The sequence below is a fragment of the Enterobacter cloacae complex sp. 2024EL-00214 genome (assembly GCF_043945575.1).
GTDB classification, from domain to species: Bacteria; Pseudomonadota; Gammaproteobacteria; order Enterobacterales; family Enterobacteriaceae; genus Enterobacter; species Enterobacter cloacae_P.
This window is the reverse complement of the sequence record NZ_JBIMRC010000011.1, coordinates 1-115343: the sequence shown is the minus strand read 5'-3', so window position 1 is coordinate 115343 and position 115343 is coordinate 1. Positions and strand designations below refer to the sequence as shown.

Sequence of the window (115343 nt, the reverse complement as noted above, 5' to 3'; positions counted from 1 at the left end):
TGCCTTCACCTGCATACTGCATTTACTGTGGCGGAGCGCTCCGCGCGTGCAGAAAACGTTAATCGGGCTCTGTTCGCTGGTCGCCGCCTTCTATTTCCCGTTTGGCCAGGCCTATGGCGCGCCAAACTTTAATACCTTGCTGGCACTACACTCGACCAATATGGAAGAGTCGACAGAGATCCTGACGATCTTCCCGTGGTACAGCTATGTGGTTGCCCTGTTCATCTTCGCGCTTGGCGTTATTGCCGTTCGCCGCAAAGCGGAAGAGAAAAAAACATGGAGCAAAATTGAACACCTGTGTCTGGTATTCAGTATCGCCACTATTTTTGTCGCCCCCGTGCAAAATCTTGCCTGGGGAGGTGTATTTAAGCTGAAAGATACCGGCTATCCGGTATTCCGTTTTGTAAAAGACGTCGTCGTCAACAATCAAGAGGTTCTCGACGAACAGGCACGCATGGCCGAGCTTTCCACGATGAAAGACACCTGGAACGTGCTGGCCGTAAAACCGAAGTACCACACCTATGTCGTGGTGATCGGCGAAAGCGCACGCCGCGATGCGATGGGCGCGTTTGGCGGACACTGGGACAACACGCCGTTTGCGAGTACGGTCAATGGCACCCTGTTTACCGATTATGTGGCGGCCAGCGGCTCGACGCAGAAATCACTTGGCCTGACGCTGAACCGCGTGGTCGATGGTAAACCGCAGTACCAGGATAACTTTGTCACTCTGGCTAACCGTGCAGGTTTCCAGACATGGTGGTTCTCCAACCAGGGTCAAATTGGCGAATACGATACGGCCATCGCCAGTATTGCAAAGCGTGCCGATGAAGTGCAGTTCCTGAAAAACGGTGATTTCCAGGCCGATAAAAACACCAAAGATGAAGCGTTGCTGAAAATGACGTCTCAGGTCTTTGCCACTCAGCATACCCAGCCTCAGTTGATTGTTCTGCATCTGATGGGCTCACACCCGCAGGCATGCGATCGCACGCAGGGAAAATACGCTGAGTTCGTGCAATCCAGAGAGACCTCATGCTACCTCTATACCATGACGCAAACCGATGATTTGCTCAGCAAGCTGTACGACCAGCTCCGCAATACTGGCAACAGTTTCTCGCTGGTCTATTTCTCGGATCACGGGCTGGCGTTTAAGGAACGTGGCAAAGAGGTACAGTACCTGGCCCATGATGACCAGTTCCAGCAGAACTTCCAGGTGCCGTTTATGGTGCTGTCGAGTGATGACAAAACGCACCGCATCATCAAAGCGCGTCGTTCCGCGAATGATTTCCTGGAATTCTTCTCGCAGTGGACGGGGATTACTGCGGAACAGATTAAAAATAGTTACCCGTTTGTCTCAGGTAAGAAGGCTCCCCCAGTTTACATTACCAACTTCAAGTTACAGAAAGTTGACTATACCCATCTGGGAACGGATGTATTCGATATAAAGAGTAAGTGACATCTTCCACAAGCCCAAAAGGCTGCACGGATGCCCCCCCTCTCCTCTTTGGGGAGAGGACTGGGATGAGGGGGAACAGCAAAAAAAAATCCGCCACATTGGGCGGATTTTTTATTGGCTCACCGGAGTGATTAGAAGCGGTAACCTACGCCCGCGATCCAGGTGCCAACGTCAACGCTGCGGATACGGCTCTGCTCATAGGAGAAGTCCAGAGCAACGTTTTCGATTGGGTTGAACTGCAGACCCGCACCGTAAGAGAAACCGTAGTCGCTGGTGCTTGCAGTGCGGTTAGCACCTTCGTTTTCGGTCTGCTGGAATTTACCGTAGCCAACACCAACAACACCGTAGATGCTTGCCCAGTCGTTCAGACGGTAAGCAGGACCTGCGGTAATACCGTAGTACTGGCTCTTGTTATAAGCGCTGTCGTCGAAACGGTCTTTTTCAGTGTAAGTAAATGAACCGATCACACCCAGCGGGCTGTTGTCCTGCTCGTAGCGGTATTTCAGGTTGAAACCGTTAGCTTTGTTCATCACGCCCTGCATATCGCTCTGAGCGTAACCACCGGTAACGGTAGAAGTAGCAGCTACAGCGGTACCTGCGGAAACAGCCAGAACTGCGGCCAGTGCTGAAAGACATGCAATTTTTTTCATAACCACCTCAAATGTGCTTCAAGTAAATCCGTAAGTTTTCAATATATCAAAAATTCTTGTGAAACTCTTTGTGATTCGTGATGTCTAACAAAACCTTTCCTGTAACAGAACATTTCAAGCTTTAGCTATCTCATTCAAATAACATAGAATTTCCACTTCAAAACACCAATAGTGCGCGCCTGTGCTGTTACATTCATCCAGATTATTCCTAATCAGACAGACGATAAATCCACCCGCGCTTAACCATTTTACGGATCTCACACCGTTTTTTTTCAACGGGGCCTCAACCGTTACGGCATATTTCCATTACACTGCAGCTTTTACCCCACTTGACATAAACTGACGGGAGAAAGGATGCCAGGGTCACCCCGCAAGGCTTCAGTATGGTTGCCGGTTGCTGTAATACTCATCGCGATGTTGTCCATTCAAAGCGGCGCATCGCTGGCAAAATCGCTGTTTCCACTGGTCGGTGCACCGGGCGTCACAGCGCTGCGTATCGTATTAGGGACCCTGATTCTGGTGGTCATCTTCAAACCCTGGCGATTGCGCTTCAGAAAAGAGCAGCGTTTACCTCTGCTGTTTTACGGGCTGTCGCTGGGGGCAATGAACTATATGTTCTATCTCTCCATCCAGACCATTCCTCTGGGGATCGCCGTCGCGCTTGAATTTACCGGCCCGCTGGCCGTAGCGCTCTTTTCTTCTCGTCGTCCGGTCGATTTTATCTGGGTTGTGTTAGCCGTTCTGGGGCTATGGTTCCTGTTACCGTTGGGTCAGAATGTCTCACACATTGATCTGAAAGGTGCGGCGCTGGCACTGGGTGCAGGAGCCGGCTGGGCGGTTTATATCCTTTCTGGCCAGCGCGCCGGGGAAGAGCATGGCCCGGCGACCGTCGCACTGGGCTCATTAATTGCTGCCATCGTCTTTGTTCCAATCGGCATGGCGCAGGCTACGGCATCCATCTGGCAATGGTCGGTCATGCCCATCGGGCTTGCTGTCGCCATTCTGTCAACAGCACTTCCCTATTCTCTGGAGATGATTGCCCTCACGCGTCTCCCGACACGCATATTTGGCACACTGATGAGCATGGAGCCTGCACTGGCCGCCATCTCCGGTATGGTTTTCCTCGGAGAAACCCTGACATTCACCCAGACGCTGGCACTCTGCTCCATTATTGCCGCATCTATGGGATCCACGCTCACCCTGAATCGGGAGAGCAAAGTCGAAAAAGTCGATATTAACTGACGCACTCTATTCTGCATGGCTAAATAGCCATGCAGAATAGAAGCCAGAACCGCTCACTGAATTATTTCCTCACATTTTTGACATCACCACGAAATAAAATTGCAGATAACAACACTTACCAATGCAATTATAAAAACCATCTCATAAAATAAAAAAAATCACCACAAAAACAATGCACTAATAAAAAACAATGTGCTTTACTATTAAAGCGATAGGCAACACCAAAACTGTACTGCATAAATCCGGTGCTATACTCAATCTCGTTAATTCATGGGGCACTAACATCAAGAGGATATGAGATTATGAGTACCGCTAAGCTGGTGAAAACAAAAGCGTCTAATCTGCTTTATACCCGCAACGATGTATCAGATAGCGATAAAAAAGCGACGGTTGAGTTGCTTAATCGTCAGGTGATCCAGTTCATTGACCTGTCGCTGATCACCAAACAGGCCCACTGGAACATGCGTGGTGCAAACTTTATTGCCGTACATGAAATGCTGGATGGCTTCCGTACAGCACTGACCGATCATCTTGACACAATGGCAGAGCGTGCCGTGCAGCTGGGGGGCGTAGCCCTGGGCACTACGCAGGTTATCAACAGTAAAACGCCGCTGAAAAGCTACCCGCTGGAGATCCATACGGTTCAGGATCACCTGAAAGAGCTGGCCGATCGTTATGCGGTTGTCGCCAACGACGTCCGCAAAGCCATTTCTGAAACGAAAGACGAAGACACCGCTGACATTTTCACTGCCGCCTCTCGCGACCTGGACAAATTCCTGTGGTTTATTGAATCTAACATCGCGTAATTCCTGTGCATTTTCTCCCAAACCCTCGCCACCGGTGAGGGTTTTGCACATTTATGGTGCGCATTTTTTTCCTGAGACAGTGCAAAAGTGAAGAAAATGTAATAATCACCTCACACAACCGTTAATGGAAGATTGTTTTTTCGTCAGAATTTGCGCTAAATAGCACCCCGTCAGTTGCGTCAAACGAAGCGCACCAAAATGGTGCTCCATCCTGGTGCAACAGAACATCATTGCCACATTTATTGTGCAATGCATGACACCATCCCCTTTGAAAAACAATGGCTTGTAAAGTTGGCACGATTTTTTCATTGTGCCTGTTGTTCTCGCAGGGGATCGCCCCGTGGATATAAAAGGAAATGCTATGAAGTCTGTATTAAAAGTTTCACTGGCTGCACTTACCCTGGCTTTTGCGGTGTCTTCTCAGGCTGCCGACAAACTGGTTGTAGCGACCGACACGGCGTTCGTTCCGTTTGAATTCAAACAGGGTGATAAATACGTTGGTTTTGATGTGGATCTGTGGGCTGCGGTAGCAAAAGAGCTCAAACTGGATTACACCCTGAAGCCTATGGATTTCAGCGGTATCATCCCGGCACTGCAAACCAAAAACGTTGATGTAGCACTGGCAGGCATCACCATTACTGAAGAACGCAAAAAAGCGATCGACTTCTCCGACGGCTACTACAAAAGCGGCCTGCTGGTGATGGTGAAAGCCGATAATAATGACGTAAAAAGCGTGAAAGACCTCGACGGTAAAGTGGTGGCAGTGAAGAGCGGCACGGGTTCCGTTGATTACGCGAAAGCTAACATCAAAACCAAAGACCTGCGTCAGTTCCCGAACATCGATAACGCCTACATGGAACTGGGCACCAACCGTGCTGACGCTGTTCTGCACGACACCCCTAACATCCTGTACTTCATCAAAACAGCAGGTAACGGCAAGTTCAAAGCGGTAGGTGAATCTCTGGAAGCACAGCAGTACGGTATTGCGTTCCCGAAAGGCAGCGACGATCTGCGTACCAAAGTTAACGGCGCGCTGAAAACCCTGAAAGAGAACGGCACGTACAACGAAATCTACAAAAAATGGTTCGGTACCGAGCCTAAATAATTATTCTTAAAAAAATAATGTTCACTCGGGGGCGACCTTTCGCCCCTGATATTTTTGAAACACGGTAACAGTAACAGGAAACTATCATGCAGTTTGACTGGAGCGCCATCTGGCCTGCCATTCCTATCTTGCTTGAAGGCGCTAAAATGACCCTGTGGATTTCGGTCCTCGGTCTGGTTGGTGGGTTGATTATCGGTCTTGTCGCCGGTTTCGCCCGCACCTACGGCGGCTGGATTGCAAACCACATCGCACTGGTTTTCATCGAAGTGATCCGCGGCACCCCTATTGTCGTCCAGGTCATGTTCATCTATTTCGCCCTGCCAATGGCCTTTACTGACCTGCGCATTGACCCGTTCAGTGCCGCCGTCGTGACTATTATGATCAACTCCGGTGCCTACATCGCGGAAATTACCCGTGGTGCCGTTCTGTCGATTCATAAAGGTTTCAGCGAAGCTGGTCTGGCATTAGGCCTGTCCCGTCGCGAAACGATCCGCCACGTTATTCTGCCACTGGCGCTGCGCCGCATGCTGCCACCGCTGGGTAACCAATGGATCATCAGTATTAAAGATACGTCGCTGTTCATTGTTATCGGCGTTGCTGAACTGACCCGTCAGGGCCAGGAGATTATTGCGGGCAACTTCCGTGCACTGGAAATCTGGAGTGCGGTAGCCGTTGTCTACCTGGTCATCACTCTGGTTCTGAGCTTCGTTCTGCGTCGTCTTGAAAGAAGGATGAAAATCCTGTGATTGAATTTAAAAACGTTTCCAAGCACTTTGGCCCAACCCAGGTGCTGCACAATATCGATTTGAACATCAAACAGGGTGAAGTGGTGGTCATTATCGGGCCATCCGGCTCCGGTAAGTCCACTCTGCTACGCTGCATCAACAAGCTGGAAGAGATAACCAGCGGCGATCTGATCGTCGATGGTCTGAAGGTGAATGACCCGAAAGTGGATGACCGTCTGATTCGTCAGGAAGCGGGCATGGTGTTCCAGCAGTTCTACCTGTTCCCGCACCTCACGGCGCTGGAAAACGTGATGTTTGGCCCACTGCGCGTGCGCGGTGCCAACAAAGCGGCTGCAGAAGCGCTGGCAAAAGATCTGCTGGCCAAAGTTGGCCTGGCAGAACGTGCGCACCACTACCCTTCAGAGCTGTCCGGTGGTCAACAGCAGCGTGTGGCGATTGCCCGTGCGCTGGCAGTTAAACCGAAAATGATGCTGTTTGATGAGCCAACCTCGGCGCTCGACCCTGAATTGCGCCACGAAGTGCTGAAAGTCATGCAGGATCTGGCAGAGGAAGGAATGACGATGGTTATCGTCACCCACGAAATCGGCTTTGCTGAGAAGGTGGCTTCCCGTCTGATCTTTATTGATAAAGGTCGTATCGCGGAAGACGGTAATCCGCAAGAACTGATTGCAAACCCGCCAAGCCAGCGTTTGCAGGAGTTCCTGCAGCACGTGTCGTAATACGCCAACGTTCGAAAAAGCCGGGTATGCGAATGCAGAGCCCGGCTTTTTTTTCAGAGTGTTCTCTGGCGTATCGTTCACCACACAGCCGCCGTAAACCGGGGGAACAAGCCGGAGAGTGGCGACGCCTTCCCCGGTCTGCGGATTATTTACGACGTTTGTTATCGTCCATAAACGACCAGGCGATAAAGCGGCTCTGTTTCTGGCCTTGCGCCATCTCTTTCTTCACCACTTTCACCGCGCCAGCTTCGCTCAATGCACGGTAGAGTGGCGGCAGGTTATCGCCACGGGACACCAGGGTTGTAAACCATTTAACCTGACGGCCGAACGGTTTACTTTCTGCAATCATGCGCAGAATAAACGCTACTTCACCGCCCTCGCACCACAGCTCCTGCTGCTGGCCACCGAAGTTCAGCGCGGCATCTTCATCCTGACCCAGATTGCGACGCTTACGCTCGCTGCCCGCGCGGGCGGCAGCCGCTGAATCATGGAACGGCGGGTTGCACATTGTGGCATCGTACTGTTCATTCTTGTGAATAATGCCGTTGAAAATGGCATTCGCCTCTTTCTGCCTGCGCAGACGAATGGCCCGGCTTAGCCCCGCATTCGCGTTAACGATCGCCTGCGCGCTGGAAAATGCCTCTGCACCGATTTCACTGCCGGTAAAGCGCCAGTGATATTCATGGACACCGATCAACGGGTAAATCAGGTTCGCCCCGGTACCGATATCCAGCACGGTGGCCTGTTGCGGGATCACGCCGTCATGATCTTCTGCCAGGAGATCGGCAAGATGGTGGATATAATCGGCACGCCCCGGCACGGGCGGGCAGAGAAAGCCTTCCGGAATATCCCAGTGCGTGACACCGTAAAAATGCGCCAGCAGCGCTTTATTCAGCATTTTGACCGCCAGCGGGTCAGCAAAATTGACCGAAGGTTCACCGGCAGGCGTCTGCACAATGAAGTCCTGCAGCGGAGGACAGCTTTGGCACAGCGCCTTCATGTCGTAGCGGCTGCGGTGGCGATTTCGTGGGTGCAATCCCGGCTTTTGGGAAGTCATGGCATTCTCCTTTAAACAGCGGCGTAAGATACCCTTTGCAGACCCAGCGGTAAATATCTCTGTTCAATACGCAAAAACACGCCATAAATCAGCAACCTCTATGTCTATGATCTGTCAATAAATTGACAACTATTATTGTTCAAAAAATAAGCAGATCATCATCAAATTTTTGCGCTAAATCACACTCTCCAGGCTTCTAAACTTAAGGTGAGTCACCCGTTGTTTCCCCTGAGGATGTGATTATGAAAAAGTATCTGACCCTTGTTGTTATCGCTGGTGCACTTGCAACAGTATCATTCTCCGCCTGGTCAGTTCAGTCTCTGACAAACAGCACGGATACCAGTCAATTGCGACCTGCAGGCTCGGTTTCTGTCAGCAATGCGAGCAACCTTGACGACCTACAGGATAAGCTGGCTGAAAAAGCACGTGAGCAGGGTGCGAAAGGATTTGTGGTGAACTCCGCCGGAGGGGATAACCATATGTATGGTACCGCCACTATCTATAAATAAGCGCCTTCCTGCCATCAGACTGCATCTGCCTGCCAGATGCAGTTTCTCTTTTCTCGCTCCCCGGTTGTATAATTTTTAATCCCATCTGACTTACACAGGAGGATGCAATGGCTTCCGGTTGGGCAAATGACGACGCCGTTAACGAACAAATCAACAGTACAATTGAAGATGCAGTTGCTCGCGCTCGTGGTGAAATACCACACGGCGAAAGTTTATATGAATGTGAGGAATGCGGAGATCCTATCCCGGAGGCTCGCCGTAAAGCCATTCCTGGCGTGCGGTTATGCATTGCCTGCCAACAGGATAAAGATTCAAAAAACTTATCATATGCGGGATATAATCGCAGAGGTTCAAAGGACAGCCAGTTACGTTGACTTTCCTTTACCTAAGTAAACCCTCTGAGTTGTTTCCTTTACGCTCACGATTTTTAGCTGAACACGTAGCAAAATGTGCCCTTCTCCATCGCTCTGTAAAGTGCAGCAACAAGAAGTGTAAATTACACTCCCGAATTTATTAATATTCAATAAGTTATTTGTCATTCAGTTTTTTTGACCGACCACGTCAATTCTCTTCGATTTTCTCTGGTGAAAAAAAGCGTGATACTCATCACATCGACGGAACACCGTCCCCTAACAGAAACCTGCGAGAGATTAACAATGAAAACCATCAAATATGCTGTTGCTGCTGTTGCCCTGTCTGCTCTTTCTTTTGGCGTATTCGCTGCAGAGCCTGTCTCTTCTGCCCAGGCGCAGAGCATGAATAAAATCGGTGTGGTGAGTGCAGAAGGCGCAACCACGCTGGACGGTCTGGAAGCCAAACTGGCTGAGAAAGCCGCGGCTGCGGGTGCAAGTGGTTATACCATCACTTCCGCAAACAACGGCAACAAGCTGAGCGGTACCGCGGTTATCTATAAATAACCGAACGCATTATGCTCCACCCTCACCGAACCCTCTGGTGAGATGCTCCAACCCTCATTGACCCTGTTTGTTACCCTTGCTTGCCCGTCCGCCACTGGACGGGCTTTTTTTTTGCCTAAAACGCGCGTTCTACACGCTGCATACCAGCCTCGACCGTTTCCACTTCCCCGGTGGCCAACAGGCAGCAAGCCATCTGCAGTTTAATCGAGTGCGGAACGGGAACATGGCCGGCAAGACATTGCTCAATCCATTGTGCAGTTGAGTGGGGATCTTTTACCTGCGGCAGAATGACGTCAGTATTCTCTTCCCCACGCTCAAGCACAGCGCGAGTGCCCGCAGCATCGATAAGCATCAGTTGCGGACAACGCAGCGGATTGGCGTACACCTCCCCTTCCGTGCCATGCATCAGTAAGGCTCTGCCACCGATATCCTCAAAAAATTTCCCGACGCGGGTCACATACTCAGGGTGTGACACGCTGGAAAGACGCAGCGCGGCATCTTCAGCAAACGGCGTCACCAGTTTCGCCAGCGTGTGCGCACTGTTACGCACGCCCATACGCCAGCGCATATCCAGCTGCTTTTCCAGCGGCGGGCAAAGCGCTTTGATAGGGATATAGACCGGTTGATGCCCATCCAGCTTCGCCTGCGCCTGTCCGGCATGCAGGGTGGGCTCGATACCCAACATGTCAAATATGGTCTCCGTCAGCACGCGGGTTGGATCTTCACTGACGCCATGCACCACCACCGGGAACCCGAGCTTGTGCAACAAAATTGCCAACAGCGGCGTCAGGTTCGCCAGCTTGCGCGCACCGTTATAGGTCGGAATAACGATCGGCATCGGTTTGGCCACAGGCGGCGTTAAGCGCAGGGTTTGTGCCTGCATCGCCTCATAAAAGCCTCGCATTTCAGCCTCACCTTCCCCCTTGATACGCAGCGCAATCAGAATGCCGCCCAGCTCCAGCTCGGGTACATCACCGTTCAGCATGTGGGTATACAGTGTACGTGCAGTTTCATGGTCCAGGTCGCGGGCATGATTTTTTCCGCGCCCTACCTCTTTGATAATTTTGCGGTAATCCACGACATCTCTCCTTACGGCATCATCTTGTTAACAATATAGCCCTGATGAAGACCTGGCCGATAGTATTTTATCAACACACTGAAATGATAAGAAAAAGCCAAACACAAGCAGAATTTAAATTATTTGTGATTTCTACAGAAGATTCTTAGACATGCATTTTTTGATTAAATAACCAGCGGAAAGTCATTGAGCGTCAACGGTGACAACGTCCAGGCAACGTTGTCACCCGACATACACCAGGATTTAATATGAACAAGGTCGCTTTAGGGTTATTTATCGCTGCAACGGTGGGATGTTCTGCATCTGCATTTGCGGCAACAAATGGTGAAGGTCAAATTAACTTTACTGGCGAAATCATTGATTCCGCATGTCAGGTCGTTAATGGGTTAAGTAATCCGCTGAATGTCCAGCTTGGCAAAGTATCTAAAACGGTATTTACCGGCGCAGGCTCCACCAGCACATTAACGAAGTTTGATATCCAGTTAACAAATTGTCCGGAAACGGTGACATCTGCTGCCATTAATTTTGGTGGTACACCAGATGCTAACAATAATTCTACTCTGGCATTATCGCCAGATGTGGATGCGGCAACAGGTGTTGCTATTCAGTTGGTTGATTCAGCAGAGCAGCCAGTGAGTTTATATACACCTTCCCAGCAATATCCGTTAGCGTCAGGTACGACCGTCAATAATCTGGAGTTCGGTGCGCGTTATATTCAGACTCAGGCTGCAGTGACTGCTGGCCCGGCTAACTCTGTTTCAACCTTCACCGTCATTTATAACTGATATTATCAATTCAGAGATATTAGCACTGTTCAGGGGCTGATATCTCTTATTTTTTTTGAGAAATATTTATGCGTCACGGTTATTTACTGAGTACTCTTTTACTGGTCGCAGCCACTGCACATGCAGGTGTCATTATCAATGGCACACGGCTGGTTTACCAGGGAGATAAAAAGGAATCATCTCTTGGTCTTTCAAACCCAGATACAACGGATTATCTGGTGCAGTCCTGGGTTGATTCTGGTGGTAAAAACCGGGCCAAAGCCCCCTTTCTGATTACTCCGCCTCTGTTTCGTCTGGATGCAAAAGAAGATAATGTTTTGCGCGTTGTGCGTACAGGTGGGAATTTACCGGAAGATCGCGAGTCGCTGTACTGGTTAAATATCAAAGCCATTCCCTCTTCAAAACATGTTGAAGGGATGAATACCCTGCAAATCGCCATCAACACCCGCATTAAATTGTTGTATCGCCCCTCCTCGATTCAGGGTAAGCCGGAAGATGTGGCAGATAAACTGGAATGGCATCGCGAAGGCAATGATCTGGTGGTCAATAACCCAACGCCTTTTTATATGAACTTCCAGAGCGTCACGCTGAATGGACAAAAAGTGAAAAAAGCAACCTGGGCCGTCCCGAAGACAGAAACACATTTTCCCCTTCCAGCGAATATGGGTGGGAATACCGTCGCATGGTCAATTATTACCGATTACGGCAGCATCAGCCACACCTGGTCTACATCACTCCATTAATCACTCTGTAAGCCGGTAATGTTAAATAATCATGTATAGCAATAACAAGCCTTGCACTTGCCAGATATTCTCATTGCTGCTCCTGTTGTGGGTGCTGGCAATGGCTATCTTTGCATCGCAAGTCCAGGCTGATGATTATTTTAACCCGGCATTACTGGATATTGACAATCCTCAACAGACCAGGACCGATCTGTCTGTTTATGAGAAAGGCCCGGGACAAGCACCAGGGAAATATCAGGTTTCGGTCTTTATCAATAATAATAAAATTGACACGCGCAATGTCACATTTAGATTACGAAAGGACAGTAGCGGAAATAATTCACTCCAGCCTTGCTTTACTTCGGATGAGTTAAAAAGCCTCGGAATTAAAATCAAAAAGTACCCCCGGTTAATGGCCAAAGGCCAGTGCGCAGACTTAAACGCGATCCCAGGGGCGTCCGCCACCTTTCATGTTCGTAACCAGCAGTTACTGCTCAGCATTCCACAAATCGCACTGGGTAAAGTTCCACGTGGCTATATTGACCCAAAAGAGTTCGATGAAGGGATCACTGCCGGCCTGCTCAATTACAGTGCGACAGCAAGCCAAAGCCATGCGCGTCAGCAGGGTGAGGAAGATACCAGCAGCCAGTATGTGAATCTCCGGCCTGGCCTTAACATTGGCGCATGGCGGCTGAGAAATTACTCGACATGGAACCGCAGCACCACGGGTAAAGAAGAAGAGCAAAAGTTCTCGTCCGTTTATACCTACGCCCAGCGCGATATTGTGGCGATGAAAAGCAGTTTGACGGTCGGGCAAAGCTCTTCTCCGGCTGACGTTTTTGACAGCGTACCCTACACCGGCGTACAGCTTAATTCCGACAGTGACATGCTCCCGGACAGCGAGAAAGGCTACGCGCCGATTATTCGCGGTACCGCACACAGTAATGCGCTGGTGATGGTGCGTCAGAACGGTTACATCATTTATCAAAATACCGTGGCTCCCGGGGCATTTGAAATTAACGATCTCTACCCAACCGGCAGCAGCGGCGACCTTCAGGTGACGGTGAAAGAAACCGACGGTAGCGAAAGCCATTTCGTGGTGCCCTACGCCTCCGTACCGGTGCTGCAACGTGAACATAACCTGCGCTATAGCGTCACTGCCGGTCGTTATCGCTCGTACGACAGCGACGTAGAGAAAACTCCGTTCGCCCAGGGCAGCGCTATCTATGGTTTACCCTACGGTTTTACGGCCTATGGCGGCGTGCAGCAGAGCAGCCATTACCAGTCGCAGGCCATCGGTGCCGGTAAAAACATGGGCGATCTTGGCGCTTTTTCAATCGACGTTACGCGTGCAAAAGCCTTGCTGAAAAAGCAGCAGGCCAGTAAAGGTCAGTCCTGGCGCGTACGTTACAGCAAAGATTTCGCAGGGTCTGGCACCAACTTCTCTCTGGCGGGCTATCGCTATAACAGTAAAGGTTTCTATACCCTGGAAGACACGATGGAGTCGTACACCCGCTCAGACGACTGGTCTGCCCCCCAGCAGCGTCGCGCGCGCACAGAGGCCACCATCGACCAGACGCTTGGTGAAGGCTGGGGATCGGTGACGCTAAGCCTGGTCAAAGAGACCTACTGGAGCCAGAGCCAGGACATGACCTCCATGAGCGTCAGTTACAACAACAGCTGGCACGGCGTGAGCTACAGCCTGAGCTACAGCATGAACAAGAATACTAACGACAGCGATGAAGATGGGGAGTCCGTCACCAACGACAACCAGCTTTCCCTGAGTGTCTCCGTACCGCTGGATCACTGGATGCACAACACCTGGGCGACGTACAACCTGAACAACACCAAAGAGGGTACCACGCAGAACATTGGCCTGAATGGCACGGCCCTGCAGGAAGACAATCTTAACTGGAATATTCAGGAAGGGCTGAGCACAACCGGCAGCGGTAGCTCCACCAGCATGAATGCCGACTATAAGGCCACCTATGGCGAAGTGAGTGGTGGCATCAGTCAGGATAAATATCAGCGTACCGTCAACATGGGTCTGCAGGGTGGCGTTGTGGCACATGCCAACGGTATCACGCTAAGCCAGCCGCTTGGGGAAACCATCGCCCTGGTGAAAGCACCCGGTACACATGGTACCCATATCACCAACCAGACGGGCGTCGAGACCGATTTCCGTGGCTATACCGTCGTGCCATTTGTCACAGCCTATCGTCATAACACCATTGCGCTGGATACCGAAACGCTACCAGACGATGCCGACGTGACCCACGCCGCGCAGATTGTTACCCCAACACGCGGTGCCGTGGTGCGGGCCAGCTTCAACACTCGCGTGGGGCGTCGGGTACTGATGACGTTGACGCAAAACGGTAAACCGCTGCCCTTTGGCGCAACGGTCACCACCGACGATAAGGACAGCGAGTTTATTGTTGGCAACGACGGCCAGACTTACCTCTCCGGTTTACCTCAGCACGGAAAACTCTCCGTTAACTGGGGACAAGGTGCCAGCGAGCATTGCGTCGCTGAATACGCGCTAACGGATGAGAAAGATAAAACCAGCATCATTAATGCTGCCGCGCAGTGTCAGTGATCCACCGTTCAGGCTAAATATTATGCAATTGATTAAGCAATGCTTTTTTTTACTGATTCTGGGAACTGCAGCGTTATTTATGCCGCATGCGAAAGCGACCTGTACCACTCCGGATATGCCGAAAATGATTAACGTCGCCTCGATTTCGGTCTCCACAACGCTGGCTGTAGGGGCCATCATTCCCGGTTCGGAACAGACAGTGCATGTGGCGGGAAACTGCGATCAAAACATCGATAGTGGTCTGGAAATTGTCTCCTGCTATTACGGCACGGGTGCGGAAATCCCGGGCATGACTGGCGTTTATGACTCGGGCGTACCTGGCATTGGCATCGCGTTGATGAACGACAAGGGCCAGCGCATCAGTGGTGCGGGTGGCGTACAGTGTGATTCTCGCGGCACCCCCATTGGCTACGTCTCCAGCGACGGGCAGCAATCCTTCAGTTTTGACGTCACACTTGAGCTGGTGAAAACCAGCAATGAGATCGCATCAGGAATGTTGGCTCAGGCACAAACCCAGTTTGGTATTGGCGTATTTGGCCATGAGGGGATTGGCGAACCCAACGTTATCTCCTACGCAGGGAATGTCACATTTAACGAAGTGACCTGCTCGGTATCGCCAAAAAGCCTGACGATCACGTTAGGTGATTTCCCGGTCAGCGATTTTACAGGCACCGGCACGCTGACACCCGGTAAAACGTTTTATGTTGACGTCAATTGCACCGACACCGTTCAGCCTGAAGCGATGGTGACGAGTGCGAATGGCTACGAGACAGATTTTCCTGGCGTTATCAAACTGACCCCAGAAACTGGTGTCGCAACCGGGGTGGGAGTTCGTATGTTATATGATGGCGAAGTCCCTGTTTTCGGTACCTACAGGGACACCGCCGCAGTGGCACAGGCCAACCAGACGCTGGAGATCCCCTTCGAAGTGGCTTATGAGCAGATAGCCGCCGACGTAACCCCTGGCACTGCCAACAGCATTGCCACCATTACACTGGGCTATAAATGAAAAAGTATCTTCTGATTTTGCTTTTTGGCCTGGCGTATAACGCTATTGCGGACGATATTCAGGTAGAGATGCGGGGGAACATCTTCGCGAACACCTGCTCCGTAGACAGTGCCAGCCAAAATTTAACGGTCGATCTCGGCCAGGCGACGTCCGGGGATTTTAAAGACATCGGTGACACGGGAGTCTGGAAAAACGTTGATCTGACGCTCTCGAAATGCCCGGTCACCACAACGCTTGCCACCGCCACGTTTCACGGACAGGCAGACGGAGCACACCCGACAAAATTTGCGAATACCGGCACAGCTGGCGGTCTGGCTCTCGAACTGGCCGATCGCCCGGATAAAATGCTTATCGCCCCGGAGGCCAGTTTTAGCGTGCTGATTAATCAAAGCGATCATACGGCAGACTTCCCCTTAGCTGCGCGTTATTACGCCACCTCGATGCCCGTCACTGCCGGCACATTCAACAGCATCGTACAGGTGACCTTTACTTACCAGTAGGGCTGCGCCCCCTGGTACGGATGCTTTTTTTACGCCCCGCAGCCCGTTGTGCCGGGCGTTTTTTCACCTCAGGCACCTCCGGTTGCTCGATGGGGAAAACGGGCAACGCATTCAATAACCGCTGACCGTAGTTTTTGGTAAGCAACCGTTTATCATAAATCACCACCTCTCCCCAGCAGCCGTGGCTACGGATCAGACGCCCCACCTGTTGAATCAGGTTAAACGACGCAGCGGGCAGACTTTGCACCTCAAACGGATAGCGATTCAGGCTTTTCAGCCACTCTCCTTCGGTGATCACCACCGGGCTGTCGATGGGCGGGAAGGCTATCTTGTGGATATGTACCTGAGTGAGGTAATCCCCCTTCAGATCCAGACCTTCGGCGAAAGACTGCAACCCCACCAGCACACTGCGCTCACCGTTATCAATGCGTTTGCGGTGTAACTCCACCAGCCGGTAGCGCGGCTGGTCGCCCTGAACAAGCAGGAGTAAACGCAGGTCGGTGACGTGTTCCAGAAAACGCTGCATCGCACGTCCGCTGGCAAACAACACCAGCATGCCAGGGTATTTTTTGCTCTCTACCTGTTCGCGAAAATAGGCCGCCATCTCAGCAATGTGCTGCTCTTCGTTGTCGATAAGCGGCTCGTACTTCATACGCGGGATCACCAGCTTACCCTGCTCGCAGTGATTAAACGGTGAGTCCAGCGCCACAAAGCGGTCGCCAGCTTTTTCTCTCAGACCACTCATCTCCTGCAAACGGGAGAAGCTGTTCAGGGAGCGCAGCGTCGCAGAGGTCACCACCACATGTGGTACGCTGCGCCAGATGAGCTTTTCCAACTGGTCGGCCACGCGAATGCCCACGCAGTGGAAGAAAAGATGTACCTGCCCGTCTTTCGCTTCACGGGTAGCCCATTTGGTGACCGGTGCGCCGGAGGCCTGTGCCATGGAGGCCAGTCGCCAGAGCTTGCTTTGCGCTTCGAACATGCCGAGTGCGCGGTTCATCTGCAACAACACGCGATGCAGACGCACCACGTCATGGGTGCCCGTTTTCTCACTGAGATCGTTTAAGAACATCTCCGCCAGCCCGCGCAGCTTTTCAAGATGCTTTGCCAGCTGCTGGCAAATCTCCATCACCTCTTCCGGCAGTTCGCCCATGGCAAAGCGGTGCTCCGCTTCCTGCGTCGCCGGAAGGTAAAGGTTCAGGATATTGTTCAGTGACGAAATGAGCGTGTACACCTCTTCACAGTGCTCGCTCAGCCGCTCAGGCACCGCCAGCGGCGGCGTGGTTTTCGGGCGGAACTGCTCCATGCAGGTTGCCACCAGCTTGCAGAACAGGTCGAGCTGTAGATGGAACCACGGGGCGGTAATTTCAGCGCTCATCTCCAGCGCATCCCGCGCCACATCAGGCAGATGATGGCCTTCATCGAGCACCAGCAACAAGTTTTTGGGTTCCGGCAGGACCGCTTCACTCTCCAGCGCGGCCATGACCAGAGCATGGTTTGCCACCACCACTTCTGCTTCCTGAATTTCACGCCGTGCAACAAAAAACGGGCACTCACGATAGTAGTGACAGTTGCGGTTCAGACAACTGGCTTTATCAGTGCTGAGCCTGCGCCACAAGTCGTCGTCAATCGCCTGATCGGTATGATCGCGCAGTCCATCCCATTTGTAGCTGTCGAGATCGGCTTTCAGCTTCGCACACCGATCCTGTTCAGCCTTATTGTTTGGCGTCAGTTCATCATCGAGAAACGCCAGCAGATCCTGCTGGGTGGGTTCGCTACTGGCGAGCGCCGCCAGGTTGCGTGGGCAGACATAACGCCCGCGACCAAAAGCGGCGGTAAAACGCAGTTCGGGAATAATTTTGCGCAGCAGAGGCAAGTCTTTGCTGTAGATCTGATCCTGCAGCGCCACATTGGCGGTGCTGACCACCAGCGTCTTTTGTTCTTCCCGCGCAATGGCAATGCCCGGGATCAGATAGGAAAGGGTTTTCCCGACGCCCGTCGGTGCTTCAATCGCCAGATGTCGTCCGTCGTCTCCGGCAAGCGTTTTTGCCACGTCAGCAATCATCTGCCGCTGTGGCGCTCGGGGGATAAAATCGGGGATCTGTTGTTGTAGCGCCTTATACCAGGCACCAATTTGCGCTTTGAGCGCCGCGGTTAAAGCCATCGGAAAACCTGAAATACTGTATAAACAGCCACTATTGTGGCACTTTCTTTCCGTTGCCGCAAAAAGAAAAGCCCGGCTTTACTGCCGGGCTTCCAGATTACTGCGCGTTAGCAGGTTTACGCGGGCGGCGTCGGCGCTGCCCTTCCCCTGCCGGTTTCCCTTCACCACTGCGCCACGGGTTTTCACCCGCCGGTTTAGCATCGTTGTTACGACGCGGAGGTTTAGCGGATGATTTTGGCGCACCACCTTCAGAGCGACGCGGTTGCTGACCACGACCGCCGCCACCCTGACCGCGACCACCGCCCTGACGACCGTTCTGGATCGGCTCCGCTTTGATGGATGGATCCACTTCATAGCCCGGGGTTTCGATACGCGGGATCTCTTTTTTCAGCAGACGCTCAATGTCGCGCAACAGTTTGTGTTCATCGACACACACCAGAGAGAGCGCTTCACCGGTGGCCGCCGCGCGGCCGGTACGACCAATACGGTGTACGTAATCTTCCGGCACGTTTGGCAGCTCATAGTTCACCACGTGTGGCAGCTCTTCAATGTCCAGGCCACGCGCGGCAATGTCGGTGGCCACCAGCACGCGGATATCACCGGATTTGAAATCAGCCAGCGCGCGGGTACGTGCCCCCTGGCTCTTGTTGCCGTGGATCGCCGCACTGCGAATGCCGTCTTTGTTCAGCTGCTCTGCCAGGTGGTTTGCACCGTGCTTGGTACGGGTAAAGACCAGCACCTGCTGCCAGTTACCCTGGCCAATCATCTGGGAAAGCAGTTCCCGCTTACGCTTTTTATCAACAAAGTGTACGTGCTGCGTGACCTGCTCAGAGGCGGTGTTACGACGCGCTACTTCGATTTCCAGCGGGTTGTGCAGCAGCTTTTCAGCAAGTGCCTTGATGTCGTCGGAGAAGGTCGCAGAGAACAACAGGTTCTGACGACGCGGTGGCAGCTTAGCCAGCACGCGGCGGATATCGTGGATAAAGCCCATGTCCAGCATGCGGTCGGCTTCGTCCAGCACCAGAATTTCAATTTGATCCAGCTTCACCGCGTTTTGGTGTTCCAGATCCAGCAGACGGCCCGGCGTTGCCACCAGCACGTCCACACCACCACGCAATTTCATCATCTGCGGGTTGATGCTCACCCCACCGAAAACCACCAGCGAGCGAATGTTGAGATAGCGGCTGTACTCACGCACGTTCTCACCAATTTGCGCGGCCAGTTCACGGGTTGGCGTGAGGATCAGCGCCCGAACCGGACGGCGGCCTTTCGCGTGCGGCTGGTTTTTTACCAGCAGCTCTAACAGCGGCAGAGTAAAGCCTGCGGTTTTACCGGTACCGGTCTGAGCACTGGCCATCAGGTCGCGGCCTTCCAGCACGGCAGGGATCGCCTGCTTCTGGATCGGGGTTGGCTCGAGGTAACCCTGCTCTGCAATTGCACGCAGGATTTCCGGGTTCAGGCCAAGGGAATCAAAAGACATAAAAACTCCGAACCGCCCCGACCGTCACAGGTGTAGTTTTCAGGGAGATATAACGATAAAGGAGAGGACAAAAACCACAATGTCGCGAAGCAGCGGAGTGTAGCAGCTTTTGTGACGTGGCGCATAAAATATCCCTCAGCACGCCCTCGACGATACTGCGAATAAGGCATAATCTTAATCAATCGATTGATTAATTTTTAATGCCGTCATGAATATAACCCCGACCACCTCTAAAGGTGAACAGGCCAAAAGCCAGCTTATCGCCGCCGCACTGGCGCAGTTTGGTGAGTATGGGTTACATGCCACCACGCGTGATATCGCCGCGCAGGCCGGGCAGAACATTGCGACCATTACTTACTATTTTGGCTCAAAAGAGGATTTGTACCTCGCCTGCGCGCAGTCGATCGCCGATTTTATCGGCACGAATTTTCGCCCGCACATTGACGAGGCCTCCAGGCTGTTCAGTCAGCCGTCACCCGATCGTGCCGCTATTCGTCAGCTTATCCTCAATGCCTGTCACAATATGATCCGCCTGTTGACGCATGACGATACGCTGAACCTGAGTAAATTTATCTCCCGTGAGCAGCTCTCCCCCACTGCGGCCTATCAGCTGGTTCACGATCAGGTCATTGCCCCGATGCACACCCACCTGGCCCGGCTTATTGCGGCCTATACCGGGCGTGATGCCAACGATACAGAAACCATCTTGCATACCCACGCCCTGCTGGGCGAAGTGCTCGCCTTTCGTCTGGGGCGGGAAACTATCCTGCTACGTACTGGCTGGACACAATTTGATGAGGATAAAGCCGCGCAGATTAGCCAGGTCATCACCTGTCATCTCGATCTGATCCTGCAAGGCTTAACGCAAAGGAGCCTGAAGTCATGAAAAAACCTGTCGCCATCATTCTGGTGGTTGTTGTTCTGCTTGCCGCAGGTGTTGGTGGCTGGCTGTGGTATCAAAGCCATCAGGACAAAGGCCTGACGCTGTATGGCAATGTCGATATTCGTACCGTGAACATGAGCTTCCGCGTCGGTGGTCGTCTGGCGTCGCTCACCGTGGACGAAGGCGATACCATTAAAAGCGGGCAGATGCTGGGAATGCTGGACAAAGCGCCATACGAGAATGCGCTGATGCAGGCAAAGGCAGGGGTGTCTGTCGCTCAGGCGCAGTATGACCTGATGCTGGCAGGCTATCGCGATGAAGAGATTGCCCAGGCCGCCGCAGCCGTTAAACAGGCACAGGCGGCCTATGACTATGCGCAGAACTTCTATGCGCGTCAGCAAGGGTTGTGGAAAAGTCGCACGATTTCAGCCAATGACCTGGAAAATGCGCGTTCCTCCCGCGACCAGGCGCAGGCAACACTGAAATCCGCACAGGATAAATTAAGCCAGTACCATACCGGTAACCGCCCGCAGAATATTGCTCAGGCAAAAGCCAGCCTTGAACAGGCACAGGCTCAGCTGGCCCAGGCGGAACTGGATCTGCACGATACCACACTGGTTGCCCCCTCTGACGGCACGCTGATGACCCGCGCCGTGGAACCAGGCAGCATGTTAAGCGCGGGCAGTACCGTCTTAACACTGTCACTGACCCGTCCGGTGTGGGTACGCGCCTACATTGATGAACCCAGCCTCGGCCAGGTGCAGCCGGGCCGGGAGCTGCTGCTCTATACCGACGGTCGCCCGGACAAGCCGTATCACGGCATCGTCGGGTTTGTCTCCCCGACTGCCGAGTTCACGCCAAAAACCGTTGAAACACCGGATCTGCGTACCGCTCTGGTGTACCGCCTGCGCATCATCGTGACCGATGCCGACGACGCCCTGCGCCAGGGTATGCCGGTAACCGTAAAATTCAACGACGGGAAACGACATGAATGACACGGTTATCCAGCTCAACAATCTGGTAAAACGCTTCGCGGGCCTGGATAAACCGGCCGTTGCCCCGCTGAACTGTACCATCCAGAAAGGCTATGTGACCGGGCTGGTCGGCCCGGATGGTGCAGGCAAAACCACGCTGATGCGAATGCTGGCGGGGCTACTGAAGCCCGATGACGGCAGCGCCAGCGTGCTCGGCCTCGACCCCATCCACGACGACAGTGCGCTCCACGCCATACTGGGTTATATGCCACAAAAATTTGGTCTGTATGAAGACCTGACGGTGATGGAAAACCTGAATCTGTACGCCGACCTGCGCAGCGTTACCGGTGAAACCCGGCAAAAAACCTTCGCTCGTCTGCTGGAATTTACCTCACTTGGCCCATTCACTGGCCGGCTGGCAGGCAAGCTCTCTGGCGGGATGAAGCAGAAGCTGGGGCTGGCCTGTACGCTGGTGGGTGAGCCGAAGGTGCTGCTGCTGGATGAACCCGGCGTGGGTGTCGACCCGATTTCACGCCGCGAGCTGTGGCAGATGGTGCATGAACTGGCAGGTGACGGGATGCTGATCCTCTGGAGCACCTCTTATCTCGATGAAGCCGAGCAATGCCGCGACGTGCTGCTGATGAACGAAGGCGAACTGCTCTACCAGGGTGAACCCACAACGCTGACGCAAAGCATGGCCGGACGCAGCTTCCTGCTGCACAGCCCGCAGGAGTCCAACCGCAAGCTGCTGCAGCGGGTGCTCAGGCTACCGCTGGTCAGCGACGGGATGATTCAGGGCCGCTCCGTGCGCGTGATCCTCAAAAAAGGGGCCACGGCAGCGGATATTCGCCACGCACCGGGCATACCGGAAATAGACATTGAAGAGACAGCGCCACGCTTTGAAGATGCGTTTATCGATCTGCTGGGCGGCGCGGGCACATCGGAATCACCACTGGGCGCTATCCTGCATACGGTCGACGGTACGCCCGGTGAAACGGTGATCGAAGCGAAATCCCTCACGAAGAAGTTCGGCGATTTTGCTGCCACCGATAACGTCAATTTCGCCGTGAAGCGCGGTGAGATTTTTGGCCTGCTCGGCCCAAACGGGGCAGGAAAATCCACCACCTTTAAGATGATGTGTGGGCTGCTGGTGCCCACCTCTGGCAAAGCGCTGGTGCTGGATATGGATCTGAAGGTCAGCTCCGGTAAAGCGCGTCAGCATCTGGGTTATATGGCGCAGAAATTCTCGCTGTACGGCAACCTGACGGTCGAGCAAAACCTGCGCTTTTTCTCCGGCGTTTACGGCCTGCGCGGACGGGCGCAAAACGAGAAAATCAGCCGCATGTGTGAGGCCTTTGGCCTGTCGAACATAGCGTCCCACGCCACCGACGAACTGCCGCTTGGATTCAAACAGCGGCTGGCGCTGGCCTGCTCGCTGATGCATGAACCGGATATTCTGTTTCTCGATGAGCCGACCTCGGGCGTGGATCCCCTCACCCGTCGCGAGTTCTGGTTGCACATCAACAGCATGGTGGAAAAAGGGGTGACGGTGATGGTCACTACCCACTTCATGGATGAAGCGGAATACTGCGACCGCATCGGGCTGGTCTATCGCGGCAAACTGATTGCCCACGGTACACCGGACTCGCTCAAAACGCAGGCCGCAGACGACAGCCAGCCCGACCCAACGATGGAGCAGGCATTTATCACCCTCATCCACGACTGGGATAAGGAGCATACCGATGCGCAGTAACGCTATTTCGTGGCGCAGGGTGCGCGCATTGTGCGTCAAAGAGACACGCCAGATTGTGCGTGACCCCAGTAGCTGGCTGATTGCCGTGGTGATCCCCCTGATGCTGCTGTTTATCTTTGGCTACGGGATCAACCTTGATTCGAGCAAGCTGCGGGTGGGCATTTTACTGGAACAGCAGAGCAAAGAAGCGCTGGACTTCACCCATGCCATGACCGGATCCCCCTATATTGACGCCACCATCAGCGACAATCGCCAGGCGTTGATCCAGAAGATGCAGGCCGGGAAAATTCGTGGGCTGGTGGTGATCCCGGTAGATTTCGACGCCAATATGGCGCGGGCGAATACCGACGCCCCCATTCAGGTGATCACCGACGGTAGCGAGCCAAACACGGCTAATTTCGTGCAGGGTTATGTGGAAGGCATCTGGCAGCTCTGGCAAATGCAGCGAGCCGAGGACAGAGGCGAAACGTTTGAACCGCTGATCGACGTGCAGACACGTTACTGGTTTAACCCCGCCGCCATCAGCCAGCATTTTATTATTCCGGGCGCGGTCACCATCATCATGACGGTAATTGGCGCGATCCTCACCTCGCTGGTGATTGCCCGCGAGTGGGAGCGCGGCACAATGGAAGCGCTGCTCTCGACTGAAGTGACGCGGGCAGAGCTGCTGCTCTGCAAACTCATCCCCTACTACTTCCTCGGCATGCTGGCGATGCTGCTTTGCATGCTGGTGTCGGTATTTATCCTCGGTGTGCCGTATCGCGGCTCGCTGGTGCTGCTCTTTTTCATCACCAGCCTGTTTCTGCTGAGCACGCTGGGGATGGGGCTGCTCATCTCGACCGTGACCCGTAACCAGTTTAACGCCGCCCAGGTGGCGCTCAATGCCGCCTTTTTACCGTCGATTATGCTGTCCGGGTTTATCTTTCAGATAGACAGTATGCCCGCCGTGATCCGCGCGGTGACGTACATTATTCCGGCGCGTTACTTTGTGAGTACGTTGCAAAGCCTGTTCCTGGCGGGGAATATTCCGCTGGTGCTGATTATCAACACCCTGTTTCTGATGGCCTCGGCGACGATGTTCATTGGGTTGACGTGGGTGAAGACCAAACGGCGACTGGATTAAGGAGCGAATATGTTTCACCGTTTATGGACATTGATCCGCAAAGAGCTACAGTCGCTGCTGCGCGAGCCGCAGACCCGTGTCATTCTGGTTTTGCCGGTGTTGATACAGGTTTTTCTGTTCCCGTTCGCCGCGACGCTTGAGGTGACGAACGCTACCATTGCCATCTACAACGAAGACAGTGGCAAACATTCTGTCGAACTGACCCAGCGTTTTGCCCGGGCGAAGGCTTTTACCCACATCCTGTTGCTGAAAAGCCCGCAGGCGATCCAGCCCACCATTGACACGCAAAAAGCGTTGCTGCTGGTCCGGTTCCCGGCAGATTTCTCCCGCAACCTGGACACCTTCCAGAGCGCACCGATGCAACTCATCCTCGACGGGCGTAACTCTAACAGTGCCCAGATAGCGGCTAATTACCTGCAACAGATAGTGAAAAATTACCAGCAGGAGCTGATGGAAGGTAAAACCAAACCCAATAACAGCGAGCTGGTAGTGCGCAACTGGTACAACCCAAATCTGGATTACAAGTGGTTTGTGGTGCCGTCGCTGATCGCCATGATCACCACCATTGGGGTGATGATTGTCACGTCACTTTCCGTCGCCCGCGAGCGCGAGCAAGGTACGCTTGACCAGCTTCTGGTTTCCCCTCTGGCAACCTGGCAGATTTTCGTCGGCAAAGCGGTTCCGGCGCTGATTGTCGCCACCTTCCAGGCCACTATCGTGCTGGGAGTTGGGATCTGGGCATACCAAATTCCGTTTGCCGGATCGCTGGCGCTGTTCTACTGCACGATGGTGATTTACGGGCTGTCGCTGGTTGGTTTTGGTTTGCTGATCTCGGCGCTTTGCTCGACACAGCAGCAGGCATTTATTGGCGTGTTCGTCTTTATGATGCCGGCGATTTTGCTCTCAGGTTATGTCTCTCCGGTTGAGAACATGCCGGTGTGGTTACAGGATCTGACGTGGATAAACCCGATTCGTCACTTTACGGACATCACCAAGCAAATCTATCTGAAGGATGCGAGTCTGGACATTATCTGGGGAAGCTTGTGGCCGCTACTGGTCATAGCGGCCACGACGGGGTCAGTGGCGTACGCGATGTTTAGACGAAACATTGCGTAGCTTTTTCTCTTTGGTGAGTAAAGAGACAACCGCAGGCCCTGCAAGAATGGCCAGACCGGCCAGGGCCAGCAACAGGTTGTTTTGCAGCACGCGTGACAGTAGCCACAGAACGATCATCGCCGCACCAAAATACCAGGTGGTGGTGAGCTCTTCGAGCACATCACCCACTTCGCGCCAGCGTGCTTCATGGTGACGCTGTAAGAACAGCATCGACAGCACGGTTACGCCGTAAAGCACACATAATCCCAGGCCAACACGCACCAGCGTGCCGCTCATCCAGCCCATCACCAGTACGGCCACGACCAGTAAATGCAACATTATCTGCCAGCAACTCAGGCCAGTTGCGACACGAACGCGTTGTTGCCACTTCATGGCTTCTCTCCTGAAGAATATTTCTCTGCTTATTCAGACTACCGCACTTTACGGAAAATTCCGTAACACCGCATCTTTTTGTGACGCCGACTACACTTTATTTTCATCAGGATAGTCATCCTGGAAGGCGTTTATGGCCCATAAAATACCGCTTTCTCGCGTAACGTGCTGACAATAAACATTCATGATAGCTTCATCGTATTTAACTGCTGCTTCATTTTATCAGCGTGGAGATCCACCTATGAGATGCGTCTGGCGGGAAGGTAACCGCATTACGCTGCTGGAAAATGGTGATAACTACTATCCGGCGGTTTTTGATGCCATCAGCCGCGCGCGGGAGAAGGTGATCCTCGAGACCTTTATCTGGTTCGAAGACGACGTGGGGAGACGGTTGCATGCCGTGCTGTTGCGCGCTGCACTGCGTGGTATCAAAATCGACGTATTACTTGATGACTATGGTTCACCGGATCTTAGCGATGATTTCGTCAACGCGCTCACCTCGGCGGGCGTGGTGTTCCGCTACTACGATCCTGGATCTCGCCTGTTTGGTATGCGCACTAACCTCTTTCGCCGGATGCACCGCAAAATTGTGGTTGTGGATGAAGCGATGGCGTTCGTCGGCGGCATTAACTATTCCGCTGAACATATGTCCGACTATGGAGCAGAGGCCAAACAGGATTACGCCATTCAAATTGAAGGCCCCGTGGTTCAGGACATCTTACTGTTCGAACTGGAAAACCTGTCGGGTAAAGAGGTCTCCCACCACTGGTGGGTACGCCGTCATCGCCCCGAAGAGAACCGGCATCCCGGAGAAGCGCAGGCGCTGTTTGTCTGGCGGGATAACGCTGAGCACCGGAACGATATCGAACATCACTACCTGAAAATGCTGGCGAAGGCGAAGCATGAAGTCATCATTGCCAATGCCTATTTCTTCCCCGGCTATCGCCTGCTTCACGCCATGCGTAACGCCGCCCGACGCGGCGTACGCGTAAAACTGATTGTGCAGGGTGAGCCGGATATACCGATTGTGAAGGTCGGTGCGCGCCTGCTCTACAACTATCTGGTGAAAGGCGGCGTACAAATCTATGAATATCGCCGCCGACCGCTGCACGGCAAGGTCGCGCTGATGGACGATCACTGGGCAACCGTCGGCTCCAGTAATCTTGATCCGCTGAGTTTATCCCTTAATCTGGAAGCCAACCTGATCATTCACGATCGCCAGTTTAATCAGACCCTGCGCGATAACCTGCAGGGTCTGCTCGACAATGACTGCGTGCGTGTGGATGACTCGATGGTACCGAAACGCACCTGGTGGAATCTCGGAAAAAGCGTGCTGGCGTTCCACTTCCTGCGTCATTTCCCGGCGATGGTGGGCTGGCTGCCCGCTCATACACCAACGCTGGCACGTGTGGCTCCCCCTGTGCAGCCCAAAATGGAAACTCAGGATCGCGTAGAGGTGGAAGACGGAGAGAAAACCTGATGTTGACGGTTATTTGATACTGAAGAGCCGGAAGAAGAATGAGAAGGCGTTACAACGGGATTTAAGTCGGGTGGCGAAGCCGCCACCCGGCAAAACAACCTTAGCGACGGTTGCCCAGAATACGCAGCAGCATCAGGAACAGGTTGATGAAGTCCAGATACAGCGTCAGCGCACCCAGAATGGAGTATTTGCGCAGGTTTGAGCTGTCGCGCACGTCAATCTGCTCGCCAATGTTCTTCAGCTTCTGCGTGTCGTATGCCGTCAGCCCGACGAAGACCAGCACCCCAATGTAGGTCACGGCCCACATCAGCGCTTCGCTCTTCAGCCACAGGTTAACCAGCGACGCCAGCACAATCCCAATCAGCCCCATCAGCAGCATACTGCCAAAACCGCTCAGGTCACGTTTGGTGGTGTAACCCCACAGGCTCATCGCGCCAAACATCCCACCGGTCACCACAAACGTACTGGCGATGGACGAGTAGGTATAGACGATAAAAATGCTGGAGAGCGTTAGCCCCGTCAGTGCCGAATAGAGCATAAACAGCGTGGTTGCCATTCCGGCGCTGAGCTTCTGCACCATTCCCGACAGGACAAACACCAGCGCCAGCTGTGCAATAATCAGCCCAAAGAAGGTGATTTTGCTGGAGAAGATAAACATCATCAGTTCAGGCGTATTGGCCGCATACCACGCGATAAACGCCGTCAGCAGTAAGCCGACCGTCATCCAGCCATACACCTGAGCCATATACGTCTGCAGTCCGCTACGGGTCTGCTGTACTATCGAATCGGAACGCGGAAATCGGTCCATGATTCACTCCTGATTAAGTAGACACACACGTTAAGACTAACACATTTGCGTAAACCAACTACCAACGGCCGGCCGCTTGTTTGTCGCTGTCACGCGACTCAACCCAGCGGTCCCCCTCTGGTGTTGCTTCACGCTTCCAGAATGGTGCTTTGGTCTTGAGGTAATCCATAATGAATTCCCCTGCTGCGAACGCGCTGCTGCGATGGGCGCTGGTGACCCCAACAAAAACAATCTCTTCACCCGGCCACATCTCACCAATACGGTGGATAACCGTCACCCGTCCGAGCGGCCAGCGGCTGCGCGCCTGCCCGACAATCTCCGCAAGCGATTTTTCCGTCATGCCCGGATAGTGCTCAAGCGTCAGTGCCTTCACGCTGTCGCCGAGGTTGTGGTTACGCACTTTGCCGGTGAAGGTGACAACCGCACCATCTTCATCACGTTCGGCCAGCCAGCTGTATTCTGTTCCGACATTAAAACGCGCGTGGCCGACCAGAATTCGGGTTTCCGCCATTTCAGCCTCCTGTGACCGGCGGGAAGAAAGCGACTTCATCCCCTGCCGTGAGCGGATGGGTAAACTCGACCAGCGTCTGATTCACCGCGGCCAGCAACTTACCTTCATCCAGCGCCAGCGCCCAGCGGTCGCTTTGCGCGGCCAGATGCGTGCGAAGTGCGGCAACATCTTCAAAGGGAGCATCGAGCGTCAGGCTGTCGGTATTGACCAGCTCGCGTACCTGCGCAAAAAAGAGAACCTTAATCATGGCTGTCCACCTTAAAATCACCGGATTTGCCGCCACTTTTCGCCAGCAGGCGAAGCGGGCCAATCACCATGTCTTTCTGCACGGCCTTGCACATATCGTAGATGGTCAGCGCAGCAACCGACGCCGCAGTCAGGGCTTCCATCTCAACACCGGTTTTACCGGTTAAACGACACAGCGACTCAATGCGCACCCGGTTATGCTCTGGCTGCGCCTGAAGATTCACCTCCACCTTGCTCAGCATCAGCGGATGACATAACGGGATTAAGTCCCAGGTCCGTTTCGCCGCCTGGATCCCGGCAATGCGGGCGGTGGCAAAGACATCGCCCTTGTGGTGGCTGCCGTCGATAATCATCGCCAGCGTCTCTGGCAGCATGGTGACAAACGCTTCGGCGCGTGCCTCACGTACCGTTTCCGCTTTGGCGGAGACATCCACCATATGGGCTTCACCCGCGGCATTAATGTGGGTCAGTTGCGACATAACTTATTTCTTTAAATGAGGGTGGAAATTACACGGGCGGGTGCGGGCATCCAGCTGCGGCGCGATAATGTTATCCCACGCGGTGCGACAGGCTTTGGTGGAGCCAGGCATAGCGAAAATCAACGTGTTGTTTGCCACACCGGCCACCGCACGGGACTGCAACGTGGAGGTGCCAATCTCTTCAAACGAGAGCATACGGAACACTTCACCAAAGCCTTCCACTTCACGGTCGAACAGCGGGATCAGCGCCTCAGGAGCCTGATCGCCCGCGGTAAACCCGGTACCGCCGGTAATCAACACCACCTGCACCTCATCACCCGCAATCCACTGAGAAACCTGGGCGCGAATAGCATAACGGTTCTCTTTCACAATCGCTTTATCGACGATTTTATGCCCTGCTTCCTGTGCCGCCTCGCGTAGCCAGTGACCGGAGGTATCATCCTCTTCGCCACGGCGGTCGGAAACGGTCAGAATGGCAATACGTGTCGGGATAAATTCTGCGCTTACCTGACTCATCTTATGATTCCTTCTTAAGCCTGATTACCCGCCAATGTATGACAGGTTCTGAGTAATTCCGGTGTTGCCCTGATGCAGGAAGTGAGTTTGCTTTTTATGCGTCAGCGCTTCGGAAATGCGCGCTTCAAGCGCGTCCTGTTGAGCATCATCTTCCAGCAGATCGCGCAGATCGACGCCGCCATCGCCAAACAAGCAAAGATGCAGCTTGCCGACAGAGGAGACGCGCAGGCGGTTACAGCTGGCGCAGAAGTCTTTTTCATACGGCATGATAAGCCCGATTTCCCCTTCGTAATCAGGGTGACAAAAGACCTGCGCCGGGCCGTCGCTACGCTGGCGGATCTGGTGGATCCAGCCGCGCTTCAGCAACTCGTCGCGCAGCACCATGCCGGAAATGTGATGACGACGGAACAGCTCACTGCCCTCGCCGGTTTCCATCAGCTCAATAAAACGCAATTGAATGCGACGTGGTTTGATCCACGCCAGAAAGGTGTCCAGTTGATGATGATTAACATCGCGCATCAGCACCGTATTGACTTTGACCTTGTCAAAACCGGCAGCAAACGCTGCGTCAATACCGTCCATCACCTGCCGGAACTTGTCCTGGCCGGTAATGGCGTGGAACTGGCGGGCATCGAGGCTGTCCACGCTAACGTTAATCGCCGTCAGGCCAGCATCGCGCCAGTTCGCCACATCACGGGCCATGCGATAGCCATTGGTGGTCACCGCAATTTGACGGATACGCTCGTTTTCACGCACCGCCGCGATAATGTCAGGGAAGTCACGACGCAGAGAGGGTTCACCACCGGTCAGGCGGATCTTTTCCGTGCCGAGTTCAGAGAACGCCCGCGTGACGCGGCGCACTTCATCCACGGAGAGAAAGCCGTTATTGGTGACGCTGCCCGGTTTGTAGCCATCAGGCAGACAGTAGGTGCAACGGAAGTTGCACACATCGGTAATCGACAGACGTAAGTAGAAAAACTTACGCGCGAAAGCATCAGTAAGTTGTGAAGCCATGTACACCTTTCCAGATACGGGAGGCACAGTCATTTCTTTCTGTACCCTGGTGGCAAATCCGCCACGGCCAGAGCGCCATATCTTTCGACACAGGCACAAAGGCTAGAGTGTATGTTTTCAAATTTGAAAACGTGGTTAAGGCGATAGTAGCGCGGAAATCACCACTTCGCCATTATCGCCTTTCGCTATATAATTACCTTTATAGCGGTGTAATCGTGCATTTTCGCTACAGAATACGCAAAAACAGCACTTTCGCATTGATATACGTCATTTTGCGTCGGGTGAAGCATCGTCTTTTAGGGGTAGTTAGGGTACTGTTACGCTGTTCGAACGTAATAAGGAATGTGTATGCGCAATCGCACTTTTGCGGATCTTGACCGTGTGGTCGCTCTCGGTGGAGGCCACGGTCTGGGACGGGTAATGTCCTCTTTGTCTTCACTGGGCTCAAGGTTAACAGGGATAGTCACTACGACCGATAACGGAGGATCTACAGGACGGATCCGTCGTGCCGAAGGTGGGATCGCCTGGGGTGATATGCGCAATTGTCTTAACCAGTTAATCACCGAACCGAGCGTCGCCTCGGCAATGTTTGAGTACCGTTTTGGTGGTAATGGTGAACTTTCCGGGCATAACCTCGGAAATCTGATGTTAAAGGCGCTGGATCACCTGAGCGTACGCCCGCTTGAGGCCATCAATTTAATACGAAATCTGCTTAAAGTAGATGCATTCCTGATCCCGATGTCTGAACAACCGGTCGATTTGATGGCAATCGACGTGGAAGGCCATGAAGTTTATGGTGAAGTAAATATCGACCAGCTCTGCCTGCCGCCGAAAGAGCTTATGACATATCCGGCCGTGCCCGCGACGCGCGAAGCCGTTGATGCTATCGGCGAAGCGGATTTGATCCTGATTGGGCCGGGCAGTTTTTATACCAGCCTGATGCCCATTCTGCTGGTCAAAGAGCTGGCCCAGGCGCTGCGCAGAACCCCTGCACCAGTGGTCTATATCGGTAATTTAGGGCGTGAACTGAGCCCGGCGGCGGCAGGCCTGACGCTTGCGGATAAGCTCGGCATCATGGAGCAGTACGTCGGGAAAAAAATCATCGATGCGGTGGTGGTCGGGCCGAAAGCGGATGTGTCAGGAATTAGTGCCCGCGTGGTGGTGCAGGAGCCGCTGGAAGCCAGTGATATTCAGTATCGCCACGATCGCCATCTGCTGCGCGAAGCGCTGGAAAAGGCGATTCAGGCGCTGGGCTGACAAAAAACCCCGGTGGCGCTGCGCTTACCGGGGCTACAAAAGACGCTAATCCCGTAGGCCCGGTAAGCGCAGCGCCACCGGGCAAAAACGGCTCAGGACGCAGCAATAAACAGATCCCGCAACTGATGCAGCTGGTCACGGATTTGCGCAGCCTCTTCGAACTCCAGGTTCTGCGCGTGCTGCATCATCTGCCCTTCCAGTTCGTGAATTTTCTGCTGCAGCGCTTTCGGCGTTAGCTCAACGGTATCTGGCTCAACCACAGAACGCGCTTTACCGCGCCCTTTCGCTTTGGTCTTCGCAATGTTCTGACCCAGTGCCAGAATATCCACCACCTTCTTGTTCAGCCCCTGCGGGATGATCCCGTGCTCTTCGTTATAGCGCTGCTGTTTCTCGCGACGACGTTCCGTTTCGCCAATCGCTTTCGCCATCGACGGCGTAATTTTGTCACCGTACAGAATCGCCTTACCGTTGATGTTACGTGCGGCACGGCCAATGGTCTGGATCAACGAACGTTCAGAACGCAGGAAGCCCTCTTTGTCGGCATCCAGAATCGCCACCAGCGACACTTCCGGCATGTCCAGGCCTTCTCGCAGAAGGTTAATCCCCACCAGTACGTCAAACTCGCCCAGACGCAGGTCGCGGATAATTTCCATACGCTCTACGGTATCGATATCCGAGTGCAGATAACGCACCCGCTCCCCATGTTCTTCAAGATATTCGGTCAGATCTTCCGCCATACGTTTGGTCAGCGTCGTGACCAGCACGCGCTCGTTGATGGCAGAACGGATACGGATTTCAGACAGCAGGTCGTCAACCTGCGTGGCAACCGGACGCACCTCAATCACAGGGTCAAGTAAACCTGTCGGACGCACTACCTGGTCAACCACCTCATCACCGGATTTCTCCAGCTCGTAACTGCCCGGCGTTGCCGAAACGTAGATGCTTTGCGGGGCAAGTGCCTCAAACTCTTCAAACTTCAGCGGACGGTTATCCAGCGCCGACGGTAGACGGAAACCGTACTCCACCAGCGTCTCTTTACGGGCGCGGTCACCGCGATACATCCCGCCGATCTGCGGGATCGTCACGTGAGATTCATCAATCACCAGCAAACCATCTGCCGGAAGGTAGTCAAACAACGTGGGTGGTGGCTCGCCCGGCCCGCGTCCTGAGAGGAAGCGCGAGTAGTTCTCGATACCGGAGCAGTAACCCAGCTCGTTCATCATTTCCAGATCAAACTGGGTTCGCTGGCTTAAGCGCTGTTCTTCCAGCAGCTTATTGTTCGCCAGAAGCACCTTACGGCGATCGGCCAGTTCGTCTTTGATCTCTTCCATCGCCTGCACAATACGCTCGCGTGGCGTGACGTAGTGTGTTTTTGGGTAGATGGTAAAGCGCTGAATAACCGACTCAACATGTCCGGTCAGCGGGTCGAACAGCGACAGGCGCTCAACCTCTTCATCAAACAACTCAACGCGCAGCGCAATATCGTCCGATTCTGCCGGGAAGATATCGATAACCTCACCGCGCACGCGGAACGTACCGCGCTGGAACGCCTGGTCATTACGGGCGTACTGCAGCTCCGCCAGACGGCGCACAATCGCGCGCTGATCGATGATCATCCCCTGAGTCAGGTGCAGCATCATCTTCAGGTAAAGATCCGGATCGCCCAGACCGTAGATAGCAGAAACTGAAGCCACCACGATCACGTCACGGCGCTCCAGAAGCGCTTTTGTCGCCGACAGACGCATCTGCTCAATGTGTTCGTTCACCGAAGCATCTTTTTCGATAAAAGTGTCAGAGCTCGGGACATAGGCTTCAGGCTGGTAGTAATCATAGTAGGAGACGAAATACTCCACCGCGTTATCCGGGAAAAACTCTTTCATCTCTCCGTACAGCTGTGCCGCCAGGGTTTTGTTCGGGGCAAGCACCATTGTGGGGCGTTGCAGGTCGGCAATCACGTTAGCGATGGTAAAGGTCTTACCCGAACCGGTCACCCCCAACAGCGTCTGGTGTGCCAGCCCATCTTCCAGCCCCTCCTCCAGACGACGGATCGCCTCAGGCTGATCGCCTGAAGGACGGAAAGCAGAATTCAATTTGAACGGTTTACTCATGGGCGACAACCTGATGACGTAAAAAGCGGCAGGTGAGTAATTTTACTCGTTGTTGCCAGGAATGCCAGTAAAAAACACTGGATGAAAAACCAGTGGCGTGTCAGGATATTTAGAGTAGCGTGCAGATGATTAGCGCGTTACCGGTCAAAATTTAGACCGCGACAAAATAAAACACCAGCGAACCAGGGTTATCCCCAGAACTTTTTCTTTTTTAACATTTGTCAAGCCATGTAATGAAAGTTTTAGAGCAATGGATGACCGTTTGATTGCAGCAATTGCTTTTATCTAACAGATTGATTAATAAACGATATTTCATAAAGCCGTGTTTCGCATCAATTTGGGCGTAACCCGCGTATTCTCTCGCTTATCGCGTGTTTTCTAACTCTAATACACATGGTTATCCACAGGAATGGTGGATAACTGCTTCCAGCCCGTACAGACCGCCACTCAGCAAATTCCCGGTTTTTCCCACCGGGCGGTGACAAAAAATTTTTATCACTCTTTTTTGATGATAATCAGTTGAGTTATTCATAACGCCCTGGTGAGATCTTACTCACAATTCCGCATTTTCGATCGCTGCACCACGACCCAACACCTCTGGCACTGTCGCTGTGCAATTCGGTAATCCACCGCCCGTCTGACGGTGACTTATTCCTAAAAAAGCCTCTTTTTTAATCAACTTAATGGTTCTGGCAGGCGTTTTGCACATTCCAGAAAGAGCCTTACCCGTACCCTTTTTAAGGAGAGAAAAATGTTGAGTCTGCGCGCAGTCAATCAGTTCTACGGAAGCCAACATACGCTATGGAATGTCGATTTAGATTTACCGCAAGGTTTATGCACGGGTGTCGTTGGCCTTCCGGGCATGGGCAAAACAACCCTGATCAATTGCATCACAGGAAATTTGCCCGTGGAGAGTGGCACCATCATCTGGCATGAAGCCGGTGCCCCACCGCAAGATTTACTCAGCCAGGCCCCCGAACAGCGTGCAGTGTCAGGGATTGGCTACGTTCCTCAGGACAGACGGATCTTTTCTCAGTTAACCATTGAGGAGAATCTGCACATCGCCATGCGGGCAACGGGAATTGCTGATCCTGCAGCAAAACGTGATGTTTATGACCTGTTTCCGCAGCTTTACTCGCTGCGACAAACCCACGCCAGGGGGCTTTCCCCTGACGACCAGTATCAACTTGCCCTCGCCAACGCGCTCGTGAACCGTCCACGCATACTGATCCTTGATGAACCGATGCATGGCGCAGGACACAGCTTCGCCCAGAAGCTGGGGCAACTGCTGGCGCGTCTTAACCGGGAATTAGGGATGACGGTGCTATTAGCCGAACAACAGCTGTCGTTTATCCGCCGGGTTGCAGATCGTTTTTGTATGCTGTATCGCGGGCGTAACGTGGCACAGGGCCACGTTAACGAGCTGGATGATGAGCTTATCGCTCACTGGATGTCACTGGAGGCAAGACGCTGAGATCGAGATAGTGTCCGGTTTCGGCACACTCTGCGTCGTCGGCAAGCCACGGGATCTCCCCGAGGAACGGCGCAGGAAGTGCCCGTTTGAGCGTTGCCAGATACTCATGATGGCGTTTTCCCGGGGCAACCACGTCGTTGGCTATCCAGCCCGCCAGACGCAGACCAGACTGTTGAATGGCGTGAGCGGTCAACATGGCGTGGTTGATACAGCCCAGCTTCACACCGACCACCAGGATCACCGGAAGCTGTTCTGCCTGCACCCAATCCGCAAACGTCTGATCGTCTGAAAGCGGCGTAAACCAGCCGCCCGCCCCTTCCACCAGCACCCAGTCAGCCTGGCTTTCCAGCGCCCGCAGCCCGGCAGACAGCACGGAAAAATCAATCGGACGGCCTTCGTCTGCACTGATGATGTGCGGTGAGGTCGGCTCAGCAAAGGTGTACGGATTTACCGCCGGATAGGCGAGCACCAGGCTGCTGTTACGCTGTAGCGTCAGCGCGTCGCTATTGCGCAAGCCTTCCGGCGTCATCTCGCTGCCTGAGGCTACCGGCTTATACCCGGCAGTGGTTTTTCCCTGCAGACGCGCAGCCTGCAGCAGCGCAGAACTGGCAACCGTTTTCCCCACTTCCGTATCCGTTCCGGTGACAAAATAACGTTCAGTCACGTTCGATAATCCCATGAAAAAGTTGATAAGAGAGCGGGAAGTGACCCCGCTGTTGCGGCCAGGCCTGTTCCAGACGCTGCAGCTCCCCACGGGTGAGTGGTTTTCTCTCCCGCCCGGCATGCAGGTGTGTTGCGCCTATCCCCTTCAGGGAGCGCATAGCGCTGAAAGCATCGCTGAAGTTGAGCGTGATGGTTTGCACTGCGCAGCGATAGCGCCAGCCTGACAACGCCTGCGTGACCTGGTCGTGGGATAAAAACCGGTTGGCATGCGGCTGTTCATCCACTGCGCGCCAGGCCTGATTCAGCTCCGGTAATGAGCTTTCCAGCAAGGTGGTAAAGGCCACTTTGCCCCCCGGACGCGCCACGCGATAAAGCTCACCGGCTGCCCGGTTCAGGCTGCTGCACCACTGCACCGCCAGATGGCTCCAGACGAGGTCAAACTGTGCATCCGGCAGCGGGATAGCCTCGATATCGGCCACCAGATAGCAGTCTGCCGCCTGTTGCAGTCGTGCCTCGTCAAGCATCTGAGCTGACAGGTCAATCGCCGTGACGTGGCTCCCCGCCTCGCGCCAGTAGCGGCTGTGACTTCCCGGGCCACAGCCTGCGTCCAGCACCTGTGAAAACGCGTTCTCACCGAGCGTGGCAAGCAGCCCCTGTGCGCTCTGGCGCTGCAGTTCATCGTGCTGCGAATAGCTCCTGGCTGCCCGGCCAAACGCCGCTGCAATGGCCTGCTTATTGACTGGCGACATGCAGTGCCTCCAGAAGAGCATCAATATCCTGTGCTTTGTGCGCTGCCGTCAGCGTCAGGCGCAGACGGGCGGTACCCGGTGGCACGGTCGGCGGGCGAATCGCGGTGACCCACATTCCCCGTTCGCGCAGCGCCTGTGCCAGCGCTAATGCCCGGCTGTTTTCGCCGACAATAACGGGCTGAATAGCACTCAGTGAGTCCGTACTCTGGAATGGCAGCGCCCCTAATCCCTGGCGAAAACGATGAATATGTTCCGCTAACCGCTGCCGACGTTCCGCACCTTCTTCGCTGCGGATCACCGCCATCGACGCGGACAACGCCACGGCCTGCGCGGGTGGCATACTGGTGCTGTAAATCAGATGTCGTGCGAACTGCAACAAATAATCGGCCACGGGATCGCTGCACAACACGGCAGCGCCGCTCACACCAAAGCCCTTGCCGAAGGTGACCACCAGTAGCTCCGGCTTCACGTTTTGCTGGTGCGCACTTCCCCGCCCTTCATCACCCATCACGCCAATACCGTGGGCATCGTCGACCAGCAACCAGCCATTTTGCTGTTTCGCCGCGTCATGCAACGCACGCAACGGCGCACTGTCACCGTCCATGCTAAACACCCCTTCCGTCACCACCAGCTGTTGTCCGGCGCAGGGTTTGTCCAGCAGGGTTGAGAGCTGCCCGGCATCGTTATGTGCAAAACGCCGCAGCTGCGCCGGGCTTAAATTTGCCGCCTCCAGCAGGGAGGCGTGGCTTAGACGGTCGGCAACAATCCGGTCATCTTTGCCCATCAGAGCGGCGATGACCGCCTGATTGGCAGCAAAACCCGAGATAAACAACAGCGCACGCGGATAGCCCAGCCAGTCGGCAAGCTCTTCTTCCAGCGCCTGATGCGCCGTCGTATAGCCGCTGACGTGGCCAGAACCCCCGCTGCCCACGCCAAACCGTGCCGCGCCATCCTGCCAGGCGCGAACGATTGCCGGATGCTGGCTCAGACCGAGGTAATCGTTACTGGAGAAATTACAAAACTGCCGATCTTCACGGGTGAGAAAACGGCCTGCGCCGTTTTCTACTACTCTGCGTACCCGAAAAGCATCCGCCGCCCGGCGTTCTTCCAGGGCGGAATTGATACGCTGTTGCCAGGTCATACGGCTGCCGCGTTGTAGAACTGTTCAGTGTCGGCGTTGAAAATCTGCTGCTCCAGCTGCTGCTGTTGCTCGTTGTCACCCGTCAGCACCTCAGTCTGATGCGGGTTCAGCCCCAGCTTGCGGAACAGCTGTACGTCTTTGTCCTCTTCCGGATTCGGCGTGGTCAGCAGTTTGCAGCCGTAGAAGATAGAGTTAGCCCCGGCCATAAAGCACATCGCCTGCGTCTGTTCACTCATCTGCTCACGACCCGCAGAAAGGCGTACAAACGAGCCTGGCATCATGATGCGCGCCACCGCGATGGTGCGGATAAAATCAAATGCATCCACGTCGTCGTTATCCGCCAGCGGTGTGCCTTTGACCTTCACCAGCATGTTGATGGGCACACTTTCCGGCGGGGTTGGCAGGTTCGCCAGCTGCAACAACAAACCGGCACGATCTTTCACCGTTTCACCCAGTCCGACGATCCCACCGGAACAGACTTTGATGCCTGCATCGCGGACTTTATCCAGCGTATCCAGACGCTCCTGATAAGTGCGCGTGGTGATGATGTTGCCGTAAAACTCCGGCGACGTGTCGAGGTTGTGGTTGTAGTAATCCAGACCTGCTGCCGAGAGGCGCTGCGCCTGCTCTTCGTTCAGCGTACCAAGGGTCATACAGGCTTCCAGTCCCATCTCCTTCACGCCCTTCACCATCTGCTCCAGATATGGCATATCGCGTTCGTGCGGGTTTTTCCACGCTGCGCCCATACAGAAACGGGTCGAACCGGCGTTCTTTGCCTTGCGCGCAGAGTCGAGCACCTGCTCCACTTCCATCAGACGTTCGGATTCAAGACCGGTTTTATAGCGCGCACTCTGCGGGCAATATTTGCAATCTTCCGGGCATGCGCCGGTCTTGATCGACAGCAGCGTACTGACCTGAACATGGCGCGGATCGAAGTGCTGACGGTGTACCTGTTGGGCTTCAAACATCAGCTCCAGGAAAGGTTTATTGAATAATTCAGTAACTTGCGACATCGTCCAGCGTGCGTGGTGAGCCATTGGGCTTCTCCAAAGGGTTTTGTTAATTTTCGGTTCGGTTTATACTCGTAAACCTAAAACTTTTCAAAATGGTTTACAAGTCGATTATGACCCAGGACGATCTCGCCTTCGACAAGCAGCATATCTGGCACCCCTACACCTCCACGACCACCCCCTTGCCCGTCTATCCGGTGGCTTCAGCTCACGGGTGTGAACTGCATCTCGCCAGCGGCGAAGCGTTGGTTGACGGGATGTCCTCCTGGTGGGCGGCCATCCACGGGTACAACCACCCGCGTCTGAATGCCGCAATGAAAACGCAGATTGACCAGATGTCGCACGTGATGTTCGGCGGGATCACCCATCAACCTGCGGTTGACCTTTGCCGTCGCCTGGTGGCGATGACCCCCGACGCGCTGGAGTGCGTGTTCCTGGCGGATTCCGGCTCCGTGGCCGTTGAAGTGGCGATGAAAATGGCGCTGCAGTACTGGCACGCTAAAGGTGAACCTCGCCAGCGTTTCCTCACCTTCCGCAACGGCTATCACGGAGATACCTTCGGCGCGATGTCGGTCTGTGACCCGGATAACTCCATGCACAGCCTGTGGAAGGGGTATCTGCCGGAGAACCTGTTTGCCCCGGCACCACAGAGCCGGTTTGATGGCGAGTGGAATGAAGCCGATATGGTGGGCTTTGCCCGTCTGATGGCGGCACATCGCCATGAAATTGCTGCCGTTATTCTTGAGCCGGTTGTACAGGGCGCGGGTGGAATGCGGATGTATCACCCGGAGTGGCTGAAGCGTATTCGTAAGATGTGCGACCGCGAAGGTATTCTGCTGATTGCCGATGAGATCGCCACCGGATTTGGCCGCACCGGCAAGCTGTTTGCCTGCGAACATGCGGGTATCGCGCCGGATATTCTGTGCCTGGGGAAAGCCCTGACCGGCGGCACCATGACGCTCTCTGCCACGCTCACCACCCGCCACGTTGCCGACACCATCAGCAACGGCGAAGCGGGCTGCTTTATGCACGGCCCGACGTTTATGGGCAACCCGCTGGCCTGCGCGGTGGCAAGCGAAAGCCTTGCCATTCTGGAAAGCGGTGAGTGGCGCATGCAGGTCTCAGCCATTGAAATGCAGCTCAGACACGAACTGAGTGCAGCCTCTGGCGCTGAGTTCGTGGCGGACGTTCGTGTGCTGGGTGCCATCGGCGTGATTGAGACAACCCATCCGGTGAACATGGCTGCACTGCAGCGCTTCTTCGTTGAACAGGGTGTATGGGTGCGTCCTTTCGGTAAGCTTATCTACCTGATGCCGCCGTATATCATTACTGAAGCTCAGTTGAGTACGCTGACGGATGCCGTCGTTGCAGCCGTTAACATTCCCGCACATTTTTCGATTTAACCCAATGCGTTAGCTTCGGTACTCTGTTTATGCATTACACTTTTTGCATGATCGGATACCGAGGGTAAATCGTATGAACATCACCAGTCAGGATCTGCGCGACGGCGAAAAGCTGCCTGAACGCCATGTTTTCAACGGGATGGGATATCAGGGGGATAATATTTCTCCGCATCTGGCGTGGGACGATATCCCTGTGGGAACCCAAAGTTTTGTCGTGACCTGCTACGACCCGGATGCCCCAACCGGCTCCGGCTGGTGGCACTGGATTGTGGCTAACCTGCCTGCGCATACGCGTGAATTGCCGCAGGGCTCAGGCTCCGGTCGGGTTGCCCTGCCTGGCGGTGCTATCCAGACCCGTACTGATTTTGGTAAAGCGGGTTACGGTGGTGCAGCACCACCAAAAGGGGAAACCCACCGCTATATCTTCACGGTGCATGCGCTGGACGTAGACAAGATTGAGGTCGATGAAGGGGCGAGCGGCGCGATGGTAGGCTTTAACGTGCATTTCCACTCGCTGGGTAGTGCGTCGATTACGGCGATGTATTCGTAATAGTGCGGGCTGATGCCCTCACCCCGGCCCTCTCCCACAGGGAGAGGGCGAAAACCTAACCATTCCCTCTCCCTGTGGGTTGAGTGATCCCCACAAATTACAGGTTGGCACAGAATACCCCCTCTCCATTGAGGGAGAGGGCTGGGGTGAGGGGGAACATAAAGCAGTAGTGGTTATTCCGTTCACTTTATGTTGATTGCTACTCTGTAACGACGATACAGGTGAACGTGCCAGGGCGGTTCACCGCCACCGCCTGGGGAACCCTCAGCCCTGTGGGAGAGGGTTAGGGAGAGGGCAAAAACATCACAGCACGGAAGGCAACAACCCCACCAGCCGTCCTTCATCCAGAAGCTGCATCGCCTTATCAATATCCGGGGCAAAGAAGCGATCGTCATCGTAATGTGAAACCTGCTCGCGCAGCACATGACGCGCCTGCTCCAGCAGCGGACTGGATTTTAGCCCCTCACGCAAATCCATCCCCTGACAGGCTGCCAGCCACTCGACGGCCAGCACGCCACGGGTATTGGATGCCATTTCCCACAGACGACGCCCGGCAGCCGGAGCCATAGAGACATGGTCTTCCTGGTTCGCTGACGTTGGCAGGCTGTCCACGCTGTGCGGATGCGACAACGCTTTGTTCTCGCTCGCCAGCGCCGCAGCCGTCACCTGAGCAATCATAAAGCCCGAGTTGACCCCGCCGTTACGTACCAGGAACGGTGGCAACTGGGACATATGTTTATCCATCATCAGCGCGATACGACGCTCTGATAAGGCTCCCACTTCGGCAATCGCCAGCGCGATATTATCCGCCGCCATCGCCACAGGCTCCGCGTGGAAGTTACCGCCGGAAACCACCTCGTTTTCCTGCGCGAACACCAGCGGGTTATCGGACACCGCGTTGGCTTCCACCAGCAGCACCTCTGCCGCCTGGCGCAGTTGCGTCAGACACGCCCCCATCACCTGTGGCTGACAGCGCAGCGAGTATGGATCCTGCACCTTGTCACAGTTGTGGTGTGAATCTGCAATGCCACTGGTCTCGGTGAGCACATGGCGGTACATCGCGGCGGCGTCAATCTGCCCCCGCTGACCGCGCACTTCGTGAATGCGGGCATCGAACGGACGACGAGAGCCAAGCACGGCCTCCGTGGTCAGCGCACCACACACCACCGCCGAAGCAAACAGATCTTCCGCTTCAAACAGACCGCGCAGCGCAAATGCCGTCGACGCCTGAGTCCCGTTGAGCAGCGCCAGCCCCTCTTTCGCCGCCAGCGTAATTGGCGTTAACCCGGCTTTTTTCAGCGCCTCTTTCGCAGGAAGCCACTCCCCCTGCCAGCGCGCTTTGCCCTCACCCAGCAACAACAATGACATGTGCGCCAGCGGAGCCAGGTCGCCGGACGCGCCGACAGACCCTTTCGCCGGGATCCACGGATACACTTCCGCATTCACCAGCGTCATCAGCGACTGGATCACGCTCAGACGAATACCGGAGAAGCCGCGCGCCAGACTGTTGATTTTGAGCACCATCATCAGACGGACAATCTCATCATCCAGCGGCTGACCGACGCCCGCGGCGTGCGACAGCACCAGCGAACGTTGTAAATTTTCCAGATCGTGCGTGGCGATACGGGTCTGCGCCAGCAGGCCAAACCCGGTGTTGATACCGTAGGCGGTACGCCCTTCGGCAACGATAGCTTCAACGCAGGCGACGCTGTCATTAATAGCGCGATGGGCACTTTCATCAAGCGAGAGCGTGACTGGTTGACGCCAGACGTTACGCAGCTGTTTTAACGTCAGTGAACCTGGGGTGAGTGTTAATGCGTTCATTAATGCTTTCCTTGTGTGGCAGGGATCATCGGCAGGTTTAGCCCCTGCTCTTTGGCACATTCAATCGCAATCTCGTAACCCGCATCGGCGTGACGCATCACGCCCGTTGCCGGGTCGTTATGCAACACGCGGGCGATGCGCGCTGCAGCTTCATCCGTGCCGTCGCACACGATGACCATCCCCGAATGCTGGGAGAAGCCCATCCCCACGCCGCCACCGTGGTGTAATGACACCCAGGTTGCACCGCTGGCGGTATTCAGTAAGGCATTCAGTAACGGCCAGTCGGACACCGCATCGGAGCCATCACGCATGGCTTCAGTTTCACGGTTCGGGCTGGCAACGGAGCCGGAGTCCAGATGGTCACGGCCAATGACAATCGGCGCGGACACTTCACCGCTGCGCACCATTTCGTTAAAGGCCAGGCCGAGTTTTTGCCGCCACTCCAGCCCTACCCAGCAGATACGCGCCGGTAAGCCCTGGAAGTTGATGCGCTCACGGGCCATATCCAGCCAGTGGTGCAGGTGTTCGTCGTCGGCGACAATCTCCTTCACTTTGGCATCGGTTTTGTAGATGTCCTCCGGGTCACCGGACAGGGCAACCCAGCGGAACGGACCAATGCCCCGGCAGAACAGCGGACGAATATAGGCAGGAACGAATCCTGGGAAATCAAACGCATTACTGACGCCCATCTCTTTCGCCATCTGGCGGATGTTGTTGCCGTAATCAAAGGTCGGAATGCCCATCTGGCTGAAGGCCAGCATGGCGCTGACGTGCCCGGCCATTGAACGTTTAGCGGCAAGCACCGTGCCTTCCGGGTCAGTTTCGGCTTTTTGCTGATAGGCTTCCCACGTCCAGCCTTGCGGCAGATAACCGTGCAGTGGGTCATGGGCGCTGGTCTGGTCGGTGACGAGATCCGGACGCACGCCACGGGCCACCAGTTCAGGGAGAATGTCCGCCGCGTTGCCGCACAGCGCAATCGACACGGCTTTGCCTTCGGCGGTGTATTTTTGAATACGTGCCAGCGCATCGTCCAGGTTTTCAGCCTGTTCATCGACGTAGCGGGTACGCAGGCGGAAATCAATGCGGCTCTGCTGGCACTCAATGTTCAGCGAGCAAGCTCCGGCAAGGGTCGCGGCCAGCGGTTGTGCGCCGCCCATCCCGCCCAGGCCTGCGGTGAGTACCCAGCGGCCTTTCAGCGAGCCGTTATAGTGCTGACGACCGGCTTCGACGAAGGTTTCGTAGGTGCCCTGCACAATCCCCTGGCTGCCGATATAAATCCAGCTGCCCGCCGTCATCTGGCCATACATTGCCAGCCCTTTGGCATCCAGCTCGTTGAAGTGTTCCCAGGTTGCCCAGTGCGGTACCAGGTTCGAGTTGGCGATCAGCACGCGTGGCGCGTTCTTATGTGTTTTAAACACGCCAACTGGTTTACCGGACTGCACCAGCAAGGTTTCGTCGTGTTCAAGATTGGTCAGGGATTCAACAATTGCGTCATAGCATTCCCAGTTGCGAGCGGCGCGGCCAATGCCGCCGTAGACCACCAGCTCGTGAGGATTTTCCGCCACCTCAGGATCAAGGTTGTTCATCAACATGCGCAGCGGTGCTTCGGTGAGCCAGCTTTTTGCGGTAAGTGTGGTACCGCGCGGGGCGCGGATATCCTGCTGGCGGTATTTACCTGACGACATTGTGTGTTCCTCATTCGGGACAGAAGATACAAATAGATATACTTGTATAGACAAGCACACACAAGGCCGAATTTAACAAAAAAGATACAATTTTGTTATATTGCGTTAGCTATCACGCTTTTAAAACTTATGACATAAAGTGGCCCTGCAGCCGGTAACGATCCCCGGGGAAAAGCAGCTTTGCATGCGACACAATCTGCGATGATGACCAGGTTCGACGGCGGATCAGCAGGCACGGATCATGCTCCTTAATCCGCAACAGCTCGCACTCCTGCGGTGTGGCGCGCACCGCTTCCACGATGTGCTCCCCTTCCGTCAGCGGTGCAACGAGCGAAAGATACGCATGCGGCGTAGTGTGGGTATAATCCTGAACAAGGTAATCCGGCACCCGCTCAGCATTTACGCAGCGGTCTTCAATCTGCACCGGAATATCGTTCTCAAAATGCACCATCACGGAATGAAAGATGCGGGTTCCCTCCTTGACGTTCAGCTCCACGGCCTGCTCGGCGCTGGCCTGCGTCTCTTCGAGCACCAGCACTTCGCAATGGTGCTGATGGTTACGCGCAGCAATCTCATCGGCAATGCTGCGGATTTCAAACAGCGCTGACTGTCCTTTGGGTTCAGCCACAAACGTTCCGACCCCCTGCAGGCGCACCAGAAGACCTTCATCCGTCAGTTCGCGTAGCGCCCGGTTGATGGTCATCCGGCTAAAACCAAACTGCGCCACCAGCTCGGCCTCCGACGGAATGCGATCGTGAGGACGCCAGACGCCAGCAGCAATTTTTTCGCTTATCGCCTGCTTTACCTTTTCATAAAAAGGCGCAGGAGGGCTGGATTGAGGTGAGCGAGAAAACATCATGACTCCTTCAGTGTTGTTATGCCCACCAGTGAGCAATTTGCCAGGCCAGACGGGCAGCAAGCCGCGCCCCTTGTCCGTCCCGATCGTAGTGCGGGTTGAACTCTACCAGATCCGCCGCCTGTAATTTTCCACTACGACAAATACGTTCAATAACTGGCAGAAGCTCCAGCGCGGGTATCCCTAACGCCGCGGGTGCAGAGACGGCAGGCATCTCACCTGCGGGCAGGACATCCAGGTCAATGGTAAGGTAAACGCGAACGGCCTGCGCCAGCACCTTTTCCAGTGAAGGTAACGCATCGCGACGGAAATGGAGATCTTCCACCAGCGTCACGTTCAGTCGTTCCGCCTCATCCCACAGCGCCTGAGTATTCGCCGCGCGGCTTACGCCAAAGCAGGCATACTGAAACACCCGCGACTGTTCGGCGCAGTAGTGAGCCAGCTGGCGAAACGGTGTACCGGAGGTCGCGCATTCGGCCTTGCGCAGATCAAGATGCGCATCAAGGTTGATCACCACCACGCGGTCGTCCGGGAATGCATCCAGCACCCCGCGCCCATGCGCCCAGGCGGTTTCGTGCCCACCGCCCAAAACCAGCGTGCGCATTCCGGCGCGCTGGCATGACGTCACTGCATCACTTAACGCCCGCTGAGCGGCCTCCAGCGCATCGCCCTCAACGGAAATGGAGCCCATATCTGCCAGCCGTTCATGTCCCTGATGGCTGGCCATATTTGCCAGCGCCCTGCGCAGTACATCGGGAGCCTGCACCGCACCGGGTCTGCCATGATTACGCTTTACCCCTTCATCACATTCAAAACCTATCAGGGCAATACCTGATGATATGGGAGCAAACTGTTCCGGCTGGTGTATTGTCTGGAAAATGCGTTTTGCATTGCTGGCTTCGGCGCTGTCATCGCGCCCCTGCCAGATTGTCTGTGAAACGGGCCGCCAGAGCGTCATACTCCCTCCCCACGGAAAATACGTTGATACAGCGGATTGCGTCCCGGCTCGTAGACCATTTCCACCGGATGGTGCGCATCCCAGACGATAAAGTCAGCCACGTATCCGGCCTGTAATTGCCCGTGCGTCGCGCCACGCCCCAGAGCCTGCGCCGCATGTCGCGTCACGCCTGCCCAGGCTTCTTCTGGCGTCAGACCAAACTGAACACAGGCCATATTCATCGCCAGATGAATACTCGCAAACGGGCTGGTGCCCGGGTTGTAGTCGGTGGCGACGGCCATCGGTATCCCCTGTTTTCTGAGCTGTTCAACAGGTGGACGCTGACGCTCCTGAAGAAAATAGAATGCACCCGGTAACAGCACCGCAACCGTGCCATTGTGCGCCATCGCCTGAATACCTGTCTCGTCGAGATATTCAATATGATCGGCGGAAAGCCCCTTATAGCGACTGACCAGCGCGGCACCGCCCTGATTCGACAACTGCTCCACGTGTCCTTTCACCGGAATACCCAGCGCGACAGCGGCCTGGAAGAGCCGCTCAGTTTGCGCCAGCGTGAAGCCCACATTTTCGCAAAAGACATCCACCGCTTCGAACAGACCTTTTTGCCACAGGGAGGGCATGATCTCTTCGCAGACCAGCGCCAGATAAGCGTCGGGGTTCTGCCGGTATTCTGCGGGCACGGCGTGAGCGGCAAGCAGCGTTGGACTGATGTCGACCGGGTTATCCTGGGCAAGCAGGCGTGCTACCTGCAGCATCTTCTCTTCGGCTTCGGCGTTCAGCCCGTATCCCGATTTGATTTCAAGGGTTGTTACGCCTTCAGTCATCAAACGCTGAAGACGCTGCTGCGCCAGGCGCAACAAGGTTTCTGGCGTGCTGTTGCGGGTCGCCGTCACGGTAGCATTAATCCCGCCGCCCTGCGCGCTGATGGTCTGGTATGAAACACCGTTCAGGCGTTGCTCCCATTCCGCCGCGCGATCGCCGCCAAACACAAGGTGGGTATGACAGTCGATAAGACCCGGCGTCACCAGACGCCCCTGGAGATCGACGCTGTTATGATGCCCGGAAGGGATGTCTGACTCAGGCACGACGGCCAGAAGTGTCTGACCGCGAACCACCAGGGCGTGTTGTTCTTTCAGGCCATACGGCGCAGACTCACCGGGAACCATTGTTGCCAGTCGCGCATTTCGCCATATCACATCGTTGGGATGAAGCTGCTGCATGGGGCGTTTCACTTGTCATGGGTTGTATAGACATTTATTTTCATCTGCTGTCTGCTGTCAACCGACTTTGTGGAAAATGTTATTTATTTGTGATGACTTCCCTGCCTCCTGAGGGTGAAAAATGCAACTTTTACCCTTTTGATCTTCCCGTTTCGCTCAACTTAGTATAAAAAAGCAGGCTATTTCGTCTATCCCGTAAAGACTTGCATACCCAGGAGCTCTACCTTGAACATTTCCAGGATTTCCCGTCTGGCGTTAGCACTCGCCTTTGGCGTGACATTATCCGCATGCAGCTCAACTCCACCGGATCAGCGGCCTTCTGAGCAGGTTGCGCCGGGTACCGCTTCCCGTCCGATCCTGTCCGCTGATGAAGCGAAAAACTTCAACCGCGCACACTACTTCTCAGCGATGGATCCGAACGCTGCACCGTGGACACCGTCTTCTGTTAACCTGCCGAAGCAGCCTGACTTCGTTGTTGGCCCGGCAGGTGCGCAGGGCGTAACGCATACCTCTGTTCAGGCTGCGGTTGACGCTGCCATCACCAAACACAGTGCATCACGTCAGTACATCGCGATCCTGCCAGGTGACTATGAAGGCACCGTTTACGTTCCGGCCGCACCAGGCAGTATTACTCTTTACGGCCTGGGCGAAAAAGCGCTCGACGTGAAAATTGGTCTGGCGATTGATTCTGAAACCGATAGCACCACCTGGCGTCGTCTGGTGAACCCGGCAGGGAAATACATGCCAGGTAAACCCGCGTGGTATATGTTTGATAACTGTCAGAGCAAGCGCTCCGCCACCATTGGCGTGATGTGCTCTGCCGTATTCTGGTCACAGAACAACGGCCTGCAGCTGCAAAACCTGACCATTCAGAACACCCTGGGTGACAGCGTTGACGCGGGCAACCATCAGGCCGTGGCACTGCGTAGCGATGGCGACCAGGTGCAGATTAACAACGTGAACATTCTGGGCCGCCAGAACACCTTCTTCGTGACCAACAGTGGCGTGCAGAACACCCTGCAGAATAACCGTCTGACACGTACTCTGGTGACCAACAGCTACGTTGAAGGCGACGTGGACCTGGTGTCTGGTCGCGGTGCGGTGGTGTTTGATAACACCGACTTCCGCGTGGTGAACTCACGTACTCAACAGGAAGGTTATGTGTTTGCTCCGGCGACACCGTCTAACCTCTTCTACGGTTTCCTGGCAGTGAACAGTCGCTTCACCGCATCCGGTGACAATGTGGCGCAGCTGGGCCGTTCTCTGGATGTGGACTCCGCCACCAACGGTCAGGTTGTGATCCGCGACAGCGTGATCAACGAAGGTTTCAACATGGCAAAACCGTGGGCAGATGCGGCCATCTCTAAACGTCCGTTCTCCGGCAATACCGGTGCTGTGGACGATAAAGGAAACGTGCAGCGCAATCTGAACGACGCTAACTTCAACCGCATGTGGGAATACAACAACCGCGGGCTGGGTAGCAAAGTGGTTGCTGAGCCGAAGCAGTAAGATGTGAGTAAAAGGGGGATTTCAATCCCCCTTTTACTGCGACGGAATGCGTCAGGCCCCAAACTTCAGATACGCATCCAGTAGTTGCATGATAGCAACCATGAGTTGCAGGAACAGAATTGCCCATTCCACACCGCTCATACGCCACTCCTTTGGTATAGAGCACTTCTCCTCTGGCTTACCTTTCCGCTGCCTGTCACCAGAAGGTGTGTTGGTTATGTTTTGATGTGCTCCGCAGTTTAGGCACTGTCGGCACCACCCGACAGCCAGGACTTAAAAAGGATCCTGAATTTCGGAACTGCAACACATCAAACCAACGGACAGAATGATATCAAATCACTACTGTACATAAAAACAGATAAAACCAGTTTAGGAATCTATAAAGAAAACGCCACTAACCAACTGATTATTTTATAAATAATATTATGTGTTCATTCCGTGATCTCTTTTCTTTATTGACGATGAATTTACATCGCCTTAAGCCAATATTATGATGACCATGTTGGTTACGTTTTGATGTGCTCACCCGGCAACCACCGGGCATAAAAAAACCTCGCATTCGCGAGGTTTTTTGCTTTTAGCCGCTTAGTGCGCGTTAACAACCACCCACATTGGCCCCTGGCCTACGGCATAACGCCCTTTCTCTTCCAGCAAGCCCTGCTCACCTTTGATCTCATACAGCGCAATGTGGTGGGATTTCTGTCCCGCCGCAATCAGGTATTTGCCACTGTGATCAATATTAAAGCCGCGCGGCTGGGTTTCCGTTGGCTGGAATCCTTCAATCGCCAGCACGCTACCGTCTTCGGAAACGCTGAACACGGTAATCAGGCTGGAGGTACGGTCGCAGGCATACAGATGACGGCCATCCGGCGTGATGTGAATATCTGCCGCCCAGCGGGTGTCAGAGAAGTCAGACGGCATCATATCCAGCATCTGCACGCACTCAACCTGACCGTTAGGATCTTTCAGCTCCCACACGTCCACAGAGCTGTTCAGCTCATTGACCACGTAGGCATACTGCTGGTTTGGATGGAAGACCATGTGGCGCGGGCCTGCGCCCTCTACGGTGGTCACTTCAGCAGGACTTTGCGCCACCAGATTGCCATCATCGCTCAGGGTAAACAGGCAGATACGATCCTGCTTCAGCGCAGGTACCCACAGAGTGCGGTTGTCCGGAGAGATATTCGCCGAGTGGCAGCCTTCCAGTCCTTCAACCACGTCAACCATTTCTACCGGAATACCGTCTTCCAGACGCGTCACGCTCACGCAACCGGCGTTGTAAGAGCCGCTGAAGACGAAGTGGCCTTTGCGATCGGTGGAGATATGGGTCGGGCTTCCCGGCAAGGGGGCTTCTGCGGTGTAAGTCAGCGCACCATCATCCGGGGAGATACGGTAGGCCAGCACGCGAAACTCAGGGCGCACGCCCACGTACAAGAAACGTTTATCCGGGCTGATGACCATCGGCTGAACCTGTCCAGGTACATCAACGACCTGAACCAGCGTGAGTGTCCCCCCGGCATTTAAACGCCAGACGTGGATCTGCTGGCTTTCAGGACTGGCGGTATAAACGGTTTGTTTCATGAATACTCACTCCTCACTGCGCATGAAAGTAGTTAACTTTTGACGGTGAATGCTGAATTGTCGTCGGGAGTTTTGAAGCATCCGCCTCTCGGTGTACCATCCCATCAGAACATAAATTCAATATTAACCCGGAAAAATAAATGACCTCGCGTGTGATTGCTCTGGATTTAGACGGTACCTTACTTACGCCGCAAAAAACCCTTCTTCCCTCTTCCCTTGAAGCGCTCAAACGTGCGCAGGAAGTGGGATATCAACTCCTTATCGTAACGGGTCGACATCACGTTGCCATTCACCCTTTTTATCAGGCACTGGCATTAGATACACCTGCAATTTGCTGCAATGGCACCTACTTGTATGATTATAAAGCAAAAAAGGTTTTGGAGTCCGATCCACTGCCCGTACCTCAGGCTCTGCAGCTGATTGATTTGCTGGATGAACATGCCATTCACGGCCTGATGTATGTGGATAACGCGATGGTGTATGAGCGCCCTACCGGCCACGTGACCCGCACCAACAACTGGGCGTTGTCGCTGCCGGAAGTGCAACGCCCTGTCTTTACTCAGGTGTCCTCCCTGCGCCAGGCGGCCCAGGATGTTGATGCTATCTGGAAATTCGCCCTGACGGATGAAGACACCAGCAAACTGAATGCTTTCACGAAACACGTTGAACAGACACTGGGTCTGGAATGCGAATGGTCCTGGCACGATCAGGTAGATATTGCCCGTAAAGGTAACAGCAAAGGTAAACGTCTGACGCAGTTCGTGGAATCACAGGGCTGGTCGATGCAGGATGTCGTGGCCTTTGGTGACAACTACAACGACATCAGCATGCTGGAAGCCGCCGGGACGGGTGTGGCGATGGGTAACGCAGATGACGCGGTGAAAGCCCGCGCCAACGTGGTGATTGGCGATAACACAACCGACAGCATCGCGCAGTATATCTATAGCCACCTGCTGTAATCAGGTGGTAATGGAAACGCTTTTGATTTGCGCATAGAGCCACAGGCCAGGTTTGATCCCTAACTCATCTCTGGCCCACGGGCTAATGCGCGCCCAGAGCGTCTTGCTGCCCACCTCCAGCTGTACTTCAACCTGACCATTATCATCAAAACACTGCGCAACTTTTGCGCGCAGAATGTTACGGATACTGGTTTGCAGCGGTGGTTGCAGCACAAGGGAAACATCCGACGCCTGAATGCGGATCCGCAGCGCGGACTGCAACGGTTTATCAATCTTATTGACCCACAGATGCTGATCGCCCAGCGCCAGTGCCGTCATGGCGTAGTGCGGATGATGTTCCAGAACGCTCACCTTCAGGATGCTGCTCTGCTGCTCCTTCGGCAGCCACGGGTGCATCACGCTACTGCCCCACACCTCTTCCAGATTGCCGAACGCCTTCACGCTGCCGTCTTCCAGCACCAGCACTTTGTCTGCCAGATGCAGAATTTCGTCCAGTGAATGGCTGACGTAGAGCATCGGGATATTGATTTCACGCGCCAGACGTTGCAGATACGGCAACAGCTCACGCTTACGCGGCAGATCCAGCGACGCCAGCGGCTCGTCAAGTAGCAGCAGCTCCGGCGCAGTCAGCAGTGCGCGCCCTATCGCCACGCGCTGTTTCTCACCGCCAGAAAGGGAGGAAGGCAGCCGCTCAAGCAACGCTTCAATCCCCAGAAGCGCCACCAGCTTATCAAACTGTGCAGCCATGCTTTTCGCCATGCCGTAGCGCAGATTGCCGCGAACGCTGTAGTGCGGGAATAAGCGGGCATCCTGGAAAACGTAGCCAATGCGGCGTTTATCCGGCGACAGGTAAATTTTGTTTTCCACGTCATTTAAGACGCGGTCATTCAATACAATGCGGCCTGACTGCGGTCGCGTCAGGCCGCTAATAGCATTAATCAGCGAGGTTTTCCCCGCTCCGGAGACGCCGAAAATTGCCGTAATACCGCTCGCGGGCAGCGTTTCGTTAAGCGTCAGGCAGTGGCTTCCCAACGTCTGGGTGAAATTCAGTTCCAGCATGGCTATTTCCCCATTCGCTCACGGCTGATGCGCGCCAGCCATTCAGACACCAGCAGAGAGCCCAGCGCCAGCACAATCGAAATCACGCACAGCCGCGCCGCTGCACCTTCACCGCCCGGCGTCTGGATCAGGGTATACATGGCCGACGGAATGGTGCGCGTTTCACCGGGAATGTTCGACACAAAAGTAATGGTGGCACCAAACTCCCCGAGCGAACGGGCAAACCCCAGCACCGTACCAACAATAATACCCGGCAGCGTGAGCGGGAGCGTAATGGTGAAAAAGACGCGCCAGCGCCCGGCACCCAGCGTACGGGCCGCCTGTTCGAGCTTAAGATCAACACCTTCCAGCGCCAGGCGAATCGCCCTGACCATCAGCGGGAATGACATCACCGCAGCCGCCAGAACCGCACCACGCCAGCTGAAGGCAAGCGTCAGTCCAAACCAGTCATATAACCATTCACCGATAAACCCACGTCGGCCCATCGAAATTAACAGCAGATAACCGACCACGACGGGCGGCAAGACAAGGGGAAGATGAAGAACACTATCAAGCAGGGCTTTGCCTGGAAATTTACAGCGAACCAGTAACCAGGCAAAGAAGATCCCAAAGGGCAAACTCAGCGCTACCGCCAGGGAAGAAACTTTAAGGCTCAGCAGCACAGCCTGCCATTCAGGATCGGTCAATATCATTAGTGAGTCGTGAATCCATAACGTTTAAAGATTGCAGACGCCTGCGGCCCCTTCAGATAGTCACGGAAGGCCGTCACCGTCGCATTTTTATGTCCATCAACAATCGCAACAGGGTATTCCACTTTCTTGTGGGAGTCTTCCGGGAACGTCCCCACCACCTTCACACCTTTGCTGGCAATGGCATCAGAACCGTACACAATCCCCAGCGGGGCTTCGTTACGTTCTACCAGTGCCAGCGCGCCGCGCACGTCTTCAGCCGGAGCCAGTTTCGGGGACAGTGTCTGCCATGCCCCCAGTTTTTGCAGCGCCTCTTTGGCGTAAATTCCCGCCGGAACGTGTTCCGGATCGCCTACCGCCAGACGCCCACCGTTCAGCAGGCGGATCCAGGGAGTGTCTTTGTTGATGGTGATGTCGCCCTGCGTACTGGATTTTGGTGCCACCACAACAAGGCTATTACCCAGCAGCGTTTCACGGGTTGCCGTATCAATGGATTTTTTCTCAGCGGCGTAATCCATCCACTTCTGGTCTGCCGAAATAAACAGATCGGCAGGTGCGCCCGCTTCAATCTGGCGAGCCAGTGTAGAAGACGAAGCAAAAGAGGAGACAACCTCTACGTTCTTCTCTTTCTTGTACTCAGCTGCAATATCCTGCATCGCATTGGTCAGCGACGCCGCCGCAAAGACCGTAATTTTATTTTCATCAGCCAGCGCGTGTCCGGCGAGAGTGAACGTCAGCGTTGCCCCTGCGAAAAGGCGTACCCATGTACGTGCCATTTGTAGCTCCTGTGTGTCGTTATATATTTATAAATATAACGATAACGACAGGGATATCCTAGCGTTAAATCGTACCGATTAATGAGTAAACATATGCGCTACAGAAATAAATATCGGCGAAAGGAAGAAAAACTTGAGAGCAAAACGCCCGGGCAAGCCGGGCGTTTTGTGGGGAATTAATGCTGCTTTTTAGGCTGGTCTCTGTGACCAATGTTCGAAAAGACGTTGAACACTTCACCCAGGCCGTAGATGGCACCGAGGATGATAGCCATCACTACTGGTACCATGATCACGGCGAATACCAGACTTTTCAACAACTCTAACATGGTTTTCTCCAGATATTGTGAATGGCTTATTCTACCCTGAAAAGTGAGAAAAACATCCCCTTTTGTGCGGTGTACTTTGCGCACTACGTCATTTGGGTCACAATACGTTTTTTTGCCAGGACATTGTTATGCAGGCCGAAATCCTCCTCACCCTACGACTTCAGCAGAAGCTTTTCGCCGACCCACGACGTATTGCCCTGCTTAAACAGATAGAACAAACCGGCTCAATTAGCCAGGGTGCTAAGAACGCAGGCATCAGCTATAAAAGCGCCTGGGATGCGATCAACGACATGAACACCCTGAGCGAACAAACGCTGGTTGACAGGGCAACGGGCGGCAAAGGTGGCGGCGGCGCGGTAGTGACCCGTTACGGCCAGCGCCTGATTCAGCTTTACGATCTGCTGGGGCAGATCCAGCAAAAAGCCTTTGATGTACTCAGTGACAACGATAACCTCCCGCTGGATAGCCTGTTGGCGGCCATTTCCCGCTTCTCGTTACAGACCAGCGCCCGCAACCAGTGGTTTGGTACGGTAACGGCACGCGATAATTCCCAGGTGCAGCAGCATATTGAGATCTTACTTGCCGATGGCACCACTCGCCTGAAGGCCGCGGTGACGGCACAGAGCGGACAGCGCCTCGGGCTGGATGAAGGCAAAGAGGTGCTGGTTTTGCTCAAGGCACCGTGGGTCAATATCACCCGCAACCCCGAGCGTGCAAAGCACGCGGACAACCACCTGCACGGCGCAATCAGTCATATTGAACGCGGCGAGGAGCAGTGTGAGGTACTGATGACCCTGCCAGACGGGCAAACGCTTTGCGCGACGGTTCCGGTAAGCGAGGCGAGCGAATTAGAAGAAGGTGCTGTGGTGACCGCATATTTCAACGCCGACCGGGTGATTATCGCCACATTGTGCTAAGCGCATTGACAAGCATGCCGACAGTGAGTATCCCTGACATCTGTTGCTGCAAAAAATGGGATAAATCATGTCATCATTGCATATTTCGCAAGGCACGTTTCGTCTTAGCGATACCCGAACGCTGACGCTTCCGGATCTGACATTACGTGCGGGTGAAAGCTGGGCGTTTGTGGGAACCAACGGTAGCGGAAAATCGGCGCTGGCCCGCGCGTTAGCCGGAGAGCTGACCCAGCTTAAAGGTGAGCGTCAGTGTAATTTTACCCGGCTAACGCGTCTCTCATTTGAGCAACTGCAAAAACTGGTGAGCGATGAGTGGCAGCGGAATAACACCGATTTACTCAGTCCGGGTGAAGAGGATACAGGCCGCATTACGGCAGAAATTATTCAGGACGACGTGAAAGACAGCGCCCGTTGCCAGCATCTGGCGGAGCAATTTGGGATTACTGCGCTTCTGGAACGGCGCTTCAAATACCTTTCTACTGGCGAGACGCGAAAAACGCTGCTGTGTCAGGCACTAATGAGCGAGCCTGAACTTCTGATCCTTGATGAGCCATTCGACGGGCTGGATGTGCGCTCCCGCGCCCAGCTGGCAACGCTGTTAGGTTCACTCAACCAGCAAGGTTACACCCTTGTGCTGGTGCTTAACCGCTTTGATGAAATCCCTGATTTTATCCAGAACGCAGGCGTGCTGGCCGACTGCAGTCTGACCGAAACCGGTGAAAAAACGGCACTGCTTCAGCAAGCGTTAATTGCCCAGCTGGCGCACAGCGAAAAGCTGGACGGTATTACCCTCCCGGAACCCGATGCCCCTTCGGCCCGACACGGTTTAGACCCCCACCAGCCGCGCATTATGCTGCGTAATGGCGTGGTCTCTTATAACGATCGCCCCATCCTTAACCAGCTGAGCTGGACGGTTAACCCAGGTGAACACTGGCAAATCACCGGCCCTAACGGAGCAGGAAAATCGACGCTGCTGAGTCTTATCACCGGCGATCACCCGCAGGGTTACAGTAACGATCTGACGCTGTTTGGCCGCCGACGCGGAAGCGGTGAAACCATCTGGGATATCAAAAAGCACATTGGTTATGTCAGCAGCAGTCTGCATCTGGATTACCGCGTCAGCACCACCGTGCGTAACGTCATCCTGTCAGGGTATTTTGATTCTATCGGCATTTATCAGGCGGTATCGGATAAACAGCACAAGCTGGCGCAGCAATGGCTGGATATTCTGGGGATGGACAACCGGGTCGCTGATGCACCGTTTCATAGCCTGTCGTGGGGCCAGCAACGCCTGGCGCTGATTGTTCGCGCGCTGGTGAAACACCCGACCCTGTTGATTCTGGACGAGCCGCTGCAGGGGCTGGATCCGCTTAACCGCCAGCTGATCCGTCGCTTTGTGGACGTTCTCATTGGTGAAGGCGAAACGCAGCTACTGTTTGTTTCACACCATGCTGAAGACGCTCCTGCCTGCATCACTCATCGCCTCGAATTTGTCCCGGACGGTGAACGCTATCACTACCTTCTGAGCAAAATCGATTAATCCGTGGAGGGCTCCGCCCTCCTCTTTTCAGATAACCTGCAGCAATACATCTCTATCTCTTTGATCTAGAATGCGACATATGCGCTAAAAAATGGCTTTGAAAAACAGTGTAAACGATTCCACTAATATATCCCATGTCACACTTTTGACGTCTCTGTTATGCTATGGTTATTACATACCATAAGCCCAATGGAGCGAAATATGCGAGTTCTGGTAACAGGTGGTAGCGGTTACATAGGTAGTCATACCTGCGTGGAGCTGCTGAAAAACGGTCATGATGTCATCATCCTCGACAACCTGTGCAATAGTAAGCGCACCGTGCTGCCCGTGATTGAACGTCTTGGCGGCAAGCAACCGACTTTCGTGGAAGGTGACATCCGTAATGAAGCGTTGATGACCGAAATCCTTCACGACCATGCGATTGAGACCGTGATCCACTTCGCGGGCCTGAAAGCGGTCGGTGAATCGGTAGCGAAACCGCTTGAGTATTATGACAACAACGTCAACGGTACCCTGCGCTTACTCTCCGCCATGCGTGCGGCGAACGTCAAAAACTTTATCTTCAGCTCATCCGCAACCGTCTACGGCGATCAGCCCAAAATTCCTTACGTTGAAAGCTTCCCGACCGGCACACCGCAAAGCCCGTATGGCAAAAGTAAGCTGATGGTGGAACAAATCCTGACCGATCTGCAAAAAGCACAGCCGGAGTGGAGCATCGCCTTGCTGCGCTATTTCAACCCGGTCGGCGCGCATCCATCGGGTGACATGGGGGAAGATCCACAGGGCATTCCAAACAACCTGATGCCGTATATCGCGCAGGTCGCAGTCGGTCGTCGCGACTCACTGGCTATTTTTGGTAATGATTACCCCACCGAAGATGGTACCGGCGTGCGTGATTATATCCACGTCATGGATCTGGCCGATGGCCACGTTGCAGCCATGCAGCAGCTGGCGAACAAACCGGGCGTGCATATTTACAACCTCGGAGCCGGTATCGGCAGCAGCGTGCTGGATGTGGTGAATGCCTTCAGCAAAGCCTGCGGTAAGCCGGTTAGCTATCACTTCGCACCGCGTCGTGATGGCGATCTTCCAGCTTACTGGGCCGATGCAACCAAAGCCGATAAAGAGCTTAACTGGCGTGTTACCCGCACGCTTGATGAAATGGCACAGGATACCTGGCACTGGCAGTCACGCCATCCGCAAGGGTATCCGGACTAAGGATCCGTCATGACTCCATTCAATCCCGTTGATCACCCGCATCGTCGTTTTAACCCATTAAGCGGGCAATGGATTTTGGTCTCTCCACATCGCGCCAAGCGCCCCTGGCAGGGGGCGCAAGAGACGCCTGCGAAACAGACCCTTCCGCAGCATGACCCGGACTGCTTCCTGTGTCCGGGCAATACGCGCGTTACGGGAGATAAAAACCCGGACTATAAAGGCACTTACGTTTTCACCAACGATTTTGCGGCCCTGATGACTGATACGCCGGACGCGCCGGAAAGCGATGATCCGCTGATGCGCTGTGAAAGCGCACGCGGTACCAGCCGTGTTATCTGCTTCTCTCCCGATCACAGCAAAACGCTGCCGGAGCTAAGCGTTGACGCCCTGAAAGAGGTCGTCAGTACCTGGCAAACACAAACGGCTGAGCTGGGTCAAACCTATCCGTGGGTACAGGTATTTGAAAATAAAGGCGCAGCGATGGGCTGCTCTAACCCACACCCACACGGTCAGATCTGGGCGAACAGCTTCCTGCCAAACGAAGCTGAGCGTGAAGACCGACTGCAAAAAGACTATTTCGCACAAAACGGTTCGCCAATGCTGGTGGATTACGCCCGGCGTGAGCTGGCCGATGGCAGCCGTACTATTGTCGAGACTGAACACTGGCTGGCGGTGGTACCGTACTGGGCGGCATGGCCGTTTGAAACGCTGCTGCTGCCGAAAGCACACGTTCAGCGCATTACCGATCTCAGCGACGAACAGCGTGACGATCTGGCGCTGGCGCTGAAAAAACTGACCAGCCGTTACGACAATCTGTTCCAGTGCTCCTTCCCGTACTCTATGGGCTGGCACGGCGCACCGTTCAATGGCGAAGAGAATCAGCACTGGCAGCTGCATGCCCATTTCTATCCACCACTGTTGCGCTCTGCAACGGTGCGTAAATTCATGGTGGGTTATGAGATGCTGGCTGAAACCCAGCGTGATCTGACGGCAGAACAGGCAGCAGAGCGCCTGCGTTCCGTTAGCGACGTCCACTATCGCGAATCAGGAGTCTAAAAAAAAATGAGTCTGAAAGATAAAACACAATCCCTGTTTGCTGAAAAATTCGGCTACCCTGCCACCCACGTTATCCAGGCTCCTGGCCGCGTAAACCTGATCGGGGAACATACCGACTATAACGACGGTTTCGTTCTGCCTTGTGCCATTGATTACCAGACGGTCATCAGCTGCGCAAAGCGCGACGACCGCAAAGTCCGCGTGATTGCCGCCGATTATGGCAATGAAATGGACGAATTTTCACTCGATTCCCCGATTGTGATGCACGATAGCCAGCAGTGGTCTAACTACGTGCGCGGTGTCGTGAAGCATCTGCAAAAGCGTAACAAGAATTTCGGTGGCGCAGATTTAGTCATCAGCGGCAATGTTCCACAAGGAGCAGGCTTAAGCTCGTCGGCTTCGCTGGAAGTGGCGGTTGGTACCGTATTCCAGCAGTTGTACCACCTGCCACTGGATGGGGTGCAAATCGCGCTGAACGGTCAGGAAGCAGAAAACCAGTTTGTGGGCTGCAACTGCGGCATTATGGATCAGCTGATCTCCGCGCTGGGTAAAAAAGAGCATGCCCTGCTGATTGATTGCCGCTCGCTGGGAACCAAAGCCGTTCCGCTGCCAAAAGGCGCAGCCGTCGTTATTATCAACAGTAACTTCAAACGCACGCTGGTAGGCAGCGAGTACAACACCCGTCGCGAGCAGTGCGAAACCGGCGCGCGCTTCTTCCAGCAACCGGCCCTGCGTGACGTTTCACTCAATGAATTCAACAAAGTGGCGCACGAGCTGGATCCGGTTGTGGCTAAACGTGTTCGCCACGTGCTAACGGAGAACGCCCGTACCGTTGAAGCGGCTTCCGCGCTGGCAAAAGGCGACCTGAAGCGCATGGGTGAGCTGATGGCGGAATCTCATGCCTCTATGCGCGATGATTTCGAGATCACCGTTCCGCAAATTGACACCCTGGTTGAAATCGTCAAAGCCACCATCGGCGACAAAGGCGGCGTGCGTATGACCGGCGGCGGTTTTGGTGGCTGCATCGTTGCACTGGTGCCGGAAGAACTCGTCCCGACCGTGCAGGACGCCGTCGCGAAACAGTACGAGGCCAAAACTGGCATTAAAGAAACCTTCTATGTCTGCAAAGCATCACAAGGAGCGGGACAGTGCTAAACGAAACGCCAACTCTTGCACCTGATGGACTGCCATATCGCCTGTTAACTCTGCGCAACAGCGCAGGGATGGTGGTGACGCTGATGGACTGGGGTGCAACCCTGCTTTCTGCTCGCGTACCGATGCCTGACGGCAGCGTGCGCGAAACCCTGCTCGGCTGTGCGTCGCCAGAACAGTACGTCAACCAGGCCGCCTTTCTTGGCGCGTCCGTGGGACGCTATGCTAACCGTATCGCGAAAAGCTGTTTTGAACTCGACGGTGTGCGCTACCCGCTTCTCCCTAGCCAGGGAGAAAATCAGCTGCACGGTGGCCCGGAAGGGTTTGATAAGCGTCGCTGGCAGATTGTTCAGCAAAATGACGGTGAGGTGTTGTTCTCGCTGGATTCTCCCGATGGCGATCAGGGTTTCCCGGGGGATCTCTCCGTTTTTGCACGTTTTACGCTGACTGACGATAACCGCATTGCCATTGAGTACCGTGCGACAGTCGATAAACCGTGCCCGGTCAACCTGACCAACCACGCTTACTTCAACCTGGACGGTAATCTGTGCGATGTCCGTAACCACAGGCTGCAGATACTGGCGGATGAGTACCTGCCGGTGGATGAAATGGGGATCCCACACCAGGCGCTGAAATCAGTAAACGGTAACAGCTTTGATTTCCGCAATGCGAAAACCATCGCGCAGGATTTTTTGAGCGATGACGATCAGCGCAAGGTGAAAGGCTACGACCACGCTTTCCTGCTGCAGGCAAAAGGCGATGTGAATCAGCCTGCGGCCCAGGTCTGGTCTGCGGATGAGAAGCTGCAGATGACGGTCTACACTACCGCACCTGCCCTGCAGTTCTATTCGGGTAATTATCTTGGCGGCACAGCGGCACGGGAACATGACGAATACAGCGACTGGCAAGGTCTGGCGCTGGAAAGCGAGTATCTGCCTGACAGCCCGAACCATCCTGAATGGTCGCAACCGGACTGCATACTGCGTCCGGGTCAAGAGTACGTTAGCGTGACGGAATACCATTTTATTCCTCACTAATCTCCAGCCCTCCCTTCGGAGGGCTTTTTTTATGTCCATCTTGCTGAAAATAGCATCGATTGCAGACAAAATAATAACCCTGGATTCACAAGCATCTTACACTCAGAGACTATTTTCGCTATGGTTAGGGTTAAGCGTTGCCGCTGGCATTGTCACGGCAATATAATGAGAATTGTTATCATTCAATAAAGCTTATGAGGAGTAAGATATGGCTGTAACTAAGCTGGTTCTGGTGCGCCACGGCGAAAGCCAGTGGAACAACGAAAACCGCTTCACCGGTTGGTATGACGTTGATCTGTCCGAGAAAGGCGTAAGCGAAGCGAAAGCAGCAGGTAAACTGCTGAAGGAAGAAGGCTTCAGCTTTGATTTTGCTTACACCTCTGTGCTGAAACGTGCCATCCACACGCTGTGGAACGTACTGGACGAGCTGGATCAGGCCTGGTTGCCGGTTGAGAAATCCTGGAAACTGAACGAACGTCACTACGGTGCGCTGCAGGGTCTGAACAAAGCAGAAACCGCTGAGAAATACGGTGACGAGCAGGTTAAACAGTGGCGTCGCGGCTTCGCGATCACCCCACCAGAACTGACCAAAGACGACGAACGCTTCCCGGGCCACGACCCGCGTTACGCGAAACTGACCGACGCTGAGCTGCCAACAACTGAAAGCCTGGCGCTGACCATCGACCGCGTTGTGCCTTACTGGAACGAAACCATTCTGCCACGTCTGAAAAGCGGTGAGCGCGTGATCATCGCCGCGCACGGTAACTCCCTGCGTGCACTGGTGAAATACCTGGACAACATGGGTGAAGACGAGATCCTCGAACTGAACATCCCAACTGGCGTACCGCTGGTATATGAGTTCGATGAAAACTTCAAACCAATCAAACACTACTACCTGGGTAACGCTGATGAAATCGCTGCTAAAGCGGCGGCAGTGGCGAACCAGGGTAAAGCGAAGTAATTTTCGCCAGACATAAAAAAAGCGTGGAGAAATCCACGCTTTTTTATTTGCGCTGTCAGAATCAGCCGCGACGTGCTTTTACCGCGTTCGCCAGCTGGCGCAGGATGGTGTCGGTATCTTCCCAGCCGATGCATGCATCGGTGACGCTCTTACCGTAAACCAACGGCTCGCTGCCTTCCAGATTCTGGTTACCTTCAACCAGATGGCTTTCAATCATCACCCCAATCACCGCTTTTTCACCCCCGGCGATCTGCTGGCAAACATCTTCACCCACTTCCATCTGCTTTTTAAACTGCTTGCTGGAGTTGGCATGGCTGAAGTCGATCATCACCTGCGGTGACAGACCTGCTTTTTCCAGCCCGACTTTCACTTCAGCCACATGTTTTGCACTGTAGTTCGGCTCTTTACCACCGCGCAGAATAATATGACAGTCGCCGTTACCGCTGGTGTTCACGATGGCAGAGTGGCCCCATTTGGTCACGGACAGGAAGCAGTGCGGTGCCCCGGCAGCATTGATGGCGTCAATGGCTACCTTGATGGTGCCGTCGGTACCGTTTTTAAAACCAACCGGGCAAGAGAGGCCAGACGCCAGCTCGCGGTGAACCTGAGATTCCGTGGTACGCGCACCGATTGCGCCCCAGCTCATCAGGTCGGCCAGGTATTGTGGCGTAATCATATCCAGAAACTCTCCGGCCGCGGGCAGACCGCTGTCGTTGATTTCCAGCAGCAGTTTGCGTGCAATGCGCAGACCGTCGTTAATCTGGAAGCTGTTATCCATGTGCGGATCGTTAATCAGCCCTTTCCAGCCCACCGTGGTACGCGGTTTTTCAAAATAAACGCGCATCACAATTTCCAGCTCGCCTTTTAGCTCTTCACGCAGCGAGATCAATCTGGCTGCGTACTCTTTTGCCGCGGCAGGATCGTGAATAGAGCATGGGCCAATCACCACTAACAGACGATCGTCATTGCCGCGCAGGATCTTGTGGATCGCTTTACGGGCGTGAGACACCGTGTTTGCAGCATTTTCCGTGGCGGGGAATTTTTCAAGGAGTGCGACTGGAGGCAATAACTCATTGATCTCTTTAATGCGTAAATCGTCGTTCTGGTAATTCATCTTCTGTCCGGGCTCTGCCATATTTTGAGTAATGAAAGCAATCCCTTCAATCTATCTCGTCAGCCTGGAAGTGTAAACCGCCTTTTACACCCTCTCCGGCCATTACGCGTAACATAGCGAAAAAGAGGTTTGTGTAACACATTAAAAATTCTACACTTAGCCTAAAAAGAAACGAGGAAAATAGATATGGCGCATTCTCACTCGCACGCCTCCGGGGATGAAAATGCTAAACGCCTGATGCTCGCCTTCGGGGTAACCGCGGTCTTTATGGCTGTCGAAGTGATCGGTGGGATTATCTCTGGCTCATTGGCCTTGCTGGCTGACGCCGGGCACATGCTCACCGATGCCGCAGCCCTGTTCTTCGCGCTGCTGGCCGTTAAGTTCGCCCGTCGCCCGCCCAATGCCCGCCATACGTTTGGCTGGCTCCGGCTTACAACCCTTGCTGCCTTTGTTAACGCGATTGCACTGGTTGTGATCACTATTTTTATTGTCTGGGAGGCCTTCCAGCGTTTCAGGCACCCACAGCCAATTGCCGGGATGACAATGATGGTCATTGCCGTAGCAGGGCTGCTTGCCAATATTCTGGCATTCTGGATTTTGCACCGTGGCAGCGGTGAAAAAAACCTGAACGTCAGGGCGGCGGCGCTGCATGTGCTGGGTGATTTACTCGGCTCTGTCGGGGCAATAGTCGCTGCGCTGGTGATCCTCTATACCGGCTGGACACCCGTCGACCCTATTCTTTCGGTACTGGTATCCTGCCTGGTTCTGCGCAGTGCCTGGCGGTTACTGAAGGAGAGCGTCAATGAGTTACTGGAGGGCGCACCCACTTCAGTGAATATTATCGAGCTAAAACGCAATCTGCGCCGTTCAATCCATGAAGTGAGAAACGTCCACCACGTTCACGTCTGGCTGGTGGGTGAGAAACCTGTCATGACCTTGCACGTTCAGGTCATCCCACCTCATGACCATGATGCGCTGCTTGAACGCATCCATCACTTTCTGGAACATCACTATGAGATTGGCCACGCCACTATCCAGATGGAGTACCAGCCCTGTAACGGACCAGACTGTCATCTGAACGAAGCACAGCCCGGCCATTCACATCACCACCACTAGCTGGAAAGCGCGTGAGAACCCCGCTCACGCGCGCTGTTAATCCACATGCGGCTACCGTTCAGGGCAATGAACGTCAGAAGCAAGTACTCCAGTGACATCGCATAGACCCCCTGCAGGGCAAAGATCACCACGCTAATGACGTTGATGATGACCCACAGCAACCAGTTTTCAACGTATTTACGGGTCATCAGGATCATCGCAGCAATCGACAACACCATCATGGAGGAATCCCAGAACGGGAAGGCATCTGGTTGCAGCACCGGCATCGTGACGTTCAACCCTATACCGGACATGACAGACACCGCGACCCGGGTCAGGAAAGCAAATACCGGGTTGATATAGACAGTCATTAAACCAATGGCGACAACGCAGGCGACAAGCCAGGCGATGGCTTTTGGCAGAGGTAACCAGCGGATCTGCAGCTCTGCCTCCTGCTGACTGTTCTGCCGGGACCATGCGTACCAGCCGTAAATATTCGCCGCGAAGAAGAACAGCTGTAAAAGCAGGCTGGCATATAGCTGGATCTGGAAGAAGATGATGGCAAAGAGCGTGACGTTAATTAACCCGAATGCGTAATTGCTGATCTTCTCAAGGCTTGCCAGCCAGATACAGAGTAACCCGGCCAGCGTGCCAACGGCCTCAATCCATGACAGGTCATAGCCACCCGCACCAATCGGTATATGAACCAGAATGTTCTGTGTGCTAAAAAAATCCATCTTTTCCCCGGGGCCTGTTGAATTAAGTACGTAGTGTAGCCGCAAAATCCAGCATGCGGTTAAGCGGAATTAACGCACCTTCACGCAGGGCGGCATCCACATGGATTTCATGTGCTGCACCACCGGTTTCTAACCCTTCGGCAATCGCTTTCAGGCCATTCATCGCCATCCACGGGCAGTGAGCACAACTGCGGCACGTCGCCCCTTCACCCGCCGTAGGCGCTTCAAGCAGCTCTTTTTCCGGCACGGCCTGCTGCATCTTGTAGAAGATACCGCGATCGGTCGCCACGATGAGCTGCTTATGCGGCAATGTTTTCGCGGCGTTGATTAACTGGCTGGTTGATCCAACGGCATCCGCCATATCGACAATTGATTGTGGCGATTCCGGGTGAACAAGGATGGCCGCTTCCGGGTAGAGCGCCTTCATGCGCGTCAGCGCCTGTGTCTTGAATTCGTCATGCACAATACAGGCACCCTGCCAGCAGAGAACGTCTGCGTCGGTTTGCTTCTGGACATAGCTTCCAAGATGCCGGTCTGGTGCCCAGATGATTTTCTCGCCCAGGCTGTCCAGATGCTCAATCAGCTCAACGGCAATACTGGACGTCACCACCCAGTCTGCACGCGCTTTTACCGCTGCAGATGTATTGGCATAGACCACCACAGTACGGTCAGGATGGGCATCGCAGAAGGCGGTAAACGCGTCAATCGGGCAGCCGAGATCAAGTGAACATTCAGCATTAAGCGTCGGCATCAGAATGGTTTTTTCAGGGCTGAGTATTTTTGCCGTTTCGCCCATAAAACGAACGCCCGCCACCAGTAGCGTGGACGCGGGATGTTTTGCACCAAAGCGTGCCATCTCCAGAGAGTCGGAAATGCAGCCCCCGGTCTCTTCCGCCAGTTGCTGGATTTCCGGGTCAGTGTAGTAATGTGCCACCATCACGGCATCTCGCTCCTTGAGAAGACGTTTGATCTTCTCACGGTAGAACTGCTTTTCATCCACGGTTAGTGGGACAGGTTTTGGCGGGAAGGGATAGATTGCAGCTTCTGGATCAAACATCACACTCATTATGGCATCTCGTTTTACTGGCTTAACAATATTGCCTTTCTTTTGCATGACATAGCAAAACCGACGGCAATTGTGTTTTGTATACTAAACAAGATAGCGGATATGAGGTGAAAAGTCACCGGAAATAGGTGCGATGAGCATTTGTCGGGTAGCAGCTTTGCCTGACCTGGAAGGTAAAAAAATAAAATTAAACGTACTGATCGACCATTGGGGAATGCCTTACGACACTCCCCCTCTGATATTAACGCGGACGGTGCAGAGCACCGTGCTGAACGACCTTACCAGAACCTACCAGGCTGTATGATACAGTTCGATAATATCGTTGAAACTCGCTTCCCGTGGGTTACCGCCGGTACATACATCATTAAACGCCGCCTGTGCCAGCCCCAAAATGTCCTCTTTACGTACCCCTACGTCACGCAGGTGGAGGGGAATACCCACGTCACGATTGAGCGCAAAGACGGCATTAACCGCCGCATTACGTGCATCAACAAGGGTCAGGCCTTCCACCTTCACGCCCATCGCTCGCGCAATATCGCGGAACTTATCGCCAGTATATTCAGCATTGTAGCGCATGACATGCGGCAACAATATGGCATTCGCCACGCCGTGCGGGGTGTTATAGAATGCCCCCAGCGGGTGCGCCATGCCATGAACCAGCCCCAATCCAACGTTGGAAAAACCCATCCCGGCAACATACTGACCCAGCGCCATTGCCTCTCCGGCATCCCGTTCACCCGCCACTGAATCGCGCAGCGCCCCGGCAATAATCTCAATGGCCTTGATGTGCAACGCATCTGTTAAGGCCCACGCACCACGGGTGGTATAGCCTTCAATCGCATGGGTCAGCGCATCCACACCGGTTGCCGCTTTCAGCGACGGCGGCATTCCGTCCATCATGTCGGCATCGATAAAAGCGACCTGCGGAATGTCATGTGGATCGACGCAAACAAATTTACGCCGCTTCTCTTCATCAGTGATCACATAGTTAATGGTCACTTCCGCCGCCGTTCCCGCCGTGGTGGGAATTGCCAGAACGGGAACGCTGGGTTTACGCGTTGGCGACAGTCCTTCCAGACTGCGAACATCCGCAAACTCCGGGTTATTGCTGATAATACCAATCGCCTTACAGGTATCCTGCGGCGACCCGCCACCGATGGCGATAAGATAATCTGCGCCGCTGTGCTGAAAAACCTCCAACCCCTCTTTCACGATACCGATCGTCGGATTAGGAAGCACCCCAGAGTAGATATCCCAGACCAGGCCCACCTCGTCCATTTTATCCGTAACCTTCGCTACCACGCCGCACTGCACCAGCGTTTTATCAGTGATAATCAGCGCTTTATGGTAGCCCCTGCGTTTTACTTCATCGCAAAGTGCCGCTACCGCACCCCGGCCAAACCAGGCCGTTTCATTCAGAATCATTCTGTTCGCCATTGCCGTTCTCCTGTTCGCGTTGCGATATCACTCTTCAATACGCAGCCCATAGGTTTTGAATTTTTCCAGCACGATGGCGATAGCCTCATCATCAAGCACCGGCACCGGATCGGTAATCGCCAGCGTACTAAGATAAAGCTGAGCCAGTACCTCAACCTCATGTGCCAGCCACAGCGCCTTTTCCAGATTTTCTTCGCAGGCGATTAAACCGTGATGCTGCAACAACGTCGCTTTGCGGTTCCTGAGGACGACGGCCACATATTCTGACAGCTCGCGCGTGCCAAACGTGGCATACGGCGCACAGGGAATAGAATTGCCCCCGGCGGCGGCAATCATGTAATGAATAGCCGGGATAGCACGATTCAGGATAGACACGGCAGTACAGTGCACCGCATGGTTATGCACCACCGCATTGGCATCCGGGCGCGTCTGGTAGGCAGTCATATGGAAACGCCACTCACTGGACGGCAGTTTTCCCTGCTCATGCTGACCATCGGCATCAATATAAACGATGTGTGACTCGGTCAGTTTTTCATAGGGAATACCCGTTGGTGTGATCAGCATCCCCCCCTGATAGCGCACGCTAACGTTGCCAGCTGTTCCCTGATTCAGACCCAGTCGGGTCATCTCCAGGCAGGTATCAATAATCTGCCGAGCCAGTGTATTTCGTTCCATTTGTTACCTCTCTTGATGATTCAATAACACCAACAGAACAACTCATCTTGTTCTGTTGAATTAATCGCTAATCGTGTATTTGCTCACCATCTTCATATTGAATAATCATAAAGAAATTTTTGTAACTTTATTTTGTGATCATCATCAATTAATTACAGATAATCACTCTCCATCCGCCTTATTCATTTCATGAAAAATGACCGCTCTTAATAATATTTAACGAAACGGGCATTTTATCTGTTCACCTGTGGAAAATGCCCGTTTTCGCAGCAATAAATTAAATCGGGCATCCTCTTTGTTGTTTTTAATATTTATTTACTCAAACGGGCATTGTTTTTCATAAATTAAAGTGACAGCAATCACATAAAAATACCGCTTTGTCGTTAAGTGTGACCGTCATCATATTAAATGACCTTTTTTACTCGAAAATGAATTCATGAGTTCATTCCGACCGCCAGATTTAGGCGAGTAAGAAAAAAGAACTCTTCTTTTTTTACGGTCTGATAAGCAAGAATGGCCACACTCTGACGCTTCTGAACCAACGAGGATGTTATGGGAAACACAACAATACAAACGCAGAGTTTTCGTACGGAAAATACCGGACAAGCCCAGCGTTACATTATTCCTTTTGCGTTACTTTGCTCACTATTTTTTCTTTGGGCAGTCGCTAATAACCTGAATGACATTTTATTACCCCAGTTTCAGCAAGCCTTTACCCTGACTAACTTTCAGGCAGGTCTGATTCAATCTGCATTTTATTTCGGCTACTTCGTCATTCCTGTGCCAGCAGGAATACTGATGAAAAAGATGAGCTATAAAGCAGGTATTATTACCGGGTTATTCTTATATGCTTTTGGTGCTGCATTATTCTGGCCTGCCGCAGAAGTCATGAACTATACCCTGTTCCTGATCGGTCTGTTTATTATCGCTGCAGGATTAGGCTGTCTTGAAACCGCTGCTAATCCGTTTGTAACCGTATTAGGCCCTGAGAGTGGTGGTCATTTCCGTCTTAATCTGGCACAAACATTTAACTCCTTTGGCGCTATTATCGCTGTCGTATTTGGACAAAGTCTTATTTTGTCTAACGTGCCACATCAATCTCAGGATGTGCTCGATAAAATGACGCCAGAACAACTGAGCACCTATAAGCACAGTCTGGTGCTATCCGTACAAACGCCTTACATGATCATCGTGGCAATTGTATTGCTGGTCGCCCTGCTGATTATGTTGACTAAATTCCCGACCCTACAGAGTGACGATCATACCGACAGCACACAGAGCTCATTCGCCTCATCCCTTTCTCGTCTGGTGCGCATCCGCCACTGGCGCTGGGCGGTGCTGGCACAGTTCTGCTACGTCGGCGCACAAACCGCCTGCTGGAGCTATCTGATTCGCTACGCCATTGAAGAGATCCCTGGCATGACGCCTGGGTTCGCCGCCAACTACCTGACCGGCACCATGGTGTGCTTCTTTATCGGTCGCTTTACCGGTACCTGGCTTATCCGCCGCTTCGCACCGCATAAAGTGCTGGCAGCCTATGCTCTGCTCGCCATGCTGCTATGCCTGATTTCTGCCTTCACAGGCGGCCATGTCGGCCTGCTGGCGCTGACGCTGTGCAGCACGTTCATGTCGATTCAGTACCCGACCATCTTCTCTTTAGGGATCAAGAATCTGGGTCAGGACACCAAATACGGCTCGTCCTTCATCGTCATGACGATTATCGGCGGCGGCATTGTGACGCCCGTCATGGGCTTCGTCAGCGATGCCGCAGGCAATATTCCAGCAGCCGAGCTGGTTCCAGCCGTATGCTTTGCCGTCATCTTCATCTTTGCCCGTTTCCGTTCGCAGACGGCAACAAATTGAACATTTTTCCGAATAACGTGAGGATTCTGTAATGAAAAAAATCAGCTTACCGAAAATTGGTATTCGTCCGGTGATTGATGGTCGTCGTATGGGGGTTCGTGAGTCGCTGGAAGAGCAGACCATGAACATGGCGAAGGCTACCGCCGCGCTGCTCACCGAAAAGCTTCGTCACGCCAGCGGCGCGCAAGTTGAATGCGTCATCGCCGATAGCTGTATTGCCGGGATGGCCGAATCAGCCTCCTGTGAAGAAAAATTCAGCAGCCAGAACGTCGGTGTGACCATCACCGTGACACCATGCTGGTGCTACGGTAGCGAAACGATCGATATGGATCCGATGCGCCCGAAAGCCATCTGGGGCTTTAACGGAACCGAACGTCCGGGTGCCGTTTATCTCGCCGCCGCGCTGGCCGCGCACAGCCAGAAAGGCATTCCAGCCTTCTCTATCTATGGTCATGATGTACAGGACGCTGACGACACCTCAATTCCTGCTGACGTTGAAGAAAAACTGCTGCGCTTTGCGCGTGCTGGTTTAGCCGTCGCCAGCATGAAGGGGAAGAGCTATCTCTCCGTTGGCGGCGTTTCAATGGGGATTGCCGGTTCCATCGTCGACCACAACTTCTTCGAATCCTGGCTGGGCATGAAGGTACAAGCGGTCGATATGACCGAGCTGCGCCGCCGTATTGACCAGAAAATCTACGATGAAACCGAGCTGGAAATGGCGCTGGCGTGGGCGGACCAAAACTTCCGCTACGGCGAAGACCAGAACGCTCAGCAGTATAAGCGCAATGAAGCGCAGAGCCATGAGGTGCTGAAAGAGAGCCTGCTGATGGCGATGTGTATTCGCGACATGATGCAGGGTAATCAAAAGCTGGCGGAAAAAGGGCTGGTTGAAGAGTCCCTGGGCTACAACGCCATTGCGGCAGGCTTCCAGGGTCAGCGCCACTGGACCGATCAATACCCTAATGGCGATACTGCTGAAGCGCTGCTCAACAGCTCCTTTGACTGGAACGGCGTGCGTGAACCCTTTATCGTCGCAACCGAAAACGACAGTCTCAACGGCGTGGCGATGCTGATGGGCCACCAGTTGACCGGCACCGCGCAGGTGTTCGCCGACGTGCGCACCTACTGGTCTCCGGAAGCGGTAGAACGCGTGACCGGGCAACCACTCAGTGGGCTGGCCGAACACGGTATTATCCACCTGATTAACTCCGGCTCTGCGGCACTGGACGGCTCGTGCAAACAGCGCGGCAGCGATGGTAAACCAACGATGAAGCCACACTGGGAAATCAGCCAGCAGGAGGCTGATGCCTGCCTGGCAGCCACCGAATGGTGCCCGGCGATCCACGAATACTTCCGCGGCGGCGGCTTTTCCTCCCGCTTCCTGACCGAAGGCGGCGTGCCATTCACCATGACCCGCGTGAATATCATTAAAGGCCTTGGTCCGGTGCTGCAGATTGCAGAAGGATGGAGCATAGAATTACCGAAAGAGATGCACGACCAGCTCGACGCCCGTACCAACTCAACCTGGCCGACGACCTGGTTTGCACCGCGGTTGACCGGTAAAGGGCCATTTACCGATGTTTATTCCGTGATGGCTAACTGGGGGGCAAACCACGGCGTACTGACCATCGGCCACGTCGGCTCCGACTTCATTACCCTGGCATCAATGCTACGTATTCCGGTCTGCATGCATAACGTGGAAGAATCGAAGGTTTATCGCCCTTCCTCCTGGGCCGCGCACGGAATGGATAGCGAAGGTCAGGATTACCGCGCCTGCCAAAACTACGGTCCACTGTACAAACGTTAATCCCGACGTCTTTGCCCGGGAGCGCAAGCTTACCGGGCCGACAAAATACCGAATAGTAGGCCGGATAAGCGCAGCGCTATCCGGCAACGTTTCAGGAGTTGTTATGAAACAAGATGTTATTCTGGTTCTCGACTGTGGTGCGACCAACATCCGGGCCATTGCCGTTGACCGTCATGGCAAAATTGTCGCCCGCGCCGCCACGGCAAATGCCAGCGAAATCGCCGTAGAGAATAGCGCCTGGCATCAGTGGTCTCTGGATGCCATTATGCAGCGCTTCGCAGACTGCTGCCGAACGCTGACGACGGAACTGGCAAACTGTCGCATTCGCGGCGTAACGGTGACCACTTTCGGCGTCGACGGCGCACTGGTCGATGAGCGCGGCAAGCTGCTCTACCCGATCATCAGCTGGAAATGTCCACGCACTGCCGAAGTGATGAAAAATATCGACCGATTGCTGTCACCTCAGCGGCTTCAGGACATTTCCGGTGTCGGTGCATTTGGCTTCAACACCCTCTATAAGCTAGTGTGGCTAAAAGAAAATCATCCACAGCTGTTGGAACAGGCACATGCCTGGCTGTTTATTTCTTCGCTGATTAACCACCGCCTGACCGGGGAATTCACCACCGACATGACTATGGCGGGAACCAGCCAGATGCTGGATATTCAGTGGCGTGATTTCAGCGGCGAAATTTTGCAGGCTGCCGGTTTGACGCGCCGACTGTTTCCACGTCTGGTCGAAGCTGGCGAGCTAATCGGGGCGTTACAACCAGAGGCTGCCCGTCTGCTTGGCCTCCCCACCGGGATCCCGGTCATTTCAGCCGGACACGATACCCAGTTTGCCCTATTTGGTGCAGGTGCCAGACAGGATGAACCCGTGCTCTCATCCGGGACGTGGGAGATCCTGATGGTACGCAGCGCGCAGGTCGATACACCGCTGCTCAGCCACTACGCTGGTTCAACGTGCGAGCTGGACAGCCAGCCTGACCTGTATAACCCCGGCATGCAGTGGCTGGCATCAGGTGTGCTCGAATGGGTGCGCAAACTACTGTGGACGGAAGAGACGCCCTGGCAAACGCTGATTGAAGCTGCTCGCCTCATTCCCGAAGGGGCCGAGGGCGTGAAAATGCACTGCGATCTCCTCGCCTGCCAGAATGCAGGCTGGCAGGGCGTCACGCTCAACACCACGCGAGGCCACTTTTATCGTGCTGCTCTGGAAGGTCTCACCAGACAGCTGGCGCAGAATCTGCGTACGCTGGAGGCAATCGGCCACTTCAACACGACCGAACTGCTGCTGGTCGGCGGCGGTAGCCGCAACACGCTGTGGAACCAGATAAAAGCCAATATGCTCGATATTCCCATCAAGGTACTCGACGACGCCGAAACCACAGTGGCTGGCGCAGCTATGTTTGGCTGGTACGGCATTGGCGAATTTACCAGCCCGGAACAGGCCAGAGCGCAGGTGAACTATCAGTACCGCTACTTCTATCCACAAACTGAACCCGAACTGATTGAGGGCGTTTGAGATGCTAAAAACGATTTCACCATTGATTTCCCCAGAACTGCTGAAAGTGTTGGCCGGGATGGGCCACGGCGATGAGATTATTTTTTCTGATGCCCACTTCCCCGCTCACAGCATGGGACCGCAGGTTATTCGCGCTGATGGGCTGAAGGTCAGTGACCTGCTGCAGGCAATCATTCCGCTGTTTGAACTCGACTGCTACGCGCCGCCGCTGGTGATGATGGCCGCAGTAGAGGGTGATTCCCTCGACCCCACCGTCGAAGCTCGCTATCGCGATGCGCTTTCTCTGCAATCCCCTTGCCCGGAGATCATCCGCATTGACCGCTACGCGTTTTACGAACGCGCGCGAAAAACCTTTGCGATCGTTATCACAGGTGAGTGTGCTAAGTACGGGAATATTCTTTTAAAAAAAGGAGTGACGCCATAATCTCATGCTGGTGCGCTCGCCTGACGCGGGCGCGTATCGAATGATGGGGCGAGAAAAGATGAAAGCGGCACGCCAGCAAGCGATAGTAAACCTGCTGATCCAGCATAAAAGCCTGACGACGGAAGCCTTAGCCGCCCAGCTTCACGTCAGCAAAGAGACCATTCGCCGCGATCTCAGCGAACTACAGATTCAGGGGAAAGTTCTGCGCAACCACGGCCGGGCTAAATACATTCATCGGGAAAACCAGGACTGTGGTGACCCTTTCCATATGCGTCTAAAGAGCCACTTTGCACATAAAGCCGATATCGCCAGAGAAGCGCTGGCCTGGATCGATGCCGGGATGGTCATAGCCTTAGACGCCAGTTCGACCTGCTGGTATCTGGCACGGCAGTTGCCGGACATCGATCTTCAGGTTTTTACCAACAGCCACCCAATCTGCCTGGAGTTGGGTAAACGTGAACAGATTCAGCTCATCAGTTCCGGCGGTAAGCTCGAACGTAAATACGGTTGCTACGTCAATCCCTCGCTGATTTCACAGCTCAAGTCGCTGGAGATCGACCTGTTTATTTTTTCCTGCGAAGGGATAGACAGCCACGGAGGGTTGTGGGATTCCAATATGGTCAATGCCAGCTTCAAATCGCTGCTGCTTAAGTACGCATCTCAGTCTTTATTGCTGGTTGATAAAAGTAAGTTTAATCGTTCGGGGGAGGCTCGTTTTGGACATCTGGATGAAGTGACACATATTGTGTCTGATACAAAGCTGTTTAACATAGGGAGTTAAGGGCTCAGACCTGCCGCAGGTTCGAATCATCTATATCGCAGATAGCAAAAAAGCGCCTTTAGGGCGCTTTTTTACATTGGTGGGTCGTGCAGGATTCTGGTTTAAATCCTAATTCTTTGAAAAGAAAGAAAAACACACAACCAACTCGCTTACTGTTGGCCTAAGTATAGGCCCATTTTTGAAAGCTACAAACAATAGTCTGATTCATATGGTTTAACCGCGTAATTTTTAGACGTTGAGAGTATTGCTGACATACATAGGGACATAATGCCAATTTGCCTGCATCAGCATAGCTCAACACAAATTGTCGCCCTACCATCTTCGCACTTTTGTTTGCTGCGACAGTGATGCTAAGGTACTGGCGTATTACTCGCTGGCGTCCAGCACTGTAACCACTAATACCGCACCGGGTCGCTTTCGCCGCAACATGCCTGATCCCATCCCGGTTGTGGTGCTGGGACGTCTGGCGGTGGATCAATCATTGCGAGGGCAGGGTATTGGACGGGCGCTAGTGCGCGATGCCGGGCTGCGGGTGATGCAGGTGGCTGACACTATCGGTATTCGCGGAATGCTGGTTCATGCGCTGCCTGATGAGGCGCGGGCGTTTTACCTGAAAGTGGGTTTTGAGCCGTCGCCGATGGATTCGATGATGCTGATGGTGACGCCGGGAGATCTTAATAAGTGTGGCTAAATCTTCTTTTAACAGTTTCCTGAATGATTATTCATAAGGAAGATGCCATAAGATAGATGTCACAGATAAAAATAAACAGCGAAGCAAGTATCATATTTCCTATTGAGTTTTTTGTTCCCTGGAGTATGATAAAGCAAAATAAATGGAGGTTGTTATGTGCGAAAGTATATTAAGAAACTCCTTTTTTGATAATAATGAGACTATCCTGAGAAATAGCCATCATCTGTCTGTAGAACTACCGTCCCCCCCCAATCCGACACCGAGTTATTCAGGTCGCTAACTCCCGGAGAGATAAAACTGGCGCAGACTGTCTTTCAAAATATTATCGACTATGACAGAGTAAAGATATACTGTCATAGCAGTCAATCCCGAACACAACCCAGAATTATCACTACCACTAAAAATGGGAACGTGCTTTTAAGCGTGAATGAATACCGACCTGATTCTTCTGGTGATTATACAAGTCATCATGATTCTGTAAAATATCCTCATTTGTTTATCTTCGCGATGTCTTTTGTCTGGCAGTACTTCAGATATGATTCTTCTTTTTGTGACCCATATGAATCATCAATCTGGTGTAATTATAAATTAGATGAACCATCATTCATCTTTTATACTATGGAGCAACAAGCTTCAATTATTTCTGATTACTGGTTGATAAACAAATATGATATTGTGGAGTATGAAAAACTAAGCAATTATAAATAATATGATAAATTTGGAGTAGATGTCAAAAAAGATTTATTGATGAACTATGAATCTATGCTAAGAATGCATATTCGGTATATCAGATAAAGTATTTATGATATTTGCACATATATTATTATCCTGTTCAGTAAGTAGTAAGACTGTGTAAACTGTTACCTTGTCCGGAGAATGACTACGACTGAGGGAAGGATAACCCATTGCGCTGAAAGCGTAAGATGAGTTCCTATTCAACAGGTTCCCCCACTTGTCATATTCCCCTCGCCATGCAATTCTGTTGACCGAGTTAATAAGCGTTAGCGGTGACTCTTGGTGTTGGTGTTGGTGTTGGTGTTGGTGTTGGTGTTGGTGTTGGTGTTGGTGTTATTATTGTAAATCAACAGTGATTACTTTGTCACCGGAGTAAGTGAAGAGCACAGCACCAACGTAAGTGCCCTCGCCAGGTTTCTTAATCACCTCCAGGCCCGCTTGCTTTGCAGCAAGCAAGACCTGCTCCTGTGAAGTTGACTTCAGCAATAAAGGCATTAATTTTTTTAGGTCGGAAGTCTGTCGATTCCGATAGTGAATTTCATCCGCCCCATAAGTTATCGTCACGCCCAAATCAAATACACGATAAAGCAGAACAGCATTTAGCAAGACTGAGCATAATAGTGCAAGTCTAATTACTCTCCCCATTGTATCCCCCTACGGAATTATTTTGTGCCCGCTGTTGCGGCATCATGTGCAAAAGTCTTGCAATTGTTTCCTGTCAAACTATAGTAGTTATGGTTTTCACTAAAGTCTTCGGCATATTTATTCGAGTCATTATAATCAGTGTCAGAATAATATATTGGCGTTACAGCCGAACCATGACCATAGTTTTCCGAGGTGATCTCAACCCTATCGGATCTAGCGTGATATACTTTCCCTGCTGCGGGTCAAGATATCTGTGACGATTATAGTACAGTCCTGTTTCTTTATCCCACTGCTGCCCCGGCAGCCGGATAAGCTGTTGCAGATTATGCGGGTTATTCCCCCGCAGTATATTCCCCCATTCATCAGACTCCGCGCTCTACGCAACATATCCGTTAACGCCAACCAGCGCCGGCAATACAATAATTAATTATGTTTTTGTATCAATCGCTCAATCTCTTCATCGAAATTATCTGATTTCTTTATGTATTTTATCACATCGTGGGTTAAAAATGGATCTGGATCAACAAATGCAAGTTCTACCAATATAACGAGTCTTTCTCTTGAGGGTTTTTTCTTCAACCACCAATGAAATGCACCATTTCGATCATGTTCTGAGCTTTCCTCATGCCCCAATTTATAACCTTTTAATTGCTCAAAAAACAACTCATATGGATACATGTCATATTTTAACCACTCTATTGGAAATGACATTAACGCTAAAAAATCTTCTTTTTCCATAAACCCTCATGAAGTTTATACTGGATCAGCATCGGCGTAATGTATTTCACCACCTAACATCTTAAATGCCTAACACATAAGTGGGTCACCTTGTAGACAACCTTCTCGTGCTGCCCCTAATGATATATATTGTAATAAAAAGAACTCCTCACTTAATAAGCGGCCAAATTTAAAAATCTGCTTTTGCCTCGTTGATATAACTTTCTTACTTGCATCGGATAATCTCTTACAAAATGAATTCTGCTCTTTTGTCATTTTTACTGCATCAGCTTCAGAGAGTGGATTCCAACTCTCTGTACTCACTCGTAGTCCATCATTCTTATCAAAATGAATATAGTCTAGGGCATGATCTGGCCGAAAATCTGTTGCTTCCGGTCCCGGATTGGTATGAACAGATGTATTACCATTGGCTCCAGGAATGCCTTGTCCAACATTGACTAATCCTAACGGATCAATTCCCTGTGCTGGATTTAACGGGGACGGATTCAGCCCTCCATCAGCCCAATCGGGTCCTGAGTGATATACTGCCCAATTCCAGAGTCGTAATACCGGTGTCGGTTATAAAAAACGACTCCTCATCATAATTATTCTAATTGCTAAAAAAATAACGATAAATTATGTTATAGATAACATATGCGGCACTAATTAAAAATACAAATGAGCAATAACGCAACCATCCGCCACCTGGATATAATGACAGAGATATAATAATTGATATTACAACGCATATTATTGCGATAGCGAATAATTTATGATACACATTGTTATTAATAGCAGTTACGTTAATCACTATTAAGGCAATGATGGATAAAATCAATCCTATACTAAAAAATAAAATTTTCACTGTGATGTTCCACTGTTTGTTGTAGTACTGCTTCCCCTTGACGAGGATGCCCCTACACCCATTGTAGTAATAGCCCCTTTTCTTTCTGGTGGAGTAGCAGATTGACCAGGAGCTGATTTGAACTGACGTTGACTCCAGCTACGACAAATATCATCATAACCATAGTAGCTTCGCTCACCAATTTTTTTATCCATCATCGACTTGAAGATTTTATCTTGCTCAGCATTTGTTTTTTTATAATCGACTATTACCCCTCCATGTGATGTATCCTTATAAACCTCACCGTGCGGGAAGTCACCCATCCCATAACTATATGAATCATAAACTCCATTTGGGTCACCAACATTTACACTTTGATGAAGGTCTGGTTCACTTGGTGCCGCGCCCTCTAACCAAATATCCAGTCCCTTGGGGTCAATAAACTTTATTGGATTATTAAATACATAACTATATAGGTTCCAGCCCCCCATCAACCCTATCGGATCCTGAGTAATATACCTCCCCTGCAACGGCTCGAGATACCGGTGACGATTATAGTACAGCCCCGTCTCTTTATCCCACTGTTGTCCTGGCAGCCGGATAAGCTGTTGCAGATGATGCGGATTATCCTCACGCAGCATATTTCCCCATTCATCAAACTCCGCGCTCCACGCAACATATCCATTGACATCAATCAGCGCCAGCGGCAGTCCCCGGTGGTCACAGTGGTACAGGTGGATTTTCCTCACCGGCATGTGCTCCGGTTCCACCTGATTTTTCATCTGTTCCGCAGTCAACCCACACTGCGCCAGCCATGCCTGGTTTTGTTCGCTTATCTGATTCGTTTTCAGTTCCCCCTCCAGATTATCCAGCATCGCCACCAGTTCCGGCATAAACACCATCCCCGCGTCCTGCTGGAGTTTTTCCGCCAGCGTGCGACGGATTGCTTTTGTCAGTTCAACCGTAGCGGTTTCAATGCGAATGAGTGGCGTAAATGTTCCCGGCTGGTACACCGTCTGGATACGGGCGGCGTCTGTCTGCGTAGTGGTCAGACGGTCTCCATTCCAGCCGTACCACACGGCTTCCTTCAGTTCCGGCTGTGTGCATGAACCATCATGGTACACCGTACATGTCCATATCCGTTTACCGGTGCGACGGCCCAGCGGGTCATAAGTATAACGGCTCTCCGTCAGCGTGTTGCCGTTATGTATCTGTCGGTAGCGCGTGAGTCTGTGCTGATTATCGTAATCGTAATAATAGACGAAGCCGCCGCCATTTCGGACACGTCGCTCATCCTTTTCCGTCAGCCTGCCGTGTTCGTCATGGTGGTAAAAGTAATCCGCGTCCTGGGCGATGCGGTTGTCGCGCCAGACCTCCGGCAGCATCGGGTATTTATCCCGCTCCGCTATCCGATTGCCTGCCGGGTCGGTGAGCGTCCACTGCGTAAGGTCATGGTGCGGGGATTTGATATGCGTGCTAACCAGTCGCCCGGCGTCGCTGTACTGATAATCGCGTTGTTCATGCGGGCCGCTGATACGGATAAGCTGCCCGGCATCATTCCAGGTGTAGTCACGGTTAAGCTGCGGTTTGTTAAAATGGTAACTCTGTAGCTGACCTGCTGGTGTGTACGCCGTGGTTCTTTCGTACTGACCGAAGCTGAGCAGCGTTTCGCGGTGCAGGCGGTCGCGGGTGAAATCAATCAGAGGTTCGTCACCAAGCTTCATTCCGGCAATATAGCCGGAGCCGTAAGTGAGCCATTCCACCGGCGACAGGTGGTCGGGGGTGGTGATGGTCGCCAGCCCCTTATCACTGTAATCCTGCTTCGTGTCGTGCTGCCACAGCAGTTCGCCGGTTTCCGGGTGATGCACCGTCTGGCGTTCGCTGATAAGGCGGCCCCGGTTGTCATGACCGTAATGCACGGCGACGCGCCGTCCGTCGCTGAGGTGACTGATGACTGTCAGCCAGCCACGTTCGTTGTAGAACCACTGTTCTGCCGGTTCGTCGTTCACGGTTCTGTATGTCAGCCGGTCAGATTCATCGTAATGCCACGCCGTGACAAGGCTTTCATCCTCGCTGCGCACAAGCTGTCCGGTCGCGCTGTAACGGTAACGCTTCACCCTGCCGTCAAAACCGGTTTCCTGCGTCAGCCTGTCCAGCACATCGTAAGTGAATGCCGTATGGCTGCCGTTTTCACTGGTCAGTTGCGTCACCCGGCCTGCGGCGTCGTATTCCATCCGGCGCGTCAGCCCACCCTGTGTGGTGCTGATGGCGTTGCCCCGATTATCGTGGGTGGTTTCGCTGCGGCTGCCGTCAGGAGAAATGACTGCCGTCAGGTCTCCCGCCACATTGTATTCGTAACGGGTTTCCTGCTCTGCGGTATTCCGCTGGCTGACCAGTCTGCCGCGATTATCATAAACCCGGTACAGGCTTAACCCTTCCTCCTGATGCGTCGCCATGAGCTGCCCGAAACGGTCATATTCATAACGGGTTTCATAACCGGAGCAGTCGGTGAAGGTCAGCAACTGCCCGTAGCGGCTCCACACCATCTGTTTTTTGCTGCCAGTGGCGTCTTCGGTGGCGCAGGGATGTTCACTGCGCGGGTCAGCATAAAAGTAACGGGTTGTACTGCCGTTGCGCGTCGTTTCGGCAATCAGCCTGCCCAGGTCATCGTATTCCTGCCGGTTTTTCAGCCCGTCCGGGTACAGCGTGCTGGTCAGCTGGCGCTGGCTGTTGTGGTAAAGTTCGGTGCGCCTGCCGTCCGGTGTGATAATTTCTTTCAGCAGGCCGGAGCCGGGACTCAGGCGATATTTCGTTTTACGGCCCGCCGCATCTGTCTGCGCAATAAGCCTGCCTGCGGGGTCATATTCGCTGTGCGTGGCGCTGCCGTCTGCGCGCTCCTGCTTCACCACCCGCTTCAGTCCACCGTCACCTTCAGTGTGCAGCACTTCACGGCGGTTCAGACTGTCGGTGATGGTGATACTGTTTTTTTCGTATGCATAGGCGTAGCTTAAGCCTGCCGGGTTACGCTGCGCCACGACTCGTCCGGTAGCATCGTAGCGATAGCGTATTTCCGGCCTGCCCGCATGATGGTGCGCCACCATTCGGCCCGGGTATTTTTCGTCATAAGTAAAGGCGCGCACGGCTGTGTTGCTGTGGTCATATACCGTCACCAGTTCACCGCGCGGTGAATAGGCATAACGCGCCAGCGGCTGTGCAGGCAGGTCATCCGGGTATTCCGGGTCGCGGGTGAGCCACACTTCCGCCAGGCGAACACCGTCGTCTGCGCCGTACTCCGTGGCGGGCAGCACATCAGGAATTGGCGGCTGTTTTGCGGCAGCGGCCTGTTTGCGGTACTGCTCCGCCCGTTGCGCCTGCGTGGTCAGCACCAGCCGGAACCGGCGGCCTGCGCCATCCGTCACGCCGGTGATATTTCCTGCGAACTCACCGGCGGCGGCGCGGTGGAAAACCATTACCCGCCCGAAATTATCCACCAGCGCGGTCAGCACCCGGTACGGCGGCAGTGGGGCGGGCAGCGCTTCATCCGGTTCAGGAATACGCTCACTCCAGCCCAGTATCCACCACGGCCCCTGAACGCTGTTAGTGGCGAGGTAAACATGCGGGCTGATGCGCAGAGCTTCCGGCAACCGCTGCCAGAGAAGATGCAGCAGATTGCTTTCATGCAGTACCGGAGCGCCGCCCCGCGCCAGCCAGAACGCTTCGCTACGGCTGAATGCTGTTTCACCGGGGAACAGCGGGTCAAAGTGAATGCTGCGCCCGCCGTTGTCGTTGAGTATCAGTTCATCTTCGCGTATCTGTAAGCGGATATCGAAAGGTGCTTTCCAGCCGGGGCCGAAAATCCCCACCGGTGCGGGCGTTTTCGTCCGGTAGCTGCTGTAAGAGCGGGAAAGCACAAACGGCAACGGGCCGGGCAGGGCAAAATCGGTTTCGCCGGGCTGCACCTTAGCGCCCAGCAGCGGGTTGACCGGGTTGCCGGAGGTCATGCCGCCGGGACACACCGAACAGGCAACTCCCGTAGGCGCGCCAATCATCACCCCTGCCGACCCCTGGATTATCGGGCCCCCCTTCAGGGTGCCGTCGCCCTGCCGCGCCGCCGGTTTTCCGCTCATGTTCCCGTCCTTTTTATCTCTTATTGTTTTTCTCTGAAATATCGTCTTATTACCGGTGTTAAATCACTCAGTACTGCCGCATATCCGGCGGCTGGTGGCTGTCTTCCTCCGGCGCTTTCGGCGGGTCTTCCGCTGCGCCGCAGTTCCAGTTAATCATCAGCGCGTCGCCGCTGAGCGTCTGTACGCCCTGGAGATTAATGGCTGTACCGTTAAGGAATATTTTGCCGTCCTGTGTCAGTACCAGCCGGGCCTGCCCGCAGCGCAGTTCCAGATGTTCCCCGGCGGAATAGACCGCCACCTTCCCGGCGCTCTCGGTTTTGCTTTTACCCACAGTGAAGGTGGCGTTTTCCCCGACGCTGACGTTATAGCCTTTGCCGACCAGCAGCGATTTATAGATACCGACCTGCGAGGACTGCGTCAGCGCCACCGAGGTGTTCATCACGCCGCCCACCGTGGTCTGGTATGCCACCCCGACCGTCAGCGCCCGCGCCACGCCCACCGTTTCCGCCTGGTTCTGGCCGACAGTAATGCTCTGATTCTGGCCCACAGTTTCTTTCTGGTTCTGTACCACCGTCTGCACCTGATTCTGCTTCACGGTGATGACCTGGTTGCCGCCGATGGTTTCGCGGTGGTTTGCCGTCACATCAGTGGTACGGTTATTCAGTACATCGGTATCCATATCTTTTTGCGCATGGATATAAACCTGCTCCTGCCCGGTGGCATCTTCAAAGCGCAGCTCATTAAAGCCGTCGCCCTTATACGTTTTCGACCGGATGGTCATCTGCGTCTTCGTTCCCGGCAGGCTGCCCGGTGAACGGTTATCCTGGTGATAGGTGCGCCCCATGATGAGGGGCTGGTCAGGGTCGCCATTGAGGAAGTCCACGATAACCTCCTGACCCACGCGCGGAATGGCGAGATTGCCGAATCCGGCACCTGCCCATGCCTGCGATACCCGCACCCAGCAGGAGCTGTCCTCGTTCCCCGGACAGTAACGGTCCCAGTGAAAGCGCACCCGCACCCGGCCATGTTCGTCGCAGAAAATCTCTTCTCCCGGCGGTCCGGTAACGATGGCGCTCTGCGGGCCGTCCACCTTCGGTTTCAGCAGGGGCTGCGGTCGCCAGGTCCGGTCTGCGGGGATAACCTCAAACTGATTATCCAGCGTGGTGCCCTGTCCCCGGCTGCCTTTCAGCGCCTGTGGTTGTTTGCCCGTCAGAACGGAACTGATAACCTGCCATTGCCGGTTAAGCTCCCTGACCGGATGCCCGGTAAGCGTAAAAATGACGCCCGGCCATAATGTCGGTGAATTGCTGACGCAGGAGGCTGTCTCCGCATTGTTGCGCCAGCCCTCCATCTGATAACGGGCGAAATCCTGCCCGTGCTGTTCATCCTTGAACCGTCCCGGATAATCGAAGACCTCATACTGCGTGCGCTGGCCGTTCAGGTGTTCGCCGTCACACCCGTAATACGCCGGCCATCCCGGCACCTTAAAGGTGTAGTCCTGGGTTTCCACCGAAGAGGGGCGTATCTGCGCCTGGTAACTGAATGTACTGACAGTCAGGGGCAAAAGAGTGGTCGTGGGGTTGGGGTTAAAGGGGATTTCATCCGTGCGGGACAGCCCGGCCATATCATCGCACAACGTTAGTGTCTGCGTGTCGGCAACGTGCCGGTCAAAAAAGAAAATCCCTTCCTCCGACCACAGGCGGGTGAGAAATGCCAGGTCGGTCTCGCCGTACTGCACGCAAAATTCCCGCGCCGGGTGATCTTCATAAAACAGCGATTCCCAGCCTGTGATACCGTTTTCCTCCAGCAGCGTGGTGGAAATGGTCTGAATATCCTGCTGCTGGAAGATACGGAAATTTTGTCGCAGCCCGGCGCGCCACAGGGGAGGGTTGATGGTCAGGCTGTAGCACATCTGCCAGCCGTTGTACTCTTTCATCCCGAAGCGGGTGACAATGCCGCTGATACGGCGCTGTGGTGTATCGCCCTGCCAGACAGTCAGGGTGGCATTCTTTTCCAGTACGTTTTCCGCTGCCTGTCCGAAAGAGTCACTGGCGACTTCAATGTCCAGAGTAAACGGGGATAAATAACGCTGTTTCAGCAGAAAGCTCACCACGGCGAAGGTTTTTGACCCCAGACCATCCACGTCCAGTGTGAAACGTAAACCTGTCGACATAAGTGCCTCCCTGAATCAATAAAACGGGGCATTTCCGCAGGCATCGCAACAGGCGTTATCTGGTCTTCTGACTTATCTGCGAATAACCGGGAAAATGATTAGCATTACTGATAAATAATATCCCATTTAAAAACGACCCCCTGTCCTGTTTTATGATTTCTGTCAATGAATTATGAATTTCGTTTTTATTTATTTTAAAAATGTATTTTATTTTTACTTAAGTGATGTGAATACATAATCATCCTGGCGCTCCTGAATGTCGCCCTGTCGCACACTTCCTCACTGTGGGGCTGGTGTCTTCCACGCTGGCACACGCGCTCTGGCCCAAAGGGGAGAAGATGATCGTGAACGCGCCGGGCATGACGCCGAAAGAGGACTGGTCCTCGCGCTACCGTGATGTAAAGTAAAACCAGCTCTCCCGCTCTTTCGGCGGCTTTGCTGGCGGGAGACGGCAGGCGAGGTGCGTCAGCATCTCACGAATAAATCTTTTAAATCCGAAAACAGTTTTTCCTTTTTTTGCACCAGCAGCATTCACGTAACTTTTTCCCTGCAACAAGCTGCCTTTATGGCAGTCCCTTACGCTTCAGACCTGAAAGAAGCGCCTGAGCCATCAGGATGGTCGTCCTCCCTTACGGCGGCTGCCTTTGAAAACCGCCGGGTCACGACTCCATCGTGGCTAAGGTCTCACTTCATTCATCGTTACTGCATCACACTGCCGGTTTTTCACCGGAGAAATCTGCACCAGCTCACACACCTGCTGATATTCAGCACCCTTAACATTTACGGGCTGCAGCCTGCATTGCCGTCAGGCTTTGCTGCCGCGTGGCCGTAAAATTGCACCAGCTCTCGTGTTCCACGAGCACAAGGCCCAACTCAGGCGTCACTTTGTCGCGTAAAGCGACAAAGTGACGCCGTTCCACCACGCTTGACGCAAGCCACGGAAAATCTGGTCTGCGCCCTCAATCCCCCACACTGACACGTCGCTTTCAGGCCGCTGTCGGTTCAGAAACGGAGAAAAAGATCGATACCGAGGGGGGCATGATGCCCCGGAGAATTTCCTGCTACGGCAGGCAGCCTGTGCCGCGTACAGCCTGAAGCTCCCTACACCTCAACAACCTGCCTCCCCGGCGTGAAGGTATCGTTCTGGCACAGCCAAAAAGCATACGACGGGGCCATCTTGTGCTTTTTAACAGCAGCAATGGGGAGCTATGGGCAAATTAGGCGGTGAAATGAAGGCGTTGTCGAAAAAGGCGGGCGGTAGTTTTAAAACGGTGGATGACCGCATTCATATTATGCAGCGATTCAGTCGCCATTTACGTACGCTGAATATCCAGATCCAGCGGGTGGAACAGATCAGGGTTCGCCATATTGAATGCTATATTCAGACGCGATTGGCGCAGGAGATCGGTAAACGGACGCTGCAAAACGAAATGGCTGCGCTGCGTGGCGTGCTGCAACAGGCCGGGCGTAAGCAGGTGGCAGAACATGAGCGGCTGACCAATAAATCATTAGGGGTGGCTGGCGCATCCCGCAACGGCACTAACCGGGCCATCATGCCTGAGTATTATCAGCGGGTGCTGGCAGCCGCCCGCGGGAAAGACGCGGGGCTGGCAGCAACGCTGGAGCTGGCAAGGCTGATGGGGTTACGTTCGCAGGAGACGGTACAATGCTGTCAGTCACTGAACGCGTGGAAAAAGGCGCTGGAGCGCGGCGAAACCAGGCTGACGGTGGTTTTTGGCACCAAAGGCTACCGTCCACGCAAAACGTGTTATTCAGGATGCTATAGCTGTCAAAAAAGCGCTGGATAATGCCCTGTCTGTTGCAGAAGAACGAAATGGCAGTCTGATCGACCAGCCTGACCTCCAGAAAGCCATGAATTACTGGCGCGGGGAGATCGCCAGGGTCGGACTGAGGGGCGATTACACCCCACACTCACTGCGCGATGCGTGGACGCAGGATGCGATCCGCTACTATCTGGCGCAGGGATTCAGCGATAAGGAGGCGCTGGCAATGACGGCGACGGACGCGGGCGGTATGTAGCGCAGGTGTACGGGCGACAGGAAGAAAGTGACTAATACATACAGACGAAAAAAAACGTATACCTTTGACAGTAATACGGTTTCTTTACTTCCCCGGATGTCCTGAAACACCCCAGGAAGGTATGTTGGTGGGTCGTGCAGGATTCGAACCTGCGACCAATTGATTAAAAGTCAACTGCTCTACCAACTGAGCTAACGACCCCTTGCGGGATGTACTTCAAATTTATTCAGGCTGGTGGGTCGTGCAGGATTCGAACCTGCGACCAATTGATTAAAAGTCAACTGCTCTACCAACTGAGCTAACGACCCATCTGGGTGTTGCCTGAATATTCACTCGGAACCAATATAAATTGGTGGGTCGTGCAGGATGACTCGGCTTTGCCTCGCCCTTCGGGCCGTTGCTGAAGCAACGTTATCCTTCACGTTTAACATCTGAGTAAGACATTAAAATTGGTGGGTCGTGCAGGATTCGAACCTGCGACCAATTGATTAAAAGTCAACTGCTCTACCAACTGAGCTAACGACCCGAGTGGTGGGTGATGACGGGCTCGAACCGCCGACCCCCTCCGTGTAAAGGAGATGCTCTACCAACTGAGCTAATCACCCACTCTGTACTGCCGGTAATGCGTTAAGTGGTGGGTCGTGCAGGATGACTCGGCTTTCGCCTCGCCCTACGGGCCGTTGCTAAAGCAACGTTATCCTTCACGTTAAGCTATTACTATCCACCTAACTTATTGGTGGGTCGTGCAGGATTCGAACCTGCGACCAATTGATTAAAAGTCAACTGCTCTACCAACTGAGCTAACGACCCACTTTTACGCTGTTTTCACGTTGTTTGATATCCCGTGGCAACGGCGGCATATATTACTGATTTAAGAATTCTGCGCAACAAAAATTTCGATGAAGATCACTTAACTGCTTACGAATCATGCTGCACGACCAGAAATAACGCGATTTCTGGTCATGCGATAATCATCCCATCGAACTCAGACGTTTTTGCGCCTGTTTAGCACCTTCGGTGCCAGGGAATTTTGTGACGACTTGCTGATAAACCGCTTTGGCTTTCGCAGTGTCACCTTTGTCCTGCATGATCACGCCGACCTTAAACATCGCATCAGGCGCTTTTGGCGATTTTGGGTAATTTTTCACCACAGAGGCAAAATAAAACGCCGCATCGTCCTTCTTACCCTTGTTGTAATTCAACTGACCCAACCAATAGTTCGCATTGGGCAGATAAGTGGAATCAGGGTATTTCTTAACGAAGTTCTGGAACGCAACGAGAGCGTCTTCCTGACGAGATTTATCCTGCACCAGGGCAATAGCTGCATTGTAATCCGTATTGGCGTCACCGCTCTGTACAGGCGCACCTGTCGAAGCCGAAGCATTGTCTGCCGGAGCAGGTGTTGCTGTCGCCGCACCGCTCTGATCGCCCGCTGCTGGCTGCGCTGCTGCACCGCCGCTGCTCAGGCTATCTATCTGCTGCAAAATTTGCTTCTGACGATCCATAACCTGGTTAAGCTGATATTGGCTTTCCTGAATCTGGCCACGGAGAGAGTCAATATCGTTTTGGTTATCGGAAAGTTGCTGCTGGAGTTGAGTTAAAAGCTGGCTGTGAGCGTTAGAAATACGCTCGAGTTGAGTGACCCGGTCTTCTACCGAGCCTGAGCCGACACTACTGATTGGTGCCTGAGCAAAAGCGGCCCAGGGGGCCGCTATTCCAACCAGTAACGACAGACTCAACAGATGATGTCTGAAGTTACTGCTCATGCAATTCTCTTAGTAAACCAGTACGGCACGACGGTTTTTGGAGTAAGCCGCTTCGTCGTGACCCAGTACTGCAGGTTTTTCTTTACCGTAAGAAACGATGGAGATCTGGTCAGCAGAAACGCCTTTACCCTGCAGGTACATCTTAACGGCGTTAGCACGACGCTCACCCAGGGAGATGTTGTACTCTGGAGTACCACGTTCGTCCGCATGACCTTCTACGGTGACTTTGTAAGATGGGTTGCTACGCAGGAAGTTAGCGTGAGCATCCAGCATCGCAGCGAAGTCAGAACGGATGTCGTATTTATCCAGATCGAAGTAAACGATGTTGTTCTGCTGCAGCTGCTGCATCTGAAGACGCGCTTGCTCTTCAGAAGACATGTTGCCATTGCCGTTAGCGTCCATACCGGTGCCGGCACCCATCATGCCTTCGCCGCTCTGGTCATTGCTTGCGTTCTTGTTAGAAGAACACGCTGCGATTGCCATTACAGGCAGAGCGATCATCAGCCCCTTCAGCACTTTGTTCAGTTGCATTTCTATGATTCCTTTAGTAATCAATTAATTATTATTTACAGATACGGCGACCAGGCAGGTGATTTTACCTGTCCATCAGTTGCCGGAATACGCGCTTTGAAACGCCCATCTGTAGAAACCAGATTCAGCACAGATCCCATCCCCTGAGAAGAGCTGTAGATTACCATCGTGCCGTTAGGTGCCAGACTTGGCGTTTCATCCAGGAACGTTGACGACAGAACCTGCACGCCACCCGCTACCAGATCTTGTTTGGCAATGTGCTGCTGCCCACCGTTGGAGCTAACCATTACCATAAATTTACCGTCGCTGCTCACGTCTGCGTTCTGGTTCTGCGTACCTTCCCAGCTAATACGTTGCGGAGCACCGCCGTTGATATTCACTTTATAGATTTGTGGACGGCCGGCCTGGTCAGAAGTAAATGCCAGGTTCTGGCTGTCCGGGAACCAGCTTGGTTCCGTGTTGTTGCTACGACCATCAGTCACCTGGCGGATCTGACCAGAACCGACATCCATCACGTACAGGTTCAGGCTACCGGTTTTAGACAGGGCAAATGCCAGCTTAGAACCGTCCGGAGAGAACGATGGAGCACCGTTGTGACGTGGGAACGAAGCGACCTGACGAACAGCACCGTTAGCCAGTGTCTGGATAACCAGCGCAGAACGACCGCTTTCGAAGGTAACATAGGCCAGTTTGGAACCATCCGGAGACCAGGCTGGAGACATCAGCGGCTGAGAAGAACGTTTCACCAGGAACTGGTTGTAACCGTCGTAGTCAGACACACGCAGCTCATACGGGAACTGACCGCCGTTGGTCTGCACCACATAGGCGATACGGGTACGGAATGCGCCTTTAATGCTGGTCAGTTTTTCGAATACCGCGTCGCTGGCAGCGTGAGCCGCGTAGCGCAGGTACTGTTTAGTGACCTTGTAAGAGTTCTGTGCCAGAACGGTGCCCGGTGCGCCGCCGGTATCAACCAGCTGCCATGCAACGTTGAAAGAACCGTCTGGGTTAGGGGTAACCTGACCCACCACCACGGCATCAATACCCAGCGCAGACCATGCGGCAGGCTGTACCTCCTGCGCGCTGCCCGGCTGCTGTGGCAGACGAGAACGATCTAATGGGTTGAATTTACCGCTGTTACGCAGGTCAGCTGCAACGATGCCACCCGCATCTTCAGGTGCAGCACCTGGGCCAGCCCACTGGAACGGAACAACACCGATTGGACGCGCCGAGTCCACCCCCTGGGTGATCTCGATACGTACCTCTGCGTGCAGCACAGCTGCCCACAGCATTAAGAAACTAAATGCTACACGTAATGCCTGCTTCATCATATCTCCCTTATCCAGGTAACCTTACCCACGATAATTTAGCAGAATGTTAACAAACTCAAATAGACAAAACTACCAGAACCCTGTGACTAAACCTGGTCTAAATTTCCCCGTTTGCACGGGGAAAATGTAACTTAAGGTTTGAAGTCCAGCGGTGCATTTTTGAATGTTTCATACACAGCCTGAGACGGTGGTTTCGGGAATTTCGTCATTCTGCTGGTTGCAGATAACATCTGCTGACAGAATGCGTCATCCCCACCTTCCGGCTTCACGCTAAGTATGCTGCCGTCAGAACTTATATTTACACGCAAAGTACAGGTCTTGCCTTTATAGGTTTCCCAGTCATACAGATGACCACGAATAGCTGCCTGCACCTGTGAAATATACGAAGCAATCTCGGCCTGTGATGCACCACCCTGCCCTTGTTTACTTCCTTTAGCAGGAGATGCCCCACCAGCGCTACCACTGGTAGTACCTTTCGGCGCATTCTTACCAGCACTCAAGTCGCCAAGTAGATCGTCAACGCCTGCAGCCGCGGCAGCTTTCTCAGCGGCTGCAGCCTTTTTCGCGGCGGCTTTATCAGCGGCAGCTTTCTTATCGGCAGCGGCTTTCTCTGCTGCAGCTTTCTTATCCGCAGCAGCTTTCTCAGCGGCAGCTTTTTTGTCTGCTGCGGCTTTTTCAGCGGCAGCCGCTTTTTCAGCAGCAGCTTTCTCTGCAGCAGCGGCTTTCTTCGCAGCATCAGCAGCTGCTTTCTTCTCAGCTTCCTGAGCAGCTTTCTTCGCTGCTTCCGCTTCGGCTTTCTTCTGAGCATCGGCAGCCGCTTTCTTCGCTACTTCTGCTTCAGCTTTCTTCTGAGCATCGGCAGCCGCTTTCTTCGCTACTTCTGCTTCAGCTTTCTTCTGAGCGTCGGCAGCGGCTTTCTTCGCTGCTTCCGCTTCAGCTTTCTTCTGAGCATCGGCAGCCGCTTTTTTCGCCGATTCTGCCGCTAATTTAGCCTGGGCATCAGCCTGCGCTTTCGCGTCCGCTGCAGCTTTTGCAGCCGCTTCTTCCGCCTGCTTTTGCTGTTCCTGTGCTTTCTTCGCGGCCTCTTCAGCCTGCTTCTGCTGTTCCGCCTGCTCTTTTGCGGCTTCCTGCGCCTGCAAACGTTCTTTCTCAAGCTGCTTCAGACGCTCTTGCTCGGCGGCCTGCTTTTCACGCAGTTCATCCGCTTGCTGTTGCGCCTGTTTCTCACGCTGCTCTTCAGCTCGTTTTGCACTCGCTTTCTGCTGCTGCTGACGATTATAGTTCTGCACTACCGCACCGGGATCCACCATCACGGCGTCGATGGAAGAACCTCCACCGCCGCCCGCTGATGCATCGATATGCTCGTCGAACGAACTCCAGATCAGTGCTGCAAAAAGAATAACGTGCAGCACTGCGGAGACGATTATCGCTCGCTTAAGCTTGTCGTTCTGTTCGGTTGCCTTTGACACTATCGGTTCCCAAAAACTACGCAGATGATCAAATAGGCTGAGTCATTAAGCCAACTGACTTAACACCCGCACTATGTAGCAAGTTCAGCGCTTTAATAATTTCATCGTATGGTACGTCTTTCGCGCCACCGATTAAGAAGACCGTTTTCGGATTTGACTCCAGGCGTCGTTGCGCTTCAGCAATAACCTGCTCAGGTGGTAGCTGATCCATACGATCTTTCTCTACCACCACGCTGTATTGCCCTACGCCGGAAACCTCAATGATGACTGGAGGGTCGTCATTGGTGCTTACCGCCTGTGATTCTGTCGCATCCGGCAGATCAACTTCCACGCTCTGGGTAATGATGGGCGCTGTCGCCATAAAGATCAGCAGCAGTACCAGCAGTACGTCCAGCAGCGGAACGATATTGATTTCGGACTTGAGCTCGCGACGCCCCCGTCCACGCGTTCTGGCCATGGTTTACCCCTTGTTGCTCTCGGTGCTGGTAAACGCCTGACGGTGCAGAATCGCGGTGAACTCTTCCATAAAGTTGTCGTAGTTCAGTTCCAGTTTGTTCACACGCTGGTTCAGACGGTTGTAAGCCATTACTGCCGGAATTGCAGCAAACAGACCGATTGCCGTTGCAATCAGTGCTTCTGCAATACCCGGTGCCACCATCTGCAACGTCGCCTGCTTCACCGCACCCAGCGCGATAAAGGCGTGCATGATCCCCCATACCGTACCAAACAGACCGATGTATGGGCTGATGGAACCTACGGTACCCAGGAAAGGAATATGCGTTTCAAGATTTTCCAGCTCGCGGTTCATGGAAATGCGCATCGCACGCGATGCACCTTCAACGACCGCTTCCGGCGCATGGCTGTTAGCACGATGCAGACGGGCAAACTCTTTGAAACCGCTGTAGAAAATTTGCTCGGAGCCTGCGAGGTTCTCACGGCGTCCCTGGCTTTCCTGGTACAAACGAGAAAGTTCGATACCTGACCAGAACTTATCTTCAAACGCTTCCGCCTCACGGCCTGCTGCATTGAGGATACGTGTTCTCTGGATGATGATAGCCCAGGATGCGATTGAAAAACCAATCAAAATCAACATGATAAGTTTAACCAGAAGGCTAGCCTTCAGGAACAAATCAAGGATATTCATGTCAGTCACTGCTTAAACTCCGCGACAATAGACTTAGGAAGCGCACGAGGCTTCATTATGGTTGGATCAACACAAACAATCAGTACTTCAGCTGAGTTCAGTACGGTGTTCTCTGCATTGACTATCCGCTGCGTGAAAACCAGTGAGGTTCCGCGCATTGATGTAATTTCAGTTTGGACTTCGAGCATATCGTCGAGTCTGGCAGGCGCAAAATACTCAAGCGTCATCTTGCGTACCACAAAGGCAACTCGCTCAGCCAACAGTACCTGTTGGCTAAAGTGATGATGGCGCAGCATCTCTGTGCGTGCCCGTTCATAAAAAGCAACGTAGCTGGCGTGGTAAACCACACCACCGGCGTCAGTATCTTCGTAATAGACACGAACCGGCCATCGAAACAGCGTTGTATTCACTTTACATCCCGGTAATGCAACAAAAGTTAACTCTTTTAAACTTCGCTACTATACGCGCGGGAAAGATGGTTTGGAATGGGAGAAAGTAAACGGAGAGTAAATTTTTATGGGCTCGGGTAAGCCCATATCATTAACGGACATTTCTTATTCAGAAGAAGAAGAAAATCAAACCGGCGAGAAGAACCAGATCGGCGAGCAGCGGGCAAAAAAGACCCTGCCAGTGAAGTGCTTTCGGACGAAAGCCCACGCCGTGAATGACGCCAGCACACACCGCCCACATAATGAGGAAGCCGTGCCAGATCTCAAGCTCGCTGGTCTTTGCCGCGAAGCGCGACGGGTCCCAGAAGATACAGCCTGCCAGCAGTAATGCCATCACTAAAGAAAGCGCCCTTAACGGGCGCTTATCCATTACCGCGTAAAGCATCGCGATAATTTTCATTAGTGTTTTTCTTCACCCGCTTTGGACGCTTCAACGTGCTCAAGCGCCAGTGCGGTGATGACACCAAAGGCACAGGCAAGAAGCGTCCCTAAAATCCATGCGAAATACCACATATTCAGCTCCTTACTTAGTACATAGAGTGGGTGTTGCTTTCGATATGTTCTTTGGTGATACGACCGAACATTTTCCAGTAACACCAGGTGGTGTAGAGCAGGATAATCGGTACGAATACACAAGCCACATATGTCATCAGGTTCAGCGTCAGCTGGCTGGAGGTTGCATCCCACATGGTCAGGCTAGCATTCATCATGGTGCTGGATGGCATCACGAATGGGAACATAGCAATACCCGCAGTCAGGATGATGCACGCCAGCGTCAGTGAAGAGAACACGAACGCCAGTGCGCCTTTTTCCAGACGAGACGTCAGCACCGTCAGCAGTGGCAGCAATACACCCAGTGCCGGGATAGCCCACAGCGCAGGAGTATTGTTGAAGTTCACCAGCCATGCACCAGCCTGACGAGCCACTTCTTTGGTCAGCGGGTTAGACGGTGCAGCGTGGTTGATAGCAGACGTCACTACGTAACCATCAATACCGTACATCACCCAAACGCCAGCCAGTGCGAAGCAGACCAGCGTTACCAGAGCAGCAACCTGAGCTGTCGTGCGAGAACGCAGGTGCAGTTCACCCACAGTACGCATCTGCAGATAGGTCGCGCCCTGGGTAATGATCATCGCCACACTCACTACGCCTGCCAGCAGACCAAACGGGTTCAGCAGCTGGAAGAAGTTACCGGTGTAGTAAAGACGCATGTAATCGTCGATGTGGAACGGTACGCCCTGCAGCAGGTTACCGAACGCCACGCCAATCACCAGAGGTGGAACGAAGCTACCAATGAAGATGCCCCAGTCCCACATGTTGCGCCAGCGGGTGTCTTCAATCTTGGAACGGTAGTCGAAACCAACCGGACGGAAGAATAAAGACGCCAGCACCAGAATCATCGCCACGTAGAAACCGGAGAACGCAGCCGCGTAGACCATCGGCCAGGCAGCAAACAGTGCGCCGCCTGCGGTGATCAGCCACACCTGGTTACCGTCCCAGTGTGGGGCGATGGAGTTGATCATGATTCGACGCTCGGTGTCATTACGACCGAGGAAACGGGTGAGCATGCCCACCCCCATGTCGAAACCATCCGTGACCGCAAAACCGATCAGCAGGATACCGACCAGCAGCCACCAGATAAAACGCAATACTTCATAATCGATCATTTGATGACTCCTGTCTTAGCGTGCCGGCTGAGTAGTCGCACCGGACTGCTCGTAGTGATAGCGACCGGTTTTCAGGCTGCTTGGGCCAAGGCGCGCGAACTTGAACATCAGGAACAGTTCAGCCACCAGGAACAGGGTGTACAGACCACAAATCAGCAGCATGGAGAAGATCAGATCGCCCGCTGTCAGGGTAGAGTTCGCGACCGCTGTTGGCAGCACCTCACCTATCGCCCACGGCTGACGGCCATATTCCGCCACGAACCAACCGGATTCGATAGCAATCCACGGCAGTGGAATACCGTACAACGCGGTACGCAGCAGCCATTTTTTCTGACCAACGCGGTTACGAATAACAGACCAGAAGGACGCTGCAATGATCAGCAACATCAGGATGCCGCAGCCCACCATGATACGGAAGGCGAAGTACAGCGGCGCAACGCGTGGAATGGAGTCTTTGGTTGCCATCTGAATCTGTGCTTCCGTCGCGTCGGAGACGTTCGGGGTATAGCGTTTCAGCAGCAGACCGTAACCCAGGTCTTTCTTCACGTTATTAAACTGATCGCGAACCGCCTGGTCGGTAGAACCGGCACGCAGTTGTTCCAGCAACGCATAAGCTTTCATACCGTTACGGATACGGCCTTCATGCTGCACCATCAGTTCTTTCAGGCCAGTCACCTGTTTGTCGACGGAGCGAGTAGCAATGATGCCGAGCGCGTAAGGGATCTGGATGGAGAAGTGGTTTTGCTGCGCATCCTGATCCGGAATACCGAACAGAGTAAAGGCAGCCGGAGCCGGTTGCGTTTCCCACTCAGCTTCGATAGCCGCCAGCTTGGTTTTCTGCACGTCACCCATTTCGTAACCGGATTCATCACCCAGAACGATAACGGACAGAATCGCTGCCATGCCGAAGCTTGCCGCGATGGCGAAGGAACGTTTAGCGAAAGCGAAGTCACGACCACGCAGCATATAGTAGGAGCTGATGCCCAGAATGAACATCGCACCACACACATAACCAGATGCTACAGTGTGAACGAATTTAACCTGTGCGACCGGGTTCAGTACCAGCTCGGCAAAGCTGACCATCTCCATACGCATGGTTTCGAAGTTGAAATCAGACGCGATCGGGTTCTGCATCCAGCCGTTCGCCACCAGGATCCACAGTGCGGACAGGTTAGAACCTAATGCCACCAGCCAGGTTACCGCCATATGCTGGACTTTACCCAGACGGTCCCAACCGAAGAAGAACAGACCTACAAAGGTGGATTCGAGGAAGAAGGCCATCAGACCTTCAATGGCCAGCGGCGCACCGAAGATATCCCCTACATAGTGGGAATAGTAAGACCAGTTAGTCCCGAACTGGAACTCCATGGTCAAACCGGTTGCCACGCCCAGTGCAAAGTTGATACCAAACAACTTGCCCCAGAACTTGGTCATATCTTTATAAATCTGTTTGCCGGAGAGGACGTAGACCGTTTCCATGATGGCCAGCAGGAACGCCATACCGAGCGTCAGTGGCACAAACAGGAAGTGGTACATCGCGGTCAAGGCAAACTGTAAGCGCGACAGTTCGACTATATCTAACATCATGACTCCTTGCTCATCGCATGAAGACTCCGAGAGTGGACGCCGTTAGATACGACGGATCCACACACATGCCCCAATACAAAATTATCTGCTTCCCTTCTTCGTTGCTTATTCTCTACAGGAGGAAAAAGCAGTGATGAAAAGTTACAAATACGTTAATAAAAAACCCAAATTGATCCCGCAAATATAATACGCTGCAAAACCCTTACAATAAACAGGTTTTTATTGAATCACTTTTACGTTTTTCGACGGTGATCAATTTATAGCAAAACTACCACTTTTCAGCCATTTTGATCGGGGACAATTTAACGTCTTTTGGTATCTTTTTCCAAGGATTAAACATTGATTTAAATCAAAAACAATCACCGTTGTTAACCATGTTTAATTGCAGTGCGAATGGTGAAAATCATGTTAATGACATGTACATCACGAGGTATTGATGGTTATCAAATGCAGGGAATAATATGAACAGAAGTGATTTTAATTAACGAGAAAGGACAATGCAGTTTCACATGCAGGTAAACATATAATGATAGCCACCTCACAGTATTTTTCCATTGCTTTACTGTAACTCTTCGCAATTACATTTAATTTACCTTTACCAACCACAAAATTAACACCGCTTTGTGACTATTCGATGAAACAAAAGACCGCAATGTCTGCGGTCTTTTGAACGTGTGGAATGTTACCCCTCTATCTGAATACTAAAGGTACGCGACTGCCCCGGGCGAAATGCCCCCACGATGCCTTTTTCGTCATGCCCGCCCTCTTTAGTGCGTTCATTCATGTCGGTTTCGTGGCACCCTTTAATCGTCCGGTTTACCGCTAAAGTGGCATCGTAAGAGGTCGACTCCGATGGATTGAACAGGCGAAGGATAAGGGCTTCGCCGTCTTCTGACTTTTTCAATGCACTCAACATACAACCTGTCGGTGGCAACGTTAACAGGCTGTAGCTCTCCGGCGTCCTGAACGCAGCGCGGTTAAGTTTCATCGCATCCCAGGGGATTTTGTTATAGCAGTGAACCGGGGTAAGCCATGCCTTCGCCTGCTGGGCAACACCGGCATCGTCAGGCGATCCGCTAAAACTATAGAGGCTAAAACGGCAGTCAAGCTGGCCACGAACCTGCGAGTCCGGTACGGGCATCTTGATACCAGATGGTCTTCCAGGCCGCAGGAGTAAATCCTCCTTCCCGAGAACCCCCACTCCGCGCAGAAGCGTCAGGGCAAATGTTTTATGAGCGTCACCGATAACTTCAAATTCCCGCAGTCCCTCAGTGAACAACGCCATTCCATGATGCTTTTCCTGGAGTACGGCGTAGTTGAGGAGATTCCAGACCGGCAGTGGCGCTTCCTTCCATCCCTCTTCCTGCCAGTTCGTCATGGCCTCATCCCACACAGGGCGCGTCAGCGAGCCAAACTGCGTATCGGCTAACACCGCTTCCGTATTAAATGGCGTGGGGATCAGTACACGGACGCGATGATCGTCAGCCTGATTATCCAGCCGAACCTCCACATCAATACGCCGGCTGTTATGGCTGAGCGTCACCGCCATTTCAGCAGTGAGAAGACCGTTTTGCTGGCGTGCCGAACGTTCGGTGAGGTTTGCCGGAACCGCCATTCGATGACGGATCAGCACCCTGCTCTGCCAGCCTTCATGAGTAACCTCAACGTCATGCTCGCCTTGCACTGAAGTGAGCCGCCACTCCTCTCGCGACGGAGAATAGTCATACTCATCACCATCATCGGAACTCTCTTCAATTTCCAGCACGCGGTCATAGATAAGACCTGACACTTTATCGTGCAGACGCAGCGTTCCGTCACCGTTCAGGCTTATCTGCCAGAAGGCATTTTCCAGCAATGCCTCTGTTGTTTTCGTTGGCGGAAGCGCGTCACCCGCGATATGCGGTTCGATATACAGCGTGCGGTAGCCCATTGATGGCAGGTTCTGACTGAGCTGGATATCGAACGCCATAAACGGCTCATAATTCCCGTAATGGACGATCTGCCTGTCAATCAGCCCCGGATCAAGTTCGCGGGCGTGGCGAATGAAATACGGAACGTCGTTGCCTTTATCATCCACCAGGCGGAACTGGCTGGCACGCAGGCGGATCGTCGTGTTAATCACCTCGTCACGCGGCCAGGGCATCAGGTTGAACATCACCAGTTTGTCTGCATCGCTTTGCGGCATGTTGTCGACAATCTTGCGCATATAAAAATGCGTCAGGTTATCGGCCATATCCTCAGCCAGCTCGAAACGCGAGAGGATTTCGCGATGCACCTTGTCGCTACAGCAGCAGCCAATGCTGTCGTGGGCGTGATTTTTCAGGATCTCTTTCCACATTTTTTCCAGCAGGCCGTGGTGGTATTCAAACCCCAGCGTCCAGGCAAGCGTTGCCAGCGGCTCCAGGACATTAACGATTTTGTTCTCTATGCGGGCATGTGCAATTTTAATGTCCATCCGCGTGGAGCCTATCGTCCGGTGCACACGCATGTATTTACCGTCGATAAACTCCCCTTTCAGCGTCGCCAGTTCTTCACGGTGTGCTTCAATATGTTCAAAGACTTCCTCAAACCGGCTCATCACAAATTTACGCTGCGGATAAATTTCACGAAGCTTATCCATCACTGCGAAAATGTTTTGCTGCAGCGGCATCTGGTCGTGACCGTTGGGCAACAATATCTCCTTCGTGACGGAGGCTTTTTCCAGCACCCCGAAGTAACTGTCGAGCCGTTTTCGTAACCCTTCTTCATCCTCCGGTAAGTACTTACCAATCGCGTAACCTAACGGCAGTACCTGTGTCGTGACCTCACTGCCATCCGCACTCTGCCATAAAAACTCCGTTTTATCTGTCCCGTGACGCTCTGAACAACCGCGCCAGAACATGGCTCGCGTAATACCAAAACCGTTATAAATGTGCGGAAGTTGCCCGGACATGCCGAACGAATCCGGCAGGTAGCCAATCTTCATCGGCTCACCCAATGCCATACAGTCGCGGATGCCATACATCAGGTTGCGAACAATCGACTCGCCGGAAACAATTGTGGTGTCCGTCTGGGTATACCAGGGGCCAATAATCAGTTTCCCGGCCTCAACCAGTGCCTTCACCCGGGGCCGGTTTTCTGGTTTCACCGCGAAGTAATCTTCCAGAACCGCCGTCTGCCCGTCGAGGACGTAGTATTTGTATGCGTCATCCTGCTCAAGACGGGTGAGGATCTCCTCCATATTATTGACAAGGAGAATGCGCGACGCTTCAGTGGTGAAATACCACTCACGGTCCCAGTGCATATGCGGTGTAATATGAACGCGAGATACAGCTTTCATCTTCGTTTCCTGTTTGTGCGTGTTTATGGCATGGCGTCTTCAATGACGTATTTGCCGCGCTTTACCGCCTGACGTCGCCAGAAAAGTAAAATGAGTGTCGAGATGGCGGTCCCCACCAGCGCAGCCCCAAACCAGCCCACTGCCGCCGTGATGCCACCCATTCCGCTATGATGGAGCAAGAAGAGGGAGAAAATGCCCGCTCCCGGCGTGGACAACCCGATGCCCATTGCACCGACAATCGCACCGGTCACCATTGAACCCAATACGAATGAACCAATGACCCGCAGCGGATCTTCAATAGCCATTGGGATCGCCCCTTCGGTAATCCCCGCCAGCCCCAACAACCACGTTGACTTACCGGTTTCGATTTCAAACTGCTTGAAGAGATGTGGAGCCAGCAGGGTTGATGCGGTCACCGTGAAGGCGGACACCATTTTGACGGAGGCAAAAATGGCATACGGCCCATAGACACCGTTCGCCATCGCCCCCAGACAGAATGCATACGCCGCTTTGTTGACCGGCCCGCCCAGATCGAATGAACACATAAAGCCGAGAATCGTCCCCAGCAGCAGCGCGTTAGCCCCCGACAGTCCGTTGAGCCAGGCGGTAAGTGAATTGTTTATCCACGCCACGGGCTCACCGATCACAAACAGCATCAGACTGCCCGCCCCCAGCACGCCAATAACCGGATAGAGGTAATAGGTCAGAAAGCCGTTATAGCGATTATTGAGACGAATATGATTTTTCACCCAGCGCATCAGGTAGCCGGCAATCAACCCGCCGGCGATCGCTCCCAAAAAACCAGAGCCGATCATATTCGCGGCAAGACCGGCGGCGAACCCCGGAGCCAGGGCGGGTTTATCCGCCAGTGAGTAAGCTGTATAGGCGGCGAGCACGGGCACCATCAAAATGCCGAGCATGCCACCGCCGAGTTTGCGGTACATCCACAGCCATGAGTTTTCCTGATCGAACAGATGCTGTAAGCCCAGCATCTGCGCCAGCAGTACCGAGATAGCCAGCACCGTACCTCCCGCCACAATCAGCGGTACAGCAAACGAGATACCGCTCAGTAGCGCCTGCTTAAGCTCTGTTTTGAAGCTCTTTTTATCCCCGTTCTGAGCCTGCACAGGGCGAGTATCCTGAGAAGGCTGCAATGCCAGAGCGCGCTCAATAAGGGCTTCAGCATGGCGAAGCGGTTCCGCTACCGGTACGGAAAGCGTGGGGATCCCCTGGAAGCGTTCGCTCTCTTTAACCGCCACTTCAGCAGCCAGAATACAGGCTTGCGCATGCTGCAATTGCCAGGCCGTTAACCGACCTTCAATACCGTTCGCCCCCTGTTTTTCCACCACCACGTTTACACCCAGCTTACGTCCCGCTTTCTCGAGGTATTCAGCAGCCATATACGTATGGGCAATCCCTGCCGGACAGGCGGTCACACAGACAAGGGTTGGCGCATCCACCAGAGGTGACGCTTCCTCAACCTGTGACGTTTCGTCCAGAGCAGCAAGCAGGGCTTCTGCCGTCGTCGCCGCCATCACGCGTGCCCGGAGTGCGTCATCAGCCAGCCGGGAAGTCAGCTCCGTTAACACCTGTATATGTGTTGAACCCGCTTCAGCAGGTGGAATAGCAAGCAGGAAAATCAATTCAACGTCTTCAGGGCCATCCACGCCTTCCCATTTAAGCGGCGCGTCCAGCGTTGCTACCGCAAAGGCAGCCTCTTTCACCACGGGCGATTTGCCATGTGGTACCGCCAGCCCTTCCCCCAGTGCGGTAGGGCCAAGCGATTCCCGACGGAAGACTTCTGCCAAAAATTCATCACCATCGGTAATTTTTCCCAGCTCCAGAAGTCGCATCGTTAGCTGGCGTATTGCCTCATCACGGCTGCCATAGTGCCCCTTCACACAGACAGCGCCGGGATGGGTCAGGGTCGTCAGGTTCATACGGATCCTCACACTTATGTTGTTTTTATCTGAGGGCGATTGTGACAGACGAAACAATACATTTATGTGATCATTTTCACTAACAATCACAATTTGTATCTAAATTGTATTATTTACAAATGATGGAGTGAAGGCATAATTCCGTGAAAAGGTATTAAGCGGGCAATACAAAATGGGCAATAAACCAATGTACCGGCAGATAGCCGATGCGCTACGCGAGAAAATTCATGCCGGTGAATTAAAGCCTGGCGATGCATTGCCAACGGAATCCAGCCTTCAGGAGGCATTCAGCGTCAGCCGCGTGACGGTAAGACAGGCATTAAAACGGCTTACGGAAGAACAAATCATCGAAAGCATTCAGGGCAGCGGCTCCTATGTAAAAGAAGAGCGCGTCAACTATGACATATACCAGTTAACGGGTTTTTACGAGAAACTGGCCGACCGAAATGTAGACACCCACAGCGATGTGAAAATTTTTGAAGTGATAAAAGCGGACGCGCGGCTGGCAGGAAAGTTAGACCTTAACCCGGACGATAAAGTCTGGCACGTCAAGCGCGTGCGCTTTATCAAGCAAAAGCCGGTAAACCTCGAAGAAACGTGGATGCCGCTGGCGATGTTCGCCGACCTCACCTGGGAAGTGATGGAGAACTCCAAATATCACTACATTGAACAAGTCAAAAAGATGGTTATCGATCGCAGTGAACAGGAGCTGGTACCGGTGATGCCGTCCGAAGAGGCGATCGCCGCGCTGGCGCTCGATCCGGCAAAACCTATCCTGGAGAAAGTGTCTCGCGGTTTCCTGAAAGACGGCAGAGTTTTTGAATACAGCCGCAACGTTTTCAATACTGACGATTACAAATTCACCCTGGTTGCCCGACGCAGGCAATAAAAAAGGCCACTTTTCAGTGGCCAACCATGTCGAAACGGACATTTTTTTATTTCAACGCTCCCTTTTCAGGGAGCAGAGAGGACTTACTTAATGATGGATTTCAGTGCTTCGCCGATATCCGCCAGGCTGCGAACAGTTTTCACGCCTGCGGCTTCGAGCGCTGCAAATTTCTCATCAGCCGTACCTTTACCCCCGGCGATAATCGCGCCTGCGTGACCCATACGCTTGCCTTTTGGCGCAGTCACACCCGCGATGTAACCCACAACCGGTTTGGTCACGTGCTCTTTGATGTAAGCAGCCGCTTCTTCTTCAGCGCTACCACCGATCTCACCGATCATGACGATCGCTTCGGTCTGTGGATCTTCCTGGAACAGTTTCAGGATATCGATGAAGTTAGAACCTGGGATCGGGTCACCGCCGATGCCCACACAGGTGGACTGGCCGAAACCGTAGTCAGTGGTCTGCTTAACCGCTTCATAGGTCAGGGTACCGGAACGGGAAACGATGCCCACTTTGCCCGGTTTGTGAATGTGGCCCGGCATGATGCCGATTTTGCACTCGCCCGGGGTGATAACGCCTGGGCAGTTCGGGCCGATCATACGCACGCCAGCTTCATCCAGCTTCACCTTCACGGTCAGCATATCCAGCGTCGGGATACCTTCGGTGATGGTGATGATCAGTTTGATGCCTGCATCGATCGCTTCCAGAATGGAGTCTTTGCAGAACGGAGCCGGAACGTAGATAACGGTCGCGGTCGCGCCAGTGGCTTCTACTGCTTCGCGCACGGTGTTGAACACCGGCAGGCCCAGGTGCGTGGTGCCGCCTTTACCTGGCGTCACGCCGCCAACCATCTGCGTACCGTAGGCAATTGCCTGTTCGGAGTGGAAAGTCCCCTGGCTACCGGTGAAGCCCTGGCAGATAACCTTGGTATCTTTATTAATTAAAACTGACATTATTTCCCCTCCACTGCGGCAACAACCTGCTGAGCTGCATCCGTCAGACTTTTCGCTGCAATAATATTCAGGCCGCTGTCAGCCAGTTTTTTCGCGCCGAGTTCAGCGTTGTTACCTTCCAGACGCACAACCACCGGAACGTTAACACCCACTTCTGCTACCGCACCGATGATACCGTCGGCGATCAGGTCACAACGTACGATACCGCCGAAGATGTTAACCAGAACGGCTTTCACGTTGTCATCAGAGAGGATGATTTTGAATGCTTCGGTTACGCGCTCTTTGGTTGCACCACCGCCTACGTCGAGGAAGTTGGCTGGCTCACCACCGTGCAGCTTAACGATGTCCATCGTGCCCATTGCCAGGCCCGCACCGTTAACCATGCAGCCGATGTTGCCATCCAGCGCCACGTAGTTCAGTTCCCACTGTGCAGCCTGCGCTTCACGCGGGTCTTCCTGAGACTGGTCGCGCATTTCGCGCAGATCGGACTGGCGGAACAGTGCGTTGCCGTCAGCGCCCAGTTTACCGTCGAGGCAGATCAGATCGCCCTGAGTGGTGATCACCAGCGGGTTGATTTCGATCAGCGCCAGGTCGCGTTCCAGGAAAATCGTTGCCAGACCCATGAAGATCTTGGTGAACTGCTGAACCAGCTTACCTTCCAGACCCAGTTTGAACGCCAGCTCACGTCCCTGGTAAGGCATTGGGCCTGCCAGCGGATCGATAGCCACTTTATGGATCAGATGAGGGGTTTCTTCCGCCACTTTCTCGATTTCCACGCCGCCTTCAGTAGACGCCATGAACACCACGCGACGGGAGCTACGGTCAACCACCGCGCCCAGGTACAGTTCTTTTGCGATATCAGTCGCCGCTTCAACCAGGATCTGGTTTACCGGCTGGCCATTCGCATCTGTTTGATAGGTTACCAGGCGTTTACCCAGCCAATGTTCAGCAAAAGCACGGATCTCTTCTTTGCTCTTAACAACCTTCACACCGCCCGCTTTACCACGGCCACCAGCGTGAACCTGACATTTAACTACCCAAGGGCCGGAACCGATTTTAGATGCGGCTTCTTCTGCTTCACGTGGGGTAGTACAGGCATAACCCACCGGAGCCGGTAAGCCATACCGGGCAAACAGCTGTTTGGCCTGATATTCATGTAAGTTCATGTGTTCTATCCATCCTTCAGGGTAATCGTTATCTTCAAACCTGTAGACCGGCGCGATCTGTGTGCCGGATGGCACTACGCTTATCCGGCCTACAGGGCAGGTGACGCTAAAGTGTTACTACACGTCCAACAGCAGACGTGTTGGATCTTCCAGCAGCTCTTTAATGGCAACCAGGAAGCCCACGGACTCACGGCCGTCGATCAGACGGTGATCGTAAGAGAGTGCCAGGTACATCATTGGCAGGATCTCAACTTTACCGTCTACCGCCATAGGGCGATCTTTGATGGCATGCATGCCGAGGATCGCACTCTGCGGTGGGTTGATGATTGGGGTAGACATCAGTGAACCGAATACGCCACCGTTGGTAATGGTGAAGTTACCGCCAGTCAGGTCATCTACGGTCAGCTTACCGTCGCGGCCTTTAACAGCCAGCTCTTTGATATTTTTCTCGATGTCAGCCATGCCCAGAGTATCCACATCACGCAGAACCGGGGTCACCAGGCCACGTGGCGTAGAAACCGCCATGCTCACGTCGAAGTAGTTGTGGTAAACCACGTCATCGCCATCGATAGACGCGTTCACTTCCGGGTAGCGTTTCAGCGCTTCAACAACCGCTTTCACGTAGAAGGACATAAAGCCCAGACGGATACCGTGACGTTTTTCAAACGCATCACCGTACTGCTTACGCAGATCCATGATTGGCTTCATGTTTACTTCGTTGAAGGTGGTCAGCATCGCGGTGGAGTTTTTCGCTTCCAGCAGACGCTCAGCCACGCGCTTACGCAGGCGAGTCATTGGCACGCGTTTTTCACTGCGTGCGCCCAGGGCAGGCTGTGCTGCCGGGGCTGCCACCGGGGCTTTGGCTTCGGCTTTCGCCGGTGCTTTCGCCAGGTGTTTCTCGATGTCTTCGCGCGTCAGACGACCACCCACACCGGTGCCTTTAATAGCCGCCGCGTCCAGGTTGTGTTCAGCCAGCAGGCGACGGATCGCCGGGCTCAGCGCGTCGTTGTTCTGCTCTTCCAGAGACGCCTGCTGGCGCTGCGCTGGAGTAGACGCTTTCTCTTCAGATTTAGCGCTGGTCTCTTTACCAGAGCTGTTGCCTTCACGCAGGCGACCCAGGATCTGGCGAGAAGTCACGGTCGTGCCTTCATCTTCCAGCACTGCATCCAGAATGCCATCCGCTGAAGCCGGTACTTCCAGTACCACTTTGTCAGTTTCGATTTCTACCAGCACTTCGTCGCGGGTTACCGCATCGCCTGGTTTTTTGTGCCAGGTGGCGACAGTCGCATCTGCTACGGACTCAGGCAGGTCGGGAACAAGAATATCTACGCTACTCATTATGTATCCTTTAATTAATCGACGTTCAGCGCGTCATTGACCAGATCTTGCTGCTGCTTCTGGTGAACGGACATATACCCTACCGCCGGAGAGGCGGAGGCCGGGCGACCTGCATAACGCAGGGCTGACCCAAATGGAATCACTTCACGGAAATGATGCTGGCTGCAGTACCATGCGCCCTGGTTGAGCGGCTCTTCCTGGCACCAGACAAAATCATGTACGTGAGCATACGGTTTCAGCGCTTCCTGCACCGCCTGGTGCGGGAATGGATAAAGCTGTTCGATACGCACGATGGCGACATCTTTCTGGTCGTTCTTACGGCGCTGTTCCAACAGGTCGTAATAAACCTTACCAGAACACATCACCACACGCTTCACAGCTTGCGGATCCAGTTCGTCAATCTCACCGATGGCTGGCAGGAAGGTGCCATTTGCCAGTTCATCCAGGCTGGACACGGCCAGCGGATGACGCAGCAGAGATTTCGGCGACATCACCACCAGCGGACGGCGCATACCACGCAGCGCCTGGCGACGCAGCATGTGGTAAACCTGAGCCGGCGTGGACGGCACACAGACCTGCATGTTCTGCTCGGCGCAGAGTTGCAGATAACGTTCCAGACGCGCAGAGGAGTGCTCCGGACCCTGCCCTTCATAACCGTGTGGCAGCAGCATCGCCAGGCCACACATACGGCCCCACTTCTGCTCACCGGAAGAGATGAACTGGTCGATAACCACCTGCGCACCGTTGGCGAAGTCACCGAACTGCGCTTCCCAGATGGTCAGGGTGCGTGGTTCTGCGGTGGCGTAGCCATATTCAAATGCCAGTACCGCTTCTTCAGACAGTACGGAGTCCCAGACCTTGAACTGGCCCTGACCGTTATGGACGTGCTGCAGCGGGGTGTAGGTTGAACCGTTAGACTGGTTGTGAACCACCGCGTGACGGTGGAAGAAGGTGCCACGGCCCGCATCTTCACCGGACAGACGAACAGGAATGCCTTCGTCAACCAGCGTCGCGTAAGCCAGTGTCTCTGCACCGCCCCAGTCGAACAGCTTCTCACCTGCCGCCATAGCCTGACGGTCAGAATAGATCTTCTGTACGCGAGACTGCATCTCAATGGCGTCTGGTACAGTGCTGATGCGTTTAGCCAGCTCCTGCAGGCGCTTCATCTCAACCTTGTTCGGGTAGCTCTCATCCCACTCGTGGTTGAGGTACGGCGACCAGGTAAAGGAGTGCATATTCATTGGGCGCAGCTCTTTCACTACGCATTCACCCGCATCCAGCGCGTCGCGGTAGAGGTTGACCAGCTCGGTCGCATCTTCCAGCGTGACGACTTTGTCGTTTTCCAGCTTGTCAGCATAGATTTTACGCGGCGTCGGGTGCTTTTTGATTTTCTGGTACATCAGCGGCTGGGTTGCACTTGGCTCATCAGCTTCGTTGTGGCCGTGACGGCGGTAGCAGAACAGGTCGATCAGCACATCGCGTTTAAAGGTGTTACGGAAGTCCAGTGCCAGACGGGTAACAAATGCCACTGCTTCCGGGTCATCCGCATTAACGTGGAAGATCGGTGCCTGCACCATCTTACCGATGTCGGTGCAGTACGGAGTGGAGCGTGCATCCAGTGGGTTAGACGTGGTGAAGCCTACCTGGTTGTTGATCACGATGCGAACGGTACCGCCCACTTCATAACCACGCGCCTTGGACATGTTCAGGGTTTCCTGAACCACGCCCTGGCCAGTGATGGCTGCATCACCGTGAATGGTAATTGGCAGCACTTTATTGCTGCTCGGCTCGTCCAGTCTGTCCAGACGCGCACGTACAGAACCGATAACCACCGGGCTGACGATTTCCAGGTGTGACGGGTTAAACGCCAGCGCCAGGTGAACCAGACCGCCTTCGGTTTCGATATCAGACGAGAAGCCCATGTGGTACTTAACGTCACCAGTGCCAAGGTGTTCTTTATGTTTGCCTGCGAACTCGTCAAACAGATCCTGCGGTTTTTTACCCAGTACGTTGACCAGAACGTTCAGACGACCACGGTGCGCCATGCCGAGAACCACTTCGCGGGTACCGCTGTTGCCAGCGTGGCGAATCAGTTCTTTCAGCATTGGTACTAACGCATCACCGCCTTCCAGCGAGAAGCGTTTTGCGCCCGGGAATTTCGCACCCAGATAACGCTCAAGGCCTTCTGCTGCGGTCAATTCATTCAGGAAGCGTTTTTTCTCATCAGCCGAGAACGTCGCGTGGCCAGCCACGGACTCAATGCGCTGTTGGATCCAGCGTTTCTCTTCTGTAGAGGTGATGTGCATGTATTCCGCGCCGATGGAGCCGCAGTAGGTTTGCTTGAGCGCGTTAATCAAATCGCCCAACTTCATCGTGTCTTTGCCGATGGCAAAGGAACCTACGTTAAAGCTTTCCTGGAAATCGGCCTCGGTCAGATCGTGATAAGCCGGATCGAGATCCGCTACACGGTCTTGCTGCCACAGTCCCAGCGGATCGAGATTCGCATGCTGGTGACCACGGAAGCGATAAGCGTTGATAAGCTGCAGGACTTTAACCTGCTTCGCATTGGTGTCAGGGTCGGAAATCGCAGAAGAGTAACGTGAGGCATCCTTCGCCAGACGACGGAAATAATCACGTGTTTTGGAATGGAATTGATCCGGTTTGACTCCCGTGCCAGGCAACTGCTGGAACATGGAACGCCAGTTAGCGTCCACTGAGTCAGGATCGGTTAAGAAGTCTTCATAGAGCTGTTCTATCCAGCTCTGGTTAGCACCAGAGAGGTAAGAAGAGTCCAGCCAGGCTTTCATTGCGCCGTTCTGCATCGTGATCCCTTAAGCATTTTTATGCTTACTTTCGCCGTAGAAACTACCACGTACAACACGTACGTGCCGGGGTTCACCTGCGAGCTCTTTCTGGCCCGCGAAGGAACCTTTAAAAACTGCCATTAATCTTCTTCGTTCAGGCTGCGACATCGTTGGCTGCCTTCACTTACCCCTGTCACATAGTGAACTATGCTCCCGGGGATGCGCTCAGTCGCCGCCTTGTCTCGCTCTGAACGCCTCGATTACTGGATGTGCCATTCTGGCGGTTTTTAAAGATTTCCTACAATCCGTTCCCTCTCCCTGTGGGAGAGGGTTAGGGTGAGGGGAACAGCGCTCCCCTCTCACTACTTACGCACTGCGCTGCAACAGCATCGACTTAATGTGGCCGATGGCGCGCGTCGGGTTCAACCCCTTCGGACACACACTGACGCAGTTCATGATGCTATGGCAGCGGAATACGCTGAAAGCATCACTTAGCCCTTCAAGGCGGCTATCGGTTTCGGTGTCGCGGCTATCGATCAGGAAACGATAGGCAGCCAGCAGACCGGCCGGGCCGATAAACTTGTCCGGGTTCCACCAGAACGACGGGCAAGACGTTGAACAACATGCACAAAGAATACACTCGTACAGCCCATCGAGTTTTTCACGCTGCTCAGGAGACTGTAAGTGCTCACGAGCGGGTGGATTTTGCCCATTATTCAACAAGTAAGGCTTAATCTTCTCATATTGTGCATAGAATTGCCCCATGTCCACCACCAAATCGCGCACGACCGGCAGGCCTGGCAGAGGACGGATAACAATTTTCTGACCCGGACGCTGCAGCGCTGAAACTGGTGTGATGCAGGCCAGGCCATTTTTGCCATTCATATTCACGCCGTCGGAGCCACACACACCTTCACGGCAGGAGCGACGGAATGACAGCGTTGGGTCTTTTTCTTTCAGCTGCATTAATGCATCCAGCAGCATCATGTCACGGCCTTCTTCTGCTTCCAGCGTGTAATCCTGCATACGCGGAGCATCGTCTACATCCGGGTTATAACGATAAACTGAGAATTCGAGTTTCATTGTCCTGTCTCCGCATTAGTAAGTACGAATCTTCGGCGGGAACGCCGGACGCAGTTTCGGTTCCATATTGACGCTACGACGCGTCATGGTTTCCGACTCTGGCAGATACAGGGAATGGCACAGCCAGTTTTCGTCATCCCTTTCCGGGAAGTCGAAGCGGCTATGCGCGCCACGGCTCTCGGTACGGAAGTTTGCCGACACCGCAGTGGCGTAAGCGGTTTCCATCAGGTTATCCAGCTCCAGACACTCAACGCGCTGGGTGTTGAACTCGCTGGAGGTGTCATCCAGACGGGCGTTTTTCAGACGCTCGCGGATAGCCTTCAGTTGCTCCAGGCCTTTCGCCATCGCGTCACCTTCACGGAAGACCGAGAAGTTGTGCTGCATACATTCCTGAAGCGCTTTACGGATTTCCACCGGATCTTCGCCGTTACGGTTGCCGTTCCAGCGGTTGAGGCGTTCGAGAGAAGCATCAATTTCAGCTTCGGTGGCATCCAGCAGGTCGCCCTGCTCGGCAATGGATTCCTGCAGATGCAGACCCACCGCGCGGCCAAACACCACGAGGTCAAGCAGGGAGTTACCGCCCAGACGGTTGGCACCGTGTACGGATACGCAGGCGATTTCGCCCACCGCAAACAGACCCGGGATAACCACATCTTCACCCTGCTCGTTCACGGTCAGTGCCTGGCCGGTTACTTTGGTCGGAATACCGCCCATCATATAGTGGCAGGTTGGGATAACCGGGATCGGCTCTTTGACCGGGTCGACGTGAGCGAAGGTACGGGACAGCTCCAGGATGCCCGGCAGACGGGATTCCAGAACCTCTTTACCCAGGTGGTCGAGTTTCAGCTTAGCGTGTGGCCCCCACGGACCATCGCAGCCGCGACCTTCACGGATTTCGATCATGATAGAACGCGCTACCACGTCACGACCCGCCAGGTCTTTCGCATTCGGGGCATAACGCTCCATGAAGCGCTCGCCGTGTTTGTTCAGCAGATAACCACCTTCACCACGGCAGCCTTCTGTCACCAGTACGCCTGCACCAGCGATACCCGTTGGGTGGAACTGCCACATCTCCATATCCTGCACCGGCACGCCAGCGCGGATAGCCATACCCACGCCGTCACCGGTGTTGATGTGGGCGTTGGTGGTGGACTGATAAATACGGCCTGCACCGCCGGTCGCCAGCACGGTGGCCCGGGCTTTGAAGTAAACCACTTCACCGGTTTCGATACACAGCGCGGTACAACCCACCACTGCGCCATCGGCGTTTTTCACCAGATCCAGCGCGTACCACTCGGAGAAGATGGTGGTGTGGTTTTTCAGGTTCTGCTGATACAGAGTGTGCAGCAGTGCGTGACCAGTACGGTCAGCCGCCGCTGCAGTACGTGCCGCCTGCTCGCCGCCGAAGTTTTTCGACTGGCCGCCAAACGGACGCTGATAAATGGTGCCATTTTCCAGACGGGAGAATGGCAGACCCATATGATCCAGCTCCAGAATCGCTTCCGGGCCGGTCTTACACATATATTCAATGGCGTCCTGGTCACCGATGTAGTCGGAACCTTTTACCGTGTCGTACATGTGCCATTCCCAGTTATCTTCATGGGTATTACCGAGTGCCACGGTGATACCACCCTGCGCAGACACGGTATGGGAACGGGTCGGGAATACTTTAGAGAGCAGCGCACAGGTCTGGCCGCTCTGGGAAATTTGCAGCGCTGCGCGCATACCTGCGCCACCAGCACCAATCACAACAGCATCAAATTCTCTGACTGGCAGTTTCATTACACACCCCACACCACAACGAATCCATAAATAACGTAAACCACCAGTGCAACGACGATAGCCAGCTGCAGAGGAAGGCGAATGGCCAGTGGTTTAACGTAATCGGTCAACACCTGCCACATGCCAATCCAGGCATGAATAAGGATGGAGAACAGAGCCAGCAGGGTAAACACTTTGGTGAAGGCAGATCCGAAGAACCCACTCCAGATTTCCCACGTCAGCTCGCCGCTGGTCGCGAAGAAACCGATCATATAGATGATGTAAAGCGTGAGGACGATGGCAGTAGCGCGGACCAGGATGAAGTCATGTACGCCATTGCGTCCTAATGCGGAGGCGTTGCTTACCATACGAGAACTCCTGCAAGAAGTGAAAGCACGACTGTTACCACAAATGAAATGTTAGCGGAGCGTTTCCCGGCTTCGAAAGTTTCTTCCAGGTAGCCGAAGTCCATCAGCATATGACGCACACCCACAACAACATGGTACGCCAGCGCCGTCAGAATGCCCCACATGATAAATTTCACGAAGAAGCTGTTCATGATGGCCGAGGCCTGGAGGAATCCTTCAGGAGAAGAGAGGCTAGTCCCCAGTAACCACAGCAGAATGCCGACCGCCACAAACGTAATCACACCAGACACACGGTGCAGAATGGACGCGATTGCTGTTACAGGGAACCGGATCGTTTTGAGATCCAGATTGACAGGTCTTTGTTTTTTCACATTTCTTATCATGAATAACGCCCACATGCTGTTCTTATTATTCCCTTTGGATTTCGCGTTACAGAAAGGCGGCAAGTCCGGGAAACCCGGGAGCATAGATAACTATGTGACCGGGGCGAGCGGGCGCAGCCAACGCACCTGTAACGTGAAAGACTATGGGATTTCCTTCCTCCGGCTGCGATGCGGGTCATACAGCGTTCCTTTTCTATAACTGCGCGTCATGCAAAACATTGCTTCCAGATGCTAAAACGACACGTTACAACGCTGGGTGGCTCGGGATTGCAGGGTGTTCCGGAGACCTGGCGGCAGTATAGGCCGTTCACAAAATCATTACAATTAACCTACATACAGTTTGTCGGGTTTTCTCTGGAACAGTGATCAGGGTCACGATAACAACATCTTTTTAAATTTTAATCATCTGATTTGACAAATGTTAAACAATATTGTTACAAACGTCATCAGAAAAGGCATATAATGCGCAAAAGTTATGAGGTCTCTCTTTCACCTGAGAAATAGTTATGTAACAGTGTGATGGTATTGACCGAAGTTATCAGGACAGTTATTAGTGATATACAGGTTTGAATAATTCGGACTGTAAAAACGCTGGTTTGCTGTAGTTTCACTGATATTTCATCCGTTTACCTGCAAGGCGCCATAGCTCTGTACCCTGGTTTCTCCTCGTGAGCTGAGCGGTAAGCCAAATAACAATCTGGTAACGGTGATTAACAGCTGAATGCAAATCCGCTGAACAGCAGTCTTAAGCATAAGGCGCTAAGGAGACCGTAAATGGCTGATACAAAGGCAACGCTCACCCTAAATGGTGACACTGCTATTGAACTGGATGTGCTAAAAGGCACGCTCGGTCCGGATGTTATTGATATCCGTACGCTGGGTTCCAAAGGGGTGTTCACCTTTGACCCTGGATTCACCTCTACCGCATCTTGCGAATCCAAAATCACCTTCATCGATGGTGACGAAGGTATCCTGCTCCACCGCGGTTTCCCCATCGATCAGTTAGCCACCAATTCCAACTACCTGGAAGTGTGCTACATCTTGCTGAACGGCGAAAAGCCAACGCAGTCGCAGTACGATGAATTCAAAACCACCGTAACTCGCCACACCATGATCCATGAGCAGATCACCCGTCTGTTCCATGCGTTCCGTCGTGATTCCCACCCGATGGCCGTCATGTGTGGTATTACCGGTGCCCTGGCAGCGTTCTACCACGACTCTCTGGACGTGAATAACCCACGCCACCGTGATATCGCGGCGTTCCGTCTGCTGTCCAAAATGCCAACAATGGCGGCGATGTGTTACAAATACTCTATCGGCCAGCCGTTTGTTTACCCACGTAATGACCTCTCCTACGCCGGTAACTTCCTGCGCATGATGTTCTCCACACCATGTGAAGAGTATGTGGTCAACCCGGTACTGGAACGCGCGATGGATCGTATTCTGATCCTGCACGCTGACCACGAACAGAACGCATCGACCTCCACCGTCCGTACCGCAGGCTCTTCAGGCGCGAACCCGTTTGCCTGTATCGCTGCCGGTATCGCGTCCCTGTGGGGACCCGCGCACGGCGGCGCGAACGAAGCTGCGCTGAAGATGCTGGAAGAGATCAGCTCTGTTGAGCACATTCCTGAATTCGTGCGTCGCGCGAAAGACAAAAATGACTCCTTCCGCCTGATGGGCTTCGGTCACCGTGTTTACAAAAACTATGACCCACGCGCCACCGTGATGCGTGAAACCTGCCATGAAGTGCTGAAAGAGCTGGGCACCAAAGATGATCTGCTGGAAGTGGCAATGGAGCTGGAACACATTGCGCTGAACGACCCGTACTTCATCGAGAAGAAACTCTACCCGAACGTAGACTTCTACTCCGGTATCATTCTGAAAGCGATGGGTATTCCGTCTTCCATGTTCACCGTGATCTTCGCTATGGCACGTACCGTAGGCTGGATTGCGCACTGGAACGAAATGCACAGCGAAGGCATGAAAATCGCCCGTCCTCGCCAGCTGTACACCGGCTACGAGCAGCGTGATTTTAAGTCTGATATCAAGCGCTGATGTTAGCAGGGTGCGGCCTGATGCCCTCACCCTAACCCTCTCCCACAGGGAGAGGGAACAAACATTAAAAACGGCAACCCTGGGGTTGCCGTTTTGCTTTTACCTTGTGCGGCCTGATGCCCTCACCCTGACCCTCTCCCACAGGGAGAGGGAACAAACATTAAAAACGGCAACCCTGAGGTTGCCGTTTTGCTTTTACCTTGTGCGGCCTGATGCCCTCACCCTGACCCTCTCCCACAGGGAGAGGGAACAAACATTAAAAACGGCAACCCTGGGGTTGCCGTTTTGCTTTTACCTTGTGCGGCCTGATGCCCTCACCCTGACCCTCTCCCACAGGGAGAGGGAACAAACAT

At 53.6% G+C, this 115343-nt stretch carries 101 protein-coding genes, 5 tRNA genes, 3 pseudogenes and 1 riboswitch (1 of these 110 running past the window's edge); of the genes and pseudogenes, 45 read left to right on the top strand and 64 right to left on the bottom strand.

All coding sequences use genetic code 11. The features are described from left to right. A protein-coding gene (locus ACHHZ6_RS13955) for a phosphoethanolamine transferase (RefSeq protein WP_182919655.1) crosses the window boundary here: on the top strand, positions 1–1453 show its 3' portion. 131 nt of this gene lie to the left of the window's left edge; the window shows 1453 of its 1584 coding nt (coding positions 132–1584); its start codon lies off the left edge, out of view; the stop codon is at positions 1451–1453. A gap of 131 nt (positions 1454–1584) precedes the next feature. Here the strand turns inward: ACHHZ6_RS13955 and ompX are convergent, their stop codons facing one another. Further along, on the bottom strand, positions 1585–2103 hold the full coding sequence (ompX, locus tag ACHHZ6_RS13950) for an outer membrane protein OmpX (RefSeq protein WP_182274227.1): 519 nt from the start codon (positions 2101–2103) through the stop codon (positions 1585–1587). A 354-nt stretch (positions 2104–2457) separates the two neighbouring features. Between ompX and rhtA the strand changes: the two genes are divergently transcribed. The 5 genes from rhtA to glnQ all read left to right on the top strand — a co-directional run bounded on the left by rhtA (position 2458) and on the right by glnQ (position 6721). Next, the gene (gene rhtA / locus ACHHZ6_RS13945; RefSeq protein ID WP_182274226.1) at positions 2458–3345 is read left to right on the top strand and encodes a threonine/homoserine exporter RhtA; all 888 of its coding nucleotides are present in this window, start codon (positions 2458–2460) and stop codon (positions 3343–3345) included. A gap of 302 nt (positions 3346–3647) precedes the next feature. Beyond that, positions 3648–4151: a DNA starvation/stationary phase protection protein Dps gene (gene dps, locus ACHHZ6_RS13940; RefSeq protein WP_182274225.1), complete on the top strand. Its 504-nt coding sequence runs from the start codon at positions 3648–3650 to the stop codon at positions 4149–4151. A gap of 361 nt (positions 4152–4512) precedes the next feature. Next, positions 4513–5256 (top strand): glutamine ABC transporter substrate-binding protein GlnH, encoded by a 744-nt coding sequence (gene glnH, locus ACHHZ6_RS13935; RefSeq protein ID WP_182274224.1) that lies wholly within the window; start codon positions 4513–4515, stop codon positions 5254–5256. A gap of 86 nt (positions 5257–5342) precedes the next feature. Next, entirely contained in the window at positions 5343–6002 is a 660-nt protein-coding gene (gene glnP / locus ACHHZ6_RS13930) for a glutamine ABC transporter permease GlnP (protein WP_182274223.1), read from the top strand. Beyond that, entirely contained in the window at positions 5999–6721 is a 723-nt protein-coding gene (gene glnQ / locus ACHHZ6_RS13925) for a glutamine ABC transporter ATP-binding protein GlnQ (protein ID WP_014069454.1), read from the top strand. Before glnP ends, glnQ begins: the two co-directional genes overlap by 4 nt. Positions 6722–6866: 145 nt before the next feature. Here glnQ and rlmF read toward each other — a convergent pair whose 3' ends face one another. Further along, on the bottom strand, positions 6867–7778 hold the full coding sequence (rlmF, locus tag ACHHZ6_RS13920) for a 23S rRNA (adenine(1618)-N(6))-methyltransferase RlmF (RefSeq protein WP_182274222.1): 912 nt from the start codon (positions 7776–7778) through the stop codon (positions 6867–6869). Positions 7779–8020: 242 nt separating this feature from the next. Here rlmF and mcbA point away from each other — a divergent pair, with 242 nt between their 5' ends. From mcbA to ybiJ, 3 genes are all read left to right on the top strand, one after another. Continuing rightward, complete coding sequence (gene mcbA / locus ACHHZ6_RS13915) at positions 8021–8287, top strand: DUF1471 family periplasmic protein McbA (protein ID WP_182274221.1); 267 nt, start codon at positions 8021–8023, stop codon at positions 8285–8287. Positions 8288–8394: 107 nt separating this feature from the next. Then, positions 8395–8661 carry a DksA/TraR family C4-type zinc finger protein gene (locus ACHHZ6_RS13910; protein ID WP_395122416.1) on the top strand — a complete coding sequence of 89 codons (267 nt, stop codon included), beginning with the start codon at positions 8395–8397 and terminating at the stop codon, positions 8659–8661. A gap of 282 nt (positions 8662–8943) precedes the next feature. Beyond that, positions 8944–9204, top strand: coding sequence for a DUF1471 family protein YbiJ (ybiJ, locus tag ACHHZ6_RS13905; RefSeq protein ID WP_182274219.1), 261 nt, complete (start codon positions 8944–8946; stop codon positions 9202–9204). Positions 9205–9319: 115 nt separating this feature from the next. Here ybiJ and ybiB read toward each other — a convergent pair whose 3' ends face one another. Continuing rightward, entirely contained in the window at positions 9320–10282 is a 963-nt protein-coding gene (gene ybiB, locus ACHHZ6_RS13900) for a DNA-binding protein YbiB (RefSeq protein WP_182919651.1), read from the bottom strand. 248 nt (positions 10283–10530) lie between these two features. Here ybiB and ACHHZ6_RS13895 point away from each other — a divergent pair, with 248 nt between their 5' ends. The 5 genes from ACHHZ6_RS13895 to ACHHZ6_RS13875 all read left to right on the top strand — a co-directional run bounded on the left by ACHHZ6_RS13895 (position 10531) and on the right by ACHHZ6_RS13875 (position 15894). Beyond that, positions 10531–11067 carry a fimbrial protein gene (locus tag ACHHZ6_RS13895; RefSeq protein ID WP_182274217.1) on the top strand — a complete coding sequence of 179 codons (537 nt, stop codon included), beginning with the start codon at positions 10531–10533 and terminating at the stop codon, positions 11065–11067. Between the two features lie 68 nt (positions 11068–11135). After that, the gene (locus ACHHZ6_RS13890) at positions 11136–11810 is read left to right on the top strand and encodes a molecular chaperone (RefSeq protein WP_182274216.1); all 675 of its coding nucleotides are present in this window, start codon (positions 11136–11138) and stop codon (positions 11808–11810) included. A gap of 31 nt (positions 11811–11841) precedes the next feature. After that, positions 11842–14385 (top strand): fimbria/pilus outer membrane usher protein, encoded by a 2544-nt coding sequence (locus tag ACHHZ6_RS13885; RefSeq protein ID WP_182274215.1) that lies wholly within the window; start codon positions 11842–11844, stop codon positions 14383–14385. Between the two features lie 22 nt (positions 14386–14407). Continuing rightward, the gene (locus ACHHZ6_RS13880; RefSeq protein ID WP_182274214.1) at positions 14408–15394 is read left to right on the top strand and encodes a fimbrial protein; all 987 of its coding nucleotides are present in this window, start codon (positions 14408–14410) and stop codon (positions 15392–15394) included. Continuing rightward, positions 15391–15894, top strand: coding sequence for a fimbrial protein (locus tag ACHHZ6_RS13875; protein ID WP_182274213.1), 504 nt, complete (start codon positions 15391–15393; stop codon positions 15892–15894). Before ACHHZ6_RS13880 ends, ACHHZ6_RS13875 begins: the two co-directional genes overlap by 4 nt. Here the strand turns inward: ACHHZ6_RS13875 and dinG are convergent. Both dinG and rhlE read right to left on the bottom strand, forming a co-directional pair. After that, positions 15881–18058 carry an ATP-dependent DNA helicase DinG gene (gene dinG / locus ACHHZ6_RS13870; protein ID WP_395122412.1) on the bottom strand — a complete coding sequence of 726 codons (2178 nt, stop codon included), beginning with the start codon at positions 18056–18058 and terminating at the stop codon, positions 15881–15883. The genes ACHHZ6_RS13875 and dinG overlap by 14 nt on opposite strands. A 97-nt stretch (positions 18059–18155) precedes the next feature. Continuing rightward, positions 18156–19538: an ATP-dependent RNA helicase RhlE gene (gene rhlE, locus ACHHZ6_RS13865; protein ID WP_182274211.1), complete on the bottom strand. Its 1383-nt coding sequence runs from the start codon at positions 19536–19538 to the stop codon at positions 18156–18158. 208 nt (positions 19539–19746) lie between these two features. Here rhlE and cecR point away from each other — a divergent pair, with 208 nt between their 5' ends. Genes cecR through ACHHZ6_RS13840 form a run of 5 tightly spaced genes read left to right on the top strand, consistent with a single transcriptional unit; the run spans position 19747 to position 25387 of the window. Next, positions 19747–20424, top strand: a complete 678-nt coding sequence (cecR, locus tag ACHHZ6_RS13860) for a transcriptional regulator CecR (protein WP_395122410.1) — start codon at positions 19747–19749, stop codon at positions 20422–20424. Continuing rightward, the gene (hlyD, locus tag ACHHZ6_RS13855; RefSeq protein WP_182919647.1) at positions 20421–21416 is read left to right on the top strand and encodes a secretion protein HlyD; all 996 of its coding nucleotides are present in this window, start codon (positions 20421–20423) and stop codon (positions 21414–21416) included. Before cecR ends, hlyD begins: the two co-directional genes overlap by 4 nt. Then, positions 21409–23148, top strand: coding sequence for an ATP-binding cassette domain-containing protein (locus tag ACHHZ6_RS13850; protein WP_395122408.1), 1740 nt, complete (start codon positions 21409–21411; stop codon positions 23146–23148). Before hlyD ends, ACHHZ6_RS13850 begins: the two co-directional genes overlap by 8 nt. After that, positions 23138–24271 (top strand): ABC transporter permease, encoded by a 1134-nt coding sequence (locus ACHHZ6_RS13845; RefSeq protein WP_182274207.1) that lies wholly within the window; start codon positions 23138–23140, stop codon positions 24269–24271. The genes ACHHZ6_RS13850 and ACHHZ6_RS13845 overlap by 11 nt, the downstream gene beginning before the upstream one ends. 9 nt (positions 24272–24280) lie before the next feature. After that, complete coding sequence (locus ACHHZ6_RS13840; protein WP_395122407.1) at positions 24281–25387, top strand: ABC transporter permease; 1107 nt, start codon at positions 24281–24283, stop codon at positions 25385–25387. Here ACHHZ6_RS13840 and ACHHZ6_RS13835 read toward each other — a convergent pair. Then, positions 25349–25759 carry a YbhQ family protein gene (locus tag ACHHZ6_RS13835; RefSeq protein WP_182274205.1) on the bottom strand — a complete coding sequence of 137 codons (411 nt, stop codon included), beginning with the start codon at positions 25757–25759 and terminating at the stop codon, positions 25349–25351. The genes ACHHZ6_RS13840 and ACHHZ6_RS13835 overlap by 39 nt on opposite strands. Positions 25760–26000: 241 nt before the next feature. Between ACHHZ6_RS13835 and clsB the strand changes: the two genes are divergently transcribed. Continuing rightward, entirely contained in the window at positions 26001–27239 is a 1239-nt protein-coding gene (clsB, locus tag ACHHZ6_RS13830; protein WP_182919644.1) for a cardiolipin synthase ClsB, read from the top strand. 100 nt (positions 27240–27339) lie between these two features. Here the strand turns inward: clsB and ACHHZ6_RS13825 are convergent, their stop codons facing one another. From ACHHZ6_RS13825 to moaA, 6 genes are all read right to left on the bottom strand, one after another. Then, positions 27340–28047, bottom strand: a complete 708-nt coding sequence (locus tag ACHHZ6_RS13825; protein WP_182274203.1) for a Bax inhibitor-1/YccA family protein — start codon at positions 28045–28047, stop codon at positions 27340–27342. 58 nt (positions 28048–28105) lie between these two features. Next, the gene (moaE, locus tag ACHHZ6_RS13820; RefSeq protein ID WP_182274202.1) at positions 28106–28558 is read right to left on the bottom strand and encodes a molybdopterin synthase catalytic subunit MoaE; all 453 of its coding nucleotides are present in this window, start codon (positions 28556–28558) and stop codon (positions 28106–28108) included. 1 nt (position 28559) lies between these two features. Next, complete coding sequence (moaD, locus tag ACHHZ6_RS13815; protein WP_182274201.1) at positions 28560–28805, bottom strand: molybdopterin synthase sulfur carrier subunit; 246 nt, start codon at positions 28803–28805, stop codon at positions 28560–28562. Beyond that, entirely contained in the window at positions 28798–29283 is a 486-nt protein-coding gene (gene moaC, locus ACHHZ6_RS13810) for a cyclic pyranopterin monophosphate synthase MoaC (protein ID WP_182919641.1), read from the bottom strand. Before moaC ends, moaD begins: the two co-directional genes overlap by 8 nt. Positions 29284–29286: 3 nt before the next feature. Beyond that, positions 29287–29799 (bottom strand): molybdenum cofactor biosynthesis protein B, encoded by a 513-nt coding sequence (gene moaB, locus ACHHZ6_RS13805; protein WP_182274199.1) that lies wholly within the window; start codon positions 29797–29799, stop codon positions 29287–29289. Positions 29800–29823: 24 nt separating this feature from the next. After that, positions 29824–30813, bottom strand: a complete 990-nt coding sequence (gene moaA, locus ACHHZ6_RS13800) for a GTP 3',8-cyclase MoaA (RefSeq protein WP_182919639.1) — start codon at positions 30811–30813, stop codon at positions 29824–29826. Then, positions 30801–30935: riboswitch (molybdenum cofactor riboswitch) on the bottom strand. Its footprint overlaps the gene before it by 13 nt. A gap of 226 nt (positions 30936–31161) precedes the next feature. Here moaA and yvcK point away from each other — a divergent pair. Then, entirely contained in the window at positions 31162–32070 is a 909-nt protein-coding gene (gene yvcK / locus ACHHZ6_RS13795) for a uridine diphosphate-N-acetylglucosamine-binding protein YvcK (RefSeq protein WP_182919638.1), read from the top strand. A 92-nt stretch (positions 32071–32162) separates the two neighbouring features. Here the strand turns inward: yvcK and uvrB are convergent, their stop codons facing one another. Beyond that, on the bottom strand, positions 32163–34178 hold the full coding sequence (uvrB, locus tag ACHHZ6_RS13790) for an excinuclease ABC subunit UvrB (RefSeq protein WP_182919637.1): 2016 nt from the start codon (positions 34176–34178) through the stop codon (positions 32163–32165). 751 nt (positions 34179–34929) lie between these two features. On the opposite strand from uvrB, the gene ACHHZ6_RS13785 reads away from it, so the two are divergent. After that, the gene (locus ACHHZ6_RS13785; RefSeq protein WP_182274195.1) at positions 34930–35652 is read left to right on the top strand and encodes an ABC transporter ATP-binding protein; all 723 of its coding nucleotides are present in this window, start codon (positions 34930–34932) and stop codon (positions 35650–35652) included. Here the strand turns inward: ACHHZ6_RS13785 and bioD are convergent. From bioD to bioB, 4 genes are read right to left on the bottom strand one after another with little or no spacing between them, the layout of a single operon-like run. Continuing rightward, on the bottom strand, positions 35615–36316 hold the full coding sequence (gene bioD, locus ACHHZ6_RS13780; RefSeq protein ID WP_182274194.1) for a dethiobiotin synthase: 702 nt from the start codon (positions 36314–36316) through the stop codon (positions 35615–35617). The genes ACHHZ6_RS13785 and bioD overlap by 38 nt on opposite strands. Further along, positions 36309–37064, bottom strand: a complete 756-nt coding sequence (gene bioC, locus ACHHZ6_RS13775; RefSeq protein WP_196391018.1) for a malonyl-ACP O-methyltransferase BioC — start codon at positions 37062–37064, stop codon at positions 36309–36311. The genes bioD and bioC overlap by 8 nt, the downstream gene beginning before the upstream one ends. Next, on the bottom strand, positions 37048–38205 hold the full coding sequence (gene bioF, locus ACHHZ6_RS13770; protein ID WP_395122402.1) for an 8-amino-7-oxononanoate synthase: 1158 nt from the start codon (positions 38203–38205) through the stop codon (positions 37048–37050). Before bioF ends, bioC begins: the two co-directional genes overlap by 17 nt. Further along, the gene (gene bioB, locus ACHHZ6_RS13765; protein WP_182919634.1) at positions 38202–39242 is read right to left on the bottom strand and encodes a biotin synthase BioB; all 1041 of its coding nucleotides are present in this window, start codon (positions 39240–39242) and stop codon (positions 38202–38204) included. The genes bioF and bioB overlap by 4 nt, the downstream gene beginning before the upstream one ends. An 86-nt stretch (positions 39243–39328) precedes the next feature. Here bioB and bioA point away from each other — a divergent pair, with 86 nt between their 5' ends. Next, complete coding sequence (bioA, locus tag ACHHZ6_RS13760) at positions 39329–40618, top strand: adenosylmethionine--8-amino-7-oxononanoate transaminase (RefSeq protein ID WP_395122400.1); 1290 nt, start codon at positions 39329–39331, stop codon at positions 40616–40618. A 73-nt stretch (positions 40619–40691) separates the two neighbouring features. Beyond that, on the top strand, positions 40692–41168 hold the full coding sequence (locus ACHHZ6_RS13755) for a kinase inhibitor (RefSeq protein ID WP_182919632.1): 477 nt from the start codon (positions 40692–40694) through the stop codon (positions 41166–41168). A 303-nt stretch (positions 41169–41471) separates the two neighbouring features. Here ACHHZ6_RS13755 and hutH read toward each other — a convergent pair whose 3' ends face one another. From hutH to hutI, 5 genes are all read right to left on the bottom strand, one after another. Further along, positions 41472–42992, bottom strand: a complete 1521-nt coding sequence (gene hutH / locus ACHHZ6_RS13750) for a histidine ammonia-lyase (protein WP_182274188.1) — start codon at positions 42990–42992, stop codon at positions 41472–41474. Beyond that, entirely contained in the window at positions 42992–44677 is a 1686-nt protein-coding gene (gene hutU, locus ACHHZ6_RS13745) for a urocanate hydratase (RefSeq protein ID WP_182274187.1), read from the bottom strand. The genes hutH and hutU overlap by 1 nt, the downstream gene beginning before the upstream one ends. A gap of 127 nt (positions 44678–44804) precedes the next feature. Further along, positions 44805–45533 carry a histidine utilization repressor gene (locus tag ACHHZ6_RS13740; RefSeq protein ID WP_182274646.1) on the bottom strand — a complete coding sequence of 243 codons (729 nt, stop codon included), beginning with the start codon at positions 45531–45533 and terminating at the stop codon, positions 44805–44807. A 19-nt stretch (positions 45534–45552) separates the two neighbouring features. After that, positions 45553–46491, bottom strand: coding sequence for a formimidoylglutamase (hutG, locus tag ACHHZ6_RS13735; protein WP_395122397.1), 939 nt, complete (start codon positions 46489–46491; stop codon positions 45553–45555). Beyond that, positions 46488–47711 carry an imidazolonepropionase gene (gene hutI, locus ACHHZ6_RS13730; protein ID WP_395122395.1) on the bottom strand — a complete coding sequence of 408 codons (1224 nt, stop codon included), beginning with the start codon at positions 47709–47711 and terminating at the stop codon, positions 46488–46490. The genes hutG and hutI overlap by 4 nt, the downstream gene beginning before the upstream one ends. A 225-nt stretch (positions 47712–47936) precedes the next feature. Between hutI and ACHHZ6_RS13725 the strand changes: the two genes are divergently transcribed. Then, on the top strand, positions 47937–49220 hold the full coding sequence (locus tag ACHHZ6_RS13725; RefSeq protein WP_182274184.1) for a putative acyl-CoA thioester hydrolase: 1284 nt from the start codon (positions 47937–47939) through the stop codon (positions 49218–49220). Between the two features lie 51 nt (positions 49221–49271). On the opposite strand, the gene tisB is transcribed toward ACHHZ6_RS13725, so the two are convergent. Both tisB and pgl read right to left on the bottom strand, forming a co-directional pair. Beyond that, positions 49272–49361, bottom strand: coding sequence for a type I toxin-antitoxin system toxin TisB (tisB, locus tag ACHHZ6_RS13720; protein WP_023332440.1), 90 nt, complete (start codon positions 49359–49361; stop codon positions 49272–49274). Positions 49362–49805: 444 nt separating this feature from the next. Continuing rightward, on the bottom strand, positions 49806–50801 hold the full coding sequence (gene pgl, locus ACHHZ6_RS13715) for a 6-phosphogluconolactonase (protein ID WP_395122394.1): 996 nt from the start codon (positions 50799–50801) through the stop codon (positions 49806–49808). A 140-nt stretch (positions 50802–50941) separates the two neighbouring features. Between pgl and ACHHZ6_RS13710 the strand changes: the two genes are divergently transcribed. Then, positions 50942–51760 (top strand): pyridoxal phosphatase, encoded by an 819-nt coding sequence (locus ACHHZ6_RS13710; RefSeq protein ID WP_182274182.1) that lies wholly within the window; start codon positions 50942–50944, stop codon positions 51758–51760. Here the strand turns inward: ACHHZ6_RS13710 and modC are convergent, their stop codons facing one another. The 4 genes from modC to ACHHZ6_RS13690 all read right to left on the bottom strand — a co-directional run bounded on the left by modC (position 51761) and on the right by ACHHZ6_RS13690 (position 54610). Then, on the bottom strand, positions 51761–52819 hold the full coding sequence (modC, locus tag ACHHZ6_RS13705; RefSeq protein WP_182274181.1) for a molybdenum ABC transporter ATP-binding protein ModC: 1059 nt from the start codon (positions 52817–52819) through the stop codon (positions 51761–51763). Between the two features lie 2 nt (positions 52820–52821). Next, positions 52822–53511, bottom strand: a complete 690-nt coding sequence (gene modB, locus ACHHZ6_RS13700; protein ID WP_182274180.1) for a molybdate ABC transporter permease subunit — start codon at positions 53509–53511, stop codon at positions 52822–52824. Beyond that, positions 53511–54284, bottom strand: coding sequence for a molybdate ABC transporter substrate-binding protein (gene modA / locus ACHHZ6_RS13695; protein WP_196391012.1), 774 nt, complete (start codon positions 54282–54284; stop codon positions 53511–53513). The genes modB and modA overlap by 1 nt, the downstream gene beginning before the upstream one ends. Positions 54285–54460: 176 nt before the next feature. Further along, the gene (locus tag ACHHZ6_RS13690) at positions 54461–54610 is read right to left on the bottom strand and encodes an AcrZ family multidrug efflux pump-associated protein (protein ID WP_182274178.1); all 150 of its coding nucleotides are present in this window, start codon (positions 54608–54610) and stop codon (positions 54461–54463) included. Positions 54611–54738: 128 nt separating this feature from the next. On the opposite strand from ACHHZ6_RS13690, the gene modE reads away from it, so the two are divergent. The 7 genes from modE (at position 54739) to gpmA (ending at position 62491) form a co-directional block, all read left to right on the top strand. Then, entirely contained in the window at positions 54739–55527 is a 789-nt protein-coding gene (gene modE, locus ACHHZ6_RS13685; protein WP_395122391.1) for a molybdenum-dependent transcriptional regulator, read from the top strand. 67 nt (positions 55528–55594) lie between these two features. Further along, the gene (modF, locus tag ACHHZ6_RS13680) at positions 55595–57067 is read left to right on the top strand and encodes a molybdate ABC transporter ATP-binding protein ModF (RefSeq protein WP_395122389.1); all 1473 of its coding nucleotides are present in this window, start codon (positions 55595–55597) and stop codon (positions 57065–57067) included. 201 nt (positions 57068–57268) lie between these two features. Beyond that, positions 57269–58285: a UDP-glucose 4-epimerase GalE gene (gene galE / locus ACHHZ6_RS13675; protein WP_182274175.1), complete on the top strand. Its 1017-nt coding sequence runs from the start codon at positions 57269–57271 to the stop codon at positions 58283–58285. A gap of 9 nt (positions 58286–58294) precedes the next feature. After that, a complete protein-coding gene (gene galT / locus ACHHZ6_RS13670; RefSeq protein WP_196391009.1) occupies positions 58295–59341 on the top strand; it encodes a galactose-1-phosphate uridylyltransferase in 1047 nt (348 codons plus the stop codon). A 6-nt stretch (positions 59342–59347) separates the two neighbouring features. Next, positions 59348–60496, top strand: coding sequence for a galactokinase (gene galK, locus ACHHZ6_RS13665; RefSeq protein ID WP_395122387.1), 1149 nt, complete (start codon positions 59348–59350; stop codon positions 60494–60496). Beyond that, positions 60490–61530, top strand: coding sequence for a galactose-1-epimerase (gene galM, locus ACHHZ6_RS13660; protein WP_395122386.1), 1041 nt, complete (start codon positions 60490–60492; stop codon positions 61528–61530). The genes galK and galM overlap by 7 nt, the downstream gene beginning before the upstream one ends. Before the next feature lie 208 nt (positions 61531–61738). After that, positions 61739–62491 carry a 2,3-diphosphoglycerate-dependent phosphoglycerate mutase gene (gpmA, locus tag ACHHZ6_RS13655; RefSeq protein WP_182274171.1) on the top strand — a complete coding sequence of 251 codons (753 nt, stop codon included), beginning with the start codon at positions 61739–61741 and terminating at the stop codon, positions 62489–62491. A 61-nt stretch (positions 62492–62552) separates the two neighbouring features. Here the strand turns inward: gpmA and aroG are convergent, their stop codons facing one another. Then, positions 62553–63605, bottom strand: a complete 1053-nt coding sequence (gene aroG, locus ACHHZ6_RS13650) for a 3-deoxy-7-phosphoheptulonate synthase AroG (protein ID WP_182274170.1) — start codon at positions 63603–63605, stop codon at positions 62553–62555. Between the two features lie 186 nt (positions 63606–63791). Between aroG and zitB the strand changes: the two genes are divergently transcribed. Then, on the top strand, positions 63792–64721 hold the full coding sequence (gene zitB, locus ACHHZ6_RS13645) for a CDF family zinc transporter ZitB (protein WP_395122385.1): 930 nt from the start codon (positions 63792–63794) through the stop codon (positions 64719–64721). Here zitB and pnuC read toward each other — a convergent pair. From pnuC to fucA, 4 genes are all read right to left on the bottom strand, one after another. After that, the gene (gene pnuC, locus ACHHZ6_RS13640) at positions 64718–65437 is read right to left on the bottom strand and encodes a nicotinamide riboside transporter PnuC (protein WP_182274168.1); all 720 of its coding nucleotides are present in this window, start codon (positions 65435–65437) and stop codon (positions 64718–64720) included. The two genes, zitB and pnuC, sit on opposite strands and share 4 nt — an antisense overlap. Positions 65438–65459: 22 nt before the next feature. Then, positions 65460–66503: a quinolinate synthase NadA gene (gene nadA, locus ACHHZ6_RS13635; protein WP_395122383.1), complete on the bottom strand. Its 1044-nt coding sequence runs from the start codon at positions 66501–66503 to the stop codon at positions 65460–65462. Between the two features lie 288 nt (positions 66504–66791). Next, complete coding sequence (gene fucO, locus ACHHZ6_RS13630; protein WP_182274166.1) at positions 66792–67940, bottom strand: lactaldehyde reductase; 1149 nt, start codon at positions 67938–67940, stop codon at positions 66792–66794. 27 nt (positions 67941–67967) lie between these two features. Further along, a complete protein-coding gene (gene fucA, locus ACHHZ6_RS13625) occupies positions 67968–68615 on the bottom strand; it encodes an L-fuculose-phosphate aldolase (RefSeq protein WP_182919612.1) in 648 nt (215 codons plus the stop codon). Positions 68616–69167: 552 nt separating this feature from the next. Between fucA and fucP the strand changes: the two genes are divergently transcribed. The 6 genes and pseudogenes from fucP to ACHHZ6_RS13595 all read left to right on the top strand — a co-directional run. Continuing rightward, entirely contained in the window at positions 69168–70478 is a 1311-nt protein-coding gene (gene fucP, locus ACHHZ6_RS13620) for an L-fucose:H+ symporter permease (RefSeq protein ID WP_395122381.1), read from the top strand. A 31-nt stretch (positions 70479–70509) separates the two neighbouring features. Then, positions 70510–72285, top strand: coding sequence for an L-fucose isomerase (gene fucI / locus ACHHZ6_RS13615; RefSeq protein ID WP_395122380.1), 1776 nt, complete (start codon positions 70510–70512; stop codon positions 72283–72285). 103 nt (positions 72286–72388) lie between these two features. After that, complete coding sequence (fucK, locus tag ACHHZ6_RS13610; RefSeq protein WP_395122379.1) at positions 72389–73807, top strand: L-fuculokinase; 1419 nt, start codon at positions 72389–72391, stop codon at positions 73805–73807. Between the two features lies 1 nt (position 73808). Further along, positions 73809–74231, top strand: coding sequence for an L-fucose mutarotase (fucU, locus tag ACHHZ6_RS13605; RefSeq protein ID WP_182274161.1), 423 nt, complete (start codon positions 73809–73811; stop codon positions 74229–74231). Positions 74232–74289: 58 nt separating this feature from the next. Further along, positions 74290–75012: an L-fucose operon activator gene (gene fucR, locus ACHHZ6_RS13600; RefSeq protein WP_182274645.1), complete on the top strand. Its 723-nt coding sequence runs from the start codon at positions 74290–74292 to the stop codon at positions 75010–75012. Positions 75013–75334: 322 nt separating this feature from the next. Then, positions 75335–75703, top strand: a pseudogene (locus tag ACHHZ6_RS13595) (GNAT family N-acetyltransferase); the annotation flags it as partial. 1071 nt (positions 75704–76774) lie between these two features. On the opposite strand, the gene ACHHZ6_RS13590 reads toward ACHHZ6_RS13595, so the two are convergent. The 5 genes and pseudogenes from ACHHZ6_RS13590 to ACHHZ6_RS13570 form a co-directional block, all read right to left on the bottom strand. Further along, positions 76775–77083 carry a hypothetical protein gene (locus tag ACHHZ6_RS13590; RefSeq protein ID WP_395122378.1) on the bottom strand — a complete coding sequence of 103 codons (309 nt, stop codon included), beginning with the start codon at positions 77081–77083 and terminating at the stop codon, positions 76775–76777. Between the two features lie 160 nt (positions 77084–77243). Beyond that, positions 77244–77456, bottom strand: a pseudogene (locus ACHHZ6_RS13585) (RHS repeat-associated core domain-containing protein); the annotation flags it as partial. Between the two features lie 50 nt (positions 77457–77506). Then, the gene (locus ACHHZ6_RS13580) at positions 77507–77821 is read right to left on the bottom strand and encodes a hypothetical protein (protein ID WP_395122377.1); all 315 of its coding nucleotides are present in this window, start codon (positions 77819–77821) and stop codon (positions 77507–77509) included. An 840-nt stretch (positions 77822–78661) separates the two neighbouring features. Continuing rightward, entirely contained in the window at positions 78662–82771 is a 4110-nt protein-coding gene (locus ACHHZ6_RS13575) for an RHS element core protein (RefSeq protein ID WP_395122375.1), read from the bottom strand. A 67-nt stretch (positions 82772–82838) separates the two neighbouring features. Then, on the bottom strand, positions 82839–84944 hold the full coding sequence (locus tag ACHHZ6_RS13570) for a type VI secretion system Vgr family protein (RefSeq protein WP_395122374.1): 2106 nt from the start codon (positions 84942–84944) through the stop codon (positions 82839–82841). 284 nt (positions 84945–85228) lie between these two features. Between ACHHZ6_RS13570 and ACHHZ6_RS13565 the strand changes: the two genes are divergently transcribed. From ACHHZ6_RS13565 to ACHHZ6_RS13555, 3 genes and pseudogenes are all read left to right on the top strand, one after another. After that, positions 85229–85351, top strand: coding sequence for a helix-turn-helix domain-containing protein (locus ACHHZ6_RS13565; protein ID WP_395122372.1), 123 nt, complete (start codon positions 85229–85231; stop codon positions 85349–85351). 53 nt (positions 85352–85404) lie between these two features. Beyond that, positions 85405–85776, top strand: coding sequence for a hypothetical protein (locus ACHHZ6_RS13560; RefSeq protein ID WP_395122370.1), 372 nt, complete (start codon positions 85405–85407; stop codon positions 85774–85776). 376 nt (positions 85777–86152) lie between these two features. After that, positions 86153–87019: pseudogene (locus ACHHZ6_RS13555) on the top strand (integrase domain-containing protein). A gap of 90 nt (positions 87020–87109) precedes the next feature. Here the strand turns inward: ACHHZ6_RS13555 and ACHHZ6_RS13550 are convergent. The 18 genes from ACHHZ6_RS13550 to mngA all read right to left on the bottom strand — a co-directional run bounded on the left by ACHHZ6_RS13550 (position 87110) and on the right by mngA (position 102187). After that, a tRNA-Lys gene (locus ACHHZ6_RS13550) sits at positions 87110–87185 on the bottom strand. 31 nt (positions 87186–87216) lie between these two features. Then, positions 87217–87292: transfer RNA gene (locus ACHHZ6_RS13545), tRNA-Lys, on the bottom strand. A 142-nt stretch (positions 87293–87434) separates the two neighbouring features. Further along, positions 87435–87510 (bottom strand) — tRNA-Lys (locus ACHHZ6_RS13540). A 3-nt stretch (positions 87511–87513) separates the two neighbouring features. Then, positions 87514–87589 (bottom strand) — tRNA-Val (locus tag ACHHZ6_RS13535). Positions 87590–87718: 129 nt separating this feature from the next. Continuing rightward, positions 87719–87794, bottom strand: a tRNA-Lys gene (locus ACHHZ6_RS13530). Positions 87795–87955: 161 nt separating this feature from the next. Beyond that, positions 87956–88750 (bottom strand): cell division protein CpoB, encoded by a 795-nt coding sequence (cpoB, locus tag ACHHZ6_RS13525; RefSeq protein ID WP_182274160.1) that lies wholly within the window; start codon positions 88748–88750, stop codon positions 87956–87958. A gap of 9 nt (positions 88751–88759) precedes the next feature. After that, on the bottom strand, positions 88760–89281 hold the full coding sequence (gene pal, locus ACHHZ6_RS13520) for a peptidoglycan-associated lipoprotein Pal (protein WP_003858578.1): 522 nt from the start codon (positions 89279–89281) through the stop codon (positions 88760–88762). Positions 89282–89316: 35 nt separating this feature from the next. Beyond that, positions 89317–90609, bottom strand: coding sequence for a Tol-Pal system beta propeller repeat protein TolB (gene tolB / locus ACHHZ6_RS13515; RefSeq protein WP_196391354.1), 1293 nt, complete (start codon positions 90607–90609; stop codon positions 89317–89319). A gap of 134 nt (positions 90610–90743) precedes the next feature. Then, a complete protein-coding gene (tolA, locus tag ACHHZ6_RS13510; RefSeq protein WP_395122368.1) occupies positions 90744–92081 on the bottom strand; it encodes a cell envelope integrity protein TolA in 1338 nt (445 codons plus the stop codon). Between the two features lie 28 nt (positions 92082–92109). Next, positions 92110–92538, bottom strand: a complete 429-nt coding sequence (gene tolR / locus ACHHZ6_RS13505) for a colicin uptake protein TolR (protein ID WP_181622709.1) — start codon at positions 92536–92538, stop codon at positions 92110–92112. Between the two features lie 3 nt (positions 92539–92541). After that, complete coding sequence (gene tolQ, locus ACHHZ6_RS13500; RefSeq protein ID WP_182274158.1) at positions 92542–93234, bottom strand: Tol-Pal system protein TolQ; 693 nt, start codon at positions 93232–93234, stop codon at positions 92542–92544. Next, the gene (ybgC, locus tag ACHHZ6_RS13495) at positions 93231–93635 is read right to left on the bottom strand and encodes a tol-pal system-associated acyl-CoA thioesterase (RefSeq protein WP_003858593.1); all 405 of its coding nucleotides are present in this window, start codon (positions 93633–93635) and stop codon (positions 93231–93233) included. Before ybgC ends, tolQ begins: the two co-directional genes overlap by 4 nt. Positions 93636–93783: 148 nt before the next feature. Further along, positions 93784–94074 carry a cyd operon protein YbgE gene (gene ybgE, locus ACHHZ6_RS13490; protein ID WP_182274157.1) on the bottom strand — a complete coding sequence of 97 codons (291 nt, stop codon included), beginning with the start codon at positions 94072–94074 and terminating at the stop codon, positions 93784–93786. Then, entirely contained in the window at positions 94074–94187 is a 114-nt protein-coding gene (gene cydX / locus ACHHZ6_RS13485; RefSeq protein WP_006177208.1) for a cytochrome bd-I oxidase subunit CydX, read from the bottom strand. The genes ybgE and cydX overlap by 1 nt, the downstream gene beginning before the upstream one ends. A 14-nt stretch (positions 94188–94201) precedes the next feature. Then, positions 94202–95341 (bottom strand): cytochrome d ubiquinol oxidase subunit II, encoded by a 1140-nt coding sequence (cydB, locus tag ACHHZ6_RS13480; RefSeq protein WP_182919604.1) that lies wholly within the window; start codon positions 95339–95341, stop codon positions 94202–94204. Between the two features lie 15 nt (positions 95342–95356). After that, complete coding sequence (gene cydA, locus ACHHZ6_RS13475; RefSeq protein ID WP_182274643.1) at positions 95357–96925, bottom strand: cytochrome ubiquinol oxidase subunit I; 1569 nt, start codon at positions 96923–96925, stop codon at positions 95357–95359. A 685-nt stretch (positions 96926–97610) separates the two neighbouring features. Next, positions 97611–100247 (bottom strand): mannosylglycerate hydrolase, encoded by a 2637-nt coding sequence (mngB, locus tag ACHHZ6_RS13470; protein ID WP_395122365.1) that lies wholly within the window; start codon positions 100245–100247, stop codon positions 97611–97613. 23 nt (positions 100248–100270) lie between these two features. Beyond that, positions 100271–102187, bottom strand: coding sequence for a PTS 2-O-a-mannosyl-D-glycerate transporter subunit IIABC (mngA, locus tag ACHHZ6_RS13465; protein ID WP_395122363.1), 1917 nt, complete (start codon positions 102185–102187; stop codon positions 100271–100273). A 172-nt stretch (positions 102188–102359) separates the two neighbouring features. On the opposite strand from mngA, the gene ACHHZ6_RS13460 reads away from it, so the two are divergent. Continuing rightward, entirely contained in the window at positions 102360–103076 is a 717-nt protein-coding gene (locus ACHHZ6_RS13460; RefSeq protein ID WP_182274154.1) for a GntR family transcriptional regulator, read from the top strand. Positions 103077–103159: 83 nt separating this feature from the next. On the opposite strand, the gene sucD is transcribed toward ACHHZ6_RS13460, so the two are convergent. The 8 genes from sucD to sdhC form a co-directional block, all read right to left on the bottom strand. Beyond that, a complete protein-coding gene (gene sucD / locus ACHHZ6_RS13455) occupies positions 103160–104029 on the bottom strand; it encodes a succinate--CoA ligase subunit alpha (protein ID WP_008501094.1) in 870 nt (289 codons plus the stop codon). Next, positions 104029–105195 carry an ADP-forming succinate--CoA ligase subunit beta gene (gene sucC / locus ACHHZ6_RS13450; protein ID WP_182274153.1) on the bottom strand — a complete coding sequence of 389 codons (1167 nt, stop codon included), beginning with the start codon at positions 105193–105195 and terminating at the stop codon, positions 104029–104031. The genes sucD and sucC overlap by 1 nt, the downstream gene beginning before the upstream one ends. Positions 105196–105312: 117 nt before the next feature. Beyond that, the gene (gene odhB, locus ACHHZ6_RS13445; protein ID WP_182274152.1) at positions 105313–106533 is read right to left on the bottom strand and encodes a 2-oxoglutarate dehydrogenase complex dihydrolipoyllysine-residue succinyltransferase; all 1221 of its coding nucleotides are present in this window, start codon (positions 106531–106533) and stop codon (positions 105313–105315) included. 14 nt (positions 106534–106547) lie between these two features. Next, complete coding sequence (gene sucA / locus ACHHZ6_RS13440) at positions 106548–109355, bottom strand: 2-oxoglutarate dehydrogenase E1 component (RefSeq protein WP_182274151.1); 2808 nt, start codon at positions 109353–109355, stop codon at positions 106548–106550. Positions 109356–109703: 348 nt separating this feature from the next. Continuing rightward, positions 109704–110420, bottom strand: coding sequence for a succinate dehydrogenase iron-sulfur subunit SdhB (sdhB, locus tag ACHHZ6_RS13435; RefSeq protein ID WP_182274150.1), 717 nt, complete (start codon positions 110418–110420; stop codon positions 109704–109706). Positions 110421–110435: 15 nt separating this feature from the next. After that, on the bottom strand, positions 110436–112202 hold the full coding sequence (sdhA, locus tag ACHHZ6_RS13430; RefSeq protein ID WP_182274149.1) for a succinate dehydrogenase flavoprotein subunit: 1767 nt from the start codon (positions 112200–112202) through the stop codon (positions 110436–110438). Beyond that, a complete protein-coding gene (gene sdhD / locus ACHHZ6_RS13425; RefSeq protein ID WP_012016623.1) occupies positions 112202–112549 on the bottom strand; it encodes a succinate dehydrogenase membrane anchor subunit in 348 nt (115 codons plus the stop codon). The genes sdhA and sdhD overlap by 1 nt, the downstream gene beginning before the upstream one ends. Beyond that, positions 112543–112947: a succinate dehydrogenase cytochrome b556 subunit gene (sdhC, locus tag ACHHZ6_RS13420; RefSeq protein WP_182274148.1), complete on the bottom strand. Its 405-nt coding sequence runs from the start codon at positions 112945–112947 to the stop codon at positions 112543–112545. Before sdhC ends, sdhD begins: the two co-directional genes overlap by 7 nt. A gap of 759 nt (positions 112948–113706) precedes the next feature. On the opposite strand from sdhC, the gene ACHHZ6_RS13415 reads away from it, so the two are divergent. Then, on the top strand, positions 113707–114990 hold the full coding sequence (locus ACHHZ6_RS13415; RefSeq protein ID WP_182274147.1) for a citrate synthase: 1284 nt from the start codon (positions 113707–113709) through the stop codon (positions 114988–114990). Positions 114991–115343 lie beyond the last annotated feature (353 nt).

Excerpts from the sequence above, each read along its gene's own strand:
- ompX (WP_182274227.1), bottom strand. The coding sequence starts at position 2,103 with ATGAAAAAAATTGCATGTCTTTCAGCACTGGCCGCAGTTCTGGCTGTT.
- rhtA (WP_182274226.1), top strand. The coding sequence starts at position 2,458 with ATGCCAGGGTCACCCCGCAAGGCTTCAGTATGGTTGCCGGTTGCTGTA.
- dps (WP_182274225.1), top strand. The coding sequence starts at position 3,648 with ATGAGTACCGCTAAGCTGGTGAAAACAAAAGCGTCTAATCTGCTTTAT.
- glnH (WP_182274224.1), top strand. The coding sequence starts at position 4,513 with ATGAAGTCTGTATTAAAAGTTTCACTGGCTGCACTTACCCTGGCTTTT.
- glnP (WP_182274223.1), top strand. The coding sequence starts at position 5,343 with ATGCAGTTTGACTGGAGCGCCATCTGGCCTGCCATTCCTATCTTGCTT.
- rlmF (WP_182274222.1), bottom strand. The coding sequence starts at position 7,778 with ATGACTTCCCAAAAGCCGGGATTGCACCCACGAAATCGCCACCGCAGC.
- mcbA (WP_182274221.1), top strand. The coding sequence starts at position 8,021 with ATGAAAAAGTATCTGACCCTTGTTGTTATCGCTGGTGCACTTGCAACA.
- ACHHZ6_RS13910 (WP_395122416.1), top strand. The coding sequence starts at position 8,395 with ATGGCTTCCGGTTGGGCAAATGACGACGCCGTTAACGAACAAATCAAC.
- ybiJ (WP_182274219.1), top strand. The coding sequence starts at position 8,944 with ATGAAAACCATCAAATATGCTGTTGCTGCTGTTGCCCTGTCTGCTCTT.
- ACHHZ6_RS13895 (WP_182274217.1), top strand. The coding sequence starts at position 10,531 with ATGAACAAGGTCGCTTTAGGGTTATTTATCGCTGCAACGGTGGGATGT.
- ACHHZ6_RS13890 (WP_182274216.1), top strand. The coding sequence starts at position 11,136 with ATGCGTCACGGTTATTTACTGAGTACTCTTTTACTGGTCGCAGCCACT.
- ACHHZ6_RS13885 (WP_182274215.1), top strand. The coding sequence starts at position 11,842 with ATGTATAGCAATAACAAGCCTTGCACTTGCCAGATATTCTCATTGCTG.
- ACHHZ6_RS13880 (WP_182274214.1), top strand. The coding sequence starts at position 14,408 with ATGCAATTGATTAAGCAATGCTTTTTTTTACTGATTCTGGGAACTGCA.
- ACHHZ6_RS13875 (WP_182274213.1), top strand. The coding sequence starts at position 15,391 with ATGAAAAAGTATCTTCTGATTTTGCTTTTTGGCCTGGCGTATAACGCT.
- dinG (WP_395122412.1), bottom strand. The coding sequence starts at position 18,058 with ATGGCTTTAACCGCGGCGCTCAAAGCGCAAATTGGTGCCTGGTATAAG.
- rhlE (WP_182274211.1), bottom strand. The coding sequence starts at position 19,538 with ATGTCTTTTGATTCCCTTGGCCTGAACCCGGAAATCCTGCGTGCAATT.
- cecR (WP_395122410.1), top strand. The coding sequence starts at position 19,747 with ATGAATATAACCCCGACCACCTCTAAAGGTGAACAGGCCAAAAGCCAG.
- hlyD (WP_182919647.1), top strand. The coding sequence starts at position 20,421 with ATGAAAAAACCTGTCGCCATCATTCTGGTGGTTGTTGTTCTGCTTGCC.
- ACHHZ6_RS13850 (WP_395122408.1), top strand. The coding sequence starts at position 21,409 with ATGAATGACACGGTTATCCAGCTCAACAATCTGGTAAAACGCTTCGCG.
- ACHHZ6_RS13845 (WP_182274207.1), top strand. The coding sequence starts at position 23,138 with ATGCGCAGTAACGCTATTTCGTGGCGCAGGGTGCGCGCATTGTGCGTC.
- ACHHZ6_RS13840 (WP_395122407.1), top strand. The coding sequence starts at position 24,281 with ATGTTTCACCGTTTATGGACATTGATCCGCAAAGAGCTACAGTCGCTG.
- ACHHZ6_RS13835 (WP_182274205.1), bottom strand. The coding sequence starts at position 25,759 with ATGAAGTGGCAACAACGCGTTCGTGTCGCAACTGGCCTGAGTTGCTGG.
- clsB (WP_182919644.1), top strand. The coding sequence starts at position 26,001 with ATGAGATGCGTCTGGCGGGAAGGTAACCGCATTACGCTGCTGGAAAAT.
- ACHHZ6_RS13825 (WP_182274203.1), bottom strand. The coding sequence starts at position 28,047 with ATGGACCGATTTCCGCGTTCCGATTCGATAGTACAGCAGACCCGTAGC.
- moaE (WP_182274202.1), bottom strand. The coding sequence starts at position 28,558 with ATGGCGGAAACCCGAATTCTGGTCGGCCACGCGCGTTTTAATGTCGGA.
- moaD (WP_182274201.1), bottom strand. The coding sequence starts at position 28,805 with ATGATTAAGGTTCTCTTTTTTGCGCAGGTACGCGAGCTGGTCAATACC.
- moaC (WP_182919641.1), bottom strand. The coding sequence starts at position 29,283 with ATGTCGCAACTGACCCACATTAATGCCGCGGGTGAAGCCCATATGGTG.
- moaB (WP_182274199.1), bottom strand. The coding sequence starts at position 29,799 with ATGAGTCAGGTAAGCGCAGAATTTATCCCGACACGTATTGCCATTCTG.
- moaA (WP_182919639.1), bottom strand. The coding sequence starts at position 30,813 with ATGGCTTCACAACTTACTGATGCTTTCGCGCGTAAGTTTTTCTACTTA.
- yvcK (WP_182919638.1), top strand. The coding sequence starts at position 31,162 with ATGCGCAATCGCACTTTTGCGGATCTTGACCGTGTGGTCGCTCTCGGT.
- uvrB (WP_182919637.1), bottom strand. The coding sequence starts at position 34,178 with ATGAGTAAACCGTTCAAATTGAATTCTGCTTTCCGTCCTTCAGGCGAT.
- ACHHZ6_RS13785 (WP_182274195.1), top strand. The coding sequence starts at position 34,930 with ATGTTGAGTCTGCGCGCAGTCAATCAGTTCTACGGAAGCCAACATACG.
- bioC (WP_196391018.1), bottom strand. The coding sequence starts at position 37,064 with ATGTCGCCAGTCAATAAGCAGGCCATTGCAGCGGCGTTTGGCCGGGCA.
- bioF (WP_395122402.1), bottom strand. The coding sequence starts at position 38,205 with ATGACCTGGCAACAGCGTATCAATTCCGCCCTGGAAGAACGCCGGGCG.
- bioB (WP_182919634.1), bottom strand. The coding sequence starts at position 39,242 with ATGGCTCACCACGCACGCTGGACGATGTCGCAAGTTACTGAATTATTC.
- bioA (WP_395122400.1), top strand. The coding sequence starts at position 39,329 with ATGACCCAGGACGATCTCGCCTTCGACAAGCAGCATATCTGGCACCCC.
- ACHHZ6_RS13755 (WP_182919632.1), top strand. The coding sequence starts at position 40,692 with ATGAACATCACCAGTCAGGATCTGCGCGACGGCGAAAAGCTGCCTGAA.
- hutH (WP_182274188.1), bottom strand. The coding sequence starts at position 42,992 with ATGAACGCATTAACACTCACCCCAGGTTCACTGACGTTAAAACAGCTG.
- hutU (WP_182274187.1), bottom strand. The coding sequence starts at position 44,677 with ATGTCGTCAGGTAAATACCGCCAGCAGGATATCCGCGCCCCGCGCGGT.
- ACHHZ6_RS13740 (WP_182274646.1), bottom strand. The coding sequence starts at position 45,533 with ATGTTTTCTCGCTCACCTCAATCCAGCCCTCCTGCGCCTTTTTATGAA.
- hutG (WP_395122397.1), bottom strand. The coding sequence starts at position 46,491 with ATGACGCTCTGGCGGCCCGTTTCACAGACAATCTGGCAGGGGCGCGAT.
- hutI (WP_395122395.1), bottom strand. The coding sequence starts at position 47,711 with ATGCAGCAGCTTCATCCCAACGATGTGATATGGCGAAATGCGCGACTG.
- tisB (WP_023332440.1), bottom strand. The coding sequence starts at position 49,361 with ATGAGCGGTGTGGAATGGGCAATTCTGTTCCTGCAACTCATGGTTGCT.
- pgl (WP_395122394.1), bottom strand. The coding sequence starts at position 50,801 with ATGAAACAAACCGTTTATACCGCCAGTCCTGAAAGCCAGCAGATCCAC.
- ACHHZ6_RS13710 (WP_182274182.1), top strand. The coding sequence starts at position 50,942 with ATGACCTCGCGTGTGATTGCTCTGGATTTAGACGGTACCTTACTTACG.
- modC (WP_182274181.1), bottom strand. The coding sequence starts at position 52,819 with ATGCTGGAACTGAATTTCACCCAGACGTTGGGAAGCCACTGCCTGACG.
- modB (WP_182274180.1), bottom strand. The coding sequence starts at position 53,511 with ATGATATTGACCGATCCTGAATGGCAGGCTGTGCTGCTGAGCCTTAAA.
- modA (WP_196391012.1), bottom strand. The coding sequence starts at position 54,284 with ATGGCACGTACATGGGTACGCCTTTTCGCAGGGGCAACGCTGACGTTC.
- ACHHZ6_RS13690 (WP_182274178.1), bottom strand. The coding sequence starts at position 54,610 with ATGTTAGAGTTGTTGAAAAGTCTGGTATTCGCCGTGATCATGGTACCA.
- modE (WP_395122391.1), top strand. The coding sequence starts at position 54,739 with ATGCAGGCCGAAATCCTCCTCACCCTACGACTTCAGCAGAAGCTTTTC.
- modF (WP_395122389.1), top strand. The coding sequence starts at position 55,595 with ATGTCATCATTGCATATTTCGCAAGGCACGTTTCGTCTTAGCGATACC.
- galE (WP_182274175.1), top strand. The coding sequence starts at position 57,269 with ATGCGAGTTCTGGTAACAGGTGGTAGCGGTTACATAGGTAGTCATACC.
- galT (WP_196391009.1), top strand. The coding sequence starts at position 58,295 with ATGACTCCATTCAATCCCGTTGATCACCCGCATCGTCGTTTTAACCCA.
- galK (WP_395122387.1), top strand. The coding sequence starts at position 59,348 with ATGAGTCTGAAAGATAAAACACAATCCCTGTTTGCTGAAAAATTCGGC.
- gpmA (WP_182274171.1), top strand. The coding sequence starts at position 61,739 with ATGGCTGTAACTAAGCTGGTTCTGGTGCGCCACGGCGAAAGCCAGTGG.
- aroG (WP_182274170.1), bottom strand. The coding sequence starts at position 63,605 with ATGAATTACCAGAACGACGATTTACGCATTAAAGAGATCAATGAGTTA.
- zitB (WP_395122385.1), top strand. The coding sequence starts at position 63,792 with ATGGCGCATTCTCACTCGCACGCCTCCGGGGATGAAAATGCTAAACGC.
- pnuC (WP_182274168.1), bottom strand. The coding sequence starts at position 65,437 with ATGGATTTTTTTAGCACACAGAACATTCTGGTTCATATACCGATTGGT.
- nadA (WP_395122383.1), bottom strand. The coding sequence starts at position 66,503 with ATGAGTGTGATGTTTGATCCAGAAGCTGCAATCTATCCCTTCCCGCCA.
- fucO (WP_182274166.1), bottom strand. The coding sequence starts at position 67,940 with ATGGCGAACAGAATGATTCTGAATGAAACGGCCTGGTTTGGCCGGGGT.
- fucA (WP_182919612.1), bottom strand. The coding sequence starts at position 68,615 with ATGGAACGAAATACACTGGCTCGGCAGATTATTGATACCTGCCTGGAG.
- fucP (WP_395122381.1), top strand. The coding sequence starts at position 69,168 with ATGGGAAACACAACAATACAAACGCAGAGTTTTCGTACGGAAAATACC.
- fucI (WP_395122380.1), top strand. The coding sequence starts at position 70,510 with ATGAAAAAAATCAGCTTACCGAAAATTGGTATTCGTCCGGTGATTGAT.
- fucK (WP_395122379.1), top strand. The coding sequence starts at position 72,389 with ATGAAACAAGATGTTATTCTGGTTCTCGACTGTGGTGCGACCAACATC.
- fucU (WP_182274161.1), top strand. The coding sequence starts at position 73,809 with ATGCTAAAAACGATTTCACCATTGATTTCCCCAGAACTGCTGAAAGTG.
- fucR (WP_182274645.1), top strand. The coding sequence starts at position 74,290 with ATGAAAGCGGCACGCCAGCAAGCGATAGTAAACCTGCTGATCCAGCAT.
- ACHHZ6_RS13590 (WP_395122378.1), bottom strand. The coding sequence starts at position 77,083 with ATGGGGAGAGTAATTAGACTTGCACTATTATGCTCAGTCTTGCTAAAT.
- ACHHZ6_RS13580 (WP_395122377.1), bottom strand. The coding sequence starts at position 77,821 with ATGGAAAAAGAAGATTTTTTAGCGTTAATGTCATTTCCAATAGAGTGG.
- ACHHZ6_RS13575 (WP_395122375.1), bottom strand. The coding sequence starts at position 82,771 with ATGAGCGGAAAACCGGCGGCGCGGCAGGGCGACGGCACCCTGAAGGGG.
- ACHHZ6_RS13570 (WP_395122374.1), bottom strand. The coding sequence starts at position 84,944 with ATGTCGACAGGTTTACGTTTCACACTGGACGTGGATGGTCTGGGGTCA.
- cpoB (WP_182274160.1), bottom strand. The coding sequence starts at position 88,750 with ATGAGCAGTAACTTCAGACATCATCTGTTGAGTCTGTCGTTACTGGTT.
- pal (WP_003858578.1), bottom strand. The coding sequence starts at position 89,281 with ATGCAACTGAACAAAGTGCTGAAGGGGCTGATGATCGCTCTGCCTGTA.
- tolB (WP_196391354.1), bottom strand. The coding sequence starts at position 90,609 with ATGAAGCAGGCATTACGTGTAGCATTTAGTTTCTTAATGCTGTGGGCA.
- tolR (WP_181622709.1), bottom strand. The coding sequence starts at position 92,538 with ATGGCCAGAACGCGTGGACGGGGGCGTCGCGAGCTCAAGTCCGAAATC.
- ybgE (WP_182274157.1), bottom strand. The coding sequence starts at position 94,074 with ATGAAAATTATCGCGATGCTTTACGCGGTAATGGATAAGCGCCCGTTA.
- cydX (WP_006177208.1), bottom strand. The coding sequence starts at position 94,187 with ATGTGGTATTTCGCATGGATTTTAGGGACGCTTCTTGCCTGTGCCTTT.
- cydB (WP_182919604.1), bottom strand. The coding sequence starts at position 95,341 with ATGATCGATTATGAAGTATTGCGTTTTATCTGGTGGCTGCTGGTCGGT.
- cydA (WP_182274643.1), bottom strand. The coding sequence starts at position 96,925 with ATGTTAGATATAGTCGAACTGTCGCGCTTACAGTTTGCCTTGACCGCG.
- mngB (WP_395122365.1), bottom strand. The coding sequence starts at position 100,247 with ATGAAAGCTGTATCTCGCGTTCATATTACACCGCATATGCACTGGGAC.
- mngA (WP_395122363.1), bottom strand. The coding sequence starts at position 102,187 with ATGAACCTGACGACCCTGACCCATCCCGGCGCTGTCTGTGTGAAGGGG.
- ACHHZ6_RS13460 (WP_182274154.1), top strand. The coding sequence starts at position 102,360 with ATGGGCAATAAACCAATGTACCGGCAGATAGCCGATGCGCTACGCGAG.
- sucD (WP_008501094.1), bottom strand. The coding sequence starts at position 104,029 with ATGTCAGTTTTAATTAATAAAGATACCAAGGTTATCTGCCAGGGCTTC.
- sucC (WP_182274153.1), bottom strand. The coding sequence starts at position 105,195 with ATGAACTTACATGAATATCAGGCCAAACAGCTGTTTGCCCGGTATGGC.
- odhB (WP_182274152.1), bottom strand. The coding sequence starts at position 106,533 with ATGAGTAGCGTAGATATTCTTGTTCCCGACCTGCCTGAGTCCGTAGCA.
- sucA (WP_182274151.1), bottom strand. The coding sequence starts at position 109,355 with ATGCAGAACGGCGCAATGAAAGCCTGGCTGGACTCTTCTTACCTCTCT.
- sdhB (WP_182274150.1), bottom strand. The coding sequence starts at position 110,420 with ATGAAACTCGAATTCTCAGTTTATCGTTATAACCCGGATGTAGACGAT.
- sdhA (WP_182274149.1), bottom strand. The coding sequence starts at position 112,202 with ATGAAACTGCCAGTCAGAGAATTTGATGCTGTTGTGATTGGTGCTGGT.
- sdhD (WP_012016623.1), bottom strand. The coding sequence starts at position 112,549 with ATGGTAAGCAACGCCTCCGCATTAGGACGCAATGGCGTACATGACTTC.
- sdhC (WP_182274148.1), bottom strand. The coding sequence starts at position 112,947 with ATGTGGGCGTTATTCATGATAAGAAATGTGAAAAAACAAAGACCTGTC.
- ACHHZ6_RS13415 (WP_182274147.1), top strand. The coding sequence starts at position 113,707 with ATGGCTGATACAAAGGCAACGCTCACCCTAAATGGTGACACTGCTATT.